At 63.8% G+C, this 108,638-nt stretch carries 117 protein-coding genes, 1 pseudogene and 2 riboswitches (2 of these 120 cut by a window edge); of the genes and pseudogenes, 51 read left to right on the top strand and 67 right to left on the bottom strand.

Going from position 1 to position 108,638, the window contains the following annotated elements:
- The 3 genes from bufB to ACX93L_RS12550 all read right to left on the bottom strand — a co-directional run.
- A protein-coding gene (gene bufB / locus ACX93L_RS12560; RefSeq protein WP_459405143.1) for an MNIO family bufferin maturase crosses the window boundary here: on the bottom strand, positions 1-441 show its 5' portion. It extends 414 nt beyond the left edge of the window; only the first 441 of its 855 coding nucleotides appear in the window; it begins with the start codon at positions 439-441; its stop codon lies off the left edge, out of view.
- A 72-nt stretch (positions 442-513) separates the two neighbouring features.
- Entirely contained in the window at positions 514-795 is a 282-nt protein-coding gene (locus tag ACX93L_RS12555; RefSeq protein WP_459405142.1) for a BufA1 family periplasmic bufferin-type metallophore, read from the bottom strand.
- A gap of 47 nt (positions 796-842) precedes the next feature.
- Positions 843-1,112 carry a BufA1 family periplasmic bufferin-type metallophore gene (locus tag ACX93L_RS12550; RefSeq protein WP_459405141.1) on the bottom strand — a complete coding sequence of 90 codons (270 nt, stop codon included), beginning with the start codon at positions 1,110-1,112 and terminating at the stop codon, positions 843-845.
- A gap of 223 nt (positions 1,113-1,335) precedes the next feature.
- Between ACX93L_RS12550 and ACX93L_RS12545 the strand changes: the two genes are divergently transcribed.
- A complete protein-coding gene (locus tag ACX93L_RS12545; protein WP_459405140.1) occupies positions 1,336-1,890 on the top strand; it encodes a sigma-70 family RNA polymerase sigma factor in 555 nt (184 codons plus the stop codon).
- A complete protein-coding gene (locus ACX93L_RS12540) occupies positions 1,887-2,522 on the top strand; it encodes an NrsF family protein (protein WP_459405139.1) in 636 nt (211 codons plus the stop codon). Before ACX93L_RS12545 ends, ACX93L_RS12540 begins: the two co-directional genes overlap by 4 nt.
- 915 nt (positions 2,523-3,437) lie before the next feature.
- Here the strand turns inward: ACX93L_RS12540 and ACX93L_RS12535 are convergent.
- Positions 3,438-4,502, bottom strand: coding sequence for a glycoside hydrolase family 25 protein (locus ACX93L_RS12535; protein ID WP_459405138.1), 1,065 nt, complete (start codon positions 4,500-4,502; stop codon positions 3,438-3,440).
- A gap of 368 nt (positions 4,503-4,870) precedes the next feature.
- On the opposite strand from ACX93L_RS12535, the gene ACX93L_RS12530 reads away from it, so the two are divergent.
- On the top strand, positions 4,871-5,344 hold the full coding sequence (locus ACX93L_RS12530) for a hypothetical protein (protein WP_459405137.1): 474 nt from the start codon (positions 4,871-4,873) through the stop codon (positions 5,342-5,344).
- Between the two features lie 4 nt (positions 5,345-5,348).
- Here the strand turns inward: ACX93L_RS12530 and ACX93L_RS12525 are convergent, their stop codons facing one another.
- From ACX93L_RS12525 to ACX93L_RS12515, 3 genes are all read right to left on the bottom strand, one after another.
- Positions 5,349-6,794, bottom strand: a complete 1,446-nt coding sequence (locus tag ACX93L_RS12525) for a methyl-accepting chemotaxis protein (RefSeq protein ID WP_459405377.1) — start codon at positions 6,792-6,794, stop codon at positions 5,349-5,351.
- 132 nt (positions 6,795-6,926) lie between these two features.
- Positions 6,927-7,901 carry a peptidoglycan-binding domain-containing protein gene (locus ACX93L_RS12520; protein ID WP_459405136.1) on the bottom strand — a complete coding sequence of 325 codons (975 nt, stop codon included), beginning with the start codon at positions 7,899-7,901 and terminating at the stop codon, positions 6,927-6,929.
- A complete protein-coding gene (locus ACX93L_RS12515; RefSeq protein ID WP_459405135.1) occupies positions 7,873-9,408 on the bottom strand; it encodes a sensor histidine kinase in 1,536 nt (511 codons plus the stop codon). The genes ACX93L_RS12520 and ACX93L_RS12515 overlap by 29 nt, the downstream gene beginning before the upstream one ends.
- A 474-nt stretch (positions 9,409-9,882) precedes the next feature.
- Here ACX93L_RS12515 and ACX93L_RS12510 point away from each other — a divergent pair, with 474 nt between their 5' ends.
- Together ACX93L_RS12510 and ACX93L_RS12505 are read left to right on the top strand one after the other, a co-directional pair.
- A complete protein-coding gene (locus ACX93L_RS12510) occupies positions 9,883-10,308 on the top strand; it encodes a DUF5330 domain-containing protein (RefSeq protein WP_459405134.1) in 426 nt (141 codons plus the stop codon).
- Positions 10,309-10,686: 378 nt separating this feature from the next.
- Complete coding sequence (locus ACX93L_RS12505) at positions 10,687-11,103, top strand: SufE family protein (RefSeq protein ID WP_459405133.1); 417 nt, start codon at positions 10,687-10,689, stop codon at positions 11,101-11,103.
- 29 nt (positions 11,104-11,132) lie between these two features.
- On the opposite strand, the gene ACX93L_RS12500 is transcribed toward ACX93L_RS12505, so the two are convergent.
- From ACX93L_RS12500 to ACX93L_RS12450, 11 genes are all read right to left on the bottom strand, one after another.
- The gene (locus ACX93L_RS12500) at positions 11,133-11,942 is read right to left on the bottom strand and encodes a DUF6456 domain-containing protein (protein ID WP_459405132.1); all 810 of its coding nucleotides are present in this window, start codon (positions 11,940-11,942) and stop codon (positions 11,133-11,135) included.
- The gene (locus ACX93L_RS12495) at positions 11,939-12,337 is read right to left on the bottom strand and encodes a helix-turn-helix domain-containing protein (protein WP_459405131.1); all 399 of its coding nucleotides are present in this window, start codon (positions 12,335-12,337) and stop codon (positions 11,939-11,941) included. Before ACX93L_RS12495 ends, ACX93L_RS12500 begins: the two co-directional genes overlap by 4 nt.
- A gap of 228 nt (positions 12,338-12,565) precedes the next feature.
- Positions 12,566-12,994, bottom strand: coding sequence for a Ros/MucR family transcriptional regulator (locus tag ACX93L_RS12490; RefSeq protein WP_169595414.1), 429 nt, complete (start codon positions 12,992-12,994; stop codon positions 12,566-12,568).
- Positions 12,995-13,466: 472 nt separating this feature from the next.
- Positions 13,467-13,805 carry a monovalent cation/H(+) antiporter subunit G gene (gene mnhG / locus ACX93L_RS12485; protein ID WP_459405130.1) on the bottom strand — a complete coding sequence of 113 codons (339 nt, stop codon included), beginning with the start codon at positions 13,803-13,805 and terminating at the stop codon, positions 13,467-13,469.
- Positions 13,802-14,176, bottom strand: coding sequence for a cation:proton antiporter (locus ACX93L_RS12480; RefSeq protein WP_459405129.1), 375 nt, complete (start codon positions 14,174-14,176; stop codon positions 13,802-13,804). Before ACX93L_RS12480 ends, mnhG begins: the two co-directional genes overlap by 4 nt.
- Positions 14,173-14,646, bottom strand: a complete 474-nt coding sequence (locus ACX93L_RS12475; protein WP_459405128.1) for a Na+/H+ antiporter subunit E — start codon at positions 14,644-14,646, stop codon at positions 14,173-14,175. The genes ACX93L_RS12480 and ACX93L_RS12475 overlap by 4 nt, the downstream gene beginning before the upstream one ends.
- Positions 14,643-16,214 carry a Na+/H+ antiporter subunit D gene (locus ACX93L_RS12470; RefSeq protein WP_459405127.1) on the bottom strand — a complete coding sequence of 524 codons (1,572 nt, stop codon included), beginning with the start codon at positions 16,212-16,214 and terminating at the stop codon, positions 14,643-14,645. Before ACX93L_RS12470 ends, ACX93L_RS12475 begins: the two co-directional genes overlap by 4 nt.
- Positions 16,215-16,466: 252 nt before the next feature.
- Complete coding sequence (locus ACX93L_RS12465; RefSeq protein ID WP_459405126.1) at positions 16,467-16,844, bottom strand: Na+/H+ antiporter subunit C; 378 nt, start codon at positions 16,842-16,844, stop codon at positions 16,467-16,469.
- Entirely contained in the window at positions 16,844-17,263 is a 420-nt protein-coding gene (locus ACX93L_RS12460) for a Na+/H+ antiporter subunit B (protein ID WP_459405125.1), read from the bottom strand. The genes ACX93L_RS12465 and ACX93L_RS12460 overlap by 1 nt, the downstream gene beginning before the upstream one ends.
- Positions 17,260-19,689, bottom strand: coding sequence for a putative monovalent cation/H+ antiporter subunit A (locus tag ACX93L_RS12455; RefSeq protein WP_459405124.1), 2,430 nt, complete (start codon positions 19,687-19,689; stop codon positions 17,260-17,262). Before ACX93L_RS12455 ends, ACX93L_RS12460 begins: the two co-directional genes overlap by 4 nt.
- Before the next feature lie 247 nt (positions 19,690-19,936).
- Positions 19,937-21,283: a ferredoxin reductase family protein gene (locus ACX93L_RS12450; RefSeq protein ID WP_459405123.1), complete on the bottom strand. Its 1,347-nt coding sequence runs from the start codon at positions 21,281-21,283 to the stop codon at positions 19,937-19,939.
- 201 nt (positions 21,284-21,484) lie between these two features.
- Here ACX93L_RS12450 and msrB point away from each other — a divergent pair, with 201 nt between their 5' ends.
- Positions 21,485-21,895, top strand: a complete 411-nt coding sequence (msrB, locus tag ACX93L_RS12445) for a peptide-methionine (R)-S-oxide reductase MsrB (RefSeq protein WP_459405122.1) — start codon at positions 21,485-21,487, stop codon at positions 21,893-21,895.
- A 274-nt stretch (positions 21,896-22,169) separates the two neighbouring features.
- Entirely contained in the window at positions 22,170-22,316 is a 147-nt protein-coding gene (locus ACX93L_RS12440) for a hypothetical protein (protein ID WP_459405121.1), read from the top strand.
- Here ACX93L_RS12440 and ACX93L_RS12435 read toward each other — a convergent pair.
- Positions 22,292-23,470 carry a helix-turn-helix domain-containing protein gene (locus ACX93L_RS12435; RefSeq protein WP_459405120.1) on the bottom strand — a complete coding sequence of 393 codons (1,179 nt, stop codon included), beginning with the start codon at positions 23,468-23,470 and terminating at the stop codon, positions 22,292-22,294. The genes ACX93L_RS12440 and ACX93L_RS12435 overlap by 25 nt on opposite strands.
- A 64-nt stretch (positions 23,471-23,534) precedes the next feature.
- Between ACX93L_RS12435 and ACX93L_RS12430 the strand changes: the two genes are divergently transcribed.
- Positions 23,535-24,272 (top strand): hypothetical protein, encoded by a 738-nt coding sequence (locus ACX93L_RS12430; RefSeq protein ID WP_459405119.1) that lies wholly within the window; start codon positions 23,535-23,537, stop codon positions 24,270-24,272.
- Positions 24,273-24,334: 62 nt separating this feature from the next.
- Here ACX93L_RS12430 and ACX93L_RS12425 read toward each other — a convergent pair whose 3' ends face one another.
- Together ACX93L_RS12425 and ACX93L_RS12420 are read right to left on the bottom strand one after the other, a co-directional pair.
- Entirely contained in the window at positions 24,335-25,396 is a 1,062-nt protein-coding gene (locus ACX93L_RS12425) for a DMT family transporter (RefSeq protein WP_459405118.1), read from the bottom strand.
- A 133-nt stretch (positions 25,397-25,529) separates the two neighbouring features.
- Positions 25,530-26,027, bottom strand: a complete 498-nt coding sequence (locus ACX93L_RS12420) for a GNAT family N-acetyltransferase (RefSeq protein ID WP_459405117.1) — start codon at positions 26,025-26,027, stop codon at positions 25,530-25,532.
- Between the two features lie 144 nt (positions 26,028-26,171).
- Here ACX93L_RS12420 and ACX93L_RS12415 point away from each other — a divergent pair, with 144 nt between their 5' ends.
- The gene (locus ACX93L_RS12415; RefSeq protein ID WP_459405116.1) at positions 26,172-26,621 is read left to right on the top strand and encodes an ABZJ_00895 family protein; all 450 of its coding nucleotides are present in this window, start codon (positions 26,172-26,174) and stop codon (positions 26,619-26,621) included.
- 12 nt (positions 26,622-26,633) lie between these two features.
- Here ACX93L_RS12415 and trhA read toward each other — a convergent pair whose 3' ends face one another.
- Positions 26,634-27,287: a PAQR family membrane homeostasis protein TrhA gene (gene trhA / locus ACX93L_RS12410; protein ID WP_459405115.1), complete on the bottom strand. Its 654-nt coding sequence runs from the start codon at positions 27,285-27,287 to the stop codon at positions 26,634-26,636.
- A 256-nt stretch (positions 27,288-27,543) separates the two neighbouring features.
- Between trhA and ACX93L_RS12405 the strand changes: the two genes are divergently transcribed.
- Positions 27,544-27,918, top strand: coding sequence for an MAPEG family protein (locus ACX93L_RS12405; RefSeq protein WP_169595430.1), 375 nt, complete (start codon positions 27,544-27,546; stop codon positions 27,916-27,918).
- 186 nt (positions 27,919-28,104) lie between these two features.
- On the opposite strand, the gene ACX93L_RS12400 is transcribed toward ACX93L_RS12405, so the two are convergent.
- On the bottom strand, positions 28,105-28,425 hold the full coding sequence (locus ACX93L_RS12400) for a TraR/DksA family transcriptional regulator (protein WP_459405114.1): 321 nt from the start codon (positions 28,423-28,425) through the stop codon (positions 28,105-28,107).
- A 64-nt stretch (positions 28,426-28,489) separates the two neighbouring features.
- A complete protein-coding gene (locus ACX93L_RS12395) occupies positions 28,490-28,900 on the bottom strand; it encodes a universal stress protein (protein WP_169595432.1) in 411 nt (136 codons plus the stop codon).
- Between the two features lie 300 nt (positions 28,901-29,200).
- Between ACX93L_RS12395 and ACX93L_RS12390 the strand changes: the two genes are divergently transcribed.
- Positions 29,201-30,085: a VOC family protein gene (locus ACX93L_RS12390; protein WP_459405113.1), complete on the top strand. Its 885-nt coding sequence runs from the start codon at positions 29,201-29,203 to the stop codon at positions 30,083-30,085.
- Positions 30,086-30,230: 145 nt separating this feature from the next.
- On the opposite strand, the gene ACX93L_RS12385 is transcribed toward ACX93L_RS12390, so the two are convergent.
- The 10 genes from ACX93L_RS12385 to ACX93L_RS12340 form a co-directional block, all read right to left on the bottom strand.
- Positions 30,231-31,190, bottom strand: a complete 960-nt coding sequence (locus tag ACX93L_RS12385; RefSeq protein WP_459405112.1) for a TadE/TadG family type IV pilus assembly protein — start codon at positions 31,188-31,190, stop codon at positions 30,231-30,233.
- Positions 31,191-31,324: 134 nt separating this feature from the next.
- Entirely contained in the window at positions 31,325-32,134 is an 810-nt protein-coding gene (locus tag ACX93L_RS12380; RefSeq protein WP_459405111.1) for a transglutaminase-like domain-containing protein, read from the bottom strand.
- Between the two features lie 38 nt (positions 32,135-32,172).
- The gene (locus ACX93L_RS12375; protein WP_459405110.1) at positions 32,173-33,099 is read right to left on the bottom strand and encodes a transglutaminase family protein; all 927 of its coding nucleotides are present in this window, start codon (positions 33,097-33,099) and stop codon (positions 32,173-32,175) included.
- A 63-nt stretch (positions 33,100-33,162) separates the two neighbouring features.
- Complete coding sequence (locus ACX93L_RS12370; RefSeq protein WP_459405109.1) at positions 33,163-33,408, bottom strand: hypothetical protein; 246 nt, start codon at positions 33,406-33,408, stop codon at positions 33,163-33,165.
- A gap of 117 nt (positions 33,409-33,525) precedes the next feature.
- Positions 33,526-33,648: a hypothetical protein gene (locus ACX93L_RS12365; RefSeq protein ID WP_459405108.1), complete on the bottom strand. Its 123-nt coding sequence runs from the start codon at positions 33,646-33,648 to the stop codon at positions 33,526-33,528.
- A gap of 65 nt (positions 33,649-33,713) precedes the next feature.
- Entirely contained in the window at positions 33,714-34,010 is a 297-nt protein-coding gene (locus ACX93L_RS12360) for a hypothetical protein (protein WP_459405107.1), read from the bottom strand.
- 143 nt (positions 34,011-34,153) lie between these two features.
- Positions 34,154-34,411, bottom strand: coding sequence for a hypothetical protein (locus tag ACX93L_RS12355; protein WP_459405106.1), 258 nt, complete (start codon positions 34,409-34,411; stop codon positions 34,154-34,156).
- Positions 34,412-34,714: a hypothetical protein gene (locus ACX93L_RS12350; RefSeq protein WP_459405105.1), complete on the bottom strand. Its 303-nt coding sequence runs from the start codon at positions 34,712-34,714 to the stop codon at positions 34,412-34,414. It abuts the gene before it with no gap.
- Positions 34,715-34,997: 283 nt separating this feature from the next.
- Positions 34,998-35,864 carry a polysaccharide deacetylase family protein gene (locus tag ACX93L_RS12345; RefSeq protein WP_459405104.1) on the bottom strand — a complete coding sequence of 289 codons (867 nt, stop codon included), beginning with the start codon at positions 35,862-35,864 and terminating at the stop codon, positions 34,998-35,000.
- Between the two features lie 246 nt (positions 35,865-36,110).
- The gene (locus ACX93L_RS12340; protein ID WP_459405103.1) at positions 36,111-36,401 is read right to left on the bottom strand and encodes a hypothetical protein; all 291 of its coding nucleotides are present in this window, start codon (positions 36,399-36,401) and stop codon (positions 36,111-36,113) included.
- 222 nt (positions 36,402-36,623) lie between these two features.
- Between ACX93L_RS12340 and ACX93L_RS12335 the strand changes: the two genes are divergently transcribed.
- Together ACX93L_RS12335 and ACX93L_RS12330 are read left to right on the top strand one after the other, a co-directional pair.
- The gene (locus ACX93L_RS12335) at positions 36,624-37,784 is read left to right on the top strand and encodes an AI-2E family transporter (protein WP_459405102.1); all 1,161 of its coding nucleotides are present in this window, start codon (positions 36,624-36,626) and stop codon (positions 37,782-37,784) included.
- Positions 37,785-37,949: 165 nt separating this feature from the next.
- The gene (locus tag ACX93L_RS12330; RefSeq protein ID WP_459405101.1) at positions 37,950-39,236 is read left to right on the top strand and encodes an NAD(P)/FAD-dependent oxidoreductase; all 1,287 of its coding nucleotides are present in this window, start codon (positions 37,950-37,952) and stop codon (positions 39,234-39,236) included.
- A 156-nt stretch (positions 39,237-39,392) separates the two neighbouring features.
- Here the strand turns inward: ACX93L_RS12330 and ACX93L_RS12325 are convergent, their stop codons facing one another.
- The 3 genes from ACX93L_RS12325 to ACX93L_RS12315 form a co-directional block, all read right to left on the bottom strand.
- Complete coding sequence (locus tag ACX93L_RS12325) at positions 39,393-41,327, bottom strand: putative bifunctional diguanylate cyclase/phosphodiesterase (protein WP_459405100.1); 1,935 nt, start codon at positions 41,325-41,327, stop codon at positions 39,393-39,395.
- 152 nt (positions 41,328-41,479) lie between these two features.
- Entirely contained in the window at positions 41,480-43,414 is a 1,935-nt protein-coding gene (locus tag ACX93L_RS12320) for a putative bifunctional diguanylate cyclase/phosphodiesterase (RefSeq protein ID WP_459405099.1), read from the bottom strand.
- Between the two features lie 193 nt (positions 43,415-43,607).
- Positions 43,608-44,534 (bottom strand): bestrophin family protein, encoded by a 927-nt coding sequence (locus tag ACX93L_RS12315; protein ID WP_459405098.1) that lies wholly within the window; start codon positions 44,532-44,534, stop codon positions 43,608-43,610.
- A gap of 206 nt (positions 44,535-44,740) precedes the next feature.
- Between ACX93L_RS12315 and ACX93L_RS12310 the strand changes: the two genes are divergently transcribed.
- Complete coding sequence (locus ACX93L_RS12310) at positions 44,741-45,589, top strand: metallophosphoesterase (protein WP_459405097.1); 849 nt, start codon at positions 44,741-44,743, stop codon at positions 45,587-45,589.
- A gap of 2 nt (positions 45,590-45,591) precedes the next feature.
- On the opposite strand, the gene ACX93L_RS12305 is transcribed toward ACX93L_RS12310, so the two are convergent.
- Positions 45,592-46,287, bottom strand: coding sequence for a helix-turn-helix transcriptional regulator (locus tag ACX93L_RS12305; RefSeq protein WP_459405096.1), 696 nt, complete (start codon positions 46,285-46,287; stop codon positions 45,592-45,594).
- Between the two features lie 128 nt (positions 46,288-46,415).
- On the opposite strand from ACX93L_RS12305, the gene ACX93L_RS12300 reads away from it, so the two are divergent.
- The 7 genes from ACX93L_RS12300 (at position 46,416) to ACX93L_RS12270 (ending at position 50,866) form a co-directional block, all read left to right on the top strand.
- Complete coding sequence (locus tag ACX93L_RS12300) at positions 46,416-47,051, top strand: LysE family translocator (RefSeq protein ID WP_459405095.1); 636 nt, start codon at positions 46,416-46,418, stop codon at positions 47,049-47,051.
- A 169-nt stretch (positions 47,052-47,220) separates the two neighbouring features.
- The gene (locus ACX93L_RS12295; RefSeq protein WP_459405094.1) at positions 47,221-47,664 is read left to right on the top strand and encodes a c-type cytochrome; all 444 of its coding nucleotides are present in this window, start codon (positions 47,221-47,223) and stop codon (positions 47,662-47,664) included.
- Positions 47,665-47,762: 98 nt separating this feature from the next.
- Positions 47,763-48,680, top strand: a complete 918-nt coding sequence (locus ACX93L_RS12290) for a c-type cytochrome (protein WP_459405093.1) — start codon at positions 47,763-47,765, stop codon at positions 48,678-48,680.
- Between the two features lie 334 nt (positions 48,681-49,014).
- On the top strand, positions 49,015-49,239 hold the full coding sequence (locus ACX93L_RS12285; RefSeq protein ID WP_169595464.1) for a hypothetical protein: 225 nt from the start codon (positions 49,015-49,017) through the stop codon (positions 49,237-49,239).
- Positions 49,240-49,320: 81 nt separating this feature from the next.
- Positions 49,321-49,531, top strand: a riboswitch (cobalamin riboswitch).
- 127 nt (positions 49,532-49,658) lie between these two features.
- A complete protein-coding gene (locus ACX93L_RS12280) occupies positions 49,659-49,835 on the top strand; it encodes a CbtB domain-containing protein (RefSeq protein ID WP_459405092.1) in 177 nt (58 codons plus the stop codon).
- 10 nt (positions 49,836-49,845) lie between these two features.
- The gene (locus ACX93L_RS12275) at positions 49,846-50,580 is read left to right on the top strand and encodes a CbtA family protein (protein ID WP_459405091.1); all 735 of its coding nucleotides are present in this window, start codon (positions 49,846-49,848) and stop codon (positions 50,578-50,580) included.
- Positions 50,581-50,587: 7 nt separating this feature from the next.
- Positions 50,588-50,866 (top strand): hypothetical protein, encoded by a 279-nt coding sequence (locus tag ACX93L_RS12270; protein ID WP_459405090.1) that lies wholly within the window; start codon positions 50,588-50,590, stop codon positions 50,864-50,866.
- A gap of 55 nt (positions 50,867-50,921) precedes the next feature.
- Here ACX93L_RS12270 and ACX93L_RS12265 read toward each other — a convergent pair whose 3' ends face one another.
- Both ACX93L_RS12265 and ACX93L_RS12260 read right to left on the bottom strand, forming a co-directional pair.
- Positions 50,922-51,500, bottom strand: coding sequence for a DJ-1/PfpI family protein (locus tag ACX93L_RS12265; protein WP_459405089.1), 579 nt, complete (start codon positions 51,498-51,500; stop codon positions 50,922-50,924).
- A gap of 40 nt (positions 51,501-51,540) precedes the next feature.
- Positions 51,541-52,029, bottom strand: a complete 489-nt coding sequence (locus ACX93L_RS12260; RefSeq protein WP_459405088.1) for a GNAT family N-acetyltransferase — start codon at positions 52,027-52,029, stop codon at positions 51,541-51,543.
- A 239-nt stretch (positions 52,030-52,268) separates the two neighbouring features.
- On the opposite strand from ACX93L_RS12260, the gene ACX93L_RS12255 reads away from it, so the two are divergent.
- Positions 52,269-53,804: a cryptochrome/photolyase family protein gene (locus ACX93L_RS12255; RefSeq protein ID WP_459405087.1), complete on the top strand. Its 1,536-nt coding sequence runs from the start codon at positions 52,269-52,271 to the stop codon at positions 53,802-53,804.
- An 18-nt stretch (positions 53,805-53,822) separates the two neighbouring features.
- Here ACX93L_RS12255 and ACX93L_RS12250 read toward each other — a convergent pair whose 3' ends face one another.
- Positions 53,823-54,281 (bottom strand): cupin domain-containing protein, encoded by a 459-nt coding sequence (locus ACX93L_RS12250; RefSeq protein ID WP_459405086.1) that lies wholly within the window; start codon positions 54,279-54,281, stop codon positions 53,823-53,825.
- Between the two features lie 14 nt (positions 54,282-54,295).
- Positions 54,296-54,709 (bottom strand): MerR family transcriptional regulator, encoded by a 414-nt coding sequence (locus ACX93L_RS12245; protein WP_459405085.1) that lies wholly within the window; start codon positions 54,707-54,709, stop codon positions 54,296-54,298.
- 83 nt (positions 54,710-54,792) lie between these two features.
- Here ACX93L_RS12245 and ACX93L_RS12240 point away from each other — a divergent pair, with 83 nt between their 5' ends.
- On the top strand, positions 54,793-55,554 hold the full coding sequence (locus tag ACX93L_RS12240) for a cation transporter (RefSeq protein WP_459405084.1): 762 nt from the start codon (positions 54,793-54,795) through the stop codon (positions 55,552-55,554).
- Between the two features lie 96 nt (positions 55,555-55,650).
- On the opposite strand, the gene ACX93L_RS12235 is transcribed toward ACX93L_RS12240, so the two are convergent.
- The 4 genes from ACX93L_RS12235 to ACX93L_RS12220 all read right to left on the bottom strand — a co-directional run bounded on the left by ACX93L_RS12235 (position 55,651) and on the right by ACX93L_RS12220 (position 59,484).
- On the bottom strand, positions 55,651-55,971 hold the full coding sequence (locus ACX93L_RS12235) for a hypothetical protein (protein WP_459405083.1): 321 nt from the start codon (positions 55,969-55,971) through the stop codon (positions 55,651-55,653).
- 173 nt (positions 55,972-56,144) lie between these two features.
- The gene (locus ACX93L_RS12230) at positions 56,145-56,672 is read right to left on the bottom strand and encodes a hypothetical protein (RefSeq protein WP_459405082.1); all 528 of its coding nucleotides are present in this window, start codon (positions 56,670-56,672) and stop codon (positions 56,145-56,147) included.
- A gap of 81 nt (positions 56,673-56,753) precedes the next feature.
- Positions 56,754-57,275, bottom strand: coding sequence for a DUF1697 domain-containing protein (locus ACX93L_RS12225; protein WP_459405081.1), 522 nt, complete (start codon positions 57,273-57,275; stop codon positions 56,754-56,756).
- A gap of 100 nt (positions 57,276-57,375) precedes the next feature.
- Complete coding sequence (locus ACX93L_RS12220; RefSeq protein WP_459405080.1) at positions 57,376-59,484, bottom strand: S9 family peptidase; 2,109 nt, start codon at positions 59,482-59,484, stop codon at positions 57,376-57,378.
- Between the two features lie 252 nt (positions 59,485-59,736).
- Between ACX93L_RS12220 and ACX93L_RS12215 the strand changes: the two genes are divergently transcribed.
- Positions 59,737-61,479 (top strand): putative bifunctional diguanylate cyclase/phosphodiesterase, encoded by a 1,743-nt coding sequence (locus ACX93L_RS12215; protein ID WP_459405079.1) that lies wholly within the window; start codon positions 59,737-59,739, stop codon positions 61,477-61,479.
- A 29-nt stretch (positions 61,480-61,508) separates the two neighbouring features.
- Here ACX93L_RS12215 and ACX93L_RS12210 read toward each other — a convergent pair whose 3' ends face one another.
- The 5 genes from ACX93L_RS12210 to xylF form a co-directional block, all read right to left on the bottom strand.
- The gene (locus ACX93L_RS12210; protein WP_459405078.1) at positions 61,509-62,390 is read right to left on the bottom strand and encodes a branched-chain amino acid aminotransferase; all 882 of its coding nucleotides are present in this window, start codon (positions 62,388-62,390) and stop codon (positions 61,509-61,511) included.
- Between the two features lie 54 nt (positions 62,391-62,444).
- Positions 62,445-62,942, bottom strand: coding sequence for a hypothetical protein (locus ACX93L_RS12205; protein WP_459405077.1), 498 nt, complete (start codon positions 62,940-62,942; stop codon positions 62,445-62,447).
- Positions 62,943-63,592: 650 nt separating this feature from the next.
- Positions 63,593-64,378 (bottom strand): ATP-binding cassette domain-containing protein, encoded by a 786-nt coding sequence (locus ACX93L_RS12200; RefSeq protein WP_459405076.1) that lies wholly within the window; start codon positions 64,376-64,378, stop codon positions 63,593-63,595.
- A gap of 14 nt (positions 64,379-64,392) precedes the next feature.
- Positions 64,393-65,706 (bottom strand): sugar ABC transporter permease, encoded by a 1,314-nt coding sequence (locus tag ACX93L_RS12195; protein ID WP_459405075.1) that lies wholly within the window; start codon positions 65,704-65,706, stop codon positions 64,393-64,395.
- Positions 65,707-65,946: 240 nt separating this feature from the next.
- Positions 65,947-66,984: a D-xylose ABC transporter substrate-binding protein gene (xylF, locus tag ACX93L_RS12190; protein WP_169595601.1), complete on the bottom strand. Its 1,038-nt coding sequence runs from the start codon at positions 66,982-66,984 to the stop codon at positions 65,947-65,949.
- A gap of 238 nt (positions 66,985-67,222) precedes the next feature.
- Between xylF and ACX93L_RS12185 the strand changes: the two genes are divergently transcribed.
- From ACX93L_RS12185 to ACX93L_RS12155, 7 genes are all read left to right on the top strand, one after another.
- Positions 67,223-68,452: an ROK family protein gene (locus ACX93L_RS12185; RefSeq protein WP_459405074.1), complete on the top strand. Its 1,230-nt coding sequence runs from the start codon at positions 67,223-67,225 to the stop codon at positions 68,450-68,452.
- 94 nt (positions 68,453-68,546) lie between these two features.
- A complete protein-coding gene (locus ACX93L_RS12180) occupies positions 68,547-69,197 on the top strand; it encodes a haloacid dehalogenase type II (protein WP_459405073.1) in 651 nt (216 codons plus the stop codon).
- 56 nt (positions 69,198-69,253) lie between these two features.
- Positions 69,254-69,467, top strand: a riboswitch (cobalamin riboswitch).
- 109 nt (positions 69,468-69,576) lie between these two features.
- The gene (locus tag ACX93L_RS12175; protein ID WP_459405072.1) at positions 69,577-70,383 is read left to right on the top strand and encodes an ABC transporter ATP-binding protein; all 807 of its coding nucleotides are present in this window, start codon (positions 69,577-69,579) and stop codon (positions 70,381-70,383) included.
- A 17-nt stretch (positions 70,384-70,400) separates the two neighbouring features.
- The gene (locus ACX93L_RS12170; protein WP_459405071.1) at positions 70,401-71,354 is read left to right on the top strand and encodes an ABC transporter substrate-binding protein; all 954 of its coding nucleotides are present in this window, start codon (positions 70,401-70,403) and stop codon (positions 71,352-71,354) included.
- Entirely contained in the window at positions 71,354-72,415 is a 1,062-nt protein-coding gene (locus ACX93L_RS12165) for a FecCD family ABC transporter permease (protein ID WP_459405070.1), read from the top strand. Before ACX93L_RS12170 ends, ACX93L_RS12165 begins: the two co-directional genes overlap by 1 nt.
- A 108-nt stretch (positions 72,416-72,523) precedes the next feature.
- Positions 72,524-73,303 (top strand): trans-aconitate 2-methyltransferase, encoded by a 780-nt coding sequence (gene tam / locus ACX93L_RS12160; RefSeq protein ID WP_459405069.1) that lies wholly within the window; start codon positions 72,524-72,526, stop codon positions 73,301-73,303.
- Positions 73,304-73,371: 68 nt separating this feature from the next.
- The gene (locus ACX93L_RS12155) at positions 73,372-73,617 is read left to right on the top strand and encodes a DUF982 domain-containing protein (protein ID WP_459405068.1); all 246 of its coding nucleotides are present in this window, start codon (positions 73,372-73,374) and stop codon (positions 73,615-73,617) included.
- A 173-nt stretch (positions 73,618-73,790) separates the two neighbouring features.
- Here the strand turns inward: ACX93L_RS12155 and ACX93L_RS12150 are convergent, their stop codons facing one another.
- A complete protein-coding gene (locus ACX93L_RS12150) occupies positions 73,791-74,303 on the bottom strand; it encodes a cupin domain-containing protein (protein ID WP_459405067.1) in 513 nt (170 codons plus the stop codon).
- An 84-nt stretch (positions 74,304-74,387) separates the two neighbouring features.
- On the bottom strand, positions 74,388-75,419 hold the full coding sequence (locus tag ACX93L_RS12145) for a trans-3-hydroxy-L-proline dehydratase (RefSeq protein ID WP_169595592.1): 1,032 nt from the start codon (positions 75,417-75,419) through the stop codon (positions 74,388-74,390).
- Positions 75,420-75,574: 155 nt separating this feature from the next.
- Here ACX93L_RS12145 and ACX93L_RS12140 point away from each other — a divergent pair, with 155 nt between their 5' ends.
- Complete coding sequence (locus tag ACX93L_RS12140; RefSeq protein ID WP_459405066.1) at positions 75,575-76,399, top strand: aldo/keto reductase; 825 nt, start codon at positions 75,575-75,577, stop codon at positions 76,397-76,399.
- A gap of 32 nt (positions 76,400-76,431) precedes the next feature.
- On the opposite strand, the gene ACX93L_RS12135 is transcribed toward ACX93L_RS12140, so the two are convergent.
- Positions 76,432-77,043 (bottom strand): TetR family transcriptional regulator, encoded by a 612-nt coding sequence (locus tag ACX93L_RS12135; protein ID WP_459405065.1) that lies wholly within the window; start codon positions 77,041-77,043, stop codon positions 76,432-76,434.
- 116 nt (positions 77,044-77,159) lie between these two features.
- On the opposite strand from ACX93L_RS12135, the gene ACX93L_RS12130 reads away from it, so the two are divergent.
- The 3 genes from ACX93L_RS12130 to ACX93L_RS12120 all read left to right on the top strand — a co-directional run bounded on the left by ACX93L_RS12130 (position 77,160) and on the right by ACX93L_RS12120 (position 80,355).
- Positions 77,160-78,218 (top strand): NAD-dependent epimerase/dehydratase family protein, encoded by a 1,059-nt coding sequence (locus ACX93L_RS12130; RefSeq protein WP_459405064.1) that lies wholly within the window; start codon positions 77,160-77,162, stop codon positions 78,216-78,218.
- A gap of 281 nt (positions 78,219-78,499) precedes the next feature.
- Complete coding sequence (locus tag ACX93L_RS12125) at positions 78,500-79,771, top strand: hypothetical protein (protein ID WP_459405063.1); 1,272 nt, start codon at positions 78,500-78,502, stop codon at positions 79,769-79,771.
- Positions 79,768-80,355 carry a hypothetical protein gene (locus tag ACX93L_RS12120; RefSeq protein WP_459405062.1) on the top strand — a complete coding sequence of 196 codons (588 nt, stop codon included), beginning with the start codon at positions 79,768-79,770 and terminating at the stop codon, positions 80,353-80,355. The genes ACX93L_RS12125 and ACX93L_RS12120 overlap by 4 nt, the downstream gene beginning before the upstream one ends.
- 58 nt (positions 80,356-80,413) lie before the next feature.
- Here ACX93L_RS12120 and ACX93L_RS12115 read toward each other — a convergent pair whose 3' ends face one another.
- Positions 80,414-80,713: a DUF2798 domain-containing protein gene (locus ACX93L_RS12115; RefSeq protein WP_459405061.1), complete on the bottom strand. Its 300-nt coding sequence runs from the start codon at positions 80,711-80,713 to the stop codon at positions 80,414-80,416.
- Positions 80,710-81,024, bottom strand: coding sequence for a putative quinol monooxygenase (locus tag ACX93L_RS12110; RefSeq protein ID WP_459405060.1), 315 nt, complete (start codon positions 81,022-81,024; stop codon positions 80,710-80,712). The genes ACX93L_RS12115 and ACX93L_RS12110 overlap by 4 nt, the downstream gene beginning before the upstream one ends.
- Before the next feature lie 103 nt (positions 81,025-81,127).
- Between ACX93L_RS12110 and ACX93L_RS12105 the strand changes: the two genes are divergently transcribed.
- Complete coding sequence (locus tag ACX93L_RS12105; protein WP_459405059.1) at positions 81,128-81,997, top strand: LysR family transcriptional regulator; 870 nt, start codon at positions 81,128-81,130, stop codon at positions 81,995-81,997.
- A gap of 33 nt (positions 81,998-82,030) precedes the next feature.
- Here the strand turns inward: ACX93L_RS12105 and ACX93L_RS12100 are convergent, their stop codons facing one another.
- The gene (locus tag ACX93L_RS12100) at positions 82,031-82,636 is read right to left on the bottom strand and encodes a YceI family protein (RefSeq protein ID WP_459405058.1); all 606 of its coding nucleotides are present in this window, start codon (positions 82,634-82,636) and stop codon (positions 82,031-82,033) included.
- Between the two features lie 32 nt (positions 82,637-82,668).
- Positions 82,669-83,376: a hemerythrin domain-containing protein gene (locus ACX93L_RS12095; RefSeq protein WP_459405057.1), complete on the bottom strand. Its 708-nt coding sequence runs from the start codon at positions 83,374-83,376 to the stop codon at positions 82,669-82,671.
- 213 nt (positions 83,377-83,589) lie between these two features.
- On the opposite strand from ACX93L_RS12095, the gene ACX93L_RS12090 reads away from it, so the two are divergent.
- On the top strand, positions 83,590-84,030 hold the full coding sequence (locus tag ACX93L_RS12090; RefSeq protein WP_205927996.1) for a hypothetical protein: 441 nt from the start codon (positions 83,590-83,592) through the stop codon (positions 84,028-84,030).
- A complete protein-coding gene (locus ACX93L_RS12085) occupies positions 84,027-85,379 on the top strand; it encodes a GAF domain-containing protein (RefSeq protein WP_459405056.1) in 1,353 nt (450 codons plus the stop codon). The genes ACX93L_RS12090 and ACX93L_RS12085 overlap by 4 nt, the downstream gene beginning before the upstream one ends.
- A gap of 420 nt (positions 85,380-85,799) precedes the next feature.
- On the opposite strand, the gene ACX93L_RS12080 is transcribed toward ACX93L_RS12085, so the two are convergent.
- The 4 genes from ACX93L_RS12080 to ACX93L_RS12065 all read right to left on the bottom strand — a co-directional run bounded on the left by ACX93L_RS12080 (position 85,800) and on the right by ACX93L_RS12065 (position 93,211).
- Positions 85,800-86,642, bottom strand: a complete 843-nt coding sequence (locus ACX93L_RS12080; protein ID WP_459405055.1) for a class I SAM-dependent methyltransferase — start codon at positions 86,640-86,642, stop codon at positions 85,800-85,802.
- A gap of 326 nt (positions 86,643-86,968) precedes the next feature.
- Entirely contained in the window at positions 86,969-87,649 is a 681-nt protein-coding gene (locus ACX93L_RS12075; protein ID WP_459405054.1) for a winged helix-turn-helix transcriptional regulator, read from the bottom strand.
- 309 nt (positions 87,650-87,958) lie between these two features.
- Positions 87,959-92,317 carry a tetratricopeptide repeat protein gene (locus tag ACX93L_RS12070; protein WP_459405053.1) on the bottom strand — a complete coding sequence of 1,453 codons (4,359 nt, stop codon included), beginning with the start codon at positions 92,315-92,317 and terminating at the stop codon, positions 87,959-87,961.
- 504 nt (positions 92,318-92,821) lie between these two features.
- Entirely contained in the window at positions 92,822-93,211 is a 390-nt protein-coding gene (locus tag ACX93L_RS12065) for a hypothetical protein (RefSeq protein WP_459405052.1), read from the bottom strand.
- A gap of 226 nt (positions 93,212-93,437) precedes the next feature.
- Between ACX93L_RS12065 and ACX93L_RS12060 the strand changes: the two genes are divergently transcribed.
- From ACX93L_RS12060 to ACX93L_RS12045, 4 genes are all read left to right on the top strand, one after another.
- Positions 93,438-95,003 (top strand): helicase HerA-like C-terminal domain-containing protein, encoded by a 1,566-nt coding sequence (locus ACX93L_RS12060; protein ID WP_459405051.1) that lies wholly within the window; start codon positions 93,438-93,440, stop codon positions 95,001-95,003.
- A 537-nt stretch (positions 95,004-95,540) separates the two neighbouring features.
- Positions 95,541-95,750: a cold-shock protein gene (locus ACX93L_RS12055; RefSeq protein ID WP_169595574.1), complete on the top strand. Its 210-nt coding sequence runs from the start codon at positions 95,541-95,543 to the stop codon at positions 95,748-95,750.
- Between the two features lie 229 nt (positions 95,751-95,979).
- On the top strand, positions 95,980-97,023 hold the full coding sequence (locus tag ACX93L_RS12050) for a fatty acid desaturase (protein ID WP_459405050.1): 1,044 nt from the start codon (positions 95,980-95,982) through the stop codon (positions 97,021-97,023).
- Positions 97,024-97,072: 49 nt separating this feature from the next.
- Positions 97,073-97,360: a hypothetical protein gene (locus ACX93L_RS12045; RefSeq protein WP_459405049.1), complete on the top strand. Its 288-nt coding sequence runs from the start codon at positions 97,073-97,075 to the stop codon at positions 97,358-97,360.
- 324 nt (positions 97,361-97,684) lie between these two features.
- Here ACX93L_RS12045 and ACX93L_RS12040 read toward each other — a convergent pair whose 3' ends face one another.
- Positions 97,685-98,731, bottom strand: coding sequence for an NAD(P)-dependent alcohol dehydrogenase (locus ACX93L_RS12040; RefSeq protein WP_459405048.1), 1,047 nt, complete (start codon positions 98,729-98,731; stop codon positions 97,685-97,687).
- A 72-nt stretch (positions 98,732-98,803) separates the two neighbouring features.
- On the bottom strand, positions 98,804-99,202 hold the full coding sequence (locus tag ACX93L_RS12035) for a (R)-mandelonitrile lyase (protein WP_459405047.1): 399 nt from the start codon (positions 99,200-99,202) through the stop codon (positions 98,804-98,806).
- Between the two features lie 123 nt (positions 99,203-99,325).
- Between ACX93L_RS12035 and ACX93L_RS12030 the strand changes: the two genes are divergently transcribed.
- Positions 99,326-100,246, top strand: coding sequence for a LysR family transcriptional regulator (locus ACX93L_RS12030; protein ID WP_459405046.1), 921 nt, complete (start codon positions 99,326-99,328; stop codon positions 100,244-100,246).
- Between the two features lie 10 nt (positions 100,247-100,256).
- Here the strand turns inward: ACX93L_RS12030 and ACX93L_RS12025 are convergent, their stop codons facing one another.
- Positions 100,257-100,505 (bottom strand): hypothetical protein, encoded by a 249-nt coding sequence (locus ACX93L_RS12025; RefSeq protein WP_459405045.1) that lies wholly within the window; start codon positions 100,503-100,505, stop codon positions 100,257-100,259.
- 294 nt (positions 100,506-100,799) lie between these two features.
- Between ACX93L_RS12025 and ACX93L_RS12020 the strand changes: the two genes are divergently transcribed.
- The 6 genes from ACX93L_RS12020 to ACX93L_RS11995 all read left to right on the top strand — a co-directional run bounded on the left by ACX93L_RS12020 (position 100,800) and on the right by ACX93L_RS11995 (position 104,730).
- Positions 100,800-101,882 (top strand): hypothetical protein, encoded by a 1,083-nt coding sequence (locus ACX93L_RS12020; RefSeq protein WP_459405044.1) that lies wholly within the window; start codon positions 100,800-100,802, stop codon positions 101,880-101,882.
- 25 nt (positions 101,883-101,907) lie between these two features.
- Positions 101,908-103,176, top strand: a complete 1,269-nt coding sequence (locus ACX93L_RS12015) for a phage tail tip lysozyme (protein WP_459405043.1) — start codon at positions 101,908-101,910, stop codon at positions 103,174-103,176.
- A 321-nt stretch (positions 103,177-103,497) separates the two neighbouring features.
- Complete coding sequence (locus ACX93L_RS12010; RefSeq protein WP_028737030.1) at positions 103,498-103,707, top strand: cold-shock protein; 210 nt, start codon at positions 103,498-103,500, stop codon at positions 103,705-103,707.
- Between the two features lie 136 nt (positions 103,708-103,843).
- A complete protein-coding gene (locus ACX93L_RS12005) occupies positions 103,844-104,128 on the top strand; it encodes a cold-shock protein (RefSeq protein ID WP_459405042.1) in 285 nt (94 codons plus the stop codon).
- 55 nt (positions 104,129-104,183) lie between these two features.
- Positions 104,184-104,423: a 30S ribosomal protein S21 gene (rpsU, locus tag ACX93L_RS12000; protein ID WP_169589734.1), complete on the top strand. Its 240-nt coding sequence runs from the start codon at positions 104,184-104,186 to the stop codon at positions 104,421-104,423.
- 73 nt (positions 104,424-104,496) lie between these two features.
- On the top strand, positions 104,497-104,730 hold the full coding sequence (locus tag ACX93L_RS11995; RefSeq protein WP_459405041.1) for a hypothetical protein: 234 nt from the start codon (positions 104,497-104,499) through the stop codon (positions 104,728-104,730).
- 160 nt (positions 104,731-104,890) lie between these two features.
- Here the strand turns inward: ACX93L_RS11995 and ACX93L_RS11990 are convergent.
- Positions 104,891-105,697, bottom strand: a pseudogene (locus ACX93L_RS11990) (autotransporter outer membrane beta-barrel domain-containing protein).
- Positions 105,698-106,949: 1,252 nt separating this feature from the next.
- On the opposite strand from ACX93L_RS11990, the gene ACX93L_RS11985 reads away from it, so the two are divergent.
- On the top strand, positions 106,950-107,636 hold the full coding sequence (locus ACX93L_RS11985; RefSeq protein ID WP_459405376.1) for a response regulator transcription factor: 687 nt from the start codon (positions 106,950-106,952) through the stop codon (positions 107,634-107,636).
- 113 nt (positions 107,637-107,749) lie between these two features.
- Positions 107,750-108,439, top strand: coding sequence for a phosphatase PAP2 family protein (locus tag ACX93L_RS11980; protein ID WP_459405040.1), 690 nt, complete (start codon positions 107,750-107,752; stop codon positions 108,437-108,439).
- A gap of 36 nt (positions 108,440-108,475) precedes the next feature.
- On the opposite strand, the gene ACX93L_RS11975 is transcribed toward ACX93L_RS11980, so the two are convergent.
- Positions 108,476-108,638: the end of a VOC family protein gene (locus ACX93L_RS11975; RefSeq protein ID WP_459405039.1), read on the bottom strand. The gene runs 614 nt beyond the window's last position; only the last 163 of its 777 coding nucleotides appear in the window; the start codon falls outside the window, past its right edge; the stop codon is at positions 108,476-108,478.

Here is a 108,638-nt window from a genome sequence, read left to right as displayed (position 1 = left end):
ATAGGTGGCCGGGTTTTCCAAGAGCATCTGCCGCTTCAGGATTGTCTGCACCTCGTCGATATGGGCGACGACGCAATCAAGCGTCGCCTCGGTATAGGGAAGCGGCAGCAGGTCGTTGAGGAAAACTTCGCCGTGGCTCGACCAGGCGAGATGTTCGGAAAAGCTCTCCGGCTGATAGCGATCGCAGAGGATCTTCAGGCGCTGCAGGTGATCGCGATCGAGCGGCTGCATGGCCCCGATCGACAGGCCGACGCCATGGATCGACAGCGCATAGTCCTCGCGCAGGCGGGATAGGCGCGCATGCGGCGGGCCGCCCGCGCCCATATAGTTCTCGGCATGGATCTCGAAGAAGCCGAGCGGCTGGGGGCCGGCATCAATCTCGGCAAAATGCTCGGGCTTGAAGCCGACGCCGGCGCGGCGCGGAAGCGTTGAGGCCTGCATGGTGACTCTCCGGATGGAATGGAAACCGAGGGGCGCGGCCCATGCCGCGCCGCCCCTTGTGTTCGAGCGACCTCAGACAGGCGCCGGGCCTTGCATCAGCGAGCCATGGCCGTCGGGCGTCTTCATCGCCTCGCAGGTGCCGGCGGGAACGAGCTTCCAGGCGTTCTTCTGGTAGTCGATCTTGGAGGTTCCGGCACAGGTCGTGCCGGGGCCGGCGGCGCAGTCGTTCTGCCCCTTGAGGGCGACCCCGTAGCACTTCTCCTTCGAGGCATCCTGCGCAGCGGCCGGATGGCTTGCGGCAAGGCTCAGGGCGGCGGCAAGCGAGGCGGCCAGCACGTTGCAGGTCTTGTTCATGGTCTTTTTCCTTGTTGGACGATGGGAGGACGGGGTCGACCTCAAGATCAGGCCGGGGTCAGCGAACCGTGGCCGCCATCGGGGGTCATCATGGTCGTGCAGGTACCGGCGGGCACCAGCTTGAAGGACTGCTTGTCGTAGTCCATGGTCGAGTGACCGGCGCAGTCGTGCTTGCCGGCGGCGCAGTCGTTCTGGCCCTTCATCGCGATGCCGTAGCATTTCTCCTTGGCATCCTCGGCAAAGGCGGGGGCGGCGACGGCAGCAAGGGCCGAAGCGAGCGAGCTGGCAAGCGCGAGGGTGGCGAGACTGTTCTTCATGACGGGTTCTCCTCAGATCCGGGCCGGGATTGGCCTGGTACCTCGGGCTACGCGGCAAAACGGCCGGTCGTTACAGGCCGATCCGGCGGAAGCGCGAGAAACATCGGGGAAGGCCTTCCATTTCTCCTCAAAATTTCCTCTAAAATTCAAATGCTTGACGCGCCGTTCGGCGGCGATCAAAATTTCTGGTAACAAAAACGTGTGGGCGTCCGTAGAGGTCAATGTGAAGCAATCGGTGCAGGAAGCGGAATGGGCGGAATGGATGCGCAGCGCCATAGACGGCGACGCGCAGGCCTATAACCGTTTCCTACTCGCGGTCACGCCGCGTCTGAGGACGATGGCGCGGCGCCGGTGCGAACAGTTCGGTGCGCCCTCGGGCGAAGCCGAGGACATCGTGCAGGAGGTGCTGCTCGCCGTTCACCTCAAGCGCGGCAGCTGGGATCCGGCCCGGCCGATCGGCCCCTGGCTCTCGACGATCGTGCGCAACAAACTGATCGACAGCCTGAGGAGACGCGGACGCCGCGTCAGCGTGCCGATCGAGGATGTGATCGAGACGCTGGAGGCGCCGCCGGAGACGAGCAATCTCGACCGGCAGGATGCGTTGAACCTTCTCGAGCGGCTGAAGGATCCCCAGCGCGACATCGTGCGGTCGATCTCGATCGAGGGTGCCGGCGTGCGGGAAACGGCGCTCAGGCTGAAAATGACGGAAGGTGCGGTGCGGGTGGCGCTGCATCGGGCGCTGAAATCGCTTGCCACCCTTTATCGGAGTGAGACGTGAAAACCGACGAGCTGATCAGACTGCTTTCCGAGGATGCGCCCGTCAGGCTGCGTCTTGGCCGCATGCTGGCGCTGGCGCTCTGCGCCGGCGTGCTGGTCTCCGGGGCCGTCTTCCTCGCCTCCGTCGGGTTACGCCACAACCTCGTCAGCGCGGTGGAGACCGCGCGCGTCGCCTTCAAGATCGGCGCGACACTGGCGCTCGCCATCGTCGGCTTTGGCCTCCTGACCCGGATCGGCCGGCCGGGTGCGGCGATCGGCGCGTGGATCATTGCAATCGCCGGCGTGCTTGGCGCCGTGGCAGTCGCGGTCGTCGCCGAACTCCTGACCGTGCCGCAGGCCGCCTGGGGCGCGAACCTGCGCGGCCAGCACGCCGCCTTCTGCGTGTTCTTCATTCCGGTCCTGTCGCTCGCCCCGCTTGCCGCCTTCCTCGCCGCGCTCCGGGAAGGCGCGCCGGAAAACCCGGGCCGCGCCGGTGCGGCGGCCGGCCTCGCGGCCAGCGCCATCGGGGCGGCACTCTATGCCTGGCACTGCCCGGACGACAGCCCGCTCTTCCTCGCCACCTGGTACACACTGGCAATCGCCATCGTCACCTCGGCCGGCTATCTCGCCGGGCGGCGGTTGCTGCGGTGGTGAGGGTTTGCAGGCCGTTGCCGTCCAGACCGATTTACTTTCCACATCTGTATTACTTCTTCTCGGCTTCATTCATTCGTTTAATCCCTCATCGTCGGAGCTGAAAGCCTTGTCGTCCGAACATGGAGTTTGAGGCTTCGCCCAATCGGACGAGAAGACGACTTCCTTGAGGAGAGATCGCCCTAGAATCCCGAAGCCAACAAGCATAAGTATTGTCAACCACTCTGGAGGGTTAAAAACGTGAATTGAAATCAATAATAAAATTAAAACCAGAGAAACTAAAATATATCTCCACGGCTCCGTAAGCCTATCAATTACCAATGGTCTTTTTTTCACTAATTACACCTATTAATAAATCTTCTTTACGAAACTTTTTTTTGGAGATTTTTTTTGTTGATTTTCACGCTCAATTTTCAGTCCGATTGCGCCAATCGTTCACAGTTGCTCTTCCGCCAACTTCATTTTCAACAATTTGGGCATAATGTGATCTATGGCTACAGAAGAGCATAGCCATAACTTTTGAGTGTTTTTACAAAAGAATCGCCTCACAAGGGCCCGCACTCTAGTAAATTCCGGAGAAAACTCTCACTGACAGGTCACCAGATGACGGGGGGACATTCGGTCTTTAGCGAAAAAGATCTAGAAAATCGGGAAGAAACGGCAGTTTCGCCGATAAAGGTACTTAACTATCTGCTGGCGGCCTATATCGACCCACCTGTAGACCTACAACAGCTAAAAGCCCTGAATGTTGTCGGAAGGCAGCCGCCTCAATCGATCTTCCAAATTCCGCCAACGAGCCTTACCGCGCTACTCTCTCGCGTTAATCATGATTTCACGCCCTAGATGTCCGCTCGAGTGAACACGGCCCAAGATACCCAGGGGCATTATTTGAGGCTACCGATCGTCCCCTCGCCCAGCTCAGTCGGCCTTGGCGGCGACCCAGTTATGCCACTGGGCTTCCGAGCCGTTGAAGACGTTGAGGTCGATCTTTTCGTCGACGCCGTGCGACAGGCCCGAGCCGGAATACTGCCAGAACAGCCACTTGCGGTCCGGATAGACCTTGGAAGGATGGGCGGCGACCGAGCGCAGCCAGAAGGGGTGGTTGGGGAAGGCGCCGCGCAGGTTGTCGCGGTAGAAGTCGGGCGCGGTGTAGATGATCGGGCGCTGGCCGTAATGGCGCTCCAGCTTGTCCATGAAGACCTGCATCTTTTCCAGCACCTTTTCGCGCGAGACGCGGCGCTTGCAGCTCGATTCGCCGTTGTATTCGACGTCGATCACTGGCGGCAGGGCGCCGGCTTCCTTCGGAACGTTGCGGATGAACCAGTCGGCCTGTTCGCCGGCGGTGCGGCACCAGTAGAAGAAATGGTAGGCGCCGCGGCGGATGCCGGCGTCCTTCGCCTTGCGCCAATTGGTGCGGAACATCGGGTCGAGATGGTCGCCGCCGTCGGTCGCCTTGATGAAGGCGAAGTTGGCGCCCTGGGTGCGGAGCTTCGCCCAGTCGATATTGCCCTGCCAGCGGGAGACGTCGACGCCGTGGACGGCGAGCTTCTTCGGCGACTGCTTGCCGAAATTGATCGGCTTGGCGTCGCGGAACTGGCGCGCATAGACGCGGCCGCCCTTCTGCGGGATGGTCAGCACCGCGGGTTCGGCCGGCACGAGGGTGGCGACCGGCTTTTCCTCCGGCACGGGCATGCCGACCGTCATCGCTGCCGCGGTGAAGGCCTGCGGCTGGGGCACTTCGCCGGCCCAGGCGAGTTCATGGGGTGCCGGCGATACGGGTGCGGCGGCAACCGTGGCGGGCGGGGTCATCGGGGCCGCAGTGCCGGCGATCTCGGCGGACGGCACGGGCGCGCGCGGCGCGACCGCGCTGGTCTTTTCCTGCGAAGGCTGCGGCAGAAACGCGCTTTCGGGATCGGAGCCTGAGACGCAGCCGGAGGCGGCCAGACAGGCAAGGAGGATCGCTGGGAGAGCCGTAAGACGCATTTTTACCCGCACGCAAGACAAACAAGGGAACACGCTCAAAACGCCGGAGCCATCGGCACTGGCGAATTGCTAACGGAAACTTACCGGAAAAACCTAAATGCAATCTTTACGCATCGCGGCGGGACAGTCCGGCGCCGCATGCCTCAGGGGGACAAGACCGGCGCGTTTCTTTCCGGTCAAAGGCCCGCCCTGCCCCGCGGGGTCCGTTCCCTCCCAACCGCGACGACGCCCGGGAGTGTGCTCGCCGAGGGTCGGGCCTCGCCTCTTCGGGCGGGAAAATCCCTGAAAACCGGCCCGTTTGGGTGACTTTCCCTCAAAGGCCGCCCGGCGCTAGGCTCTCGCCCGGCCAGCAGGAGAAGGAGGAGGTCATGCCGTTCCAGTTCGCCAATCTCGACCAGCGGGCGGTCAACAATCCGCATTCGCTGATCCGCGAATTCATCTCACAACTCGAACAACTTCTCGTGAATCTCGTCTACAACACCGTCGAGAGCTTCGATTTCCGTCCGGATCTCGGCGAGGACATGCCGCTGATGCAGGAGGCACTCAACGACCTGAGGGAAAGCCGGATCTTCATCCGGGTGGCGGAAAGCCTTCAGGATGCCGATTTCGAGAACACCCGGCTCACCGGTTCGGGATTGAAGGCGAAGCTCGGCCTTCTTCAATCGATCAGCGACCAGATGCGAAAGGGCCTGCGCAAGGCGCTCACCTACATCCTCGACATGGTCAACGCCCTGCTCGGCTCGATCCAGAGCGCGCTCGGACCAGCCGGCATCATCGTCGATGCGATCGCGGAAGTGAAGGACATGATCAAGGCAAAGATCGACCTGATCAACGGGTGGTAGGAGACTAAACCCGGATCGCCAGCCTCAGGCCGCCCCAGTGGCGGCCGCCGACGGTGATCGGAGCGGAGATGTCCTTCATCACGACGAAATTGCCGCCGCCCATGTCGCGGCGATAGGTCTGGACGAGGAAGGGCGCGGTCGACCGGCCCGCGGCGAGCCCGACGCGATCGTTGAAGATGCGGCGGTTGCGGCAGTTCGCGGTGTTCCACACGGCGTCGCCCGGCCGCTGCGGCGCGGAAAACTTCTTGTTGTGGGTCGGCAGATAGCCGTTGGTATCGACGGCGGCGCAGAAGCCGATGCGGTCGGAGAGCGTCAGCACCGGCTCGAGGATGCCGGGCAGGACCTGATCGGTGAATTCGGTGAAGGCGGCCATCATCTGCACCGGATCGGTGCCCGGGATCGGCCGGTAACTGCGGTCGAAGAGCGCGCTCATGCCGATGCGTCCGCCGCTCACGCCCCTTTCGAAAGCTTCGGAGATCCGGGCCGCCACGTCGCTGGCCGCATCGATCCAGGGGCTGTCGGCGGTCTCGATACCGGCCGAGGCGGTGAGCTGGATCAGGGTTTCCGAAAGCGCCACCACGCGGTCGACGCGGGTTGCGGCATTCTGCAGGGCGGCGTCGGATTCCGACACCTCCCCGGCCATGGTGTTCAGCGTCCCGACGAATTCCGCACACTGGCGGTCGACGGTCTCGGTGGTCCGCGCCATGGTGCCGGAGCCGTCGAGGATACGGGTGATGACCGCCTCCATCGCGCCGAAGGAATTGTTCATCGCCTGGGAGGTTTCACGCACGCCGAGCGCGCTTTCGCTGGCGCCGTGGCCGGCCTCCGACAGGCGGCCGATCTTGCCGCGGATCTCGTTGAGGGTCTGCTGGATGGAACCGGTCGCCTGCGAGGTCTGCAGCGCGAGCGCGCGGATTTCGGCGGCGACGACGGCAAAGCCCTTGCCGGCCTCGCCGGCGCGGGCCGCCTCGATCGCGGCATTGAGGGCGAGCAGGTTGGTCTGGCGGGCGATCGAGCCGATCTCCTCGGCGACCTTGTCGACATTGGACAGCGAGACGGAAAAGGTACCGATCTCGGTGGAGATCTCCTGGGAGGCGGCGACCATCTGGTCGATCTTGTCGACGGCGCCGGACAGGCGGGTGGAGGATTCGCCGAGCATGCGGCGGGCCTCGACGGCAGTCTCGTCGGTTTCGCGCAGCGACGCAGCGACATTCTTGTTGGTTTCGGCAATGGAAAGGGCGGTGCGGGTCACGGCATCGAAGGTCGTCGCATGGCGCTTCGACATGGCGGCCACGTCCTGGATCGCGCCGGCAATGTCGACGAGGTCGATGCCGAGGGTGGACGCCTCGTCGGCCAGCCTGGAAATGATCCCGCGCAGCGTATCAGCATCGACGTCCCGCGCTGGCCGCTCTTCAGGCTGCCAATCGGTGGTCAAAGCTGCATTCGACATGGTCATAGGCACAATCCTCCCGCGAATTGTGACTATTCCCTAACAACATTAAGAATTTGCATACATGCTAATAAGTAAGAGTGCTTCGTATTCACGAATACAACCCTGCCCTGTAACGGGCATTGAGATCCGTCAAAGCGCGCCGATGTCGCGCAGCTTCTTCAGCACCTTCTCGCTGGGCTCGCCGGTTTCCGGAAGACGGTAGTGGCGCTCGAAGCGGCGGATCGCGGCGCGGGTCTGTTCGCCGGCCACGCCGTCGACGCTGACGTCGGTATAGGCGATGTTGGCGAGACCGCGCTGGATCTCCATGACGAGGGCGGCATCGGCGGCGGAAACGGGGGCCGCGGAGATGGGAGCAGCGGCGGCGGGTGCGGATACCGGGATGGCGGCGGGCGGAGTCGCCTTGCGGTCGGGTGCGGTCATCACGACCTTCTGGGCGCTGCGAATCGCGGCGGCGACCGGATCGGGCGCCTGTTGGACCGCATCCAGATCTTCCTTCGGGCGCTCGCGCGGCACGGCGGCCGTGACGCGGGTGTCTTCCTTGAGCGCTGCGAGCAGTTCGGTGCTGACGAGGCCGTTCGCCTCGAGGCCGATCGACTTCTGGAACAGGGCGACGGCGCTTTCGGTACGCGGGCCGATCACGCCGTCGGCCGCGCCCTCATAGAGGCCAAGCCGGGCGAGTTCGCCCTGAACGGCGACGACAAGAGCGGTGGTTTCCGGCGGCGGGGCAGGCGCGGCATCCTCGGCGGCAGCGACTTCGCCCGTCGAGGCCTCGCCGGCATCGGCCGGTGCGGCCTCGCGCTCGATCTTGAAGGTGGTGACCGTCGCGGGGTCCTTCGCCTCTAGCGGATTGCGCGATACGCCGGCGAGCGCGTTGAAATCGGTGACGTCGCGGGTGCGCAACAGCGGCGACGGATGCAGCCCCGGCTGGTACCACAGCGCGTTGGCGGCGATGAAGCCGAAGGTCACGCAGAACGCAGCGATGCCGCCCACCGACCGCGGGTAGCGGCCGACGAGGCGTGCAGAGGCGCCAATGCCCGCAAGAAGATAGGCCGGCACAGGCGAGGCCGGCTTCTTCTCAGGCGATTTTCGCTTTCGCTTCGTCATAAACAGTCTCTTTCTCGCACTCCATCGTGGCCGGCTTTTCCGCCGACTTCAAGCGCGGCGGAAACTCGACCATGTTCTCTCCACCGCCGAAATCGCCGGCAGCACCCGAACCGTCGGCCGGCAGGCAGATGGTGACCACGGTCCCCTCGCCCGGACGGCTCTCCATGCGGAAGGTGCCGCCATGCAAGGCAGTCAGGCCCTTGACCAGCGACAGGCCGAGGCCGGAGCCCTCGTAATTGCGGCTCAGGTCATCGTGGATCTGGGTGAACGGCCGGCCGATCAGCGCCATCTTTTCCGGCGCGATACCGATGCCGGTGTCGGAAACGACGAGCTTCAGGTCGGCCCCTTCGCGGCTGGCGTCGATGATGACGGAGCCGCCGGCTTCGGTGAACTTGATGGCATTGCCGACCAGATTGATCAGCACCTGGCGCAGGGCGCGCTCGTCGGCGCAGACTTCGCCGAGGCCGCGAGCGATGCGGCTCGTCAGCTTGACGCCCTTGTTGGCGGCCTGCAACGACAGCATCTGTTCGCATTCGGCAACCGCGTCGCCGATCATGAAGTGTTCGAGCATCAGTTCGTAACGGCCGGCCTCGATCTTCGACATGTCGAGCATGGCGTTGACCACCGAGAGCAGATGGGCGCCCGACTGGCGGATCAGCTGGACATATTCGCGCTGGCGGTCGTTTTCGAGCTTGCCGAAATATTCGCCGGCCAGGATGTCCGAGAAGCCGAGGATGGCATTGAGCGGCGTGCGCAGCTCGTGGCTGACGGCGGCGAGGAAGCGCGACTTCGCCTCGTGGGCGGCGGCTGCCTCGTCTTCCTTCAGGGACACTGTATCGCGGATCGACATCTCGCCGGCGATGTCGAGAAGCTGGGCATGCACCGCGACGAGCTGGCCGTCGACGGCATGGGTGGCGGTCATGTCCATGCGGACATTCATGAACTGGGCCTGGTCGAGGCCGAGCACCGGCCGGTCGAGGCGCAGGTCGATGACGACGGCATCGGCCCCCTGGCGCAGCTCGTCGAGCGCCTGGACGAAGGCGATGCGGTCCGAGACGTGGACCTGCTCGGCGAAGGGCCGGCCAAAAGGCTCGCGCAGGAAGGAGAGGAACATGTCGCGGTCGCGGCCGCCGGCCTGGCGGACATAACCGGAGGGATCGAGCCCGAGGATGAGGCCGGGGCAGACATCGAAGGGCGAGAGCGGCGCTGTCGCATCGAACGCGCGCGGCGCCTCGGTCTTAGGCCGGGCGGCGCGATGGGCGGCGATCAGCGCCACGGCGCAAACCATGAAGAGCGAGACGACGACGGCAAAGCCGAGCGGCAGGGCGATCGCGGCGCCATAATAGAAGGAGAGCGCGGAGGGGGCGACGAGAAGCGGCAGCAGGAAGCCACCCATCAGGCGGCGCAGGGCTGCGACCTCGGTCGGATCGACCGGCTCGCCACCCGCGCTCGGTGCCAGGCACCTGCCAGCGGCGCGATCGAGAATCGCCCTCGTCCTGTCAGCCATGTTACGCAATACCTGCACGCCCAAAACTCGCGAAACGGTTTCATTTCCGTGCGCCGACATTAGGCCCGGCGCGCTTAAGGAAAAGATAAGGGGAGGCCTTCGGAGGCCCTCCAAAGGGCGCCAAAGACCCAGAATAGGACAGTTGCGGCGAGCTTTCGAAAACGTGGTTAACGGGACGTAAGCGGCGGATTTATCAGTGTTTTCCTGATTGCGTTAATCTTTGTGTCCGTCGCAGTCCCGCAAAGCCGGTGGATTGCCGGGGCGGCGCCACAATTATGCTTAACAGCGACCGCTAAAACTTGAAGCAAAGGCCGTTCAAATGCCGTCCGGCGAGAATTGGATAAAATTTGAAGCAAATACCCGCGGTTTTTGAAAAGCGATCTTTGCAACCCGCGGCTAGGTTGCCCTCACAAGTCCGGGAACGAACCCGGCGCCGCCCGGCAAAGAGCGGGCAAACAGGGATTGGTGAAGACGATGTGGTTTCTGATCAAGGGAACGTTCTGGTGCTCCATGACGCTGGTGGTGCTGTCCTTCTTCGGCAGCCAGCCGAGCGAACCGACCGCCGGTGAGCAGCGCCTCGAAGTGGGCGACGCAATCGCGGCTGCAACGGGCGCCTATCAATATCTCTCCGCGATCTGCGTGGAGAAACCAGAAGTTTGCGAGAAGGGCGCGGAAACGCTGACCGTGCTCGGCAAGCGAGCCCGCGAAGGTGCCCTCGTCGCCTACCAGCTTCTCGACAGCCAGTTCGCCGACGAGACAGAGGAAGCCGCAAAGCCTGCGCTCGCCGCCGCCGAGCCGGTCGAACCGACGACCGTCTCCGACATCATCACCACCGGCACGGTCGTTCCGAGCCCCCGCCCCGCAAAGGGCCCCAAGCCCTACACGCCGCCGAAGCCCTGAATAGCCGCCGACGCGTGTAACCCGACGAATTTCCAAGGCCGCCACCCGACACGGTCGGCCTTCTGCCCCTTGCTTCGGCGCATGGGTTCCGTGTTGTCCCTCGGAACCGCCGCGCCGCGGCCTGTCTGCCTGTCCCACAGGAAACTTCGGCCCTTAGCCGAGCCGCGAGGAAGCCATCTCCTCGCGGCTTTTTTTTCGTCCTTGTCGGCAGTTCAAATAGGCCCGCGGATCGCGTTCAACGTCTGCGGCGAAAAAGGAAGCGCCGTGAATGCGCTATCTCTCTGTTTCTACGCAATTCCGGACGCAAAACCGCTTCACACCTTTGCTGGAATTCCTTTATATCGGGCGTCTCGAAACCCGAACGAATGCACGCGCCCCATGACGACACTCGAGCAGATGACCGAAGACTTCGCCTTCCTGGACGACTGGGAAGACCGGATGCGCTACGTCATGGAACTGGGAAAGGCGCTGCCGGACCTGCCGGACGCCGACAAGACGGCCGAGAACAAGGTCAAGGGCTGCGCCAGCCAGGTCTGGCTTACCACCCGGCCGCACGACGGCGCCGATCCGGTGATCGACCTTGCGGGTGATTCGGACGCGCATATCGTGCGCGGGCTGGTCGCCATCGTGCTTGCCGCCTATTCCGGCAAGCGGGCCTCGGAAATCGTCGCCTTCGACGCGATCGACCTCTTTGGCCGGCTCGGCCTCATCGAACATCTGTCGGCCCAGCGCGCCAACGGCCTGCGCTCGATGATCCAGCGCATCCGCGAGGAAGCCGCGCGGCATCTGGTCTGAGCGACGGCACTCTCGGCGATCTCCCGTCGTCAGCCGATTTCCGGCCGATAGCCCTCCGAACCCCAGGCGTGGCGGCGGCGGGTGACCGGCGGCGGGGCATAGTGGCGGGCAAGCGCCAGAAGGGCGGTGCGCAGCATCAGCTTGGCGGAGCGCGCCGGCCACTGGCGTTCACGCTCCACCGTCTCCAGCCCCTTCATGAAACAGCAGATGTCGAGGGCGACACCGGAAAGCTCGGGACCGAGCGCCTCGATCGCCGCGGTCACTCGCATCCGTGCACCGAGCGCGGCGTCGCCGAGGGTGACTGCGGCAGGGGCAGCCCCCGGCACGCGGCTCGACAGGCGAGGCTCCCAGGTGGCGGTGATACGCGGCTGGAGGCCGCCCCGCTCGAAATCGGCGGCAAGGCGTTCGCCGGCGGCGAATGCCTCTTCCGACAGCCAGGGGCGCCCTTCCCTGTCCTTCAGCCGCGACAGGGCGGAGAGTGGCGATTCGGCCAGGTTGCGGCGGACGGCGTGGCGGATGCCGTCCTCCACGACCACGTCGCCCATGGTGTCGCGATGCTGCTCGGCAAAGGCCTCTTCCTGCGGCTCGGCAAGCGCGCGCCGTAGATAGGTGGCCGTCCCCTCGCTGGCGCTGAGAGCCGTGCCGTCACGCCGCAACAGGCCTTCTGCAACGGCGCTGCGCAGGACCGCGGCCGGAACGTCCTTGAGGACACCCGCGGCGCCCTCGAGGGAGACCAGCGCCCCGATGCCGGGCCGGACGGAGAGCGGGCCGCCGAGGGCGAGCCGGAGGAGCCTGAGCAGGTCGCGGCGCTCAGCGGGGGCAAGCGCGGGCGCGGTCATTGCGTCCTCCCGGCCAACATGCAGACGGCATCGGCCATGCGCTCGATGCTGGAGACGAAGGCATCGAAGCCGGCGTCATCGCGCCGGTCCTCGACGACGTGGCAAGCATGGCTGACCGTCGTGCGATCGACGCCGAAGGCGAGCGCCACCTCGCCATAGGGCATGGAGAGCGCGACGTGGCAGACATACATGGAGATCTGGCGCAGATGGCAGGTTGCCCGCCGGCGGTCGCGCCGCAGCTTGTCTCCGGTGCCGGAGACGGCGAGCAGTTCGGCGGTGAGCTGGCGGACGATCAGGCAGAGGATGCGGCGCTCGGGCGATAGGGCGCAGCAATCCTTGTCGGCTGCAGCGACCGGCACCGTGGGCGTCGGAGATATGGCTGTCTCGAACGGCATGAGGTAACTCCCGATTGATAGGAATTAATTCATACACGTAGCGTGAAAAATGGGGAAGTGGGGAGGCGGTCCGAAGTTATCCACAGCTGTTTTCGCTGAGGTATTTTGGATTCTTCAGGACGATTATGGGATTTATTTCCTCATCCAAAAACAAGAGAACCGGGCCTCACGGCCCGGTTTCGAAGATTCCGACGGTCGCAGCGGCTGGCGCCGGCGACCGGGATCCGGTCACTTGCCGCGCTTGCGGCGCTGGCCGAGGCCCATTTCCTTGGCGAGGCGCGAGCGCGCTTCGGCGTAGGCCGGGGCCACCATCGGGTAGTCGACCGGCAGGTCCCACTTTTCGCGGTATTCTTCCGGGCCGAGACTGTGGTGAGTCATCAGGTGACGCTTCAGCGACTTGAAGGCGCCGCCGCATTCGAGGCAGATGATCTGGTCGTCCTGGACCGACTTGCGCACCGCGACAGCCGGTTTCTGCTTTTCGATGACCGAAACGGTCGGGGCCGGGGTTGCCGTATTGCTCAATGCCGAATGCACATCGGCAATCAGATTGGCGAGGTCACCAACGGGTACTACATGATGGCTCACATAGGCCGCCACGATGTCTGCGGTCAGTTCCACCAGCAGATCATGGCTCTGGCCATGCGCGTTCTCTGTCATTTCGACACTCCTGTTCAACAGTCCTTGCCAGGCACCGGCATCTCCGCACGGCACCGCTCGTCAAGCCCTGGAAAAAGGCCGAATGCGCCCCGCCTTGTCGTCGCCGACATGGAATCCACCCCTAGATCCCGGCAGAACGCACCGAAACTTGTTCCGTCAGATCCTGATTTACAGGCTGTCTTCCCTGTCAATCACCGGTCCGACAGAGCACTTGCGAATACAAGTATCGGCTCAGAGATTGAAGCAACCGCGTGAGAAGCCAGATTTTTCAAGATCAGTGCTCAGCTAACTCGATTAGCACCATTCGGCCAAAAGTCCACTTAATATTTTTCACCAAATATGGGGTGACGGTGGGAAAACTTGTTTGCCTAATGCGAACAATTCTCACAATGCACCTACAAAAAAGCAGGAATTGCGCCAGAATCCGACACTTGCTTCGGCAATGTACTTGAACTGTCAACAATCCGACAGACTAGCCTTCGCTATCCTTCAGATCATCCACCACCGATATCGAAGACAGGCGATAGCCGACCTGATGGGCGGCCTTGGCAAGCAAGTGGGCGGAAACCGGCGCGGTGAGGACGAAGAAGAAGAATCCGGCGAGCGCGCGGCTGAAGATCGCGAGATCCGCAGCGTGGAAGCCGACTGCGAGCAGAATGAGCCCGGAGCCGACCGTGCCGGCCTTCGAGGCGGCATGCATGCGGGTGTAGAGATCGGGCAGCCGGTTGACCCCGATTGCGGCAACGAGCGCAAAGAGCGCGCCGACGACGATCAGAATGGCGGTGGAAAGGGCAACGGCATAAGCGATCATCGGCGCCCTCCCCTGTGACCCCTGGTTCGGGCATTGTGTCTTTGCATGTCCCTGCCCAGCACCGAACCATCCTCGTTCGGACGCTCGCCCCCGATTCCCCGCGCCAGGATGAAGCGGGCAAAGGCAACTGTCGCCAGGAAGCCTACGAGGCCGAGCGCAATCGCGATGTCGATGTAGAGCGTGTAGCCGGTGCGGATGGCGATGACGCCGATGAAGCCGATGGCAATGCCGACCAGCATGTCGAGCGCCAGCACCCGGTCGGGCAGCGTCGGCCCCTTCACCACGCGGTAGACCGTGGCGAGGAAGGCAATGCCGAGGATCACCAGTGCAACATGGCAGGCGACCTGGATGATGGTTTCGGGTCCGCTCATTCGAAGGCCTCCCGGATCTTGCGCTCGAAGCCCTCGGCGATGTCGCGGCGGGCACCCTCCAGGTCGGAGCAGTCGATGGCATGGACGAAGAGCGTCTTCCTGTCATCGGAGACGTCGACCGACAGCGTGCCCGGCGTCAGCGTGATGAGGTTGGCGAGCAGGGTGATCTCGAAATCGCGGGTGACCGTCAGTGGATAGGCGAAGATCCCCGGCTTGATCTCGAGCTTCGGGCTCACCACCATGAGGGCGACTTTCCAGGCCGATTTCGCCAGTTCGACGAAGAACAGCCAGGCGAGCGAGGCGATCTTCAGCACGCGGCGAATATAACCGGTGCCGTTGATCTGCTCGCGCAGAAGTCCAAGCGTCAGCGTCGACAGCAGAAACCCGAAGATCAGGTTGTGCAGCGAGGCGCTGCCGGTGACGGCGGCCCAGACGATCGCCATCAGGAGGTTGATCGCATAAAGGATCATGGCCGGCCTCCATTCGGGAAGACGGAATGGAAGTAGGCGGTCGGATCGGCGAGCCCGGTCGCCGCCTGCTGGCTGAGATCGACCAGCGCCTCGGGGAAGAAGCCGAACCACACGATCAGCGCCGTCAGGACGACGATCGGCAGCATGGCCGCAGGACTGGAGCGATCGGCAGGCACGGCTGCCGCCGAACTCCCGCCCTCCCCCGCCGCCGGGCGCCAATAGGCGAGCAGGAAGAGCCGGCCGAAGGCGATCGTGGTCAGGAAGCCCGACAGAAGGATCGCGCCGGCCAGCCACCAGGCGCCGATGTCGAGCGAGGCCTTGACCAGCATGGCCTTGGGCCAGAAACCGGAAAAGGGCGGCAGGCCGGAACCGGCGAAGAACAACGCGAGCGACAGGCCGGAGAACCAGGGCGCTGCGGCCCAGAGGCCCGCAACGTCGTGCAGCCGGTAGGAACCGGCGCGGCGCGCCACCTCGCCCGAGACGAGATAAAGCGCCGTCATCAGCAGGATCGAATGCAGCGCGTAGAAGATCGCCGCGGAAAGGCCGGCGATGCCGGCGATCGCGACACCGGCCAGCATGGAGCCGATGCCGGAGACGACGACGAAGCCGAGGAAGCGGCGAATGTCGGACTGGGCAAGCGCCCCCATGGCGCCGAGCAGCATGGTGAGCGCGGCCGCGACCGCGATGACGAGGCTCAAGGCCTCGCGCTCGACCGGCAGCAGCATCACCATGGTTCTCAGCAGCGCATAGACCCCGACCTTGGTCAGCAGGCCGGCAAACAGTGCGGACACGACCACACGGGGCGTGTGGTAGGAGGCGGGCAGCCAGAAATTGACCGGGAAAGCCGCCGCCTTCATGCCGAAGGCCAGCAGGAACAGCGTGGCAAGCGTCATCAGCGGCGCGGTCTCACGCAGGTCCCCCGCCTTGGCCGCGATGTCGGCCATGTTGAGCGTGCCGAAGATCGCGTAGAGATAGCCGACCGATATCAGGAAGAGCGTCGTGCCGATCAGGTTCAGCACCGCGTATTTCACGGCGCCGTCGATCTGCTCGCGCTCCGAGCCCAGCACCAGCAGGCCGAAGGAGGAGATCAACAGGACTTCGAACCAGACATAGAGGTTGAAGATGTCGCCGGTCAGGAAGGCGCCGGAGACGCCGGCCATCATCACCATCAGGAACGGATAGAAACCGTAGCGCCGGCCGCTCGCATCAATATCCCGAAGCGCATAGATGGCGCCGGCAAGGGCGGCAAGGGCAGCCGTCAGCGCCAGCAGCGCGCCGGTGAGGTCGACGGTGAAGGCAATGCCGAAGGGCGGCAGCCAGCGGCCCATCATCATGGTGACCGGACCGGCGGCGACCACATGGCCGACCAGCAGCAAATCGACCAGCACCATGACCGCAAGGCCGAGGATCGCGACATAGGGATGAAGGCGCGTCGAATGGCGCAGCATCATCAGCAGCGCGCCGCTCCCGAGCCCGATCGCCACCGGCAGGATGGTCAACCATTCGGCGGCGCCGGTGGGCACCATGACGAGGGCATGGGAGAGATCGACGGGGGTCGAGGAGGCCATCAGCGGGCACCTCCCTCTGACGTATGGTTTTTGCGTCCCTCATCCGCCTGCCGGCACGTTCTCCCCGTTCTGACGGGGAGAAGGGACGAGCGGCGAACGCCCGGCCCCCTCTCAGGTCTCATGGGGCAAACGCCGAACAGTGGGCTAAGGCGTCTGCGGCGGGCACCGGCTAAGCGGTGCACACGTCCCCTCTCCCCGCCTGCGGGGAGAGGGTTAGGGTGAGGGGCAATCGTCGACGACATCATCATGCGCTCAATATCCCATCGGCGGCAGCGGTTCGGACGTCGGTTCGGCGACGCGCATGTCCGTCGTGTCGTCGGTGCCGAGGTCCTGGTAGGCGCGGTAGGTGAGCACCAGCAGGAAGCAGAAGAAGGAGAAGGAAATCACGATCGCGGTCAGGATGAGAGCCTGGGGGAGCGGGTTGGCGGCGCCGGCGGCAAGGGTGTCGGCGCCTTGCGGGATGATCGGCGGCACCTCGCGCGTCAGGCGCCCGGCGGTGAAGAGCAGCAGGTTGACGGCATTGCCGAGCAGGGCGACGCCGAGCAGCACGCGGACGATGTGTTTCGACATCATCAGATAGAGTGCGGCGGCAAAGAAGATGCCGACCAGGCCGGAGAACAGGACTTCCATCAGCCGTCATCCCTTTCCTCGAGTGCGAGGGCGATCGAGGTGATCGCTCCGACCACGACCAGATAAACGCCGACGTCGAAAGACATCACGGTGGCGAGCGGAACCTCAACCCCGAAGATCTGCGGATAGACCCAAAGGCCGGTCATGAAGGGCACGCCGAACACCGCCGACAGGAGGCCGGAGAGCGTGGCGAGCAGCAGGCCGGCGCCCGCGATCGACATCGGGTGGAACCAGAGCGCCCGGCGGACCGCCTGAACGCCGAAGGCAATGCCGTAGATGGCAAAGCCGGAGGCGGCGATCAGCCCGCCGATGAAGCCGCCGCCCGGTTCGTTATGACCGCGCAGCAGCACGAAGATCGAGAAGAGCAGCATCAGCGCGGTGATGAAGGGGGCGAAGGTGCGGAAGATGACCGTGTTCATTTCGACTGCTCCTGCCCCTTGCCCTGCCCTTGGCCATTCCCCGGGCCCTTGGTCTTGCGTTTGCCGGGGCTCTTCAGGGCGGTGCCCGTCTGCTGCGCCGGCGCGACAGGCACGGCGCGGATGCGGATCAGGGCGAGGATAGCGAGCCCGGTGATCATCACCACGGCGATCTCGCCGAGCGTATCGGTGCCGCGGAAGTCGACGATGATGACGTTGACCACATTGGCGCCGTGGGCGATCACCTTGGAATAGGTGTTGAAGAAGTCGGTGAGCGCGGTGTCGAAGGGCACTTGCGTCGACTTCAGGAGCATCAGCGCGAAACCGAGGCCGGCGGCAATGGCGATCGACGCATCGATCAGCAGTTCCGGCAAAGTTCGGTGGTCGCTCGGCGACAGCCTGATGCGGGTCATGACCAGCGCCAGGATGACCACCGAAAGGGTCTCGACCATGAACTGGGTAAACGACAGGTCCGGCGCGCCGAAGAGCAGGAAGAGCACGGCCACGGCAAAGCCCTGAATGCCGAGCGAGACGATCGCCGTCAGGCGGTCGCGGGCGGCCAGCACGGCGGCGACGCCGACCAGTGCAATGACGAAGAACGAGGCTTCATGGAAGCGCAACTCCGCCGGCCAGGCGGGCATGGCCGGAAGCTCGCCGTAGACGAAGGGCGGCACCAGCAGGACAAGCGCCAGCAGGAGGAAGGTGAAGGTGACATAGACTTCCAGCCGGCCGTTCTGCACGAAGCGCGTGACGGCGAAGGAGATCCGGACGAGGCCGGAGACGAAATGGTCGAAGCCGCGGTCCGGACCGGGACCGAGGATGTCGAGCAGGCGGACCATCAGGGCGCGGGCGCGGGCAAGGCCGAGATAGATCGCAACGCCCACGATCACCGTCATCACCGAAAGAGCGAGCGGCAGGCCGAGATGCGGCACGAGGCTGATCGTCACCGCTTCCGGCTTTCCGGCGACGGCGCTCGCCATCGGCGAGGACACGGCAGCATGAAAGGGGCCGGAAAAGATCGCGGCGGCGAGCCCCAGGATCGACAACACGAGCGGACCGAGCCAGAGCAGGACCGGGCCTTCATGGGCCTTTTTCGGCGTTGCGACCTTCGGACCGAGGAAGGGTTTCAGCGCCACGGCGAAGGCGATCGCGAACATCAGCGCATTGCCGGCGATCGCCACCACGGTGAAGACGATCGCGCGCGGATCCGGACCGGCGAGCGCGGCATAGATCTCCTCCTTGGCGAGGAAGCCGAAGAAGGGCGGAAGGCCGGCCATCGAGACCGCGGCGAAGAGGGCGGACAGGAAGGTGAGCGGCATCGCGACGCGCAGCCCGCCGAGCCTCGTCACGTCGCGGGTGCCGGCCTCGTGGTCGATGATGCCGGCGACCATGAAGAGCGCGCCCTTGAACAGCGAGTGGGCGACGAGATAGAGCACAGCCGCCTCGATCGCATAGGGCGAGCCGAAGCCGGTCAGCATGACCAGAAGCCCGAGCGAGGCGACCGTCGTATAGGCGAGCATGAGCTTCAGGTCGGTCTGGCGGATCGCAAGGCTGGCGCCGACGAGCAGCGTGATGCCGCCGAAGAAGGGAAGCAGGATTTCCCAGGCGGGGGTTTCGCCCATCACCGGATTGAGCCGCATCAGCAGGTAGACGCCGGCCTTCACCATGGTCGCCGAATGCAGGTAGGCGGACACCGGGGTCGGCGCCTCCATGGCGTTGGGCAGCCAGAAATGGAAGGGGAACTGCGCCGACTTGGTGAAGGCGCCGCCGAGCACCAGGAAGAGGGCCGCCGCGTAGAACGGGCTCTGGCGCAGAAGCTCGCCCGAATGCAGGAGCAGCGAGAGCTGGGTCACGCCAGTGATGTTCCAGATGAAGAAGAGGCCGGCGAGGAGCAGCAGCCCTCCCCCGCCGGTGACGACGAGGGCCTGAAGGGCGGCGCGGCGCGAGGCCTCGCGCTCATGGTCGAAGCCGATCAGCAGGAAGGAGGTGATCGAGGTGAGCTCCCAGAAGACGAAGAGCATCAGGAAGCTGTCGGACACCACGACGCCGAGCATGGCGCCCATGAACATCAGGATGAAGGAGAAGAAACGGCCGTGATGCGGATGGCCCTTCAGGTAGCCGCCGGCATACAGCACGATCAGCGTGCCGATGCCGGTGATCAGCAACGCGAAGGTGAGCGACAGGCCGTCGAGATACCAGGAAAAGGAAAGGTTCAGGCTCGGCACCCAGGCATAACCGCCGGTGACGACCTCGCCATTGGCGATCTCGGGGACGAAACGGAGGAAATGGACAAAGGCGGCGAGCGGTGCGAGCGCCAGCAGCCAGGCGGCGCCGGCACCAAGACGGGCGGTGACGACAGGGGCAAGCAGCGCGCCGGCAAAGGGCAGAAGCATGGCCGTCAATGTCAGTCCGGCGACGTCGTTGAGCATACCCATCCCTGATCAAACATGAAACAATCCGCCCTCAAAGAAGGACGGAACGAGGGTTCCGTGTTAGGGCAAAGACAGACGCGCCTCAAGAAAAAACGGGAAAAACCCTTTTCACATCGGCGTTTGTCAACGCTTTACATTGTGTCGGCAGACCTGCTTTCGACAGACTTGCCACGCGACCGAACTGCCCTACCGTCGTGTGGCAGAATGAAAGCGTGGAAGCGGAGGGGCGATCGGTGATCCGGGTTCACCGCATGGAGAAGAGCTCCTGGTGGAAGCTCTTCCTGACATCGAGCCCCTCGCCTGCAAAGTCGCGCTTGAGCGCGTCCGCAAAGCCGATGGGACCGCAGAACCAGATGCTTGCCTCCCGCCATTCGGGGACCACGGCACGGATGCGCTCACCGGTGAGCAGGCCATCGCGGGCATTGACGAGGATGTGCAGGCGCACGTCGGCCGCAGCGGCGTCAGCGCCCAACCTCGCAAACGCTTCGTCGTCCAAATCTGCAGAAGAGTGGAAGAGGTCGATCACCTGCTGGCTGCGTCGTTCGGGCGACATCGCCGCGAGGTATTTCATCCGGGCGATGAAGGGGGTGATGCCGATGCCCCCGCCGATCCAGATCTGGCGCGGACAGTCGTCGTCGAAGGTGAAACGGCCATAGGGGCCTTCGACCTTGACCTCCTGGCCGACACTCAGCGTATCGGGGAGACGGCTCGTATAGTCTCCCAGCGCCTTGGTGATGAAGGTGACATGGCCGTCGGCGGGCTTCCAGGCGGAGGCGATGGTGAATGGGTGTGCGCCCTCGCCCTTGTCCGAGGTGACGAAAGCGAACTGGCCGGGCTGGTGGCCTTGCCAGCCGGGCTGCATCTTGATGTCGATCTCAAGCGCCCGGACACCGGGATAATTGGTGAGGGAGGTGATGCCACCCATGGCCTGCCGGCTGACGCCCACACGCCGCAAGAGGACGATGACCGCTGCCACCGCGCCGGAAACAAGGAAGACGGCCAGGACGATCCCGACCGGCTGGGTCCAGTAGCCGAACTGCGTGAGCACCACGGTATGGAAGGCCAGGACAAGATAGGTGATGGCCAGAATCCGGTGAGTCTTGAAAAACCACCAATAGGGAAAGCGCGGGATCAGCGCGAGGGCAATCAGCAGGATGGAGAGATAGAACGCCCATTCGCCCAATCCCTCGGCGGGACCGCGCAGGCCTGCCAGGAACTGCTGGATGGGGTTTTCGATCTCCGGCCTCGCTCCGCGCTCGGGGCGCGTGATGAGACCGAGGTCGACCGCCCATCCCGGCGCTTCAAGCCAAAGCCAGTGGGCAATCGACAAAACAAGCGCCGAAATTCCGAGCCATTTGTGCAGGCGGTACATCTTGTCGAGCCCACCGAACCAGGTTTCCGGCCAGCCGGGCCGAAGTGCCAGCACCATCGCCATGCTCATGGCGCCGATGGCAAGCACGCCACTATACTGGATCATGGCGGCGCGCAGCGCGAAGACATTCGCGGACTGGAACACGCCCGGCTCGGCGGCCAGCCACAACAGGCTCAACAGCGCCAGCGCGCCCCACAAGGCAAGCTTGATATTCCGCATGGCACGCTTCCCTTTTTAGACAAGAGCGGTCGGCTTCCAGGGGCGAAAACGGATGCACCCCAGCTTTGCCGAATATTTCGCTGACGATAGATGATTCCATTGTACCGACAAACCATCTCCGCGATGACGGACGGCGGACGGCCCAATTGCCGCGGAGCGATCGCCACCCTATCTATGGACCCAGACAAGGGAGCTTTACCAATGAGCGACATGACCAAGCCGAAGATCGAGAAGTCCGATGCCGAATGGCGCGAGCAGCTGACGCCGGAGCAATATCGCATCCTGCGCGAGCACGGCACGGAGCGGGCGTTTACCGGCCCCTACTGGGACAGTTTCGAAAAGGGTCTCTATCGCTGCGCGGCCTGCGAAACGCCGCTCTTCTATTCCGACACGAAATTCGACGCGGGCTGCGGCTGGCCGAGTTATTTCGAACCGGTCTCGCCGGGTGCCGTCACCGAACATCGCGACATGTCGTTCGGCATGGTCAGGACCGAAATCCGCTGCGCCACCTGCGGCGGCCATCTCGGCCACGTCTTCCCCGACGGCCCGAAGCCGACAGGGCTGCGCTACTGCATCAACGGGCATTCGATGGTGTTCGAACCGGTGGAGTGAGGGGAAATCGTAGGCGGCTTCGTTTGACTCCAGGACCAATTCTGACCCTCACCCTGACCCTCTCCCCGCATGCGGGGAGAGGGGATTGCCCCGGCGGTGCCTCGTGTCCCTTCTCCCCGTCAGGACGGGGAAAAGGTGCCGGCAGGCGGATGAGGGGCAGCCTCGAGCGTGGTTCAGTGAAGGTGCGGATCAGCGTGAGGGCAGGCCTGCTCCATCAGGACTTTCTCAATCCCTCGAGGGTAAGGTGCGGCCAGACTGATAAGGAGCATGCCCGATGAGCAATGTCGTCGAATTCAAGAAGCCGCCGAAGCCGAAGGAGCCGAAGAAGCCCAATCCGGCCCTGCGCAAGGTCTTGATCGTTCTCGGCGTCGTTGCCGCCTTCGCTCTCGCCTGGGCCTATTTCCAGTTCGTCGGCGGCTGAGCAGCCAAGTCCGTGCGGTCGGCACCTGCCTGTTCTGCGCGCCAGCGCGTGGGACTGAGACCCGTCACCCGCCGAAACTCCCGATTGAAATTCGACTTGGTCATGAAACCCGCCTCGAAGACGACGCGGGTGACCGGCATGTCCGTTTCCGAGAGGAGCCGGCAGGCCTCGGCAATGCGGAAATTGTTGACGTATTGCGAAACGCTGATGCCGTGGACGCGGTTGACCGCCTGGGACACGGCGCGTGAGGGCAGGCCCATGCGACGGGCGAGCTTGCCGAGATTGAGCCCGGTGTCTGCATAGAGACGCCGCTCGCGCACCAACCGGTCGAGGCCGGCTGCGATGGCCTCGTCCTCGCCAGACGTTTCGGGCGTCGCTGCATCCGTCGTGGCTTCATCGTCCGATGACGCCTCCTCCGCCTCGCCCGACCCCTCTTCCGTGCCGACGACGACCGCCGCGATGCCGAGCAGGAAAAGAATGACCGTCGTGGCCGCCGAAACGACCGTCGCGGAATGCTGCCCGCCGCCGAGGGCGAAGTCGAGGCTGATGGCGATGTCGGTCAAGGCCGAGGACATCAGCGTCAGGGCGGCGAGCAACAGCGAGCGATGGGAGCGCAACGATCCGTCGAGACGCGAGGCGACGAGCCCGTCGGTGCCGAGGCGGGCAAGCCAGGCCAGGGCCGCGCCATAGCCGAGGAACTCGGCAATAATCAAAAGATCGACCGCGTTGCGCCACAGAAGAAGCAATCCGCACAGGGCGATCGTCGGAAGAAGATGCGGCCAGTCGCGCACGGATATGCCGCTCGCCCCGTCGCGGGCGAGATCGCGGAAGGCCAGATAGGTCAACGGCGGCACAAGGCTCGCCAGGATCGACAGGAGCGGCAGGATGCCCATCACGCCATAGCCCCATCGCAATCCGACCAGCAGGGTCTGCACGGCATAGAGAGCCACGAGCAGGACGAAGAGGTGATTGCGCGCAAGGCTTTCGCGCCCCTGCAGCAGGAGCCGCACGAGAAAGGTTGCAAGGAAAAGCGATACGGCAAAGGACAGCGGGATGAAGATCATGGGCAACAGGAGGGCAAGGGTGAAGCGAATGGTCCGGTGACACGGATATGGCCCGAAATCGCGTTCGAGGTCGACCTCAAACGCGATCAAGGTCGTCCGCCGGGTGCCGGACATGCTCGATGGGGTTCACTGCAATCCCAAAGGAGCATGACCGATGAAACCGAAAACCGTCCTTTTCTCCGTCGCAGGTACCATCCTCGCCCTTGCGTTGATCGATGCCGGCGTCGCCTTCATTTCCAGCCGCGACAGCCTCGCCGGGCCGGTTGACCTCTCCAGGGTCTCGGCCATCCGGGTCGAAGGATCCGCAAGCGACATCCGGATCTCGACCGCGGCAAGCGGCCCGCATGTCGCCGAACTGAAGGGAACGCGCCACGGCTGGGGCGCGATCTGGCATTCGGGCTGGTTTTCCGACGCCTGCCCGGCCAACGGCAACCTGCGAATCGACGGCAATACCCTGATCGTCGACGTGGGTTCGGCGCCGCGCCTGTTCGACTGGTCGGACTGCACGATGGAGCTTACAGCCCATCTTCCGTCCGGCGCGGCGGTCGTCGTCAACCAGAAGGCGGCGCGCACACGCCTCGACGGCGATTTCTCCGTGGTCGACATCCGCAGCGATGCCGGAGACGTGACGGTCGACGGGCATGCCGACAGCCTGACGATATCAGGCGCAGCGCTGCGGGCGCGGATCACCTACGAGCGGGTGATGCAGAACGAGGCGATCGCGATTTCCGGCAAGATGCTCGACGCGACGCTGCGCTTCTTGCAGCCGACCACGATCAGCTACCTGGTGGAGGCAACCGCGTCCTTCGTCGACAGCGCGCTACCGAACACGCCGGGGGCAAAGCCGTCGATCATCATCCGCGGCGAAATGCTGCGCGCGCGGATCGAATAGCGGCACGTGAACGACCGACCGTCGCGGCAGGGAAGCCGATGCCAGTCGGCCATCGGCGGCGATCACTGGTGGCTGTGGCCGTGATGCAGGTCGGGATAGTGCGGATGCTTGTGGCGGAGCGGCTCGTGGCGATGCCAGTGGGAGTGCGGCTCGGTGACCGGGCCGTCATGGCTGTGCCGGTGGTGCTCGTCATGCACATGGGCATGGTCGTGCGCCAGCGCGTCATGGCTGTGTTCGTGCTCGTGCCGTTCGGTCAGATGCAGCCAGAGGCCGAGAGCCATCAGCAGCCCGGCCGAGACCAGCCCGGGTGTCACGGCCTCGCGGAACATCAGCACCGACACAAGCGCGCCAATGAAGGGGGCGAGCGAAAAATAGGCGCCCGTCCGGGCCGTGCCGAGGTGGCGGAGCCCCAGCATGAACATGACCAGGCTGAGCCCGATGCCGAGGAAGCCGACCACGGCACCGGCGGCCACCAGCGTGACAGGCGGCCAGGCGGCGCCGAAGACGAGCGCCAGCGTCAGGTTGGTGCAGCCGGCGACCAACCCCTTGATCATGGCGATCTGCACGGGATCGGCAGACGACAGCTTGCGCGTCAGGTTGTTGTCGATGCCCCAGCACAGGCAGGCGGCCGCCACGAAGAGGCCGCCCGCGTCGAGGCTCAGCCCCGCGCCGTTCCAGGAGAGAAGCACTGCGCCTGCGAGTATCGCCGCCGCGCCGAGAAGCAGGCGCCGGTCGACATTTTCGCGAAAGACCAGCCAGGCGATCGCCATCGTCGCCAGGCCTTCGAGATTGAGAAGCAACGAGGCCGAGGAGGCGGCGGTCAGCGACAGGCCGAGCATGAGGAAGAGCGGCCCCAGCACACCGCCGAAGAGGACGACCGCCGCAAGCCAGGGCAGATCGCCGCGCGACAGCGGCGCCTCCTCGTTGGGCAGGGCGAGCGCGGCGCGGGCCCGGGCGAGGATGGCAAGACCGAGGCCGGCGCCGAGATAGAGGATGCCCGCCAGAAGCCACGGATCGATCGCACCGACGAGCAGCTTGGACATCGGCGCCGACAGGCCGAAGAGAAGGGCCGATCCGAGCGCCAGCGGCACCCCGGGCCAGAGATGGGAGTGCGAATGCGCCATGGCGAAAGGTCTCCGGAAAGGTGCCGCAGCCTAGGCCGAAGCCTTGCTCACCGCAACCGGCGAAGATCGCCCCGCCCCGGGGTCAAAGCCGGATCGCAGTCGGATCACAGTCGGGTCACAGGGGCCTTGAGCCTCAAAGCATCAGTTCCATCGCGGCGAGGTCGAGCCAGCGACCGAATTTCTGGCCGACCTCGCGGTGAATGCCGACGAGGCGGAAGCCGAGGCGTTCGTGAAGGGCGATCGACGCTGCGTTGCCGGCCTCGATGGCGGCGATCATGACATGTTTGCCGCTGGCGCGGGCATGGTCGATCAGCGCCAGCATCAGCGCCTTGCCGAGGCCGGCGCCGCGGCTGTTCTTGTCGACATAGACCGAATGCTCGACGGTGTGGCGATAGCCGTCGAAGGCGCGCCAGTCACCATAGGAGGCATAACCGGCGACCCGGCCGTCGACCTCGGCCACCAGCACCGGAAAGCCCTTGGTGCGGCGCAGTTCCAGCCAGGCGCGACGGTTGTCGACATCGATCAGCACGTCGTTCCAGATCGCCGTCGTGTGCTCGACGGCGTGGTTGTAGATGTCGCGGATGGCGACAAGATCGGCTTCGACGGCGTCGCGGATGATGAGATTGGTCATGGCTTGCTCTTGCATTTGTGGACCAGGAGGAACCGGATGGTCGTGGCGGGCGAAGCTATAGGGTCGGTTGCATTACCGGGAAAGACACCGTTAGACTGTGCCCCAGTATTTTTATCACCAAGTCGTGCTGCGGGGATTTTTTCCATGCCAAGTTTCATCGTGCCGATGGCAATCCGTTACGTGCTCGTCTCTCTGGGCATCACGGTTGCGGTGACTGCTGTCGTTACCGGACTGACTGCTTATGGATACATAAACGACAAGCCAAGTAGCCTCGGTCATCTCGTGGTGATTGGTGCGGGAATGTGGGCGGGCATCTATTTCGCCAAACAGACCGGGCGGCCTGCAGAATGGAGCGAATGCTTCCGGATCGGTGCGGTGCTGATGGTGCTGCAGATTGCGCTCTCGGCCGCCATCACAATCGGTTTCATGATCCTGCCAGGCGGCGAGCTCGCAGACCTTACAGCGGATTTCGATCCAGAATTCCTCGGGCTGCTTGCCGCTTTGCTCTCCTTCACCTCCCTGATCTACTGGGTTGCGACCGCCGCCTTCATGAGGATGGGTTCGAAGTCGGCGCTCAAGACCAGGAAGACCTGACGGTCAGCCCGCTCAGTGGCCGATGGCGGTGACCACGGCGGAGTAATGCACGGCGGCGGCGGTGACGACGAAGCCGTGCCAGATGGCGTTCTGGAAGCGCAGGCGTTCCCAGACATGGAAAATCACGCCGGCGGAGTAGATGCAGCCGCCGATGATGATCAGGAGCACGGTGATGCCGGGCAACGTCTTCGAAATCGGGCCGAGCGCCATCGCCCCGCTCCAGCCCATGGCGAGGTAGAGCAGGATGGCGAGCTTGTCGTAGCGGCCGGGGAAACGGCACTTCAGATAGATGCCGACGAAGGCGGTCGCCCAGATGCCGAAGAGCAGCGTCAGGATCACCCAGTCATGGGCGCCCTTGACCAGGAAGGGCGTATAGGTCGCGGCGATCAGCACGAAGATCGCCGAATGGTCGAAGCGGCGCAGGATCCACTTGGTGCGCGAATGCGGCCACATGTTGTAGGTGAAGGACACGGCGAGCGCGATGACGAGGCCGAGGCCGTAGATCCAGGCGGCGGCCATTTCGGCATAGCTCGTCCAGACGGTGGCATAGAAGATCAGGGCCGTGGCACCGATCAGCGCGAAGACCACGCCGACGCCGTGGACGATGCCATCGGCCACCAGCTCGTGAAAATCATAGGCGCGCCCGAAGCGGAAATGGTCGGTCATGGCGTGTCAGTCCCAAAAGCCCGGATCGAAAAGACGATCATGACTCATCATGTGCAAATTTCCAGTTACCTTATCGGGTGGCGGCGATCGGGAAAAGGGCCGAGGCCTTCACCTTGTGTCGCAGGCAGCCGCTCTCCGTGACATCGCGCGACAGTGAAGCGCGGGAGCCCCCGGCAAAACCGCTATACAGGCCGGCGCGGCATGTTCTAACATCCGAGGCCATTGCCATCCCGAGCTTTCGATCAAGGAATATTCGATGCGCTTTACCGTGCTCGCCACCTTTGCGGCGCTGGTCGCCTATGTCTGGTTTCTGCTCAAGGTGGCGCGGGCGCGCCAGCAGTTCGGCGTCGAGGCGCCGAAGACGACGGGCAATGCCGACTTCGAACGGATCTTTCGCGTGCAGCAGAACACGGTCGAGCAGCTGGTGCTGTTCCTGCCCTCGCTCTGGCTGTTCGGCTTTTATGTTTCCGACGCGCTGGCGGGCCTCCTCGGCCTCGCCTGGACGGCGTCGCGGGTGCTCTATGCGGCTGAATATTATGCCGACGCCAAGAAGCGCGGCCCGGGCGCCGCACTCACCTTCCTGATCGGCATCATCCTGCTTGTCGGCGGCACGATCGGCGCGCTGATCTAGGGCACAGCGGCCGCGCGGGGAACGAAAAAGGGAGCGTCCCTGCGCCCCCTTCCCGGCATTGCTGCATTTCGGCCTGCCTTGCACCCCTGCGCGCAGGCCGCCCCTCATCCGCCAGCCGGCACCTTCTACCCGCAAAAACGGGGAGAAGGAACAAGCGGCAGCGGCCGTTCGTCCCCCGACGAAACGTCACGCGCCCGAGGCGCATTCCTGGCAGAGCGGGGCATAGGGCACCGCGTCGAGGCGTTTTTCGGCGATCGGCTCGCCGCATTTGGCGCAGATGCCGAAGGAGCCCTTGGCGATGCGGTCGAGGGCGGCGTCGATCGCCTTCAGCTCCTTCTCGCCGACCTGACCGAATTCCTCCAGCACCTCGTCGTTTTCGGCCTCGATCGCCTGTTCCTCGCTGTCCTGGTCGCGCGCGCGGGAAAGATCGGTGTCGATCTTCTTCAGGCGGCTGAGGATCTCGTTCTGGCGGTCGCGCAGGATCTTTTCATATTTTTCGGTGTTCATGCGGGCAGTTTCCTCGGTTTCTTCTTGTTGTTCGTGGCGGGTTGTTCGTCGCGGCCGGTCCGGCTCAGCGATCGACCAGCACCGAGCACTTGGAATGGCGCACCACGCGGTCGGCGGTCGCGCCGATCAGGTAGTTGGCGAGATCCGGCTTGTGCGAGGCGATGATGACCAGATCGGCGCCGTGCTCGTTGGCAGCGGCGAGGATCTCGCGGGCCGGTGCGCCGGAACGGATCTCGACGCGAGCCTCGATGCCGGTCTTTTCCTTCAGCTCGACGAGCTTGCCCTTGCCGTCCTTGATCGCGCCCTCGATGGCATCGACCGGCAGTTCGATGGTGATGTAGCCCGGCATGTCCTCGATGACCGTCAGGAGGATGATTTCGCCGCCGGCATCCAGAAGGGTTGCTGCCTTGCGCAGGATCTGTTCGCCGCGCTCGAGGGCTGCGCAATCCACCGGAACCACGATCTTCTTGTACATGACCTTCTCCTATCCGGGCGGATCCAGACGCGGCCCGCCTCCCTTTCTTCCATCCTACATTCCTTCGCACGGCCTGTCGCCGCATTGATCAGGATCAATTTTCACGAGGCATGATCGTCAACGATCATCGAACGATAAATCTCCATTATCCGATCTTTCGTGAACGACGCCGAAGGCGCATATTCCTTTTCGACAATACAGGAACCTGGACCGGCCAGGCGCCAAAGGCAACCGCAGGGACCGCGGAGAAGCGGTACGCAGGCCGGCGCCGACGCTGTCCACGGCAAGGAGCCAAACCAGATGTCAGATGCAGCCCTTTCCTCCGAAGCCGAAAGCTTCGCCCTCACCCGCCCGATCCATGTCGGTCGCAGCCATCTCGTGGTTTCCGACCTCGACACTGTCTCGTCCTTCTACCAGGACATGCTCGGACTTTCGCTGATCGACAAGAGCGCGAGCGGGGTCACGCTCGGCGCCGGCACCCGGCCGCTGCTGACGCTCACCACCGCCCGGGACGTTTCCCGCCAGCCGCGCAACGCGGCCGGCCTGTTCCACACCGCCTTCCTCTTGCCCGACCGCGAGGAGCTCGGCCACTGGCTCGCCCATGCCGTTTCGCGTGGCGTCCGGCTCGACGGCGCCTCCGACCACCTGGTTTCCGAGGCGATCTACCTCTCCGACCCGGAAGGAAACGGCATCGAGATCTATCGCGACCGCCGGCCGGACGAATGGAATTTCAAGGCCGACGGCACTGTGGAGATGGCGACCTACGGGCTGGACCTGCAGGGGCTCTATGACGCGGCGCCGAAAACCCCGTGGGGCGGCATGACCGAGCGCGCCGCGATCGGCCACATCCACCTGCAGGTGGGCAATATTCCGGAGGCCGACCGGTTCTACGAAGGTGTGCTGGGGCTCAAGAAAATGGCGGTCTATCCGGGCGCGAGCTTCTTCGGCGCGGGCACCTATCACCACCACATCGCCGCCAATATCTGGAACAGCCGCGGCGCCACCACCCGCAGCACCGGCATGGCGGGCCTTTCGGACTATTCGCTGACCTTCAACGACCAGTCCGCCCTCGACAAGGCGCTCGCCACGCTGGACGGCCTTGAAATCCCGGTCAACCGCACGGCGGAAGGCCATGCGCTGAAGGACCCGTGGGGCATCGGCCTGACGCTCACCGCGGCGGCCTGACCGACAAGGTCGTTTCGGATAAAATCAGGAGCGGCCGCGAGAAGCGGCCGCTCCTTCTTTTTTGCGTTTTGCCCGGACATTTTCGCGCGGGGGCTGGTCCGCGACGGTTCCGATCCCCGCCGTCGTGTTCGGATCGGATGACGCCTTACTTGGTCAGCCGGACGAACTGGCCGTTCGGGGCGCAGTAGGAGGTGGCGGTGTAGAAGAAGTCCTGGCGCGCCCAGCCGCCGCCGTCTTCCCAGGCGTGGTTCGAGGTCTTGCCGCATTCGAGGATGCTTTCGAGCGGGCTCGTCACGCCCTGCGGCAGCTGCACGCCGTCGACGAACAGGTAATGCGTCGTGTCCGGATTGTCGGTGCGCAAAGTGAGATTGTAGGTCCTGTCGGCATTCCGGTTGCTCGCCGAACAGGTCACCTTGGAATTCGAGACCGTCGCCTTCTGGTTCAGGCCGCAGCCGTCGTTCTTGATCTCCATCTTGAGGATCAGCGCGGCATAGTCGCCGAGCTCCAGGGTGGTCTGCGGCGAGACGACCATGGTGCCCTGGCCGCTGTCCGCCTGGGTGGTCGGCTGGTAGGTGACCGTCCCGACCACCTCTTCCGCGGTGCTTTTCGGTCGCACGACGATGATCGACACCTTCTTGTAGTACCAGCCCTGGGCCTTGGTGGGCACGAAGGTGATCTTCTTCGGCTTCATCGGGCTGATCGCGGTCGAGACGACGCCGATATCGGTCGTGCCGCGCCCGACGATACCCATGAAGGCATTGGTCGAGGCGCTATCCATCGTCACGCTCAGGGACTGCCCGTCGAGCTTGACGTCGTAGGTGGTCCCGGCCGGCAGCTTTTCCGCATAGGATTTGAGGATCGACTGCGCGGTCGAAATCGCCACCGAGGCATTGGTGCCGTCATACTGCCCGCCACCGGCGAGCGCCGCGCTGTCGGCGAGCGCCTGCAGGTGCTCGCGTTCCGACGACGCATTGGTATAGTCGAGCGCCACGCCGACCGACAGCACCAGCGGAATCGCCACCAGCGCGGTGATCATGCCGAAATTGCCATCACGGAGGCGCATCAGTCGCCCGAAGGCCTGCCCCAGATCCCAACCGCGCCGCATCACCGAACCCCCGAACTCCAAACAATCGTCGGGATCATAAGGGCGATAGGTTACCGACGCGTGGACAAGGCTTTTCTGATTTAAGAAAATTTGATGAACAAGGGCGTGGTTTTTTGGCGCAGCTCCCAGCCGGTTCAGGCGGGGATCTCGTCGGTCACGACTTCGAAGCGTTTCAGGATAGCCGGACCGAAGGCGGTCGAGAGGGCGACGTCGGTCGCGTCGCGACCGGTGGCCATCAGGATGCGTCCGATGCGCGGGGTGTTGTGGCGAGCATCGACCGTGAACCATCGCCCGCTCAGATAGACCTCGAACCAGGCGCTGAAATCCATCGGGTTGGGATCCTTCGGCACGCCGATGTCGCCGAGGTAGCCGGTGCAGTAGCGCGCCGGGATGTTCATGCAGCGGCACAGGGTGATGGCGAGGTGGGCGAAGTCGCGGCAGACGCCAGTCCGGTCCGTGAAACCGCCAAAGGCCGTCCGAAGCGGGTCGGCCCTGGTGTAGTCGAAGGTGATGCGGTCGTGCGTGAAGTCGAGGATCGCCTGCACGCGGGGCCAGCCGAGTGGGGTTCCGGCAAAGGTCTTCCACGCAAAATCCGCCAGACGGTCGGTGTCGCAGTAGCGGCTGCCGAGGAGGAAGACGAGCACGTCGTCGGGCAGGTGGCTGATGTCATGCTGGATCGCGTCTGTGGGAATGGGGTCCGGCAGACCACTGTCGTAGATGTCGAACGAGGTCGAGATCGTCGTCAGGCCGGCCGGCGCCAGGATACGGCTGCAGGCATTGCCGAAGACGTCGGTGTAACCCCATGCCTCGACCGGGCGGTCGAAACTCAGGACCTGTTCGGTCATCAGATCGACCCGCCGGGAGGGGTGGATGTTCAGGACCAGGAGCATTGCGGTTTCGTGTTCGCATTCATAGCCCAGATGAAAGCCGGCGCGTATCTTCATGTGGATGTCATCCCTTGCGTTAGCATTCATCAGAGCCTTCAACGCGCGGACATGGAAGGGCGTTCCGTCGCCCCTTCACTCTGTGCCGCGCCGCCCTCGCTGGTCACGTTGACCTGCACCTGCATTCCCTCGAAATCGCGCGCGCGCCCGACATAGCTCCCTGACAGCGGAACTGCCTGCTTCGGATCTCGCGCGACGCCGACGCGGATCAGATCCCGGCTTCCGACGATGCCGTTGGTCGGATCGAACTCGACCCAGCCGGCACCGGGCAGGTAGACCTGGCACCAGGCATGGGTGGATCCTCCACCGAGCGTGGTCGAACCGTCCCGGTCGGGGACGTAGATATATCCGGTGACAAAACGGGCTGCGAAACCGAGCGAGCGGACCGCCTCCATCATCAGCAGCGCGAAATCGCGGCAGGTGCCGCTGCGCAGTCGCAGGGTCTCGCCGGGCGGCTGTGTGCCGTGCTCGCTTCTGCGGGTGTAGACGAAGCTCTGGCGGATCGCATAGCACAGGGTCATCAGCACATGCCCGGTCCGCACCATCTCGCCGGCCGGCACGAACTGGCGGGCCCATTTCCCGACCTCGTCTCCAGGGTCGGGATAGTGCCGCAGCACGGTCCGCCCGAGGTCGATCGCCTCGTCGGCGTCGTAGGAGAACGGAAAGGCGAGCGATCGCTCGTCCTGCTCGAGATCAAGGGGAACATGGATGGTATGGTCCACACGGATCGCGGTTTCCACCCGCAGTTCGGACGCCTTGCCGGAAATGTCGATCAAGGCGATGCAGTTGCCGAAGACATCGTGGATCCAGCGCACGGCGGCCGGCTCGGGAGTGACTGTGAGGCTGCAGCTGAACAGGGTCTGATCGAAGCTGTCACGCGGGCGAAACATCAGCCGGTGCTGTTCGAACCTGACGGGCCTCCTGTAGCGATAGGAGGTTATGTGGCGTACCGAGAAGATCATCATTTCGTCCCAGTGTCTGGCAAACCGGCGCCGGCAACCTCCTTGCGAAGAGGCCGTCGCCACCGATCATTTTCCCCGACGGGCAAACGGATAGCCAGGATCGTCGTAGAGCATGCGGATCTGCCGGTCGTCGAAACGGTCGTCATCGACTTCCAGCACCGAGCCCAGCAGGCGAGACCCGGGTATTTCCTCGATCGCGAAGCGGACCGCTTCGGCGGCCGTGTCGAAACGCCTGTAGCGGGGGCCGCGGGTCTGCCGCAGTTTGCGGCCGACAAAAAGTCCGGCACCCGTCGTGTAGTCGAATTTGATCATGCTTGTTCTCCCTTCCTGCCGCGGATACGGCATGGCGTCATGGCACGCGGACAGCGGCACCCGATCCCGGTGTGCCGAGAATGGCCCAATGCCAAGCCAGGGGAACGGCTGCGGCCGTCAGGATTTCTTGTCGGTGGCCATCTTCACCTGCGCGCCCATCAGGGGCTCCCGCGCCTTGACGGCCTTTTCCTTCTTGGGTTTTCGAACTTCGCGCGTGCTTCTTACCTGACCCTTGGCCATGGTTTCCTCCTGTGTTGATCGACGTCGGATGCGTTCGGGCGTCACGAGACTACCCGTAACAACACCTATTGTTCCCCGATCGAAGGGGAAGAGCGGGTGCCGGAGAAAGGTTCTTCAAGCGAATCCGCCAGGACATATGCCTCGGGGCGCCGGGCGGACAGCGCCAACCGGCCGACGGCCTTGCCGGAGAAATCCGGAAACACGGCGAAATCCATTTCGGGTCCCGCATTGCGGAAACCGGGCTCCTGGGTGGGACGATCTACCATCAGGAGTGCGCAGAGCGCTAGATTTTCCCGGTAACCCAGCATGCCGGTTCTGACGAGATTTCGCGATAGGCTCGAAGGATAAAAGTCGGAAGACATATCGTCCTCCTTTCGTTGGGGCCGGGGTTCAAATCCCCGAGCCAGCAGCGCCCTTGACGTAGCTGCTGATGCCATTGCATGCGCCTATTTCGCCTGCTGCGCAAGGACTATGGTGGCGGTGCCCCATCAAAGGCGATCGCCGGTCAGGCGTGTCTCGTCCAAGCATCGCCGGGCTCGGTCGTTTTGAGCTGATCGTAGATGGACGAATGAAACGGTCCGATTGTCCGTGCCAGTGTTGCGAGCGGGTGTTCGTTCAAGACTTCGGTCATTTCCAACGCGTCGCGTTCGCGAAGCCTGCAGACGTCCCGGTAGCCGATCTCACAAACCCGGCCCGTCAGAGTGTCGATGACGCTCCACGTGCCGCTGGTGTCTTCCTGGCATTCATATCTGTGCGCGAACATTCACTTATCCTCCTTGTTCGAGGGAAGGCGCTTCACGGCCACGGCTTCAACGCTTCCGCCTTCCTGCTCCCAGGCCTCGATTTCTGCAGCCTGGTTCAGATCGCGAGTGTCCGGATAGTCTTCGAGGCCGATCATGGCGGCCTTGATCTGCCGGATCGCGGTTCTCTCGGCGGCGAAATCGCCGCCGGCCATCGCCGTAAGCTCCCTCGTCGAATAGGCGGCCCGTCGCAGGAGGCGCATGAGAACGCCCTGCCGGTAGGTTCCCTCGTCCGCGGTCACACTGAAGCGGCGAACAATCACCATATCCAGCCTCCCGTCGTCATGAAGAGAACCAGGCCGAAGCTCACCGCAACGGCCAACGCACCGAAAGGGAGCGAATCCAACGTTCCATGGATGTGCTGACGAATGGAAGACATGACGTCCTCCTTTTCCTTGGGGCGAAGGCATGCAGCCCCCGGCCGACAGCGCCCTCTTAAAGTGCCATCGATCAGGAACGATGCGCCTCAATTGCGTTCACAGCAAGGCCCCGGGTGAACCGGCATCCCGATTTCGACGACGGTCCCGTAACCGGACCAGCCGCGTCTCCTCAGCCGTCATCCCCGACGGCCGCGACCGCATCGGCTTCCACCTCGCTCAGCTTCAAAAACCGGGCACCGCGTTCCTTGAGCGCCGCCAGGCCTTCGGCGACGCCCTGTCCGGCCGGGTGGGTCGGCTGGTTGACGTGGGCGATGATGACGTCGCCGTCGCGGGCGGCGGCGATGCGGCGGGTGGCGGTTTTGGCGGCGACCGATGCGCCGTCGTCGGCATTCAGGGAATAGCCGGCGATACGGTAGCCCATCGCCCGGATCTCGGCGGCCGAGGCCGGGGTGTAGCGGGCGGTCGCGCCGCGGAACCACCGGGGTGCGGCAAGGCCGGCGTCGGTGATGAAGCGGGCGCCTTCGTCGACTTCCTTGCGGACCGCATCCATCGAGCCTGCGGCGGCAATCCCGTAGACGGTGCCGGACAGGTCGATCGCCGGCACATGGTTCAGCCCGTGGTTCTCGACCTCGAAGAGATCGGGCCGGGCGGCGATGAGGGCTAGCGCCTCGTGGTTCTTGCGGATCCAGCGGCCGGTGACGAAGAAGGTCGCCGGGATTTCCTCGGCGATCAGCAAATCGAGGATGCGGCGGTCTGTAGCGCCGGAACAGGCGTCCAGCGTCAGCGCGACCTGGGGAGCGGCGTTTCCACCCTTTGGAACATGGAGTTTCGGCTCGATCAGGCGACCCGCTCTGATCGGCGGCAAGACCGGGGCCGGCGGCGAAAGCGGCGGGGCGGCGGCCGGTCGGCCCGACAGGTCGCCGGCGACGGGCGGGACGGAACCCGCGGCATCCGCTGCGGCAGACACGGCCGTCGCGCGGGTGGAGGCTAGGCCGCAGAGGAGACAGGCGCAGAAGGCGCGACGGGAAAGACGCATGACGGAGGACCGCGGACAAGGGGGAAGATGGTGCGTGAGGCTCGTCGTTCAGACTAGCGCGGGAAACGCCGAAATTGTGGCAGTGCAGCAGAATAGCCGCAACGGCCGGGCGACGGCGGAGGCGGAGAGCGATCCGAACGGACCGGAGCGCTCTTGCGGACAGGCCCGGCGAGGCGTTGCCTGCCGCTTTGCCGCCAGGCACCTGCGCGGCTGGATCTGTGGCCAAGGGGGGCCTTCGTCTCCCCGTCAGGGCGTCTCGGCGGCATAGATCAGTCCGGGCTGCACGATCCATTCGCCAGTCTTGAGCGACAGGACGTCGAAACGACCGGTGGCGTCGCGCGGCGCAACGCCGGCGAAGCGATAACGGCCTCCTTCGGCGTCGACGACGCACTCAAGGATGGGCCGGCCGGCGAGATGGCCGATGACCCGACCCTGGTGTTCGACATCCGCCAGCACATAATATTCGACGGGATGGCTCCGGCTGATCCGCGGGACGGGATCGGATGCGGTCTTCCGAGGCTTCCTGTCCGTCATCATCGGCACCTCCAAAAGGGGCGTGCGGGCGCGCGCCGCATCTCGCCGCCGTCACCCGTCAACTCGTGCAGTCGCCCGTCAGATAGCCTGGCCAGGCATCAGAATTCGCTCGGGAAGATCGGTCGGGCGCATAAGGAAAACGTAAGATCCCATGGCCCGACCGGTCGTTCAGGGAACACTCGGCCTCCTGCCGCGTTGTCCGGCATCTTCACCGGGGTAACGAGCATGGGCGACAGGACGAACGGATCGGGCCGGGGCCGCGAGGCGATGGCGCGCGCGGCGATCGAAACCGTGCCGGGGCCGTTCAAGGGGCCGGCGTCGCGTCGGACTTATCATCGGGTGCGGGTGCGCAAGACGGCGCTCGACCTCGCGCTGATCTGGTCGGTGATCGGCATTTTTGCGATCATGGCGGTGGCCGCCGTCTATCTCGCGGCCAGCGTGCTCATGCCGATCACGTTTGCCATCGTCATCGGGCTGATCCTCGGGGTGGCGGCCGACCGGCTGGGCGCGCTCGGCATTCCGCCGATGCTCACCGCGCTGATCCTGTCCACGCTCTTTGCCATGCTGCTGTTCTTCACCGCCAACACGCTGATCGGGCCGCTCACCGAGCTTGCCGGCCTTGCCCCGGCCATGGTCGAGTCGGTGATCGAGCGGATCCTTCCCTATCTCGAAAAGATCGAATGGCTGCATATCTCGCGGTTCAGCTTCACCTCGGGGCCGGTGACGCCGGAGGCGCTGATCGAGAACACCGGCAGCGTACTCACCACCTTTGCCACCCATGTAACGCCGGCCGTCGTGCAGGGGCTGATCTTCTTCGCCGCGCTGCTGCTTTTTCTCGGCAGCCGGCTGACCATCCGCAAGACGCTGATCATCGCCTTCCGCGACCGGGCGCGGCGGCTTGCGGCGATCCGCACGCTCAATTCGATCGAGCAGGCGCTCGGCTTCTATTTTGCCACCGCCTCGCTGCTCTATGCGGTGGTGGGCGTCGCCATGGTGCTGATCTCGTGGGTCGGCGGGCTCAGCATGCCGGTGCTTTGGGGCTTCTTCGCCTTCCTTTCGAGCTTCATCCCCTTCCTCGGCGTCACCGCGATGACGCTGGCACTGGCGATCGGGGGCCTGGTCACCCATGATTCGCTGTTCATGGCACTTTCTCCCGCGCTCGCCTTCTTCATCGTGCACATGGTGATGGAAAACCTGGTGACGCCGGCGGTGATGGGGCGGCGGCTGGAGATCAACCCGTTCGCCGTCTTCGTCGCCATCATCTTCTGGACCTGGATGTGGGGGGCGGTCGGCGCCGTACTCGCCGTACCGCTGTCGCTGATCGCGCTCACCATCGCCAACGAGCTTTTGCCGAGCCAGAAGATCCAGCCGAACCTTCCCGGCTGAAATCCGCTTTCCCCCTTTTTTGCCGGCAATCGCCTCCCCCGCCAAGGATTTGACGGGGGACAAGTTTTTTTGCGCTCAGTTGACGAACGTCAAATTATATCTACGTAGCTTCGTATATATTGTTTATAATATGTGTTTCCGAATGTGCAAATGGGAGGTTGCTACATGGCGCATGTCGTCGTTCTCGGTGCCGGTCTGGGCGGTACCATCATGGCCTATGAGTTGAGGGACAACCTGTCGCGAGGTGACCGCGTCAGCATCATCAACAAGGGCTCGAAATACTCCTTCGTTCCGTCCAACCCCTGGGTCGCCGTCGGTTGGCGCGACCGCGAAAGCATCGAGGTGGATCTCGAGCCGGCGTGCAAGAAGCGCGACATCGGGCTCTATCCGCAGGGCGCCAAGCGGCTGCATGCCGCCGACAACCGCATCGAGCTCACCGACGGCTCCTTCGTCGACTACGACTACCTGGTGATCGCGACAGGCCCGGAACTCGCCTTCGACGAGATCCCCGGCTTCGGCCCCGAGGCCAACACGCAGTCGGTCTGCCATATCGACCATGCGCTCTCCGCCAAGGCCGCCTTCGAAAAGCTGGTCGCCAAGCCCGGCCCGGTCGTCATCGGCGCCGTGCAGGGCGCGTCCTGCTACGGCCCGGCCTATGAATTCGCTTTCATCCTGGAAAAGGCGCTGCGCGACGCCAAGGTGCGCGACAAGGTGCCGATGACCTTCGTCACCTCCGAACCCTATATCGGCCATCTCGGCCTCGACGGGGTGGGCGACACCAAGGGGCTGCTCGAAAGCGCGATGCGCTCCAAGCACATCAAGTGGATCACCAATTCCAAGGTGCAGAAATTCGAGGCCGACAAGGTGACCGTCGAGGAGGTCAACGACGACGGCACGACCAAGACGATCCACGAGGTTCCTTCCGCCTATACGATGATGCTGCCGGCGTTTCGCGGCGTCGAGGCGGTGCGTGACATCGAGGGGCTGACCAATCCGCGCGGCTTCATCCTGGTCGACAAGCACCAGCAGAACGGCAAGTTCCAGAACGTGTTCGCCGTCGGCGTCTGCGTGGCGATCGCGCCCACCGGCAAGACGCCGGTGCCGGTCGGCGTGCCGAAGACCGGTTTCATGATCGAGAGCATGGTGACGGCGACCGCCAAGAACATCGCGCGGCTGGCGCGCGGCGAGAAGCCGAATGCCGAGGGCTCCTGGAACGCGGTCTGCCTCGCCGACTTCGGCGACGGGGGCATCGCCTTCGTTGCCCAGCCGCAGATCCCGCCGCGCAACGTCAACTGGTCGTCGCAGGGCAAGTGGGTGCATGCCGCCAAGATCGGCTTCGAGAAATACTTCCTGCACAAGATCAAGAGTGGGATGGCCGAGCCCTTCTACGAGAAGCTGGCGCTGCAGGTGCTCGGCATCGACAAGCTGAAGGCCGTCAAGTTCGACGACTGAGGCCGGCAATGCCGGGCGCGCAGGTGCTGCGTCCGGACCGCGTCTTCATTGCCCCGGAAACGACATGGCCAACGGCGGCCCATCCCCCTCGCCCGCGGTCCGTTTCCGGGGTTCTTTTCATCTGGAAGAGCGGGCTGCCCGCGCAAAAGCCCTCTGTCAGGAGGCTTTGAGATCCCCGCACGCCATCTCGGCGTCGAGATAGTCTCCCGCCGCAGCGGCGGTCATCGGGCGCCCGAAGTGATAGCCCTGGATATAGCGGGCACCGGCGGCGCGTACGGTGTCGACCTCGTTCGCCGTCTCGACGCCCTCGACGATGCATTCGACGCCGAGATTGGCGCAGAGTTCGATGATGGCGCGCAGGATGCCGAAGCCGACGGCCTCGTCCTCGCCGAGACGGACGACGAAATTGCGGTCGGTCTTGATCTTGTGCAGCGGGAAGCGGTGGATATAGCCGAAGCTCGAATAGCCGGAACCGAAATCGTCGAGCGCGATGCGGCAGCCGAGTGCGGCCAGCATCTCCATCGAGGCACGCGCCTTTTCGAAATCGGACATCATCGCCGTTTCGGTGAGTTCGAAGGTAACGCGCTCGGGCGCCACGCCGCTTTCCCCGACGATGGTGCAGAGCCTGGCGATCGCCGCGGTGGAGACCAGGTCGACGGCCGAGAGGTTGAACGACAGGCCGATTTCCTGCGGCCAGGCGGCGGCGGCGGTCAGGGCCTTGCGGAGCAGGATTTCCGACACCCTCTCGATCAGGCCGGAGCGTTCGGCGGCGGCGATGAATACGTCGGGCGTGACCGGCCCCAGGACGGCGCTCTGCCAGCGGGCCAGCGCCTCGAAGGCGACCGGACGGTTGCGCATGACGTCGTATTGCGGCTGGAACAGGAGGTAGAGCTCCGCCTCGAGATCGCTGTCGCGCAGGACCTGCTTAACCCGACTCACGTCACGCATTTCCGCCTCGTAACGGGCGGAAAAGACGACAGCCGAACCGCGGCGCTCCCGTTTGGCGCGATAGAGCGCGTAATCGGCCCGCTCGTAGAGTTCGCCCACGGTGCGGCCATTCGTCGGGTAATGGGCAAAGCCGACCGAACCGGAGACGGTGAGGCTGCGGCCGGCGACGGCGAATGGCCGGCCAAGCGCCTCGCAGATCGCCCGGCCCAGCGTGTCGAGACCTGCCGCCGTCAGCGGCCGGCGCACGAGCACGCCAAACTCGTCGCCGCCGAGGCGGGCTATCAGGCAGTCCTCGGGACAGATTTCGCGCAGGCGCTCAGAAACCTCCACGAGAAGCTGGTCGCCGACGGCATGGCCATAGACGTCGTTGACCGCCTTGAAGCCGTCGAGGTCAATGAGGCCGATATGGGCGGTCTCGCCCGAGAGGTCGGCGATGACCATTCGTTCAAGTGCGGAGAAGAAGTGACGGCGGTTGGGAAGGCCGGTCAGTGCGTCGCGTTCGGCCTGGATCTCGGCGCGCTGGCGCAGACGGTCGGCAACGAGCCTTGCCCGCACGGCATTCATGATCGCGCCGCGCATCAGTATCGCCATGCCGGTCGCTGCGAAGGCGCCGGCGATGCTCACGAAGGAATAGTAGAGCAGCGTTTCCGGCCCCATGGCCCAGGCAGCGGCGAGCATGGTGGCGAGTGCCAGCGAGCAGCCGGCAACGATGAGACGCACGCTGATGGCGACCGCGGCCGTCAGGATGAACAGCAGCAGGAAGAAGACGAGGTTCGCCTGGTGGAAGGCGATGTAGAGGATGTTGCAGCAGTTCAGGTAGATCAGCAGCAGTACGACGGCGCCGATCAGTTCGAGGCGGGCGAAGCTGGCGTCGCGCCGGGCGAGCAGTCGCCGGCAGACGAAGGCGGTGACGGCGGTCGCGCCCGACAAAGCCGACAGCTTCAGGGCCTGGGGCAAGGGACTGAGAAAGAAGTTCGGAACGATGACCAGCGTGTAGAAGAGCACAACCGGCAGCATGAAACCGCGGATGATGGGGCGAAAGGTCTTCGCCATCTCGGCCCGCAGCGTCTCCCGGGAAAGATTGCCGACATCGGCCGTCACGGCATCCGACTGCCGGAGCCCTGTTTGACCTCTCCCGTTCATGCTCGCGTTTCTTTCTGTCAAGTGTTCCGGTCGGGCCGACGTCATGCGGCAGGGATCGCAACACGGTCATCAGGCCAGCGCATATTACGGATCATCTATTTAGAACCCCTAAATATTCATGGGCTCCATGGCGACCGGCTCGAGGTCCGGCATCAGCCGGCGACGGCCAGGATCTCGCCTTCGCCGCGAGCGGCGATGAGTTCGGCAGCTTCGGCGGCCCCCATGGGCCGGCCGTGGAGATAGCCCTGCACGTAGCGGATGCCGGCCGACTGGACACTGCGCATCTCCTCTTCCGTCTCGATGCCCTCGGCCAGGCATTCGACGCCGAGATTGGCGCAGAGTTCGGCAATCGCGCGCAGGATGTTGAGGCCGACGACATTGTCCTCGGCAAGGCGGGTGACGAAGCAGCGGTCGGTCTTGATCCGGTGGAGCGGGAAGCGGTGGATGTAGCCGAAGCTCGAATAGCCGGCACCGAAATCGTCGAGCGCGATCTTGCAGCCCATGTCGGCCAGCGCGACGAGCGAGTCGCGGGCGCGTTCGAAGTCGCTCACCACCACGCTTTCGGTGATTTCGAAAGTCAGGCGTTCAGGCGCAATGCCGCTTTCGCGGACGATGCGCATCACATTGGCGATCGACCGCGAGGAGACGAGATCGAGCGGCGAGAGGTTGAAGGAAAGCGTGATGCTTTCCGGCCAGGTGACCGCGGCGGCAAGCGCCTTTTCGAGCAGGATGCCGGTGACGCGCTCGATCATGCCGGTGCGCTCGGCGGCAGCGATGAAGAGACCGGGATTGACGAGCCCCAGCGTCGGGCTGTTCCAGCGCGCCAAAGCCTCGAACCCGGAAATGCGCCCCTTGAGAATGTCGTATTGCGGTTGGAAGACGGTGCAGAGTTCCCGCACGAGATCGGCGTTGCGCAGCGTCTGCTCGATGCGGCCGCAATCACTCATCTCGGCCTCATGGCGCTCGCTGAAGATGACCACGTCGCCGCGGGTGGCACGCTTGGCACAGTAGAGTGCATGGTCGGCGCGTTCGTAGATCTGCCGGGCGGTGACACCGTTCGTCGGATAGTGGGCAAAGCCGATCGAGCCGGAAATGGCGATCGGGATGTCGGAAATGGTGAAGGGCCGGCGCAAAGCCTCGCAGATCGCGGTGCCGAGATGCATCAGTGCGTCTTCTGAGAGCGGTCGGGTGATCGCCAGGGCGAACTCGTCGCCGCCGAGCCGTGCGACCATGTAGTCCGGCGGGCAGGCGCGGCGGATGCGGCGGCTGACCTCGACCAGCAGGTCGTCGCCGACGGCATGGCCATAAAGGTCGTTGACCGGCTTGAAGCCGTCGAGGTCGATGATGCCGACATACGTGCCCGCTGCGGGCGACGCCATCAGCTGTTCCAGCGTGGCGAAGAAGTTGCGCCGGTTGGGAAGGCCCGTCAGCGCATCGAAATCGGCCTGCCGCTCGGCCCGCCGGCGCAGCGCATCGGCCGTAACGCGGGCGCGCACGGCACGCAGGATCGCACCGCGCATCAGCGTCGCCATGCCGACCGCGGCAAAGGCGCCGGCCAGCCCGATGAAGGCATATTGCAGGAAGACATCGCCCCCGGCGCGGTCCGCCATCCACAGCATGGTGGCGAGCGCCACGCTCCCGCCCAGCGCCACGACGCGGAAGCTGACGCCGGAGGTCGAGCAGACCATGATCAGCAGGACGAAATAGACGAGCTTCGTCGGCTCGAAATGGATCGACTGGAAGGTGACGATGTTCATGTAGATCAGCAGGTTCATCGTCAGGCTGGCGGCTTCCAGCGCGCGGAAATCGACGCGGCGGGCGAGCCAGACATTGCGCAGGCCGAAGGCGATGATCGCGGTCAGGAAGGACAGCCCGCCGAGGGTCAGGAAGTTTTCCCAGGTCTCGTAGAAGAAATGGGCAACCGTGATGATCGCATAGTAGCAGATAGCCGGGATCAGGAAGCCGCGCACGATCGGGAGATAGGCGATAACCATCTGCTCGCGCAGGTTCTCCCCCGACAGCGCATCGCTGTCGAGCTCCTCCGGCGGGGACAATTCGGGATAATGGTCTCTAGAAGGCGCGAGCATGGACAGATCCGATGAAAACGTGACGTGACATCGTCTGAAGCAGCTCTCATGCCGCCGGAGATAGCAACCGTATCAATCCAGACAGCGTGAGAAGTAACAGGGACTCATTTAGGAAGTATAAATGGATTAGAAGGGCCATCGGATCGCGACGGCCCCACCCAATACGCTGCCGATGCTGCCCACAACATCAGCTCTACATCAATAGGTAGTCCTTCGGTGCAGGCAGTGCCGGCAAATCGGTTTCGCCGAGAGCTTCGCGCAGGTTGATCTCGATCGTTTCTGCAAGCGCGCCGATCGGCAGATCGTTGGGCAGTTCGCCGAAGGGCTCCTCCAGCTCGTCCCCCAGCGCATCGAGGCCGAAAAAGGTATAGGCGACCAGCGCGACGGCAAACGGGGTCAGCCAGCCGAGCATGTCGGCAAAACCGAAGGGTAGAAGGAAACAGAAGATGTAGGCGGTGCGGTGCAGAAGCAGCGTGTAGCCGAAGGGCACCGGCGTCAGGCGGATGCGCTCGCAGGCCGAAAGGACGGCGCCCATATCCTTCAGCGTGGCATCGAAGAGGCCGAACTCGATGTCGCTCAGGCGACCGCGACCTTTCAGGCCGGCCAGCACGCCGCCCATGCGGCGGAGGATGAAGTCCGGCGGATTGCGGCTGGCGAGGAAAGCGGCATGTTCGTCCGGTTGCAGCCGGCCGAGGATGCGGCCAGGGTCGCCGCCCGGACGCAGGTGGACCAGAAGCGCATAGGCAAAGGCGATCGCCAGGTCGAGCAGGCGCCGGCGCGGCGCGGGTTCCCGATCATCGCCCCGATCTTCGAGGATCAGCGACTGGCGCGCCAGCGAACGCGCGGCGAGGATCAACAGCCCCCAGTCCTTGCGCGCCTCCCACCAGCGGTCGTAGCAGGCATTGTTGCGGAAGCCGAGAAAGATCGAAAGCGCAATGCCGACGAGCGCCAAAGGCGCGCTGTTGAAGCCTGGAACGAGGCCCGGCCAGAAGCCATGGGCCCAGACCACCGCCGCCGAGAGCAGCAGGACGAAGAGCACCTGCGGAAATATCATCGGCAGGACGGAGCCGCGCAGGATGAAGAAGAGGGCAAAGAGGCTGGGGCGCTTGCGGACGATCATGGGACGAGACCTGTGCGTGATTTTCCGGCTGTCGATCTCGACTTCATAGGTCTTTTTCGGCGCGCGTCCACGACAAAGAGAGGGATAGAAATGCGTGAACGCCGGAGCCGGACCGCGGAGCAATCGAACGCTCGATGTCGCCAGGCGTCACACGACTGTCATCCGGCCCGCCTATGTGCGTCCATTCCTTTCATCACGTATCCGACATGCTCCCCGACACGACATCCCCCCTTCTCCGCTTCGGCGTAATCGCCGACCCGCAATATGCCCCCGTCGAACCGAATACCCGGCTCGACCGTCACTATGCCAGGAGCCTTGAGAAGCTTGGCGCAGCGATCGAGAAGTTGAACGGCGAGGCGCTCGACTTCGTCGTCACGCTCGGCGACGTGATCGACCGGGACTGGGAGAATTTCGACGCCGTGCTCGAGGTCTATCGCACGCTCCGGCACGACTGCCTGTTCCTGCCCGGCAACCATGATTTCGCGGTCGCCGCCGACCGGCTCGCCAGCGTCCATGCGAAGCTCGGCATGCCGGCGCCCTATCACGACTTCGTCCGCAACGGCGTGCGGCTGATCCTCACCGACGGCAACGAGGTTTCGCTGTTTGCGCCGCCGCTCGACGACCCGCGTCGCGGCGAAGCCGCCACCCGGCTTGCGGCCCTGACGGAAGCCGGCGCGATCAACGCGCAAACCTGGAATGCGGGGATGAGCGCCGCCCAGACCGAGTGGATCCGGCAGCGGCTTGGCCTTGCGGAGGCGGCCGGCGAGCAGGCGATCGTGCTCGGGCATTATCCGCTCTATCCGGTCAGCGACCACAATCTGTGGGGTGCGGAAGAGGTATCGGCGATGATTGCGGCTTCGCCGGCAGCCATCGGCTATTTCTGCGGTCATAACCACGCCGGCAATTACGGACGGCTCGGCGACACGCATTTCGTCAACTTCAAGGGCATGGTCGACACGGAAGCCGAGAACGCCTTCGCGATCGTCGCCGTTCATCCCGACCGCATCGAGATCACCGGCTTCGGCCGGGAAGAGAGCCGGACGCTCGGGCTCTAGGGTCAGCCGACCGGCGGGCCGTTCGTCCAGCCGGCGGCCCAGGCTTCCCGCAAGGCGTCGCCCTCGCCACGGAAGAACTGTTCGAGCGGTTCGCATTCCTCGACCCGGTCGGCCCGGAAGTTGCGGATCGCCCGGCGCAGCTCGCACCAGGCGACGATGACGGCGGTTTCGGAGTAATAGACCAGCGCCAGCGGCCGGACGACACGCTCGGTGGCACTGCCCATCTCGTCGCGATAATCGAGGAGCAGTTTTCGTTCGTCGCGGATCGCGGCGCGCACCAAAGCGAGGTCGATGCCCTCCGGCGCGGGCGCGATCGTGCCCCAGGCCTTCAGCGCATCACCGGCCAGCACGCGGCGCAGCGGCTCGGGCACGGCGGCGGCGATCTTGGCGTTGACGCCCTTGGCCGCCTGTTTCAGACCGATGTCCGCCGTGCGCTCCAGGAGCGCCAGGCCGAGCACGATCGCCTCGGTCTCCTCGACGGAAAACATCAGCGGCGGCATGTCGAAGCCCGGCCGGAGGATATAACCCAGCCCGCGCTCGCCCTCGATCGGCACGCGCATCGCCTGCAGGGCGGCAATGTCCCGGTAGATGGAGCGCGGCGTCACTTCCAGCCGCTCGGCGATCTCGGCGGCGGTCACCACGCGCCGGGATGTCCTGAGAATCTGGATGATCTCGAAGAGCCGCGAGGCCTTGCGCATTTTTCCCGCTCCCGCCGAACGCAACTGACACAAGCATGTCAGTTGGCCGACGCTATGGGAAGCCGAAACCGGCTGATTTTGCGCCGGAAACATGATTTTCGCCTTTCCGCACCCATGAGGATACTGACATGACCTATACCGACAATCTGTGGCTCTTCCTGGTGCTGATCGCCGGCATCATCATCGTCCCGGGCATGGACATGCTCTATGTGCTGGTGAGCGCGCTTTCCGGCGGGCGGCGGGCCGGGCTGGTCGCGACCTCGGGCATGATGACCGGCGGCATGGTGCACACGCTTTACGGCACGCTCGGCACCGGCATCCTGATTGCGCTGGCGCCGCGGCTGTTCCTGCCGATCCTGGTCGCCGGCGCGCTCTACATGGCATGGATCGGCGTCACGCTGGTGCGCAGTGCCATCACCGTCGCCGCGGTCGACCAGGCACCCGCACCTGCGCTCCGGCAGACCTTTCGGCGCGCGGTGGCGACCTGCCTGCTCAATCCCAAAGCTTATCTGTTCGTCATCGCGGTCTATCCGCAATTCGTCAAACCGGCCTATGGCCCGGTCTGGATGCAGGGCCTCGTGCTCGGGGCGATGACCATGGCGACGCAGGCGCTGGTCTACGGCGGCGTGGCGCTGGCGGCCGACCGGGCGCGGCTGACGCTGACCGGCAATCCGGCGGCGACGATCTGGGTCGGGCGCGGCGCGGGAGCCCTGCTGGTCGCTGCGGCGGCGCTGACGCTCTGGCAGGGGCTGCAAGGCGGATGAAATGCGATCACGCGAAAATTGCCGATAACAATCAGACAATTGACCGAAGCCCGGCCATTCACCGGAATGTGACTTCATTCCGCCATGCCAATTCGGCAAACATCGACGCGCGCATGTCCGCACCCCAAACCGCCGGTTCGGCCGGCCGCCAAGATGGAGATACTCCCCGATGAAGCTGAAACTTGTCATGGCCGGCGTCCTCGCCAGTGCACTCAGCATGACCGTCGCGATTGCCGCAGACGAGCCTCAGGTCGTCCGCCAGGAAATGATGAAGAAGGTCGGCGGCGCAATGGGCGCCATCGGCGCGATCGTGAAAGGCGAGAAGCCGTTCGACGCGGAGGTCGTCAAGGCCTCGCTGACCACCATGGCAGAGGTCGGCAAGGATTTCCCGAACCACTTCCCGGCCGGTTCCGAAGTGGGCCTCGACACGGAAGCCAGCCCGAAGATCTGGGAAGCCATGGATGACTTCAAGGCGAAGTCCGCCGATCTGGTCAAGGCTGCCGAAGGCCAGCTCGCCCAGCTGCCGACCGACCAGGCCAGCACCGGCGCGACGATGAAGGCGGTCGGCGCGACCTGTGGCGCCTGTCATGAGACCTATCGCCTGAAGAAATAAGGCGAACCAAGACGATCCCGGCAGCGTTTCCCGTCGTTCACCGGGGCGCGCTGCCGGGATTTCCGCTTTCGGCAGGGATCAGGATCGAAGAGGTCGCCATGACATCGAAATGGCTCAAGGGGTTCGGTGCGCTGGTGGCGCTCGGCGTTGTCGGCGGGGCCGGCTTTCTGTTCATGACGGCGCCCGCGCGACAGGATCCGTCCGCCTGGGCCGACCTCGGCGAACCTGACCTCGAGAACGGCCGGCAGGTGTTCTTCGCCGGCGGCTGCACGAGCTGTCATTCACCGGCGAAATCGGAGGGCGATGCACGCCTCGTGCTGTCCGGAGGCGCACCGCTCACGAGCCCGTTCGGCACCTTCCACGCCCCCAACATCTCGCCCAGCCCCACGGCCGGTATCGGCGCCTGGACGCTCGCCGAATTCGGCGACGCGATGACCCGCGGCGTCGGCCGCGACGGCGAGCACCTCTATCCGTCCTTCCCCTACGGTTCCTATGCCCGGATGGCGCCGAAGGACATCAACGACCTCTACGGCTTCATGAAGACGCTGCCGGCAAGCGACACCGTTGCGCCGGAACACGAACTGCCCTTCCCCTTCAACATCCGGCTTTCGCTCGGGGGCTGGAAGTTCCTCTATTTCAACGACCGGCCGCGGGTCGAGATCGCCAATGCCGACGAGACGGTGAAACGCGGCCAGTATCTGGTCGAGGGCCCCGGCCATTGCGGCGAATGCCACACGCCGCGCGACGCGCTTGGCGGCTTCAAGGCCGGCCAGTGGCTGGCCGGCGGCCCCAACCCGGAAGGCGAAGGCACGATCCCCAACATCACCCCCGGCTCGAAGAGCATCGGCTCGTGGACGGCCGGCGACATCGCCAGCTATCTCGAGACCGGCTTCACCCCCGACTTCGACAGCGTCGGCGGCTCGATGGTCGAGGTACAGAAGAACATGGCCGAGCTCACCGCCGCCGACCGCGAGGCGATCGCCGCCTACCTCAAGGCCGTGCCCGCGGTGCCGTGAGGCTTGTGGGCGGGGCGGCGCCGCTAGGCCGGACTGCAGAGCCCCTTACCCCCGAGGGCGCCGCGCGCCCCTTTGGCGTAGCCCCCGCACATTTACCCCCAAACCCAACCCCTTGCTGCCCCTCACCCTGCCCCTCCCCCCGCGCATGGGGAGAGGGGACGGCCACGGCCGTGCCGCTTGTCCCTTCTCCCCGTGACGACGGGGAGAAGGTGCCGGCAGGCGGATGAGGGGCGAAAACCGGAATCGGCAACCGCCTTCCTCTTTCCCTCCAGCATCGCGCAAGGCTCGACGGACAGAGTGACCCGCATCACAAAAAGAGAACAGGGACGGAGACATGAGCATCGAACGCAGACGAATGGAAAGCGCACTCCGCTCGCTGCTCGACAGTCATCCGGATCCGGCCCTGCACCGCTGGGTGGATCAGACTGTGCAGGCGTTCGAAAAGCGGCTTTCCAACATCGTCGATCCGCGTGAACGCGATCACGCGCAGCGGGCAGCACTCGTGCTGATCAAGACCACCCTGCAGCAATGGGCAGAAAATCCGCCCGTGCGCCACTAAGGTCCGAACAGACCAGACTTTTTCCCTCACCGTCTCGGTCGGGCTCGCATGCATGCGATTGACTTTTGCGGTTCGCGACCGCAATAGTGGCCAAGATGGTTCCCCAGAAGCGGCGCTTCGGGGATTAATAGGGAACACGATAGGGACGACCCTGACGGGGCTCGATTCGTGGCTGCCCCCGCAACTGTGAGCGGCGAACGCCTGGACGACGATGCCACTGGAGCAATCCGGGAAGGCTGTCCGGGGGTCATGACCCGCAAGCCAGGAGACCTGCCATCAGCTGTCGTCGCCTGCCGGACGGGGTGTTCGGAAGACAGGGAGCGTGTACGGCCCGGATCATCGATCCGAAGCTGTGTCCGGCCCCGATCTTCTCCTCCTCCCCGGTCGTCGTCACTCATCGCTATCGTTCGGAGGGAATCATGTCCGTCAACACCATCACCGCATCCGCCTCGTCTTCGGCCAGCCGCTTTGCGCCGGCCCTGCTCAGCGTCTTCTTCGGCCTGTTCATCGTCGGCTTCGTCGGCTTCTCGCCGATGGAAGTGGTTCACAACGCCGCTCACGACGCGCGCCACGCCAACGCCTTCCCCTGCCACTGAGGGAGAGCTGATGTCACTGTTTCGTTCGCTCGTCTTCACTTCGGTGCTGGTCGGGCTGATCGTCGGAACGGTGGTCACGCTTGCGCAATTCCTGGGAACCACGCCGCTCATTCTGTCGGCCGAAGTCTTTGAGGGCGGTGACGCGGCCGAGAGCCACGACGCCGGCCAGGGAACTGTTGCGGCCCATGACCACGGCGACGCAGCCGCCACCGAAGCGCACGACCATCACAGCGCCGACGCCTGGGCTCCGGCCGACGGCATCGAGCGCAATGCCTACACGCTTGTCGCCAATATCCTGACGGCCACCGGTTTCGCACTGGTGCTGAACGGCCTGATGCAGATCTCGGGCCGGCAGAGCGACTGGCGTAACGGCCTGATCTGGGGTCTCTGCGGCTTCGTCGTGGTGATGCTCGCACCCGGTTTCGGGCTCCATCCGGAACTGCCGGGCACGCCGGCCGCACCGCTTCTCAACCGCCAGGTCTGGTGGGTGGGCACAGCGCTTTCGACGGCGGCAGGCCTTGCCCTGCTGTTCTTCCAGCGCAAGCCTTGGGCGGCGGCCGCGGCCATCGTGCTCATCGCATTGCCGCACGTGATCGGTGCACCGCTGCCGCCGGACGGCGAACACGCGCTTGCACCCGAGGCGATGTCGCATCGCTTCGTCGTCGTGGCGACGCTGACGAGCCTGCTGTTCTGGGCCCTGCTCGGCGCATTGAGCGGCCACTTCCGTCGCCGCTTCGAGGCCTGACCACGGCATGGCAGGCACGCCCTGCCCCGAATTCGACTGGCGCATCGACCTCGATGCGCTGGTCTTTAAACACCCGGCGTCCGGCAGCCGGTGTTTTGTGCACAGGCTCGCCTTTCGCAGCCTGACCGGAGAGCCCTCCCCCAGCCGGGAAACCTGCATCGACTGGTTTACCGCGCATCACGACGCTTTCACGACCGCCGCCGCGGCAAAGGCCGCGCACGGGGCCTCTGCCGGAAATGCCTTCAATCTCAACAGCCGCGACATCAGGCGCGCGTCACGCCCCTAAAGGATTTCCGGAAGTTCCGGACGGAAAACCGCTCCTCACCCTTTCTCGGATTTCGTCAGGCTTTCGGCGTGCGGTGTTCGGCGGAAAAGGCCGAAAGCTCGGCTTCGGCTTCCGGCGTCCAGAGATCGAGCGCCTTCAGCACCGCCTCGGCAAAGGTATCCGGCGCGGAGCCGGCGGCGGTCACGATCTTGCCGTCGGAGACCGCCTGCGGCTGATCGCGATAAAGCGCGGTACCCTTGTAGGCCGGATAGCGCTGATGGGAGGCAAGCGAATTGCCGGTATGGGCGACATCATTCAGCACGCCGGTCGCGGCGAGCGCGCTGGCTGCGGCGCAGATCCCCGCGACGACCTTGTCTGCGGCGCGGAAGCCGGTGGCAAGGGCGGTGAAATCGAAGGCCTGGCCCTTTTCCCAGGCATAGCCGCCGGGAATCACCAGTGCATCGAAGCGTGCCGGATCGATCTCGGCAAAGCCGATGTCGGGCGCGACCTTCAGGCCGCCCATCGAGACGACCGGGGCGCCGTCGGGCGAGGCGGTGAGCACCTCACAGCCGAGATAATATCGGGCGGCGGCCATCAGGAGCGCGGGCTCCCAATCGGCGAAATCGGCCTGCAGGGCAACGACGATGCGGGGCATGGCTCATTCTCCTCGAACATCAAAAAGGGCGCGAGGGCGCTCAGGAGAGCGCCTGCAGGTAGCGCATGCCGGTGACCGGCCGCGGCACGAAGTCCATGTGCTCGTAGAAACGGTGGGCGGCGAAATTGCCGGTGGCGGCACTGACCGAAAGGTAGTCGCAACCGGCCTGGCGGGCAATCTCTTTGGCGCGGGCGACGAGATGCTGGCCGATGCCGTTACCGCGCTGGCCGTCATGGACATAGAGGTGATGCAGATCCATGCCGCGCTTGCCTTCCTGGGCCCTGTAGAGCGGCACGAGAATGGCGTAGCCGATCAGACCCTCGCCGCCGTCGGCGACCAGAGCAGTGATCCACGGCATCGGGCCGAAGAGGTCACGCTCGAGCTTTTCCGGCGTCATGGCGGAGGCATCGCCATGATGGCTGGCGAGCGAGGCAATCATCTGATTGAGTTCGGGCAGGTCGTGGCGCTTGGCGGCACGGATGACCACGACCGGAGGCCGCGGCAGGGTGATATCTGTATCTTCGGTCATTTTCGCTTCCCTTGTTTCGTATCGCCGTCAGGGGAAGCTTTTTGTCTTAAAAACAACAAGGCCGCCTGACGGCGGCCTGTTGACATGATGATCTGTCGAGCCGCCGGTTACCGGTAGGCCCAAAAATACGTGCAGGTGATGGGTGCGCGTGCGTCGATCATGGGCGGGATCAATGCGCCGATTTCAATCGATTGTCAAGGCGGAGTGATCCGACCCTCGATCCACCACGTTCTCGGCACATGACCACGCTCCATCTCGTCCTCGGCGACCAGCTCAGCCGCACCCTCTCTTGCCTGCGGGACATCGATCCGAACGCCTCCGTGGTTCTGATGGCCGAGGTGATGACCGAAGCGCGCTATGTCCGCCATCACAAGAAGAAGATCGCCTTCCTCTTTTCCGCCATGCGCCATTTCGCCGAGGAATTGCGGACGCGCGGTTTTTCCGTGCGTTACGTAAAGCTTGACGATCCCGACAACAGCCAGTCGCTCTGCGGCGAGGTCGAACGGGCGCTGGCGGCAAGCCACGCCTCGCGCGTCGTGGTGACGGAACCCGGCGAATGGCGGCTGCTGGACGAAATGCGCGGCTGGCAGGACAGGCTCGGCGTTCCGGTCGAGATCCGCGACGATGATCGCTTCCTCATCAGCCGGGCCGGCTTCGGCCGCTGGGCGGATCGCCGGCGGGAGCTCCGGATGGAGTATTTCTATCGCGACATGCGCCGCCATTTCCGCGTGCTGATGCGGGACGGGGAACCCGAAGGCGGGCAATGGAACTTCGACAAGGAGAACCGCAAGTCGCCGCCCAAGGGACTGAAGGGACCGAGACGCCTGTCGTGGCGGCACGGCGCGATCACTCGCGACGTGCTCGCGCTGGTCGAGGCGCGTTTCGTCGACCATATCGGCACGCTCACCCCCTTCCATTTCGCGGTCACGGCGGAGCAGGCGGAAGCGGAGTTCGAGCAGTTCGTCGCCGAGATTCTGCCTTCCTTCGGCGACTGGCAGGACGCGATGGTGGCGGGCGAGCCCTATCTCTTCCATTCGATGATCGCCGCCTATCTGAATGCCGGGCTGCTTTTGCCGATGGACGTGATCCGCCGGGCTGAGCGCGCCTATCTGGAGGGTGCGGCGCCGCTCAACGCAGTCGAAGGCTTCATCCGCCAGATCCTCGGCTGGCGCGAGTATGTGCGCGGCATCTACTGGCGCTTCATGCCCGACTACGCGGAGAAGAACGCGTTCGAGGCCCACCGCCCCCTGCCCGCCCTCTACTGGACGGGCGAAACCAGGATGCGCTGCATGGCCTCGGCCGTAAACGACACGATCGAGCACGCCTATTCGCACCATATCCAGCGGCTGATGCTGACCGGCAATTTCGCGCTTCTCGCCGGGCTTTCGGTGGCGGAGGTCTGTGATTGGTATCTTGCCGTCTATGCCGATGCCTATGAGTGGGTGGAGCTGCCCAACACGCTGGGCATGGCGCTCTACGCCGACGGCGGGCTGATGGCGAGCAAGCCCTATGCGGCAAGCGGCAAGTATATCGACCGCATGAGCAATTTCTGCGGCGGCTGCTCCTATGACGTGAAGGACGGCGCGGGCGAAAACGCCTGCCCGTTCAATTCGCTCTACTGGCGCTTCATCGCCGTCAACGCGGAAAAGCTCCGGAGCAACCATCGCATGGTCAACATCCTTTCCAGCTGGCGGCGGATGGACGAGGGGAAGAAGACGGCACTGCTGAAGCGAGCCGAAGACTGTTTCGGGCTACTGGAGAAGGACGCACTGTAGGGTCCGCGTTTCGATCGCCTATCGGCTGACCGGATTGCCGGCGCGGTCGGTGAGCGTCTTTTCGAAGTTTACCTTGGTGAGCCGCAGGTCCCGGTCGGCATAATGCACCACGTCGTTGGGTGAGCGGGTGCCGACCACGAGATAGGTGACATCGGCGTCGGAGCGGTTTTCCAGGCGGTGGCCGACCGGTACGCCGGCCTTGAAGGTCGCGGCATCACCGGGCCGCATCTCGGTCAGCCTGTCGCCCTCGTTCAGCGTCACGGTGCCCGAGAGAACGAAGACGAATTCGTCCTCCTGCTCGTGCCAGTGCTTGTGCGAGGAGAAGGAGCCCGGCGGCAGGGTCTCGACGAAGGCGCCGAACTGGGTGAGCCCGCCGGCATCGGACAAGAGCCGTGCCGTGTAGGCGCCGAGCTCGGCGTTGCCCCCTTCTGCCTTGCCCTCTTCCAACGGCGCGTCCTGCTGTCTGATGACCGGCATCGCCTGTTCTCCCCTCAGTGCTCGTGGTCGCACAGGCCGTGGTCGGAGAGCGCGCGGATAACATAGCAGTCGCCGACGCTGTGGGCGCCGCAATTTGTGACAATGCGTTCCAGCTCGTGTTCCAGCTTCCGCAGCCGGGCGATCTTTTCGCGCACTTCGCCAAGCTGGGCCGCGGCGATCTCGTCGGCACGCTCGCAGGGCTCGTCCGGATGACGTCCGAGCGCCAGAAGCTCGCGGATCGCCTCGATCGGAAAGCCGAGGTCGCGGGCATGGCGGATGAAGGCCAGGCGATCGAGATCGCTGCGTTCATAGCGCCGCTGGTTGCCCTCCGAGCGGTCGGGGGCATCGATCAGCCCCATCTGCTCGTAGTAACGGATGGTCGGAACCTTGACGCCGGTGCGCCGCGACAAATCGCCGATCGAGTACATTTCGTCAAAAAACCTCTTGAAGCTCTAGTCGCTATAGAGATTAGGTAAGCAACCGGACCAGTTCAAGACGGAAAGGAATCACGATGAGCGAGAGCCACGGCCATAGCCACGGGCCATTCGACGGCATGTCCGACACCTACAAGCGACGGCTCTGGGCGGTGATCTTCATCAATGCCGCGATGTTCGTCGTCGAGATGACGGCCGGCCAGCTGGCGCGCTCGCAGGCGCTGCAGGCCGATGCGCTCGATTTCTTCGCCGACGCCGTCACCTATGGCATCTCGCTCGCCGTGATCGGCGCCTCGCTCAAGGTTCGCAGCACCGCGGCGGCGGCCAAGGGCATAAGCCTGTTCTTCATGGGGTTCTGGGTGTTCGGCTCGACCGTCTGGCGGGTCTTCTTCGACGGCATGCCGGAGGCGCCGGTGATGGGTGCGATCGGCTTCATGGCGCTCGCCGCCAATGTCACCAGCGTGCTGCTCTTGATGAACTACAAGGACGGCGACGCCAATGTGCGCTCCGTCTGGCTCTGCTCGCGCAATGACGCGATCGGCAATGTCATCGTCATGATCGCGGCGCTGGGCGTCTGGGGCACCGCGACGGCCTGGCCGGACCTTGCCGTCGCCTTCATCATGGCCGGCCTCTTCCTCAACTCCTCGGCGCAGATCCTCTGGCAGTCGTGGCAGGAATGGAAGACCGGGGGTGCGGAAGCCTTCACCAAGGCGGCAAGCCAGAGCGTGTGCGGTTGCAGCCATGACCACGGACCCGATCAGGGACCGGGCCACGGGCATTCCCATGACGAAGCGCAGGGCCACGGAAAGACCGGCCACGCCCACGATCACGCGCATTGACGTGGGCCAGGCCATCGAGGCCGGCACCACCAGCTTCAGAAAACGGAAAAGGGCGCCGAGGGCGCCCTTCTTGCATTGGATCCGACACGAAACCGATCAGGCGTCGATTTCCTCGCCGCCCAGTTCGTATTCGCGGTAAAGCGCCTCGACCTTTTCGGCGACGGTCGGCAGCGCGGCCTCCTCCGAAGCGAAACTGGCATCCGACTGGACCGTCGACGCAGTCTTGCGGCCGCCTTCGACCATCCACAGGGCAGATGCCAGGTTCGACGACAGCAGCGTGCTGCTGAAGGCGGAATTGCCGCTGGCGCGCGGCTTTGCCGAAGCAGCGGAATCCGCACTGCTTTCCTCGCCGTCCTTTGCGGTATGAACGTACCGGCTATTGTATGAATAGCTGCTAAGGCCGCTATCGATCCTCATGGCAGACACTCTCGTTCCAACAATTAACCATTTGTTAACCATTGAAGCTTGCGCGAGGCTTGCGCCGCAATGCAGCAATCAGGGGTTTGAGCCGGTCGGCCGCTTGACAAAACACACCGGGCATGACGCTGCTTCGTGACGGACGTCACACGCCGCGCCACCCTGCCCTTCGCTCAAGCACGCCCCTTGCCAAGCCAGGCGTCGATGGCGGCGCCGGTGATCCGCTGGTTGTTGCGATACCAGGGATCGGTGGTGTGGAAGACCGGCTCGCGCTCGTCCCAGCCGCTGCAGGAGAAATCGGACTGACCTGCAAAGAAGGCGACGAAGTCGGTTTCATTGTCCCAGGCGGCGATGGAATCGCCGCTATGACCGCCGCCGTCGAAGATGTCGCAGAGCACCACCCGGTCGGCGCGGCGGACCAGCCCCTGGCCGCAGAAGTCGCGGTGGAATTCGACGATCAGCCCTTCGCCCTCGCCGACCGAGGCAAGCTTGCGCCAGAGCGCCGTCGCGCGCGCCTGGCCGAAGGGATCTCGGGACAACCGGTCGCGCAGATAGACCGCCCGGCGCTCCATTTCCTCGGGGCTCGCATTGATGAGCTCGTAGGGCGGTTGCCAGGGCCCGGACCGGCGGATCGAACGGAGCGCTACGACGAGCACGGTGATGATCGCCGCGAGCGCCACCAGTGGTATGACTGTCGACATGCCCGGCCCTCCCCTCGGCTGCCCCGCATCATGCCAGATCGGCGGACCGGCGGATATGGCCGCACGCAGACGTGCCAGCGCTCACGGCGTCTCCATCCCGCTGGCCAGTTCGGCGAGCCGGGCGACGGTGTTGATGTTGCGGGCGGTGCCGGCCTTGAGCACCGGAAGCTTGATCTTCGAGCGGCCGGAGCCGATCGGATAGTGCACGTAGATTTCGCGGCCGCGCACCACAGCCTCCTCGCCGTCGGGCGCGACGAGACCATTCAGCGCGGTGTCGGAAAGAGGATGCCCGAAGAAGTGCACGAAAACCCGGCTCGGCTCCATCTCCGCAAACGGGTTTGCCGCGACAAGCCGCGCGAGTTCGCCGGGCCGCCGCAGGAAGACGCCGGGTGGCTTGCCGAGACGGTCGTCGAGCGCCGCGTCGAGCCGCGCGGCGATCTCCGCCGGATCGCCACCGTCGCGGAAGACGAGGTTGCCGGACTGAATATAGGTGGAAACCTCGGTAAGGCCGAGGTCTTCGGCGATCGCCTTCAGCTCCGCCATGGGCAGTTTTCCGGTGCCGCCGACATTGATGGCGCGCAGAAGGGCGACATAAGCGGACATGGGCGTCTCCTCTCTTCGACCTCGAGGCGACGCCCCGCCGCCGCTACCGATTTAGCGTGAAGTGGCGGCGGGGCAATGCCTTAGCGAGACGGCCGCCCCCTCACATCTTCCCCGCCACCTTGATGGCGAAGGCGTATTCGAAGGCGATTTCCTCGAGGCGCTGGAAGCGGCCGGACTTGCCGCCGTGGCCGGCGGACATGTTGGTCTTCAGCAGATAAGGGCCGGCGTCCGGCGCCTTTTCGCGCAACCGCGCGATCCACTTGGTCGGCTCCCAGTAGGTGACGCGCGGATCGGTGAGGCCGGAGAGTGCCAAGATCGGCGGATAGGGTTTTGCCCCGACATTGTCGTAAGGGGAATAGGCCGCGATCCAGCGGTATTCCTCTTCGGATTCGATCGGATTGCCCCATTCGCCCCATTCCGGCGGGGTGAGCGGCAGGGTGTCGTCCAGCATGGTGTTCAACACGTCGACGAAGGGCACGGCGGCGATGATGCCGGCGAATTTCTCCGGCGCCATGTTGGCGACCGCCCCCATCAGCATGCCGCCGGCGGAGCCGCCCTCGGCGATGATCTTGTCGTAGGACGTGAAGCTCTCCTTCACCAGATGATCGGCGGCGGCGATGAAGTCCTTGAAGGTGTTTTCCTTCTTTTCCATCTTGCCGTCTTCGTACCAGGCATACCCCTTGTCCTTGCCGCCGCGGATATGGGCAACCGCATAGACGAAGCCGCGGTCTGCGAGCGACAGCGCATTGGTCGAGAAGCCGGCCGGGATGGTGATGCCATAGGCGCCGTAGCCGTAGAGCAGGCAGGGGGCCGAACCGTCGAGGGGGGTGTCCTTGCGGTAGAGCAGCGTCACCGGCACGGTCTCGCCGTCATGGGCTGCGGCCAGCACGCGACGGGTCACGTAGTCGTCCGGATTGTGGCCCGAGGGCACTTCCTGGGTCTTGAGCAGCACGCGCTCGCGGGTCGACATGTCGTAGTCGAAGAGTTGGCTTGGCGTGGTCATCGAGGAATAGGAGAAACGGATGACGTCGGTGTCGTATTCGGCAGCCCCCTGCAGGCCCAGCGAATAGGCTTCCTCGTCAAAGGCGATCGCATGTTCCTCGCCGGTCGCCCGATCGCGGATCATGATTTCCGGCAGGCCGTTGCGGCGCTGCAGCCAGACCAGATGGCGGGCAAAGGCCATGTGGTTGAGGATCAAGAGGCCCGGTGTGTGGGGCACCACTTCCTTCCAGTTCTCCTTGCCCGGTGCGGTAACCGGCGCCTCGACGATCTTGAAATCCTTCGCGTCGCCGTCATTGGTCAGGATGTAGAAGACGTCGCCGCCCTCGGTCATGGAATACTCGACGCCCTCCTCCCGCTTGGCGACCAGCTTCGGCTCGGCCGACAGGTCCTTCGTCGAGAGGATGCGGTATTCCGACGTCTCGTGGTCGTGGATGTCGAGATAGATGAAGTCGTCGAGCAGCGAGCCGCCGACGCCCATGAAGAAGCCCGGGTCCTTTTCCTCGTAGACCAGCCGGTCTTCCGATTGCAGATGGCCGACGATGTGATGGAAGACCTTGGAGGGGCGGTGGTTCTCGTCCTGGAGCGTGTAGAAGAAGCTTTTGCCGTCGGGCGCCCAGGCGCCGCCGCCGCCGGTGTTCTCGATCACGTCGGCAAGGTCTTCGCCGGTTTCGAGATTGCGGATGCGGAGCGTGAAATATTCCGAGCCCTTGTCGTCATAGCCCCAGATGCCGAAGGCATGGTCGCTGGTGTGATCGAGGCCGGCGAGGCGGAAATAGTCCTTCCCCGCCGCCTCCTTGTCGCCGTCGAGCAAAAGCTTGCGGTTCGCCTCGTCCTTGTGGTCGGCGTCGCGCGGGATGCGGAAATAGCGCGGCTGCTCGCCGCCGGTGACATATGCTGTGCCGTAAGCGAAGGGACCGTCCTTCATCGGGATGGAACTGTCGTCCTCCTTGATGCGCCCCTTCATCTCGGCAAAGAGCGTCTTCTGCAGCTCCTTGGTGTCGGCCATGGCCGCTTCCATATAGGCGTTTTCCGCCTCCAGATGGCTGCGCAGCCCGGCATCGAGCAGGGTCGGGTCCTTGAACATCGCCTGCCAGTTTTCGGCCCGCATCCAGGCGTAATCATCGGTGCGGGTGATGCCGTGGCGCGTATCGGTGACAGATTTCTTCTCGGCGACGGGAGGCTTCGGCAGATTGGAAAAAACGGACAAGGGAGGACCTTCCTTCGGGCAGGAAATCAAAAAAGTGTCCGTCGAGAGATAGAGAGGCCGGCGCCGCGGATCAAGGTGGAAATCCGGCCCTTCGCGACAGGCGCCACCCTCGGGGCAGGCAGCGGAGAGGGTGGCGGACGCAACGAAACCTTGCCATCCGGTTAACCATGCCCCTCTACAGTGGACCATCCTCGCAACGGTTGTTTAGGTTTTTCCTAATATACTGAAATTCAAACTTGGGCTCGATATTTCATGACCGCGACCACAGCGACAGACCTGCTTTCCGATCCCCTCACCCGCCGAGTGAAAGCGCTCGAACTGGCCATGGAGAACCTGCCGGTTGCGGTGGGGCTGTTCCAGCTGGACGGGCGCCCGCTCTACCTCAACCGCAGCTTTCGCGACTTCTATCGCGTCGAGGAGCGCTGGAGCGAGGACATCACCTTCGCCGAGATGATCAGTTCCGGTGCCTTCTGGGACTGGAAGAACGACCCCAAGGTGTTCTTCGAACGCCTGCTGGCCAAACTGAAACGCGACGGCGTCTTCGAGGCGCAGAATGATATCGGCGGGCGCACGGTCTTCATTCACGACAGGCTGCTCGAGGGCGACCTGATCCTCTCCACCCAGCGCGACATCACCGACCAGATCCAGGCGGAGAAGCGTGTGTCCTTCCTCGCCAGCCATGACGTCCTGACCGAACTTCCGAACCGCGCCACCTTCAACGACACGCTCGACAGCCGGATTGCCGAGGCACGCGCCACGCGTCGCAAGCTCAGCGTGCTCTCGGTCGATGTCGACCGTTTCAAGGACATCAATGACGTGTTCGGCCATGCGGCGGGCGACGTCGTGCTCGCGACCATGGCCGACCGTTTCAAGCAGTGCCTGGGAACCGACGACATCGTGGCGCGCCTCGGCGGCGACGAATTCTGCTTCCTTTCCTCTGGACCGAACCAGCCCGAGAGCGCCGACCTTCTGGCGCGCCGGCTGAGCGAGGCGGCAAAGGCGCCGATCAGTTTCAACGGACACACGCTCAAGGTGGGGCTTTCGATCGGGCTTGCCGTCTATCCGCAGGACGGCAAGGACCGGGCGGCGCTTCTCAACAGCTCGGACGCAGCGCTCTACCGGGCGAAGGCGGAAGGGCGCGGCGTGATCCGCAGTTTCGATTCCTCCATGGACAAGCGCATGCACGACCAGCGCCTCCTGCAACGCGACCTGCAAGGCGCGGTCGCGCGTGGAGAACTGGAACTGCACTACCAGCCGCAGGCGACCGTCGACTGCACGGTCTACGGCTTCGAGGCGCTGGTCCGCTGGCGCCATCCGTCCCGCGGCCTGCTGGGGCCGGCGACCTTCGTGCCCGTCGCCGAGGAAAGCGGCCTGATCGTCGAGATCGGCGAGTGGGTCCTTCGCGAGGCCTGCCGCGAGGCGACCACCTGGCAGACCCCTCTCAAGCTCTCGGTCAATCTCTCGCCCGTGCAATTCCGTCACGGCGATCTCGTCCAGCTGGTGCAGGGGGTCCTGCTCGAGACTGGGCTCAATCCCACCCGGCTGGAACTCGAAGTCACCGAAGGCGTGCTGGTACGCGATTTCTCACGCGCGCTCTATACGCTGCGGGCGTTGAAGGCGCTCGGCGTGCAGATCGCCATGGACGATTTCGGCACCGGCTATTCGTCGCTCTCCTATCTCCAGGCCTTCCCCTTCGACACGCTTAAGATCGACAAGTCCTTCATCGCGCGGCTGGCGAAGGACCACCATGCCGACGAGATCGTCCGTGCGGTGATCGGGCTCGGGCGAGGCCTCAACATCCCGGTCGTCGCCGAAGGCGTGGAAACCGACCTGCAGCGCTCCTTCCTCGAACGGGAGCAGTGCCAGAATATCCAGGGCTATCTAATCGGCAAGCCCTTGCCGATCGAGGATTACGGCACATTGACCGATCCCTCGGCCGAGCCGGCGCCTGTCGCAATCCAGGCCGTGACACGGCGCCAGGCCCGCAAGGCCTGATCGCCGGGACCGGGAACTGACCGCGGCTATCAGCCGACGCGCGTGGTGCGCGCCCAGTCCATGTAGAGCTCCAGCGCCTTGCGGGCGACCGGGCCTTCCTGCAGTTCGCGGCCGTCGAGCCGGTTGACCGGGGCGACCTTGGAATAGTTGCCCGAGGTGAAGATCTCGTCGGCGTCCATGAAATCCTCGACCGACAGCGTCACTTCGCGCACCTCGTAGCCTGCCGCACGCAAGAGCCCGATGACGCGGGCGCGGGTGATGCCGGCGAGGAAAGTGCGGTTGGCGGCGGGCGTGGAGACGACACCGTCCTTGACCATGAAAACGTTGGAGGACGCCGTCTCGACGACATTGCCGTTCATGTCGCGCACCAGCGCGTTGTCGAAGCCGCGGGCACGGGCCTCGACGATCATGCGGCCGGAATTCGGATAGAGGCTGCCGGTCTTGGCATCGGTCATCGCGCATTCCGGCGTCGGGCGACGAAAGGGCGAGAGCGTCAGCGAATGCGGCTTGGCGGTGTGCATCGGCGCCTCGAAGAGGCAGAGCGCGAAACGGGTCGATTCCGGATCGGGCGCGACGACGGAACCGGCCTGGCCGTGTTCGGCCCAGTACATCGGCTTGATGTAGATCGCGGTCTTGCCATCGAACTTCTTCACGCCCTCCCAGGCGAGGCGCTCGATCTCCTCGTCGGAAACGGTCGCCTTCATCCCCATGTTGGCGGCCGAGCGGTTGACGCGGCGGCAATGGGCGTCGAGATCAGGGGCGATGCCGTCGAACCAGCGCGCGCCGTCGAACACCGTCGAGCCGAGCCACATCGCATGGGACACCGGCCCGATCAGCGGCGGATTGCCGGAGATCCACTCTCCGTCGACATAGGTCCAGGTTGCGGTCAGGGCGGAAGTATCGACAGCCATTTCGGTCTCCAATCATCAGGTCGCGGGCAGTCAACGGCAGGAGGCGCATGACGGTCAAGAACAAAGTCGAAGCTTGCCCAACTTGGCAAGAAATCGGTGTGCAGGATTTGCTTCCACGCAAGAAACAGTCGCGATTCCAGACGCTTGGCGAATGGGTCGATCACGGAAATTGATTGGAGGGGATGGGAGGCACATGTTTGTAGGCAAGCCACGCATTTGGATGTTACGGTCGGACATGGACAACTCGGCCAAGATCCGAAACGGCCAATCGCCGGCCACACCAGTAATCCGCCCGATCGGCAGCGAGACGGCAGCAGAGTTCGCCGCGGTCGAGGGGCTGAAGATGAATGCAACCTCGAAGGCGCCGTCACGCAAGCTGACAGCGCCGGCCTCGCAGGGGATGGCTACCGGGACGAGATCGCCAAAGCTTTCAAGAAGGGCTGACAGTTGATCCGGTACAACGCCGTCGAGGATCCGTTGTGCTATCCGGGAACGCAGGTGCTGCGAAACAAGGCCGACCTGAAGAACCGGGACGAAATCGATGCGTCCCATTACATTCGTGAAAATAATAAAGCGACGAAAGCTTAGCAATAAATGCTATACATCATGTTCTTCCTGTCTTTTTATTACTCAATAAAATCTCACATTTCAAAGGGCGCCAAAGATGGGATATCTATCCTAACGATTCCAGTTACAATATCTTTCGTCGCGTCTTGCCTCGCCGTCTATCTATCAGAATCTTATGACATTTCGTTCGTTTTATATATCTATATATTTTCAGCATGTTCAATAGCATCAGGATTGATAATATACTTTGAAATATCAATATCATTGGAAGTCAGAATGCATAAACACCTAAAAGAACTACCTTCGCAAAAATATAAGTTACCAATAATAGCTCTGCCTGGAATATCTTTGCTGCTCCTGTCCTCATATTTTCTTAGCACAAATTCATATTATTGTGGAAACAAATGCCGAGGCGCTATTTTACTTTTCGGCGTGAGCCAAAAGTTTTTACTCCACTTTCTTCTCCTGTTGATCGCTGTATTTTTGAACCAAGTCGCCGTTTTCAGGGCTCTTGCGCACATCCTTCGAAGCAGGAACTAGGAATTTCACCTGCTTCGACACACGAGCATCTCTTTCCGCCGGATGCGAACTAGGGGGACGCTCGCCCCCCAGCCTGTCAACTCCAGACCTTCCCCTCACACCGCCTGCATCGCGCCCGGTCCCGGGATTGCGCCGGGGGGGCATTTGCCGAGGATGATCATGCCCAGCACCTCGTCCTTGGTGACGTCCTGGGTGCGCGCCTGACCGACCACCTTTCCGTTCTTCATGACGAAGACGCGGTCAGCGAGGTCGAAGACGTCGTGGATGTCGTGGCTGATCAGGAAGATGCCGAGGCCTTCGCGCTTCAGCTGCTGGATCAGCTCGCCCACCTGGGCGGTCTCCTGCGGCCCGAGGGCCGCCGTCGGTTCGTCCATGATCAGGATGCGGGCGTCGAACAGGATGGCGCGGGCGATCGCCACCGACTGGCGCTGGCCACCGGAGAGCGCCTTCACCGGCTCCTTGAAGCGGCGGAAGTTGGGGTTCAAGCGCCCCATGACCTCGCGGGCCTTGGCCTCCATCGCAACGTCGTCGAGCGTGCCCCACGGGGTTCTGAGCTCGCGGCCGAGATAGAGGTTGGCGGCGGCGTCGACATTGTCGGCGACGGCGAGCGTCTGGTAGATCGTCTCGATGCCATATCTCTTGGCGTCGCGCGGGTTGTTGATGTCGGCCGGCTGGCCGTCGATCAGGATGTCGCCGGCGTCGCGGCGATAGGCGCCCGACAGGATCTTGATCAGCGTCGACTTGCCGGCGCCGTTGTGGCCGAGCAGGGCGACGACCTCTCCGGGGAAGAGATCGACCGAGGCGTTCTCGACCGCGTGGATACCGCCGAACGAGATGGAAACATTGTTCATTTCCACGAGCGGAGTGCGTTGTTGCGACATGAGCGTACTCCTTCTTACTTGGCTCGGGCGCGATAGACGGTGTCGAGCCAGACGGCGACGACGAGGACCACACCGACGACGATGCGCTGGAACGGGCTGTCGATGCCGAGAAGCACCATGCCGGACTGCAGCGACTGCATGACCAGCGCGCCGATCATGGCTCCGGCAATCGTGCCGACGCCGCCGGCGAGCGAGGTGCCGCCAATGACGGCGGCGGCGATGGTGTAGAGCTCGTCGAGCTCGCCCTGCGCATTGGTCGCGGCATTGAGGCGGGCCGTGGAGATCGCGGCGGCGATCGCGCAGAGAATGCCCATCAGCATGAAAATCTTGACGGTTACCCAACGGGTCTTGATGCCGGCGAGCTCGGCTGCCTCGGGATTGCCGCCGAGTGCGAAGACGTAGCGACCGAACCTCAGCCGGGTCGAAATGAAGGTCATGACGATGCCGACGGCGATCGCGATCAGCACCGGAATGGCGATGCCGTGCGAGATCTGCAGGCCACCGTCCGGCCAGGCGATGCCGTTGGCGTCGGCGAACTTGCGGGCGATATTGGTCGGCCAATAGTAGTGATTGGCGATCGAGACCGCGCCGAGCACCAGCGCGCAGCCGAGGATCGAGAGGAAATATTCGGCCCAGACCGGGCGCAGCGGAAAGCCGAAACGCTTGCGCTGCTTGCGGGAATTGATGATGGCCGCGACGATCGCCAGGCAGGCGACAAGGCCGACGATCCAGCTTGCCGTCGCCCCAATCGAACCTTCGGTGCCGCCGCCCATCAGGCGGAAGGTGGCATCCATCGGCGCGACCGTCTGGCCCGAGGTGACGAACCAGGTGGCGCCGCGCCAGACGAGCAGGCCGCCCAGCGTGACGATGAAGGCCGGCACGTTGAGGAAGGCGATGATGACGCCATGAAGCGCGCCGATCGCCGCGCCGACGACGATGCCGGAGGCGAGCGTCAGGATCCAGATCGCCGGATGCTCAAGGCCGAGATATTGCGGCAGGATCTTTGCCTGCATGACGCCCATGATCATGCCGCAGAAGCCGAGCACGGAGCCGACCGACAGATCGATGTTGCGGGTGACGATGATCAGCACCATGCCGGTCGCCATGACGGCGACCGAAGAGGTTTGCACGGTCAGGTTCCACAGGTTGCGCGGCGTCAGGAAAAGGCCGCCGGTCATGAGCTGGAAACCGAGCCAGATGAGCACCAGTGCGCCGACCATGCCGAGCAGGCGGGTGTCGATCTCGGTCGCCCGGAAAAAGCGCTTCACCGGATTTTCACCGGTGTTTCGGCTGGGATTTGTCTGGGTAGCGTGTGTGATGTCGGCCATGGATGCGCCTTCTCCCCCCACTTTGTCTGTCATTGCCGTCCGTTCTTTCGGCAGGGCCGAAGCACGAAGCGGCGGATCTGATGATGCGGTTCGGATCGTGCCGGACGCCCTGCCTCGAAAGGTCAGAAGGCTCGACACCTGCGTGGCGACATTGTCCGCCGCGCACCCTCCTTGTGCAAGCGCCGCAACGGGTTTCGTTGCGGCGCTTGCGAAGGTCGGGATCACACCGCGCGGGAGTGATTACTTGCAGGCGGCAACATCACCCTTGACGCCCTGGCAGGCTTCGTCCTTGGAGATCCAGCCGGCGTCGATGACGACGTTCAGGTTGTCCTTGGTGATCGGAAGCGGAGCAAGGAAGACCGACTGCATGGCAACGCCCTTCGGGCCGCCGTTGAAAGCGGTCACGCCGGACACTTCTTCCATCTTCTTGCCGCCGGCGAGTTCGACGGCGATTTCAGCCGCGCGCTTGCCGAGTTCGCGGCTGTCCTTCCAGACGGAGACGGTCTGGGTGCCGAGCGCGACGCGGTTCAGCGCCGCCTTGTCGGCATCCTGGCCGGAGACCGGAACCGAACCGGCGAGACCCTGGGCGTCGAGGGCTGCGACCGCACCGCCGGCTGTGCCGTCGTTGGAGGCGACGACCGCGTCGACCTTGTTGTCGTTGGCCGTCAGGAACTGCTCCATGTTCTTCTGGGCAATTTCCGGCTTCCAGCCGTCGGTATAGGCCTCGCCGACATTCTTGATCTTGCCGGCGTCAACGGCTTCCTTGAGCACTTCCATCTGGCCGGCGAACAGGAAGTCGGCGTTCGGGTCGGAAGACGAGCCCTTGATGAAGACGTAGTTGCCTTCCGGCTTCACCTTGAACACTTCGCGGGCCTGCATGCGGCCGACTTCCTTGTTGTCGAAGGTGATGTAGAAGGCAGCCGGGTTTTCGATCAGGCGGTCGTAACCAACGACAGGGATGCCTTCGGCGGCTGCCTTCTCGATGGCCGGACCGATCGCCTCGGAATCCTGGGCGAGCACGATGAGCGCGTTGGCACCCTGCGAGATCAGGCTCTCGATGTCGGTCAGCTGCTTGGCGGCAGACGACTGGGCGTCGGCGGAAATGTACTTATCGCCCGAGGCTTCCAGCGCTGCCTTGATGGCGGCTTCGTCGGTCTTCCAGCGTTCTTCCTGGAAGTTGGACCAGGAGACGCCGACCACGAGGTCCTTGGCGTTGGCGACGGAATGCAGGCTCGTGATGACGGCAGCGCATGCCATCAGCTTCAATACGGATTTCATTTAACCCTCCCGTTGAAAGACGGCACGCCGGCGAACCTCCCGTTCGCCCCGACGACCGCCCTGACATACTGCCCAGCCCCGGCGAAGCCGCCCATGGTTTTTCTCGACAGTCGAGAAAATAAATGTCAGAAGATTCCGGGACTGTCAACACAGCCTCCCGCAGGGCTTGCAAACCGCAGCCCCGAATGATTTTTGTGCAGGACCTATCGCGAAGGGATGCCATGAACGGACGCCTGCCATGCTGACGAAATCCAGCACCGAAATGGTGCGTCAGCAGAACAGCGCCCTCGTGCTTTCGGCGCTGAGACGCCATGGACCGCTCGCCCATACCGACATCGCCGCCGCGACGGGCCTCGCCTCGGCCACCGTCTCGGCCATCACCGCGGAGCTGGAGCGGATCGGCGCGCTGGAGCGGCGCGAGCAGCCGGCGGCAGGAGGGCGCGGACGGCCGCGCGTGCTCTTTGCCCGGCGGCGCGATTTCAGCTACCTGATCGCCGCGCGCATCTCCTCCGACAGCGTGCAATATTCGCTCGCCGACTATACCGGGACACTGATCGACCGTTTCGAGGAAGCCCGCGATCACGCCGCCTCCTCGCCGATCGCCTTCATCGCCGGCTTTCGAGACGCGCTGGCGAGGCTCGCACAACGATCGAAGCTCGCGCCAGAGCGGATCACGGCGGTGTCGGTCAGTTCCAAGGGCATGGTCGATGCCGGCGGGACACGGCTCCTCTGGTCGCCGGTGTTCGGCCGCGAGGAGATCGACTTTTCGACCGCGCTCGATCTCGCCCCCCAGACGCGGGTCCGTGTCAACAACGAGACGCTGCTGGTCGCCCATGCGCTCGGCCTTCGCGCCGACAAGGATGCTGCCCGCCCCTTCAATGCGCTCGCCACGCTTTCGCTCGGCCATTCGATCGGGCTCGGCATCGCGAGGCGGGGACAGTCGGGCGACCTCGAGGTCAGCGCACCGAACTTCGGCCACATGCTGAACGCCTCGGACGGCAAGCTCTGTCGCTGCGGCTCCTACGGCTGCGTCGAGGCGTCGGCCGGTTTCTACGGGATCCTGCGCACGGCCTTCGAGGTGCCGCCCGACACCATCCCCGCCAAGTTCGTTCCGCTTGCCGAGATGGACAAGATCGCCAACCGGGCGCGCCAGGGCCATCGCATGTCGGAATACGCCTTCCGCCAGGCGGGTCTTGCGCTCGGCCAGGGCCTGTCGCGGGTGCTCAGCCTCTACGACAACATGCCGATCGTCATCACCGGCTACGGCACGCGCTACATCGATCTCCTCACCCGCGGCCTCGACGAGGGACTGTCGCAATCCTTCCACGTCCGCATTCACGGACCGCCCGAGATCAGCGTCGTGCCCGAGGAGGCGACGCTGGTGTTCGAGGGGCATCTCGACCGGGCGCTGACCGAAATCGACAACGACATCGCCGGTCTCCGGGCCGAGGAGACCGCCACGCGATAAGGCCGCGGCACCGGCGTGACGCTGAAGGCGCGCGCGACCTTGCCGAGCGGCCTTTCGGCGCCTATGACTTCCGGAGCTTTTGACGGGAGGAACGATGTCCACGGCGGCCTATGTCTTCGATGCCTATGGCACGCTTTTCGACGTGCATGCGGCGGTGCGCCGCCACGCCGAGCGGGCCGGCCCCGAGCACCAACGCTTTTCCGAGATGTGGCGCGCCAAGCAGCTCGAATATTCCTGGGTGCGCAGCCTGATGGGCAGCTACCGCGATTTCTGGCAACTGACCGAAGAGGCGCTCGACTACACGCTCGCGCGCTTTCCGGGCGTCGACCGGGCGCTGCGTGCCGATCTTCTCTCGGCCTACTGGACGCTCGACTGCTATCCGGAAGTGCCGGCCGTCCTCAAGGAGCTGAAGAGCCGGGGGGCCAAGCTCGCCATCCTGTCCAACGGCTCGCCCGAGATGCTGGCGGCGGCGGTGAAGAACGCCGCCCTCGACGTGATCCTCGACGACGTCTTCTCGGTCGACGCGATTCGCGCCTACAAGACCGCGCCCGAGGTCTACGACATGGTGACCACTGCCTACCGGCTCTATCCGCACGCCGTTTCCTTCCAGTCGTCCAACCGCTGGGACGTCGCGGGCGCGCAACGATTCGGTTTCCGGACGGTGTGGATCAACCGCCTCGACCTGCCTGACGAATACACCGATCACCGTCCCGACCTGATCCTGCCGAACCTTGCCAGCCTGTGACGCGCAGGCCAGGCGGATGCAAAATTTCACCATTGACGCCACGATGTAACATCGTTACGCCAACCACCGTTGAAGGTTTCCCAAGGACTGGCGTCCCGAGGAATTAAAAGGGAACACGGTGCGACGTACCCATCAGGGCGCAAGACCGTGGCTGCCCCCGCAACTGTGAGCGGCGAGCTCGACCGGACATGCCACTGGCCGAAAGGCTGGGAAGGCCCGGGAGCGCGATGACCCGCAAGCCAGGAGACCTGCCATCGACGATTGACGAAACCTGGCCGGGGTGTGCCAAGGGAAACGACGATGGCGATTGCGACTTACACTGCTGCTTCTTGCCCGACCGGATCTCGTTCTGGCCCCCGCGTGACCGCGGAGGCGAGCGATGGAGCTTTCAGAATCCCTATACGGGCCTAGACCTGCTGCACTGAAAGTGGAGGCTCTCAGCTGGGGGCCGACGCGGCGGCAGACCATCATCCATGATCTCACCTTCTCGGTGAACCCCGGCGAGATGCTGGCGATCGTCGGCCCGAACGGGGCCGGCAAGTCCAGCCTGCTGCGCTGCCTCTACCGTTTTCACCGGCCGGTCGCGGGTCGGGTCAGCCTCGACGGCACCGATCTGTGGCAGCTCGAGCCCCCCGACGTGGCCCGCCGCGTGGCGACCGTCCTGCAGGAACCGGCCGGCGACTTCGGCCTAACGGTCGCCGAGGTGGTCGAGCTCGGCCTCACGCCCCATGCCGAAAGCCGCAACCGCAAGGCCGCTCTTGCGGCCGTCGGCGAGGCTTTGTCGCTGATGAAGCTCACCCATCTCGCCGCGCGCAGCTTCGCCTCGCTCTCCGGCGGCGAGAAGCAGCGCACGATGATCGCCAAGGCACTGGTGCAGAGGCCCGACCTCTTGATCCTCGACGAGCCGACCAACCATCTCGACATCCGCCACCAGCTCGAGGTGCTCGCGCTCCTCTCCCACCTTCCGACCACGGTGATCGTGTCGCTGCACGACCTGCCGCTCGCGGCCGCCCATGCCGACCATGTGCTGGTCATGCATGACGGGCGGAAAGTTGCCTGCGGCCCGGCGCTCAAGGTGCTGACGCCGGAGACCATCCGCGAGACCTTCGCCGTCGAAACCACCGTCGAACGCCACCCTAAGACGGGGCGCCCGCGCTTTTCCTTCCACCTCGACCACAGTTTCTAATAAAGGAGAAATTTCTGATGCACCGTTCCCTTTGCCTTGCCGCCATGCTTTCCCTCGCCGCCTCTAGTGCGCTCGCCTCCGGCTTCCCGGTCACCGTCAAGAGCTGCGACCGCGACGTGACCTTCGAGGCCGCGCCGAAGCGGGCCGTTTCGCAGGACATCAACCTCACCGAAATGATGCTGGCGCTCGATCTGACCGGACAGATGGCCGGCTATTCCGGCATTTCCGGCTGGTACAAGATGGACGGCGAACTGAAGGCCCGCCTCGGCGACCTGCCGGAGCTTGCCCCGCAGCAGCCGACCAAGGAGGTGCTGCTGGGTGCCGATGCCGACTTCCTGTTCGCCGGCTGGAACTACGGCATGAAGGTCGGTGGCGAGGTGACGCCGGACACGCTCGAGCCGTTCGGCATCAAGGTCTATGCGCTCACCGAAAGCTGCATCCACATCATGAAGAAGGACAAGTCCTCGATGGAGGACATGTATACCGACATCGTCAATCTCGGCCGGATCTTCGGCGTCGAGGAGCAGGCGCTGGCGCTGGTCGACGGCTACAAGGCCGAGATCGCCAAGGCGATCGCCGCGGTGCCGACGGATGCCCCGATGCCGAAGGTTTTCGTCTATGATTCGGGCGAGGACAAGCCGTTCACCGCCGGGCGCTATGCCATGCCGACCGCGCTGATCGAGGCGGCGGGCGGCAAGAACATCATGGACGATGTCGAGACGAGCTGGACCACGGTCGGCTGGGAAGGCGTGATCGAACGCAATCCGGACGTCGTGGTGATCGTCGACTACGGCGACGTCACCGCCGAGCAGAAGGCCGACTTCATGCGCAAGAACCCGGCCTTCAAGGACATTCCCGCCGTGAAGAACAACCGCTTCGTGGTGCTGCCCTATGCGCAGGCGACACCCGGTCCGCGCAATGTCGAGGCTGTGAAGACGCTGGCCGGCGCCTTCCATCCGACGGTCAACTGATGAGCCACCGGCATTTCGTCAAGGGTCCGTGCCATGCGCTGATCCATGCGCTGCCGCTTCTGGTGGCCGGGCTCGCGCTCGGCCTCCTCGGCATGATGCTGGTCGGCGTCAGCGTCGGCGCGGCCAACATCCCGCTCGATACGGTCTGGAAGGTCATTGCCCGCCATCTCGGCGCGACGAACCTCGTCGTCGACTGGTCAGCGGGCCGCGACGCCATCGTCTGGGAGGTGCGCCTGCCGCGGGTGATCCTCGGCGCGGTGATCGGGGCAAGCCTGTCGCTGGTCGGAGCGGCGCTTCAGGCCGTGACCCGCAATACGCTCGCCGACCCGCATCTGCTCGGCATCTCGTCGGGTGCCGCCTTCGGCGCGATCATCGCGCTCCTGCATACCGGCATGTTCTTAGGCCTGGCGACCGTGCCGCTGCTCGCCTTTCTCGGGGCGCTCGCCAGCACGGCGCTGGTGGTCGCAACCGCCCGCTTCGCGCACGCCACCAATGCCAGCCGGCTGGTGCTGACCGGGGTGGCGATCTCCTTCGTGGTGAGTTCGCTCGGGAGCCTCGCCATCTTCCTCGGGGACCCGCGCGCCACCCATATGGTGGTGTTCTGGATGCTCGGCGGGCTGGGGCTGGCGCAGTGGAGCCACCTGCCCTATCCGCTGGTCGCCCTCGTGGTCTGTGGCGCCTATCTCGTCTTCAATGCCCGGCGGCTCAACGCCATGACGCTCGGCGACGAGAACGCCACGACGCTCGGGATTTCCGCCGAACGCTTCCGGCTGGTGGTGTTCGTCGTCTCGGCGCTGCTGACCGGCGCGGCCGTCGCCTTTTCCGGCATCATCTCCTTCGTCGGGCTGATGGTGCCACATGTGGTGCGCTTTGCCGTCGGCGGCGACTACCGCCGCGTGCTGCCGCTTTCGGCGCTTGCCGGGGCCATCTTCCTCGTCGGGGCCGACATGGTGTCGCGCATCGTCATCCCGCCGCAGGACCTGCCGATCGGCATCATCACCGGCCTTGCCGGCGGGCTGTTCTTCATCGGACTGATGCGGACGAACGGACGGATCGGCTGACTGCCGACCGCCTTGCGCAAGACGGAGCCGCAGGGCTAGAAGTTGGGGCGTCGGGGCGCGGCTCCCCCCCCCCCCCCCGACGCTCTCACACCGCAAGGACATGACGCGATGGCCTGGTCCGCGACCCAGTATCTAAAGTTCGAGGAAGAGCGCACCCGGCCGGCGCGTGACCTGCTGTCGCAGGTGCCGCTCGAGAGGGCAGACCGCGTCTTCGACCTGGGCTGCGGGCCGGGAAACTCCACCGAACTGCTGATCGACCGTTTCGGGCAAGGCGCCGTCACCGGCCTCGACAGCGATCCGGACATGCTGGACAAGGCGCGCACGCGGCTGCCGGGCACACCGTTCGTGAAGGCCGATCTCGCCACGTGGCGGCCGAACCGGCCGGCCGACCTTCTCTATGCCAATGCCGTGCTGCAATGGCTCCCCGACCACCTGTCGCTGATGGAGCGTCTTCTCGATCATCTGGCACCCGGCGGGGTTCTCGCCATGCAGATGCCGGACAACCTCGACGAGCCGACGCATCTTCTGATGGAAGAGACCGGGGCCGCGGGGTCCTGGGCGCCGGCATTTGCCGGGGGGCGGCTCCGGCGTCAGCGGCTCCCCTCACCGGCCGGCTATCTCGAACGGCTTTCGCAAAACGCCCTGCGGGTCGATGTCTGGCACACGGTCTACTATCACCCGATGGCGAATGCGGAGGCGATCGTCGAATGGGTGAAGGGCACCGGCCTTCGCCCCTATCTCGACGCCGCGGGACCGGACAATGCCGATGCCTTCGTCGCCGACTACACTGCCCGGATCGCCCGCGCCTATCCGCCGATGGCCGACGGGCGTGTTCTTTTGCGATTTCCGCGGCTCTTCGTCGTAGCGGTCAAGGGCGAACTTCGCTAGAAAGCGACGCAATGCCCTGCCATGCCGGCAGGGACCCAAACTCCTTTTTCTTCCGAAAGCCCGACCCGATGAGCAAGCCCTGGAGCAAACCCGTTACCCTCGCCCTCGGTGAGGACGGCGAAGACGTGACGATCGACAGCACGGAAGCGGCGTCCTGGGCACTGATCGAGGACTGGCCGACCGAGGAAGGCACGGCGCTCGACAAGGCACTGCTCGTCTGCATGGACGTGGTGGCCGGCAAGAAGAGCGACGAGGACGCCCGCCGCGCCTTCATCGAGGCAGCCCTCGAAGCCGGCATCGCCGTCCGCAAATAGGCAATTCGCTTGCCTGCCGCCCTGCTTCTCGCCGGTTTTCCTGGAGGCAGACGCCCTGCGGCGGAAGGTCGAGGGCGCGAACGGTTTCGTCTGGACGCTGGTCGTCGTGGTCAGCGCTTTCGTGCTGACGCTGGCTCTGGCGACTTTCCGAAACGCGGCCTGAGAGCCAAGGTCTAGTCCTGGCCATCCCTTCGGACATCCGGCAGGCCGTCATGCGGGCCAATCGGCCGCTCCGGCCAGTCGTGCCACCAATCCCTGCGTTTGTCCGCGAGATCGCGGTTCCTCGGGTAATAGATGCGGTTCTCGGTCTTCCGCGTTTCGCCGACCACGAGCAGCGTCACCTCTTCCGCGCTATTGTTGATGAAGCTGTGGCACTGACCCGTGCCGGCGGGAAAGCCGACCGCATCGCCCGGCTTCAAGCGATGCAGCACCCCGTCGAGCCAGACGTCGGGGGTACCTGTCAGCACGTAGACGAACTCCTCCTCGGCGCTTTCAGCATGGGGATAGGAGGTGCGGCGACCGGGCGGCAGCCGTTCGTGATGGATGCCGAGCCGGGTAAGGCCGAAATGACGGGCAAGCGGCGCCCCGATCGACATCAGCTCGTCGTCGCCATCGTAATGCGAATTGTCCGGGCCTTCGACATCACGCCAATGCGCGATGCATGCCGGGCGCTCCTTGTTCGTCATCGCAGCCTCCTATCGGGTTTTCCGGTTTAGCATCCAAACACAACGCCCGACGCAAGACCGGTTCCCGCTCTTGCCGGAGTTTCTTCAGAGCTTCGGCCAGGTGTCGGACAGACGGTAACCGCCGGCCCAGGGGTCATCGGGGTCGAGCATCAGCTGCCGCGTGTCGGTGATCCAGGCGCGGCCGGAAATGGTCGGGATGATCGCCTTCCTGCCGCCAATCTCGGTTTCGGCCTCGATCGTGCAGTGAAACTCCGAGCCCATGATGGAGCGGCCGACGAAACGGTCACCGACCTTCAGTTCACCGCGGGCCTGCAGCACGGCCATGCGGGCCGAGCAGCCGGTGCCGGTCGGCGAGCGGTCGATCTTGCCGGGCTTGATGGCCACCGCATTGGCGCCGGTCGCCACGCCATTCTCGTAGACCACCGGCGCGGTGATCTGGCAAAACGAGATGTGGCTCCAGTCCCGGTCGGGATCGGGATGGGAAAAGCCGAGCTGCTCGTTGGCAGCATCGGTGATCTTCATGCCCATCACGGCGATGTCACGCGCCTCGTCGGGCGCAATCGAGAAGCCGAGGGCACGGCCGTCAGCAATGACGAAGCTGTCGCCGCCGAAGGCGGTGTCGACGGTGAGCGTGCCGACGCCTTCGACCTCGATCACGGCGTCGAGCCGGTCGGCAAAGGAGGGAAGATTGCGCACCGTGATGCGCTCGGCCTTGCCGTTGCGGCACTCGGCGGTCGCCTCGATCAGCCCGCCGGGGGCCTCCAGCACCAGTTTCGTCACCGGCTCGGTCATCGGCAGGATGCCCGAATCGAGCAGCACGGTCGCCACGCAGATGGAGTTGGACCCCGACATCGGCGGGGTGTCCTCCGGCTCCATGATGATCCAGCCCATCTGGGCGCGCGGATTCTTCGGCGGAACCAGCAGGTTGACGTGGCGGAAGACGCCGCCCCGCGGCTCGTTGAGGACGAAGTTACGCAGCGTCTGGTCCCTGGCGATCCACCGCGACTGTTCCCAGACGGTGTCGCCGGGCGGCGGTGCGACACCACCGACGATGACGTCGCCGACCTCCCCTTCCGCGTGACAACCGACGACATGAATGACCTTGGTACTGCGCATGAAGCCCTCTCTTGTTTTCGGGACGCTAACAGCAGCACCGGCGCGCCGCAATGCCACCTTGAAGCCGGAAAGGATTGGCGCATGTAATAAGCGAAGGCGGCTCCTGCCGCGCATCCGCCGCCCTGTTTTGCCGACATTCGAGAAGGAGTTCTTCCATGCAGTTCGTCACCGCCAACGGCGCCCATATCCCGGCTCTCGGCTTCGGCACCTTCCGCATGCCCGACGAGGACGTCGCGGCGATCTTGCCGCTGGCGCTGAAGACCGGCTTCCGCCATGTCGACACCGCACAGATCTACGGCAACGAGGCTGCGGTCGGGGACGTGCTCGCCGCCTCCGGCATTCCGCGCGGCGACATCTTCCTGACGACCAAGGTGTGGGTCGACCGGTTTGCCCGCAAGGACATGGGACCGTCGGTCGACGAGAGCCTGAGGAAGCTGAAGACCGACCATGTCGACCTGCTGCTCCTGCATTGGCCCAAAAGCCCCGTATCACTCGCCGAGCAGATCGAGGGGCTGAACGCGCTGGTCGATGCCGGCAAGGTGCGCCATATCGGCGTGTCCAACTACAATTGCGCGCTGATGGGCGAGGCCGTCAGGCTGTCAAAGGCGCCGATCGTCACCAACCAGATCGAATACCATCCCTATCTCGACCAGACCGCCGTGCTTTCGGCCGCCCGCTCCTACGGCATGTCGGTCACCGCCTATTACGCGATGGCGGACGGTCGCGTGCCGAAGGAGGACCTGTTGCAGGACATCGGCGCGCGCCACGGCAAGACGGCGGCCCAGGTGACCTTACGCTGGCTGATCCAACAGCAGGGCGTCATCGCGCTGTCGAAGACCGCGACCGAAAGCCGGATCGCCGAGAACTTCGCCGTCTTCGACTTCTCGCTCGATGCCGAGGAAATGACCGCGATCTCCGCCCTTGCAAGGCCGGACGGCCGGATCGTCAGCCCGGGGCATCTCGCGCCGGACTGGGATTGAGCGGGGAGCAGATCAACGCAACCTCGGCCCTATTACTGGCCGAGATGGGGCCGGGTTGCCGCGAATGCCGAGACCAGGCTATCGACCACCGCGTGAAGTCTTGGCTCCATATCAAGACCGGCCACAACAGCCTGCTCGACATGGGCAGGATGCACGAAGACCGTGACCGCGTCGCGCACCACCCCGGCAGCAACGTCAAGATCCCCGATGCGGAACTCGCCACGCACCACGCCATCCTCCAATACCTGACGGACGAGTGCGGTCATGCGCCGCGCATAGTCGGCAACGAGGTCCGGGCGTTCGGCGATGATCCTGCGGTAGAGACCGTGGATCTCCGGGTCTTCACCGAGCTTGGCACGTTTGCTGCGGTGGAGTGCCACCACGAGGCCTCGTAGCCTCTCTGCCGCAGAACCATCGGTTTTCGCGAAGCGGGCCGCCAGATCGGCCTCTTCGGCCATCGTCCGCGCAGCAAGGGCGTCGAAGATATCGGCCTTCGACCGGAAGTGCCGGTAGATCGCCGAGTGCGACAGGCCCATGGCCTTGGCTATATCGACAACATTTGTCTTGGCCTCGCCGAAGCGGCGGACTTGTTCGGCAGCAATGTCGAGAATGCGGTCACGATGATCAGGCGCGTCGTTCGTCATGGGCAGCTTCTAGCTGACATGCCGGATTTCCGCAACATGTAACAGATTTCATATTTTGTATTGTGTAACATTACTGCATGTGACACCTTGGGACAAACGACACCCAGGAGATCGTCATGAGCCAGACCGCTTCCCAGAGCCCGTCACGCCTCGCCCTTGTCACCGGTGGATCCGGTTTCGTCGGCGGACATCTCATCCGCCGCCTGCTTTCGGAGGGCTGGCGCGTCCGCGCGCTCGGACGCAGTGCCGAGGCGCGGGCTGGCGTTCAGGCGCTCGGCGCCGAACCGTTTGAGGGCGATCTCTCGGACCGCGCCGCGCTGACCCGCGCGATGGACGGGGTCGAGGTGGTGTTCCACGTCGCGGCGCACTTCAAGCTCTGGGGGCCGACGGACCTGTTCCGCCGGATCAACGTCGAAGGCACCAGAAACGTCGTCGAGGCGGCGGAGCGGACCGGTGTGCGCCGCGTCGTCCATGTCAGCGCCGCAGCGGTCGTCATGGGCCGACCCGAACCGATGCATGGCGTGACCGAAGACATGGCCCTGCACAGGATGCCGTTTGCCCCCTACGCGGCATCCAAGGCCGAGGCGGAAGAGGTGCTGCTGGCGGCGAACGGCCGTCGCGCGGGCTTTTCCACCGCTGCCATCCGTCCCCCCTTCGTCTGGGGTCCGGACATGCCGGCCCTCGACCACATGGTCGAGACGGTCCGCGCGGGGCAGTTCCAATGGGTCGCGGGCGGCGCACAGGCCCTTTCCACCTGCCATGTCGACAACCTTTGCCACGCGCTGATCCTCGCCGCCGATCGCGGAGCAGGCGGGAAAGCCTGGTTCGTCAGCGACGGGGAGGACACGACGCTGAAGTCATTCCTGACGCGCCTTCTCGACAGCCGCGGCGTGACGCCGAAGGACCGCGCGGTGCCATTCGGCCTCGCCTGGGCGATGGCCGGTGTGATGGGTACGGTCTGGAGCATCTTCCGCCTCAGAGGCGAGCCGCCGATCACCCGGCAAATGCTGCGGCTGATCGGCAAGGATTTCACTGTCGATGTTGGCCGCGCGCGGGAGGAGCTTGGCTATTCCCCGGTGACTTCGGTAGCCGATGGCATGCGCGGGATGCAGGCTCTGGACTCCTCTTCGGCCCGCACGACCACCGACGTCAACCGTCTGGCGGCCGCGTCCTGAGCCTTGCGGCAACGCTCGTGGGCGCCGATCGTCACCAACCCGATCGAAGACCATCCCCATCTCGGCCGGGCGGCCATGCTTTCGGCCGCCCGCCTCGACGCCCGCCCCGACGGCTGGATCGTCAGCCCGGGCGTACCTCGCGCCGGACTGCGATTGAGGGACGAGGCGTATTTTAGCGCCCCTGCACAACAGTCCCCTTGAAAGACAGGCGGAAGACACTGAAAATACGGAGACTTGAACCGATCCACGATTTCAGCAGTACATTTCAGGAATAGACCCGAATGGATGAGATTCCGATTCCGCAAAAGATCGAGCTCGCGGAAACGCTGAAATCACTTCGCCAATTTCACCCGTTCTACAGGAGAAGCATCGACAAGCTCTTCTGGTACACGGATCCGATCCTGGTCAGGTTCGGCGAGACGGGACCGTCTTCAGGCATCGACGCCACCGCGCTCAGGCTTCGGGTCGACCTCAGCAACTGCAACGAGTCCGGATACTGGCTGCCCCATCCGGACCTCCGGTCCCATATCGTAAAGCAGGCGAATGCCGAGATCGGACGGCTGAACGTCGCGGCGTCACCGGAAGATGCCAATCCGAATTTCTCCCGGTTCCACAGCCAGTTCGACGCCTCGCTCGCGCAATGCGAGATCAATGACACCGTCCGGCTTTGCAGCCTGGACGGCGAAACAATCACGATCGCCAAGGCCACCTATCTGGATCAGATCGGCACGAACATCACCGCCGACAAAGAGATCGAGTTGCCCCTTTCGTCGAAGATCAACGAGGACAATCGCAGCCCGTTCGAGGGCAAGACCTTACGCCAGATGGACACCGAAGCCGACGGCAGGCTGAAACCGCTCAGCCGGTGCGTGCAGGCCAACACGATCGGGGTGGCGACTGTTGCCTTGGATGCGGACAACAACATCATTGCCCGGTACCGGAACTTCAATCGGCAGAAGCTGCGCCCGGACGATGTTCAGGTTCGGCTTGGGGCAATGAACAAGGGCTGGCACTGCTTTTCCTCAGGGGTTCTCGAGTGGAGCGACATCGAAGCCGCCGCCGAGCAACAGTCAACCGAGCTGTTTTGCGCCAACCTGACCGAAGCGATGCGGCGGGAGATCTGGTACGAGACCGGCTTTCCCCGCGACTCCCGCGAATACACGATCGTTCCATACGCCTTCGTCCGAGAACTGAAGCGACCGGGCAAACCGCAGTTCTTCTTCGTGACCAAATTCCATAACCTGACCGCCGAGGAAATCTGCAGCCGCATCGACCATCACTATGACGAGGGCATCGTCCGCGAGGCGGGGGAATACGGCACACTCGAAGAAAACCTTGGCCGTAAACTCAAGAGGATGCTGTCACGAAAGCGGCAGCCTTCATCGGGCTTCTGGATCATAAAGCCGGATGGCCTCGGCCGCCTGTCCCAGGGACGGTTGGCCGATCTCTCCGTCGAGGGGCATAACAACGAGACCTTCACCTACGAACTCTACGGCGCACTGTTCATCCTCAGCGGATTGGACATCAGCGAAATATTCGGGGAACAATCGTGATCATTCGGCGTGTATTCTTCGGCTCGGGAGCCGGCGGAAGCAGACTGCATCCCATCCGAGCCCTGCTCGTGCTGATGGCCATTTGCATCATCTGCATCCTGACCGACGAGTATTCGGACCATCTCCCGGCGCTGGCGTCGTGGATACTTTCGGCGCTCGCCTATGTCTCACTGGTCATCGCATTCGGCGAGCTGTCCCTGGTTATTCTCGGCCTCCAGGGAATCGTCTCCGCGGAGTTGGCGATGGGACGCGGGGGCTTCACCATGCCCAACCCGTTCGAAACCGTCTATGCCGGTCCCAAGCCGCTGATTCTCGCGCTTTGCCTGATCGCCGCCCTTTACATGACGAGCACGACGCTGCTGCTGCCTTTCACCGCGTTCGGCTACAATGACGACCGATGCCCTCAGTCGCCATACGGGCCCTATCGGTTTGCCTTGCTTCTGATCAACATGATCCCGGGATACGACGCCTGCATCAAGGATCCCTCGCTCGTCTATAGAACCGTCCGTTACATCATCAACCTCGCCATTCTTGGTACCCTGCTGGCCCGGCTTCCGGCCATGATCCAGGCGAACCAGAAGTGAGCCGCCTTGCGCGACTGGCTGGCGGAGAAGGGCTGACGATCACCAGCCCTCTCCGGCCCTATCGATTGGCGACGGGGGGCTCGACCAGGTGGTCGACGATGCGGCGGACGAGCGGCATCACGAGCATGGCCGAGGGACAGGCGACGACATAGGACATGGCCCAGGCCTTGAGGATGGCGGCGGCGAGATCCGGGGCGAGGCCGATCGCCCTGAGGGTGGCGATCGAAGCGACGATGCCCGACATCAGCAAGGACAGGATCATCGGCATGACGACGACCCGGCTTGCAGACGGAAGCCGTCGGAGCCTGAAGGTCCGGGCCTTGCGCGGTGCCGGCGCGGCCGGCGAAATCTGGTTCATGACAGCCACGCCCTGGCGATCGGAACGCCGCCCTTCAGGAGTCCAAGATCGAAGAAGGCGCGCGTATAAGGCTTTTCCATGTGGAGGGTCAGCGCCGCATCGTCGGCGAAATCCTCGATCAGGATGAATTGATCCGGGTCGGTGATCTGCTGGTAGAAATCGAATTCCTCGCAGCCCCGCTCCATGAGCGTGGCGTCACGAAGCGTGGCAAGGGCAGCGCGCGCCTCCGCGCCCCGGCCGGGGGTGATGGTCAGGCGAACGATACGGCGCAGGCGCCCGGCAGACATGAGATCGGACTTGAGATCGGACATGGGTGAATTCCTTGTCACAGGGTTGTCGATGCACGTCTCTTGCCTGAAAGCGCCTTTGCGCGCTATTCCCTAACAAGACACATCAATTGGGCGAATATGCACAATGCTCGACTGGGACGACCTGCGATACTTCGTGGCTCTTGCCGATCATGGTTCGCTTTCGGCCGCGGCCCGCGCCCTGAAGGTCGACCATGCCACGGTCGCCCGGCGCGTGGCGGCGCTCGAGGAGAAGAGCGGGCTCAGGCTCTTCGACCGCCGCGCCCGCCGCTATCTGCTCACCGGGCAGGGGCAGAGGATCGCCGAACATGCGCGGCGCATGGAGGCCGAGGTCTTTGCCCTGGAGCGCGGCCTGATCGAGGCGGCGGGAGAGGAACCGGTCGAGATTTCGGTCAGCGCACCGCCGGTGCTCGCCGCATCGCTGATTGCTCCGCGCCTGCCGGCCTTCTACGCGGCACATGCCCATATCCGCCTGCATCTCGGGGCGGAGGCACGCAACGTCTCGCTGACCCGGCGCGAGGCGGATATCGCGGTGCGGCTCAGCCGCCCCTCGGATCCGCAGCTGGTGATCCGCAAGGCGGGCCAGGTCTGTTACCGGCTCTACGGCGCGCCGGCCTATCTCCGATCGCGCGAGCCGGCCGATTACGGCTTCATCGCCTTTGACGAACTGCTCGACGACACACCGCAGCAGGCGTGGCTGAAACAGATGGCGGCCGAGCGCGCGATCGTGCTGCGCACCAACGATCTAGGCCTGCAATGTGCGGCCGCTGCGGCAGGGGCCGGCCTTGCCGTTCTGCCGGATTTCGCTGCGGCCGCGGCCGGACTTCAGGCGATCGGCGGCGACACCGATGAGGTCCGCCGCGACGCCTACATCACCTATCACGAGGACCTGCGCGGCAGCGCGCCGATCGCTGCAACCGTCAGCTTCCTGGCGGAGTGCGTCGGTACCGGGTCAGGCCGCCGCCCGGCGGAATGAGGGCGGCCGGGCCGCCCTCCCCTAAGGTATCCTTCACGACTTCGGCGGGACGAATTCCGCCTCGATCACCAGCTCGACATCCTCGCCGAGCGCCGGCACGGCGAAGTCGAGACCCCAGTCGGTCCGGTGGACCTTGCCGGTCGCGGAGAAGCCCAGGCGCGGCAGCTTGTCCATCGGGTGTTCGCCGACCGAGCCGTTGAACCTCACGTCAAGCGTCATCGGATGGGTCTCGCCGCGGAAGGTGAGGTCTCCCTTGATCGTGCCGGTGTTCTCGCCGGTGAGCGCAATCGCCTTCGCAACGAAGGCGATCGGCTTGCCGGCGAGGAACTCCGGCGCGGTGCCGATCTTGGCGTCGAAATCCTCGACCTTGGGGAACGGGAAATCCGTCCGTACCGAAGCCGGATCAACGGTCACCGCAAGGTCGGATTCGGCCGGATGCTCGGCATCCCACTCCAGATTGGCAGTGACCGTCGCAAACCGGGCCGTGTAGTTCGACAGGCCAAAATGGCTGATCCTCCAGGTCAGGCTGGTGTGCGCCGGATCGGTGACATAGGTGCCGCTCGGCGCCGGCTTCGCCGGCTGGCCAGCGAGGGCCGGTACCGGGGCGGCGAGGAGAAGAAGCAGGGCAAGCCTGTGCATCGGAAATGTCCTTCATGATTGTCGGGCCGCATTCAGGCGGCAAGTTTCAGGCGGGTGGCGAGATCGCCGAAGGCCCGTTCGGAAAGGCTCGGACGGACGGCGAATTCCATGATGGCGTTGAACACCTCCGGCGGCGCGCCGGTACGCACGGCGCCGAGAAGGGCGGCCCGTTCCGACGGGTTCATCGCCGGGATCATCAGGCGCATGAAGGCCATGTTCTTCTCCGGCGACATGGAGGCGACGATGCGCATCTCGATCGCCAGGATCTCGTCGTCGGTGAAGTTCTTCCACAGCTGCGTCGCCGTCTCGGTCTCTTCCTCGTGCATGTGGGCAAGATCTTCGGAAAGATAGGCGGCGAAGGCGAGGTAGAGCTTGCGGCCTGCGGCACGCTTGTTTACCGGCCAAGCCTTCTCGACCGCGGCAACAAGCGCCTCCAGCTGATCGAAGGCGAGACGGTGGTCGTCATGCTGGTTGTCGACGGTTTCGGTCGAATAGCCGCGCTGCTGCAGGAGGCCGTGGACGTGGTGGTCCTCGTGCATCACGTGGTCGGCCGCCAGAGTGATGAAGGTGCGCAGCTGCGCCAGCACGCTTTCGGCCTCCTCGGGATTTTCGTAGTCTGCGGCACCGAGCCGGCCGAGCATGTCGCAACCGGCCTTGCGCAGGCCCTTGTGGATGGCGCCGTAGAAATCGTAGCGGCCGTCGAGATCGGGGATATCGGTCATGGAAACATGGTGTGTCATCGGGTTCTTCCTCTGCGGTTGGGCGCCGGCATCAGGACAGGGCGGCGGCGCGGTGAGAGGCTCATAGGACGGCACCCGGCAAGCCGCTTCCTAAATGCTTCCTAAGACCGATCTCGCGTTGCTAAAATTTTCCTATCTTCCTAGGATTGCCGCACAGACTGGGGATGTCGGGTGATAGAGGCCGGGGTAGCAAGTTTCATCGAAGGGCGCGTGATGATCCTCATCGCCACGCGCAACGAAGCACATCGCCCGATGATCGGGCGGGCGACCGGCGCACGCTTCGACAGCCAGCGCGGCGGTATCTCGCTTCTCGTTTCGGCGAGCCAGTGGCCGGATGCGGTGGCGCATGCCCTGCCCGGCACGCCGCTCTCGGCGACCTTCGTCAAACCGGACGATTACCGCGCCTACCAGATCAAGGGGCCGATCATGGAGGTGCGCCCGACCGACGCGATCGAGCAGGCCCGCGGCGCGCAATACGTGACCGACATGCTGTCGGTGATGGGCGCGCTCGGGGTCAGCCGGCTGCAGCTTTCGAGCACGCTCAGCGACCGCGACCTGATGCACATCACCTTCCTGCCACGTGACCTTTTCGTGCAGACACCGGGACCGGAAGCCGGCCGCCGGCTCGGCGCGCCGGAGGAAGGCGCCCGATGATCCGGCTCAGCACCATCCGCGACGCCTTCGAAGGCGTCATCCCCTCGGTGATCGCCACGACCGACAGCGAAGGCATGCCGAACGCCTCCTATCTCTCCCACGTCTACTACATCGACGACGGGCATGTGGCGCTCTCCAACCAGTTCTTCTCCAAGACGGCGGTGAATGTCGCGGCGAACGGGCTCGCGACCGTGATGGTGGTCGACGGCCACAGCGGCCAGCAATATATCCTCGACCTCACTTACGATCGCTCGGAGACCGCCGGCGAGGCCTTCGACCGGGTCGCCGGCCATCTCGAGGTGATGAGCGTCGAGCAGGGCATGGGCGGCATCATGAAGCTCCGGGCCCTGGATATCTACCGCGTCGGGGACTGTCGCGCGGTGCCGGCCGCCCATCCGCTCGAGCTGCCGGTGCCGGGGGCCTGCGACGCGCGCGACCATCTCGACCTGACGCGCCGGCTGGCCGCGGAACTCTGCGGCGAGACGGATGCGGAGCGCCTGCTCGACCGGGCGCTGACCGGGCTCGAGATGCATTTCGGCTTCAGCCATTCGATGGTGCTGGTGCCGGACAACGAGAGACTGCAGCTGACGACGATCGCCAGCCACGGCTACGACCGCTTCGGCTTCGGCTCGGAAGTCGCCTTCGGCAGCGGCGTGATCGGCATGGCGGCAGCAACCCACCGGCCGATCCGAATCAGCGACCTGCGCCGCAGCCGGCGCTACGTGCACGCCGTCGGGTCGGCGAGCGGCATAACCGGGGCCGACCCCCTGCCGCTGCCGGCGCTCGAAGTGCCGCTCAGCCAGATGGCGGTGCCGATGGTGGCGCAGGGGCAGCTGGTCGGCGTGCTGTTCGTGGAAGCCGAACGCTCCTTCGCCTTCCGCCACCGCGACGAGGAAGCCCTTTCCATTCTCGCCGGGCACCTGGCGCTTGCCCTGACGCTCGCGGGCCAGGATCGCGAACGCCCCGAAGGCGAGGAGGTGGCAGGCCCGACACCGGACGAGACGACCGGGCGTCCGGCGGAGACGGTCTCGATCCGCTTCTATCCGCGCGACGGCTCGGTCTTCATCGACCAGGACTATGTGATCCGCGGCGTTCCGGGGCGGCTGCTCAAGCATTTCGTCGAGGAATATGCGGTGAGCGGCCGGCAGGACTTCCTAAACCGCGAAATCCGCCGCGACCGCAGCCTGCAACTGCCCGACTTCAAGGACAATCTCGAGACACGGCTGATCCTGCTGCGCCGCCGGCTCGAGGAAAAAGGCGGCCCGATCCGGATTAGCCGCGCCGACCGCGGCCGGATCCGTTTCGAGATGGACGGCGTGCCCGAGCTGGTGGTGGTCGAGGAAGATTGAGGAGGCGGTCGAGACCGGAGAACCGGCTCGCCCGCGGGATCTTCCACAGGCAAGCCTTTCCCTCACCGCCTATCCTTCCAAGCCGGGCCGGCTCAGAACTCCAGCGCCTTGACCAGTTCGACACGGCGGTTCTTGGCGCGGCCGGCATCGCCGTCATTGCTGGCGACCGGGGGCGGCCGTCGCAAAAACAGGGGGAAGACGCACGGCTTTGCCCTTGTTGCCCGTGGCTAAACCCGAAAATGCGGACGGGACGCTAGCACTGGCCGTCGTGACGGTCTTGAGATTGAAATCACAACGCGAAGAAGCGGTTGCGACCGGTCAGGGAACCGGCGACCTGACGGTCGGCATGGAAAAGCCGGCGGAGACGATCCGCCGGCTTTTCCATTCGGTGCGAAGGAAGGTGGCCCCTCCCCCCTCGCCTCAGGCCTTGGTGAGCACCACCTCGAGATAGTCGCTCGGAGCGACCATGGTGCCGTCGGAGGCGCGGTTGAAGCGGGCGATGAGGGCGAAGATGTCGTCTTCGAGGGCCTTGCGCTCGGCGGCGCCGGGCAGGTTTTCAAAGGCCTTGTGGACCGGGCCGTACCAGCTGCGGAAGATCTCCAGCCAATGGGCCGGCGAGCGGTAGCGGAAGGTGAAGGTCTTCTGCGTCACCTTGAGCTTTCCGGAACCGCCGAAGAGCTCGTCGAGCCGCTCGCGCGTGCCCCAGAGCGCCGGCGAGCGGACGCCCGGCGGCGGCGGCAGGTGGCGGCCGATGATCTTGAACAGCTCACCGACAAAACTCTGCGGCGTCCAGTTGGCGAGGCCGAGGCGACCGCCCGGGCGCAGCACCCTGAGCATCTCGGCGGCGGCCTTGTCCTGGTCGGGCGTGAACATCACGCCGAAGGTCGACATCACCACGTCGAAGCTCTTGTCGGCAAAGGGCAAGGCTTCGGCGTCGGCGGTGCGGAAATCGACCTTCAGCCCGTCGGCGAGCGCGCGGGCGCGGGCGCGGTCGAGCAGCGCCGGGACATAGTCGGTCGAGGTGACCTCGGCCCAGCGGCGGGCGGCGGCGAGCGTCGCATTGCCGTTGCCGGCGGCGACGTCGAGCACGCGTTCGCCGGCGCGCAGGTCGAGCGCCTCGCAGAGGTCCTCGCCGACGATCTGCAGCGTGGTGCCGACGACCGCATAGTCGCCGGAGGCCCAGGCGGCCTGCTGGCGGGCCTTGACGGCGGCAAGATCGACACCGGAGGCAGCCGGTGCAACGGAAGCAAGATTGGCATGCATGTCATTTCTCCTTGAAACAGGGGCGGGCAACGCCGCGATGCCGCGGCGATCCTGCCCCTCATGTCGTTGTCGATTGCGATTTTCGGACGGGCGGAAGGCGGCGCCGCAGGCGGTTTGTTCCGCGTTCGGCCTGTCCATGCTTCACACTGTGCCGCAAGGGGCGGAGCGCGGGCCAGTGTAGAAACTGTAGCGGACCGCTACAGTTTCAGGAGTGCCACCCCAGGACGGACAGGCACGGGCAGCGCGATGCCTGACGGCGGCCGGTCCCGGCAAGGACGACGGCAGCAAATGCCTGGGGAGCCGGGGGGCCGGAAAGATGCCCTCGCTCAGGCGGCAAAGTCGCTGCGGACCATCCAGTCGCCGATCGAGGCAGCGAGGCGCTGGTCGCCGACCAGCGAGATGCGGCCCTTCGACACTTCCGCGCCGAGGCTCGAATGGCCCATCCAGGCGGACGTCATCGCCTTCAGGTCGGCAATGACGAAGAGGTCGACATCATGGCCCGGGTCGATCAGGCAGAGATCGACCGGAAGCCCCGGCCGCGACATCAGCCAGTAGTCCTGCTCGTCGCGCGGCAGTTCGGGAAAGCTGAACTTGATGACGCTGCGCCGGCCCGACGGCAGGCGGGCGATATCGACCTTGCGGCGCATGTTCCACATCAGGAGCCGCGCATCGAGGTTTTCCAGCGTCACGTCGGCGTCGATATAGCGATGGGCCCACTGGCCGAGCGCATGGACGATCGGCTGCAGCTCGTCGGCCATCTCGGTCGTGCGGTACTGGATCTCGCCGGTGTCCTCGTTGCGCAGGCGCCGCACCAGGCCGCGCTGCTCCATCTCGCGCAGCCGCTTCGACATCAGCGTCGGCGACATGCCCGGCACACCACGGTGGATCTCGTTGAAACGCAGCGACCCCGCCCACATCTCGCACAAGAGGAGAAGCGTCCAGCGCGGCTCGAGCACCTCGCAGGCCTTGGCGACGGGACAAAACTGCTGATAGCCGTCCTTGGACATCACAGGTCCTCCGGCCGGCGATTATGCGACCGGGCCGGACGGCCGTCCAGTGTAGATAGTGTAGTGGGGTGGGGGCGAGGCGTTACGCTGGGAGCGGACGACAGCGGGCCTACAGCGAGAGCAGAAATGTGTCGACCGGTGGCCCCGGAGGGAGCGCCCACCATCGCTTAAAAGCCTTAGAAACCGGTCTTTCAGGGATGGCTAGGGGGACACGATGTCCCCCTTTTGTGTGTTTGCATTTCACACGTTCGCGCCTCATGCAACGATCGGCCTCTCGAATTCTATGTGAAAACAATTCATGGATCTATTTTAGATTCGATGAACATTCCAAGCCCGCAACCCTTCATAGCTAAAGCCAAGCGATAAGCTCACAGTCGCATTTGTATCCGTCAGCTTTCGAAACTCTGCTCTGGGCGCGAAGAAGGCGGGCATGCCGCTCACTAAAATCGTGCCTGCCTGTAGCGATCGGATTTCATCGATTCGGCCCTCTGCCTGATCTAGATCAGTTGCATTTGAGAAGAAATCTCGTTGCCTGTCCCAGTCACCTAGCTCGGTGTGATGGAGCAACGGAATGGGGCGCCCTAGTGCCGGCTTGGCAAGCCATTCTAGCGATTTTTTTCCAACCGACGACGTTGAATGCTGACGACAGTAGTCTTGATACTTTTTCGCTTCCAGCAGGCTTCCAGGAAATCCCAGTCTATGAGCAACAAAATGTAAAATCATTAGATAATACCGCGGCTCCACGTTGTCCGTGAGCAGCGTTGCCCTATTGAATTTCTCGATTGCCAAAGTAATGGAAGCATCTGGAAGCATTCTGTACGCCCTAAGCCAAAGTCTCAAATCAACTGTACTGCTAGGGTCGTCCAACAGATTATCCTCACAGAGACTAACAATCTCGCGATAGACAGAAATATTCTTCTGCTTCGTCCAAAAACTAATATCTCTAAAGTACGCACTTGAGATAAGACGTCGAATTGGCCCCTTTCTCACGTCAGGCCGCTTTAATAAAGCAGACAACTCTGAAACAACTTGGGTCATATTCCCCAATAGTTCCTGGTAGTCCGCATCGCATCGTACTCTGCGTTCGGACGGATCACTTACCGCCTCCAAGCGATGCAATTCGTGAAAAAGTGACTGAGTATAGTCTAATTTTTCACGACACCAAAAAGCCGCATAAGTGTTGCCGGCTAGGAAGCGGACGAAACTCACGGACCTTGAAAGAGAGAAAATTCTACTCAAGGTATGTATCGTCATCTGAATTGGGGTTATGAGCGGGAAGTTGCTGTCCATTGAAAGCTGGAGAGACTTTTCGAAAGCGGAACGCGCTTTAGTGAAAAGATCGTCTATATCGCCTACTAGGCCGTCGACATCTAATCCAACTACCGTGTCAACCTGGAGCCGCCTCTCTATCTCAAAACGGTATATCATCCCCAGAATATGATAGGGTTCATCGTTGGTCTCGTCCAATATGATAGCCTGTTTAGCGGTCCTCTCAGCCTCTTCAAAGCTTCCCGAACGCCTATAGTTCATATGCCGTGCTAGATGGCTTAAGAAAAACGGATTATCGGGGAGCGCCGACACCAAGGCTTCCAACACTCTTCGCTCACCGTAAGGGGATCCTAGAAGCTCAATCAGCTCTGAGAACCGCGACTTCCCCGCGCCTTCGGATGATTGCCGCTCCAAAAACAAATCATAAAGTATTTCTAGTATTTTTGAGTTGTCTTCAAGCCCCAATCTAACAATGTCATTTATAAAATCGATGCAAAATTCGTTTAGTGTTGCAATCCAAGCATCTGGATTTGTGTTTTCTAACGGCTTCAGGTGTTGCCTGAGCATTTCCTCTGCTAGCAATGGGTGCTTTATTCCGACTCCATGTGATGTTATAATTATAAGTCTTTCTGGGCCGTCACCCAAAATATTCTGAAGGTCTATTGCGCTAGATGTAGCTTCGATCCCCATCATCACATTAAGAGCAGTTAGGGGGATTCTCTCCTGTGAGTATCGAGATACTAATGCAAGCTGGCAAAGTGGCTTTATAAGAGCTCTTGGTGTGTTATCCAGACAACCTGCAACGAAATCAGGTATCTTTTTAAAATTTCCTTCAAAAGAATATAGTCCGAAGAAAAATGGAGATCTATAGAATTCAAATTCTCTATCTGTGGCAAGTGATCTAAGTTTCTCTTTTCTATCGCTGCTTGCCTTCATAGAAAAAACCCGGAAGAAACGCTGTGCCTCATTAAGCGTCATTGGATCTTTTAATGCAACGGCAGCGTCGGTAGTTTTGGGAGATTGATGACGCCGTACGTCCAAGATCAGAAATCTGACATTTCGTCCTCGCAGCTCAGTGTAGAGGAAATCTCGTTGACCAGCTGTTACCGTCGTGGCTTCGAGGATGATAAGTAATGGCAGTGAAGTTAGTCGAAAGGCAAAATCAAGTACCTCTATTACATCTTTGCTAAAGCTAGCTATCACAAACGCTGGAAATTCGTCCCGAAGTTCCCATGCTGCACGTCGGGCAACTGTAGTGCCTCCAGCTCCCGGACTATGATTGATTGAATACGACTCGTTTGGCGATGCAGTCAGCCGTGTTCGTAAATGTTGCACAAGTTGGCGGGTTACATCCCGGTCGACATCGCGCCGAGCATCAAGGTCGTCCCAATCAACAATGCCTCCCTGGAGAAAACCGCTGTCGTTATCAGATGCGGATCCTATTAAGGACGGACTTGCGGGCACCAGTTCTACTGCCCCCCTAAATAACGCAGCATCTTCGCTTGAGAGAAGCTCTAGCTTTTTCGTTCCATCGTCTGAGCGGGCAGGAATCCAAAGCGCTTTCCTCTGAGAGAGGTCACCGACTATTTGATATATCCCAAGACAAAAATCATCGAAATCGCATTTGATCTCGGCGGAAGATTCTAGTTCGTCTTTAAGATGAGAGTACGATGAAGAAACATAAGCATCTGAAACAAAAATGGTACGCACATATCCTGCTGCAACCTCCTCGACTGCGGCAGCTATTGCTTTTTTCTTGAGCGTGTCTCCGTCGTCACCTAGCATGACCAGCGTGATAGGCTTTGGTGTGTTGGCGTGATAGACCTCGTTCACCAGTTTTCTGACGACTTGTAGAGTTTCTTTCCTCCACAACGAGATGGGCGGTGAGGAGCCATCTTCTCGGGGAGCATTGGCGGCAAGCCAGCACAAGGATGAGGACAGGTTGTCGCCGGGTTGGACTTGGTGTGGAAGCAGGTGGGTTACCGTCTTTTGCTGTTGCACTAGAGGTACGCCTGACTTGGCAAATGGGGAATCCAAGCCTTCCGTAGCAAGATCGATTATTAGAGACCAAGGCAATCTCGAAATTATCTTTTGTGAAAACTCTGACCGCTTCGCTAAATACTGATCAGACAATAGTATAAAACAAGATTTCCCTTCGTCGAATTTACCGCATCTTTCCCAAGCATCTTTCCAATGATCCGACTTTGGAAGAGGTTTTTCAGCCGCCGCTGAAATCAATACACCGTCCTCTGGAATTTCTATTCTTGAATATTCAAGAAGTGATTTGGCTGCCTCTGCTGCGTATATAAAGGCGAAGAATTTTTTCTTGTCTGATAGATCTTTGTTTTCGTCGAGAGATTTTTTATTACAAAAATCCAAGCCTGCCGCTATTCTTGCAACGAGAACTTGTTTCTTCAGGTCTTCTGTTCGTTGTGGAAATTTTGTTCTACTCCAATCGTTAATCTCGTATCGCAGTGCACCCACGCTGAATAGGAGGCCTATGTCGTCTTGTGCTGACGCCTTCAAACCATCCTGACTCTTTTCAATACCCTTGAGGTCTCTACAAATTTCAGACCACCGTTGGGGGGGCAGCATCTGTCTCCTCATCAAGAGGAAACTCAACTCCAAATACGCATGGTCGAAAAACAAGCAGGCCTTAGGATTGAATTTTTCGAAGTCGATGATATGCACGGAAGGCTTTTCCCCGTATCGAGCAAGCAAAATGTTGCCTGGATGGAAGTCACCGTGCACGGCTCCCCGTATGGTCGCCAGATCGATCTGACCACCTGGAGTCCTTGGGTCGCCAAAGACCATGGGATTCGGATAGTCTTGGCCATTGTAACGAAAAGCACATGCGTTTTCGGGGAGACCAGCATATTCCAGCATAAACTGAGGTATCCTGCTTGAAACGCCCATCTGTCTTTGGACTAAACTTCTGAGGACATCAGAAACGCTTTCGCGTGCATGCTCGAAGTTTGATGTACCATTCCAGACCGCTAAAATTTCACGCGCGGCTGTTGCAAGAGAGACATTGAGTTTATTGCTTGGGATTTCGGAGAGCGTATCGACCTCGAGCAATCCATCGCCTGCCACTGACATTAGAAATGCACTTTGAGTATCATTTCTAAACGTCGCGACAACCTCAGGGATCGCATTTTTTGGGGTGCAATTGGATGCTATCTGATGATTTGAAAGCTCCGTTTCTATTAATTCTTTGTTGGCGAATTTCAGGATGCCAGGTCCGTTGTATTTCGACGTTTCTATATCTATAAGCCAGACATAAGCTCCTGACTTTCCTCCCAGTTCCTTCCTGCTTGTAAGCGCTCGAACGCCCCAATCAGTCAGCGCTTGGCGCAGGCAATCGTGAAATGGCTCAGGAAACTTGGATAGATCAAGCATGCTGCGCTGGCTCCGCGTGAAAATACTATTACACCACTAATAGTACGCATCTGATAGAGATTACATCTCAAAAATGACACGTAAGTGCGCTAATCCACTGCAACATGGTCGGTCCCCCAAATACGGAAATTTTTGCGAGGGAGTATTTAGGTCCCTTCGTACAGCCGTTTTCCCCCATGGGATGTTGCTGGCCTGACGTGCCAGAATTTCCACCCAGCATGCGCGCAATCTTCCATCGCCAGCCTTCACCATGACAGAAGGGACATAAGGCCGGGGCATGGGGTATTGTCCGCAAGGGTATACCGTAACGTACACCCCTTCCCTGCGCCCTCCGCGTGTCCCCAAAACTCAGATTCCGCAATCGGACAGCACTTTTAGGGACACCAACCCTCCATACACCGCTTTCCAATCCGGAACGCGGCCTCCCCTCCCCAAAACACAAAAAAACCGCCGGGTCGCCCCGGCGGCTTTTCTTTGCCCAAAATCGTTTTGTCCCGGCGTCGATCAGACGAACTGGGAAAGGCCCGGAACGGAGGCGACGACTTCGTCGACCACTTCGTCGCCGGCATATTCGCGGGCGACCGCGATGGTTTCCTTGGCGAGCTTGGAGATTTCGCCCATGCCGAGGCCCTGGGACATCAGCTGCTGGCCGAGGCCCATGATGCCGCCGCCGCCCAGCGCGCTCATCAGGCCGCCGAGCAGACCCTTGCCTTCGCCTTCGCCGTTGTGCTTGGCCACGAGGTCCAGCGCGCCGGGGATGGCTTCGATCATCTTGGCGACCGGGCCGTCGGCCGCTTCGCGCTGGAGGAAGCCGAGCATCATGCCGAGGGCCTTTTCAGCCGTTGCCTGCTCGATGCCGACACTGTCGGCGATGCGGTTTACGAGATCACTCATAGTCTTGCTCCTGCGCAAAGATTGACGTTGACGTCAAAGTAATTGAACTGTCCGGCGAACTCAAGCGCCCGAGACGGGCCATCGGCTGTTTTCCCCGACCGGCCGTCTGGCAGCGCTGTTGTCGATGTTTCACACTATCCTTATAAGGGCAAGGTGATGAATCGATGAAGGCCTCGCGGCGCAAGAAATGCCGCCGCAGCGCCGAAGCAACCGGGGAAGAAGAGGCATGCTGCAGGACGGGAAACTCTATATCGGCACCAGCCGCAATCCGGACGACAGCCTCAACAAGGGCGAATATCTCGACCTCAGGTTCGGCAACCGCCACGGCCTCGTCACGGGTGCGACCGGCACCGGCAAGACGGTGACGCTGCAGGTGCTGGCGGAGAGCTTTTCCAATGCCGGCGTGCCGGTCTTCGCAGCCGACATCAAGGGCGACCTTTCCGGCATCGCCGCGATGGGAGAGGCCAAGGACTGGGTGACCAAGCGCGCCGAGCAGATCGGTTTCACCGACTTTGCCTTCCAGGAATTCCCGGTGATCTTCTGGGATCTCTACGGCGAGAAGGGCCACCGGGTGCGCACCACCATCGCCGAGATGGGCCCGCTGCTGCTCGCCCGGCTGATGGATGCGTCCGAAGCACAGGAAGGCGTCTTGAACATCGCCTTCAAGATCGCCGACCAGGGCGGGCTGGCGCTGATGGACCTCAAAGACCTGCAGGCGCTGCTCAACTACATGGGCGAGCATGCGACAGAACTCTCCAACCAGTTCGGCCTGATCTCCAAGTCGTCGGTCGGCTCGCTGCAGCGCGGGCTGCTGGTGCTCGAACAGCAGGGGGCGGAAAACTTCTTCGGCGAGCCGGCGCTCAAAATCTCCGACATCATGCGCACCACCAATGACGGGCGCGGCGCGATCTCGGTGCTCGCCGCCGACAAGCTGATGATGAACCCGCGGCTTTATGCGACGTTCCTGCTGTGGATGCTCTCCGAGCTGTTCGAGGAACTGCCCGAGGTGGGCGATCCCGACAAGCCGAAGCTGGTGTTCTTCTTCGACGAGGCGCATCTGCTGTTCAACGACGCGCCGAAGGTTCTGGTCGAGCGGGTCGAGCAGGTGGTGCGACTGATCCGCTCCAAGGGCGTCGGCGTCTATTTCGTCACGCAGAACCCGCTCGACGTTCCCGAAACCGTGCTCGCCCAGCTCGGCAACCGCGTGCAGCATGCGTTGCGCGCCTATACGCCGCGCGAGCAGAAGGCGGTGAAGACGGCAGCCGACACCTTCCGCCCCAACCCCGCCTTTGACTGCGCCACCGCGATCACCACGCTCGGCACCGGCGAGGCGCTGATCTCGACGCTCGAGGGCAAGGGCGCGCCGTCGATCGTCGAGCGCACGCTGGTGCGTCCGCCATCGGGCCGCGTCGGGCCGCTTTCGGACGGCGAGCGTCAGGCGGTCATCAATGTGAGCCCGGTCGCCGGCCTCTACGACAAGGACCTCGACCGGGAATCGGCCTTCGAGATCCTGACCGAACGCGCCCGCAAGGCGGCGGAAGCGGAAGCCGCGCGCCGCGCCGAGGAGCAGAAGGCCGGCGAAGACGACAGTGCGGCCGGGCGCTGGTCGCTGCCGGGCTTCGGCACGGAGGCCGAAGACGACGGTCGCCAGACCAAGACCACCCCGCGCAAGAGCTCCGGCTACCAGCGCGAGACGGTGATCGAGGCGGCGATGAAGAGTGCCGCACGTTCCGTCGCGACCTCGGTCGGCCGGGCGCTGGTTCGCGGCATTCTCGGCAGCCTCCGGCGGTAAGGGTCGCCACGCCTTTCTGCGCATTCCCCTCCTCCGGCCGCGCCATGATCGGCTCGCCGGGTGGTTTTCTTCGGCCGGGAGCCGTCGATCATCCGGTAGGTGCCCCTCATCCGCCTTTGGTAACGAAGATGCCCCTCATCCGCCTGCCGGCACCTTCTCCCCATCATGATGGGGAGAAGGGACAAGCGGCACCGCCTCGGCCATCCCCTCTCCCCGTCAGAACGGGGAGAGGGTCAGGGTGAGGGGCAATCGCGCGCTTCGAACACGGAGGGACAAGGGACATCGCTGCGACGCGCGGCACAACCACGCCTTGGCATTTTCACAATCGCAAATTCAACCTCTGGGCGCACATAAAAAGAACACAAACAATAAGTTGACAAAGGGCCCATGGGGTGTGTATCTACGGCCATCGATGCTTGTTTGCCGATAGTTGTTTATGGCGCCCCGCGCCTCTGGACGAACTTCCCTCTCTCAAAAGTCGAAACAACCGCCGTGCGTCGCCCGGCGGCAGTCAATCTTGCCAAGAAAGGGTTTTTCATGACCACCGGCACCGTAAAATGGTTCAACACCACCAAGGGCTTCGGCTTCATCCAGCCGGACAACGGCGAAGCAGACGTCTTCGTCCACATCTCGGCCGTACAGCGCGCCGGCATGAGCGATCTGGTCGAAGGCCAGAAGGTCAGCTTCGAACTGGAACGCGACCGCAAGTCGGGCAAGATGTCCGCCGGCCAGTTGCAGGCCGCCTGAGGCTTCGACCGGCCATGACCCCGGATCTTCCGGCATGGCAGGTGAATGCGCCGAGAAGGCCAGGCGAATGTCTGGCCTTTTTTGCATCCGCGGGACCGGTCGGACGCCGGCGCCGCGGCCGCGACGAAAAGCCCGGCACGGATGCGCCCGCTTGCGGCGCTACGAGCCCTGCCGGGGCGACCGTCTCACCACGGATCTGAGCAGACCCCACGGATCGGACCTTACGAACATGAACGTCAATGTCTCCATCAGCGCTCCCGCCACGCCTGGCGAAGACAATGTCGCGGCGTGGCTGAAGATCCTCGCGCGCTATCGCCAGCCGCGGCTGAGGCGCAGCGTCTTCGAGCTGGTCGTGACGCTGGTGCCGTTCATGCTGTTCTGGGCGCTCGCCTATCTCTCCTATGTCAACGGCTTCTGGCTGGGCCTCATCGCCATCGTTCCGGCCGGCATCTTCCTGCTGCGCCTGTTCATGATCCAGCACGATTGCGGCCACGGCTCGTTCTTTGCCCGTCGCGGGCTCGACGACTGGACCGGCCGGCTGATCGGTGTGCTGACGCTCACCCCCTATGGCTACTGGCGGCGGGCGCACGCGATCCACCACGCCTCGGCGGGAAACCTCGACGAGCGCGGCATCGGCGACATCACCACGCTGACGCTCGAAGAGTATCGGGCGCTTTCGCCGCGCGGTCGGCTCGCCTACCGCCTCTATCGCCATCCGGTCGTGATGTTCGGCATCGGCCCGGCCTACATCTTCCTCATCAAGCAGCGGCTTCCCTTCGGCATGATGAAGGACGGCTCGATGCCGTGGATCTCGACCATGGGCACCAATCTTTCGATCGCCGTGGTCTGCGCCCTGATGATCTGGGCCGTCGGTCTCGTGCCTTTCCTCGTCATCCATCTGCCGGTCGTGCTGATCGCCGGCGCCGTTGGCATCTGGCTGTTCTACGTGCAGCACCAGTTCGAGGAAACGCACTGGTCGAAGGGCAAGGAATGGCAGTTCCCCAAGGCTGCCCTGCACGGCGCATCGCATTATGACCTGCCGCTGGCGCTGCGCTGGCTGACCGGCAATATCGGCATCCACCACGTCCATCACCTGGCGAGCCGCATTCCCTATTATCGCCTGCCGGAAGTGCTGCGCGACCATCCGGAACTCGCCGGGATCGGCCGTATCACGGTCCGCGACAGCCTTTCCTGCGTGAAACTCGCAGTCTGGGACGAAAAACGCGGACGGCTCCTTTCCTTCCGCGAAGCACACCGCGCACTGGCCGCCTGACCGGCCGCACCGCGCTTCATACATCAAGACACTATTTCAAGGACCTATCATGCTCGAACTCACCCCCGTCCAGATCCGCGGATTGAAACTCGCCAAGGACGGCGACCTCTTCCCCGCCGAAGGCAACAGCTTCACGCATCTCAACGCCCAGGTGACCTATGCGCGGACCGACCGCTTCAAGGAGCGTCCGCAGAAGATCAAGTCGGTGAAGACCGCGACGGTCAACGAACTGCGCGAACACGGGCTGCTTCAGGTGCTCAACAGCGACAGCGCCGCAGACCAATCCGCCCATGGCATCACCATGGCCGGCAAGATGTGGCTCTTGCAGAACAAGTAAGGCGACGGGGTCGCGTCCCTCGCCATTTGCCAGGATGAGAAGCGGGGATGATGGCATACGCGCCCTTTGGCGGTCACATGCCTCTCATCCGCCCGCCGCTATCCCTCAGCAACAGCCCCTCATCCGCCTACCGGCTCCTTCTGCCCGTTGCCACGGGGAGAAGGGACAAGCGGCACTGCCGCGGCCATTCCCCCTCCCCGCTTGCGGGGCTCCGAAGGACGGGTCGAGACAGGCGGCTCGACCCCGGTCGGGTCACGGGTGCGGGGCAATCGCAAGCACGGTTTGCCCCACTTCTCCCCACAGGGGAAAAGTGGGAGCTTTTCCTCAGAGCGTCGCGCTGTCGATGACGAAGCGGTATTTCACGTCGCTCTTCAGCATGCGGGCATAGGCGCCCTCGATGTCTGAGGCGGCGATCATCTCGATGTCGGCGACGATGTTGTGCTTAGCGCAGAAATCCAGCATTTCCTGGGTTTCGGCAATGCCGCCGATGGTCGAGCCGGCGATCGAACGACGCTTCATGATCAGCGGGAAGACGGCCGGCGACGGATGCGGATGCTCCGGCGCGCCGACCAGCGTCAACGTGCCGTCGCGCTTCAGCAGGCTCACATAGTTGTTCAGATCGTGGCTGACGGCAACCGTGTCGACGATCAGGTCGAACGAGTTGGCATGGGCCTTCATCTCGTCGGCGTTGCGCGAGACGACGACCTCATGGGCGCCAAGGTCGAGGGCCGCCTGGCGCTTGCCCTCCGAGGTGGTGAAGGCCACCACATGGGCACCGAGGGCGCGGGCGAGCTTGACGCCCATGTGGCCGAGGCCACCGATGCCGACGATGCCGACCTTCTTGCCGGGACCGGTGTTCCAGTGGCGCAGAGGCGACCACAGCGTGATGCCGGCGCAGAGCAGCGGGGCGACGGCGGCGAGCTGTTCGGCCGGGTGACGGACCTTCACGACGAACTTGTCGCGCACGGTGATCGACTGCGAATAGCCGCCGAGCGTATGGCCGGGCGCGTCCGGCGTGGCACCGTTATAGGTGCCGGTGAAGCCGTGTTCGCAATACTGCTCCAGTCCGTCGTCGCAGGCATAGCAACTCTGGCAGCTGTCGACCATGCAGCCGACGCCGACCGTCTCGCCGACCTTGAAGCCGGTGACGGCCGAGCCGACAGCGGTGACTTGGCCGACGATTTCGTGGCCGGGAACGCAGGGATAGAGGGTGCCGGCCCATTCGGCGCGGACGGTGTGGAGGTCGGAATGGCAAACGCCGCAATAGGCGATCGTGATCTGAACGTCGTTCGCCCCCACCTCGCGGCGGGTGATTTCCATCGATTCAAGCGGTTTGTCGGCGGCATAGGCGCCGAAGGCCCTGGTCAGCATAGGCATTCTCCAATGCGGTTGATGGTGTGGAAGCCCCGGAGAGGATCCGTGGCGAGATCGGCCGCAGGGAGGTCAGCGGCCGTGATACTGGTCGTCGCTCACGTGTTCCAGCCAGTCGACGGTCTTGCCGTCGAGGGCCTCGTGGATCGCGATATGGGTCATGGCGACGGTCGCGGACGCGCCGTGCCAATGCTTTTCGCCGGGTGCGAACCAGACGACGTCGCCGGGCCGGATCTCCTCGACCGGGCCGCCCTCGCGCTGGACGAGGCCGAGGCCTTGCGTGACGATCAGGGTCTGGCCGAGCGGATGGGTGTGCCAGGCGGTGCGGGCACCGGGTTCGAAGGTGACGGCGGCGCCGTTGGCACGCGCTGGCTCGGCCGCCTGGAACAGCGGGTCGATGCGAACAGTGCCGGTGAACCAATCCGCCGGCCCCTTGCCCGATGGCCGCGACCCCAGTCTCTTGATGTCCATGATCGGCCCCCGTGACGCTTGCGACGACGGGCGCGCGAAGGCGCCCTGCCAAGAACTATAGCCGAGGCGATTTAATTCGATTAGACTGCATAAAAAGATTGCACCTATATCCAGGATCAATGAATGCGGCGCGAAGACCTTGCCGACCTGATGGCGTTCCAGAGCGTGGCAGAGGAGCGCAGCTTCACCCGCGCCGCCGCGCGGCTCGGCACCTCGCAATCCTCGCTCAGCCTCATCGTGCGACGCCTCGAGGAACGGCTCGGCGTCCGGCTGCTCACGCGCACCACCCGCAGCCTCGCGCCGACGGAGGCCGGCGAACGGCTGCTGGCCACGCTCGGTCCCGCCTTCGGCAGCATCGACCAGGAGCTGGAGGCGCTCGGCCAGTATCGGGAAAAGCCGGCCGGCAGCTTCCGGATCACCGCGACCCAGCACGCCATCGACACCGTCTTGTGGCCGGCGCTGGCACCCGTCCTGCGGCAGTATCCCGACATCAAGGTCGAGCTCTTCTCCGACCTCGCGCTGATCGACATCGTGGCGGAGCGGTTCGACGCCGGTGTGCGGTTCGGCGAACAGGTGGACAAGGACATGGTGGCGGTGCGGATCGCACCCGACGCGCGGCTCGTCGTGGTCGGCTCGCCGGCCTACATGGCGAACCGCCCGCGGCCACTGTCGCCACGCGAGCTCACCCAACACGACTGCATCAACACGCGCCTGCCGACCTATGGCGGCTTCTATGCCTGGGAATTCGAAAAGGACGGTCAGGAGATCCGCGTCCGGGTCGACGGGCAACTGGTGTTCAACGACGTCCGCCATGTGCTGGCCGCGGCACTCGAAGGCCACGGGCTGGCCTTCCTGTTCGAGGACATGGTGCGCGAGCATGTCGCGGACGGCCGGCTGGTCCAGCTGCTCGACGACTGGACGCCGCCGTTTACCGGATACCATCTCTACTATCCGAGCCGCCGCCACCCGTCGCCGGCCTTCTCGCTGATCGTGGACGCGCTGCGCCACCCCTCGCCCTCGCGCCGGATGGGCGACAGAGGCTGAGAGGCACTGCCTAGTCGCGGCGCTGCCGCCGCCTCAGGCTGTGGAAGACGGCAAGCGCGACGCCAATCGCAAGCCCGGGCAGCGCCGAAGCGACGGCAACGGTCGCGGCCCCCATCTCGCAGCCGCCGGAGTCGCCCGGCGTTCCACAGCGCGGGTCGAGCAGATAGCCGAGCGTCAAGGCCAGCAGCATCGTGACGACGGGCAGCCCGACAAGGCCGATCAGGCCGTAGATGAAAACTCTCGCAATTGTCGCAAACATCCACTCCCCCTCGGGGCCGCCCACACCATGGCGACTGCCCCTTTGCGCCCATCCTACGCCAGCGCCGGCAGCGGGGGAACGGCCAACCTGGCCAGCGGCCCTGGCGGCGGAGGCGATTCCGCGCGGCGATGCGGGTTCGACGGCCCCAATCATCTGCACTTTTAGATTGCATTATTCTAGATAATTAACTCTTTACGTGTCTTCAAAACGCGATATCATCCCTGACAGGTTGCCGCGCTCATGAGGTGCGCGGCCGCGATCGGCGCCGCGCTCCGCTCGCCCCAGGGGGACATCATGACGAGACTTCCGACCCCTGCGGCGCTTCGCAGGACGCTCTGCGGTATTGCCCTTTTTCTCGCGGCAGGACTTCTTTCCTGCACGGCGCCGACGGCGACGGTCAGGGGAATTGCGCCGGTCCTCGATGCCGGCGCAGTCGAGCGGTCGAGCAGCAACCGCGCCCGCATCATGGATGCCCTGACGCGGGATGCGGGCTACGGTGACAGCGACGTCGACTGGTATGACGTGGCGGTCGCCGGCTTCAACTATGTCGACGACAGCTGCGCGCTGTATTTCGACGAGTTGTTCAAGCTCAACCGGCAACGCGAGGCGGCACAGTCGCTGATTTCGGTCGCTGGACAGACCACGAACGCGCTGCTCGCCGTCACCGGCGCCTCCAGATTGTCGATGGCGGTGGTCGCGCAGGCCTTCGGGCTCGGATCGAGCCTCACCGACATCGTCGCCGGGACCTATCTCTACTCGCTGCCGCCCGCCACGACGAAGAAGTTCATTGCCAAGACGATGGCGGCCTATCGCGACGGCGCGGCCAAGCAGCGGGGAGAAATCCAGCGCTCGCCGACCGTCGCCTACAGTTTCGTGCGAGGCTATCTCGACCTCTGCCTGCCGGCGACCATCGAGGGCCAGCTGGTGGAACATGTCGGGGCGGCGACGGCTGCGGCGCGGACGGAACCCAACAGCACTGCGGTGACGATCGAAGTCAGCAGCGACAACAGTGGCGCCTTGCGCGAACCGAAGAACCCGACGGAGCCGCTGCCGCCGGCGGTGCGTCCCGATCCGGCAATCGCCTACGAGCAGCTGGTGTTGCCGACGACATGGGCGCGGATCCAGAGGCTCGTCTGCGTCGCGGAAAACGGCAAGATCGAGCGGACGACGCGGACCGCCATCCGCCAGTTCCTTGCGGGACGAGGCGAAGACCGGCCGAGCATCGACACGACCGGCGTGACGGAGGCCGACGTGCGGCTACTCGAAACCTTGATCGATAAGAACGGCGGGACCTGCCGGGAACGCAACGTCCCGAACGCCACAAAGGCGGGCGAGCTTTCGCTGAAAGGGGAAAAGGAACCGTCGCCGCAACCCTGAAGACCGAACACAGGAGGACAAGACAATGGCAGTCATGCTCCAGACACGCACGCTCCGGGAGGCTCCGGGCGGCAACATCCTTCAGGTCGAAGCGACTCGGGGGACCAGGGTCGACGTGCTCGACGACAGCAACGCGCCGTGGGCGAAGGTCCGACTGCTGATCGAGGGCAACCCGGAGGGATGGGTGAGCGCCGATGCGATCGACCGGGCATCGGACACGCTTCCGTCACTGGACAGGGACCTTGTGGCCCGCCAATGCACCGAGCAGTCGGCGATGTTCGGATCGAATGCCTTCTATCTCGCGACCGTGGCACAACTGCGCAGCAACATCAGCGGCACGCCACCGGCAGGAACGGCCGGCCCTGGCCCCTTCTGCTTCTCGCCCGGGGAGTGGGAGCAACACGGCGCCGATCCCGGTTTCGGCATTCACTATCGGCCGGAGGAGATCGGCGACTGGCGCGCCCAGTGCACGCTTGCGGCGATCATGGCGGTAGACATGCAGGTCTCTCTCGCCACCGCGCTGCGCCGACAGCCTAACATGACCGAGCTCTTCCTTGCGCAAATCGTCGGCGCCAGCGCCGCGACGCGGGCGCTCACCGCGCCCGACAGTCCGACCGCGGAGATCCTCCAGATCGCCCGCGACAAGGCGCAAGCCGAGGGCATCGACCCGGCGAACCTTGACGGACGGGACGCGTCATTGCTGACGGGTGAAACGGTGCGCGACGTGCTCGAAACGATGACGGAGCGACTCACGGAGGCACTAGAGGCGGTCCGTCCGCTGGTCAGGAAGGCGGTCGACGAGCTCATCAAGGTCCTGGTCGAGTTCGGCGGCACCGGGCCTGTGGGCCTGGCTCTGATCCGGCGCCAGTCTTCCCATCTGGCTACTGCCGAGAAAAAGGCGATGGCAAAACTGATCATGGAGAAATTTGCCGCACAGGGTTATGGCCCCACCCAGCAGATCGCCGCGGTTGCCAATGCGATCGCCGAATCCGGTCTCAACCCGAACGCTTCGAACACCGCGGGCGAGCGCAGTTTCGGGCTGTTCCAGCTCAACCAGAACGGCGGCGTCGGCTTCGGCCACGACGAAGCGGAACTGAAGGATCCCGAGCGCAACATCGAGATCATGCTGGCGGAGATCGCCAAACCCTACCAGCGCGCCAACCGGCAGGCCTTTGCCGCGACCACCAGCCTGCACGAGGCGGTCAGGATCTTCGTCCATCACTTCGAAAGGCCGGCCAACAAGACGGGCGAGACAACGCGACGGTTCGAGATCGCGCAGGGGCTCGTCGGATAAGCCCTTCACGCTCGACGATTTGCCGGCGCCTGGTTCGGAAGATCGGTGGCTTGCCTGAGGAAGCCAGCGCTCGGCAACTGGCGTTTTTCCTGCGGCGGCCGGGCGGCGCGAGGCCGGACCAAACACTCGCATAAATCGAAACCGCCGGGAATTTTCATTCTTTCATTGCAAAATGGAGTAAAGAGACTATATTAATCTCATCGAAGATTGCTTGTGACCTTTGTCTACGCGCCGCGGCGCCTCCGTCAGATTTCCTCTCAACATCGATCAGAGCCGGGCGAATATCTCCCCGGCCAACCAAACGATTGAAAGGAAATCGTTATGAACACCGGCACCGTAAAGTGGTTCAACAGCACCAAGGGCTTCGGCTTCATTCAGCCTGACGAAGGCTCGACCGACGTATTCGTCCACATCTCCGCCGTCGAACGGTCGGGCATGCGCGAACTCGTCGAAGGCCAGAAGGTCTCTTACGACATCGTGCGCGACAAGAAGTCGGGCAAGAATTCCGCGGACAATCTGCGGGCTGCGTAATTGTCATTCGCAGCGACTGACCACGGATGTACTGGCAGTCGACGCTCGAGTGACAGGGAGAGGTCGGGGTAACGCCCGGCCTTTTTACTTTGCGCTCTCTCCCCGTTCGGGAGATCAGACGAAAAGAGAAGACATCATGAGTATTGCGTTGCCCCGCGTGGGCGATCGGGTCCTTCTCAAGGACGGCATTGCCGGCAACGGCCGGAACAGGCAGGCCTGTCGCATCGTTACCATCCTGCCAGCCGAGCACGGCCAGCCGGAATACCGCATACGCTTCGATTCGGAGAATTTCGAACGGCGCATCACTTTGTCCGACATCGACGGCGCCGCGCCGCCGGCGGCGGAGACGGAGATGCAAAACCAGTCGACGGCCAAGGCCGAACCCTGGTTCAAAGCCTCCTCGCTTCGGATCGGGCGCTGATCTTTCAACCCCAAAGCATCATGTGGCGGCCAGACCGCCCGAGAAAGGATTACCCTTGCAGGTTCTCGTTCGTGACAACAATGTCGACCAGGCCCTCCGCGTCCTGAAGAAGAAGATGCAGCGCGAAGGTCTGTTTCGCGAGATGAAGGCCCGCAGCGCCTTCGAAAAGCCGTCCGAAAAGCGCGTGCGCGAGAAGGCCGAAGCCGTTCGTCGCCAGCGCAAGCTCGCCCGCAAGAAGCTGCAGCGCGAAGGCCTGCTGCCAATGCCGAAGAAGGCCGCGCCGCGGACGCGCTAAGGCCACCGATTGCGGCCTGCGCTCCCCTTGCGGGGCGCTCGCCGCCTCCCCTCCCTCGGGACGAGGTACGAAGATGACTGCAACCAAGGACAGGTTCTTCAAGCCGGAGAAAGTCGATCCGCGCGTCAAGGCGGCGACGACCGACAGCATTGCCCGCTCGATCATCGAGGCGGAAGCAGTGGCTCGCGACAAGAAGACCGAAGCGCTCCGCGCGCTGCGCCTCGAACGTGAGGCCAATGCCGAACCTCAGGGCGCCACTGCGGCAAAATCCGGCCGAAAGGCCAAGGTGTCTGCCAAGCACGGCTAACCGGCCGAAGAGTGGCGTCAACACGACCGCCATCCTCCCCTCCTCCTCACCGATCAAGAATCATGAAGGCGACCGCCGGCTTGGGGCCGACGATCGCCAGGCTTGCCGGGGGCGACAAGCATTTCAAAGCGACAGGCTTTTCAAAGCATCTGTCTGACGATCAGAACTTCACGCCGAACGTGCCCGACAGATACTGCTCGCTGGTTCCCTCGCCGAACTGGCCGGAGTAGTCGAGCGAGAAGCTCGCTTTTTCCGAGACCGCAAGTTCGACGCCGGCGCCAAGCATCGCGGTGTTGCGGGCCGAGCCTGCCGACGCGGTGGTGAAGCCGTCACCCGTGCCGAAGGCCATGGCCGTCTGCGAGATCGTGTCACCGTAGACGTGACGCCAGCCGAGCGAACCCTTGACCTTGCCGAGCATGCCGTTGACGGCAAAGTCGCGGTCGAGGCGCACACCGATGGTCTGCTGCCACTGGCTCTGGTTTTCACCCTCGACGGAGAGAGCGGCGGCGCCGCCCTTTTCGGTGAAGCCGTCGGTGTCTACGTTCACATAAGCGAGGTTGGCGAAGGGCTCGATATGCAGCAGATCGCGATCGATGCGCCACGCGGCTTAGGCAAAGGCCTGGGCCGTGCGGGCGTCGTAGTCGGCGGTCAGATCATCGCTGAAGCCGGTAAAGTCAACCGTGCGCGAGGCGTCGATTTCAGACAGGCCGTAAGCCGCGCCGAAGCGCAGGCCGAGCGGGCCGATCTCGCGACCGCCATAGGCGGCGATCTGGTAGGTGTCGACGTCTGCCGACGAGGACAGGCCGTCCTGGTCGTAATGATCGGAGCCATAGCCGCCGGCAAAGCCGAGGCGCCAGCCGTTTTCGAGCCCGGCATCGGCACCGAAGAGCACGCCGCCGCCGCCGACATCGGTGCCATGGCCGTTGCCGTTGTCGTCGTAACGGTTCCAGGCGCCATAGCCGCTCATCCAGACATTGACCGGACGATCGCCCTTCCTGGCCAGGATCGGCATGACTTCCTGCTTTTCCTCTTCCGCATAGGCAGAGGACGCCGAGCCCGTACCGACACCGCCGAAGGTCGAGCGCAGGCGGTCGGAGAGGCCGTCACGCGTCAGGCGGCTGCGGTCGAGCATGCCGGTACGGGTGCTGGAATGCACTTCGCCCGACAGCTTGTCGAAGGCGGCACCCGGCTCGCCGGTCGGCAGCGCCAGCACCGCGTTATAGAGCGTGCCGTTGCCCTGGCTTTCCACGGCATTGGCAACGCCGGTTTGGTTCGACGTCGTGGCGAGCGAGGCGAAGGTGCCGCAGGAGACGCAGCGGGTGAGCGTCAGGTAGGCCTTGGTGGCATCATAGGTCACGTCGGCATCGAGATAGGCGAAGTTCTCCGTGACCGTGTCGAAGCTGCCGGTCAGGGAGCCGCCCTCGAGTATGGTGTAGGTGGTGGAGGGATTGTAGGTCGAGCCGTCGTCGGTGCCGTTCTGGGCCAGCACGTCGAGCGTCGCGCCCGTGGCGATATCGACCCCGCCGCCGGCGACGACATTGCTGGCATTACCGGCGTTGTCGACATGAACGGTGTAGTTCGAGCCGGTAAAGAAGTTCAGGTTGCCGCCGACGCTGAGCTGGCCAATGCCGGCGCTGCTGCCCGGCGAGAGCGTGGCGCCGCTCTGCACATACATCACGCCGGTGAGCGAACCGGTACCGCCGAGGGTACCGCCGCTGAGGCTCGCCATGCCGTCGATGGCGAGATTGTCGAGAAGAAGCGTGCCGCCGTCGACATAGACCTGCCCCATGAAGGCCGAGACATCGCTCCGGAGCAGGGTCGAACCACTGAGGTTGACGATGTCGCCATCACCCGAGAGAGCCGTGTCGAAGGTGTAGGTCGACAGGCCGTGATCGAATTTCAGCTGGGAGCTCGAGTTCACGAAGCGGACGACATTGGCATCGATGGTGCCACCGTCGGTGCCGATCGTCAACGTCGCGCCGGCCGAACCGTTGCCCATGACGATGTCGCCATTGCCACCATCCACCGTCAACGTGGAACCACCCGAAACCGTCACTGTGCCGTATTGATGGGCGCCGACCAGAAGATCGCCGCCGACGATCACCAGATCGGAGTCCCCATCGACAACGACCGTGCCCTGCCCCATCGTGCCGCCGACCGTCATGTTGCCGGTCACGGAGGCGTAGCCGCCGTCGAGAACTAGCAGGCGACCGTCGCCCATATGGCCGACGACCACGTCAGACGAGGACGAGCCGTCGCTGCGGCTCGACCTCGTGGAGTTCCTGTCGATGCGCGGGCATGATGCATGGGGCGCGGCGACGGCCAAGGAGCTGCGGACCCAACTCTCGGCCAAGCCGCCACGGATCGTCATCCTCGACGTGGGCCTGCCGGACGGCGACGGCTTCGAACTGGCCCGGGAGATCCGTGCCACGCTCGACTGCGGCATAATCATGCTGACCGCCCTCGGCGAAACCGACGACCGGATCAAGGGGTTCGAGGCCGGCGCCGACATCTATCTCGTCAAGCGTGCGAGCCTGCGCGAGATCGAGGCGGCGGCACAGAGCCTGTTGCGGCGTCTCGGCGGCGTCTCCCGGATCGAGACCCATACAGCGGACCTTTGGCGGATCGATGCGGAACAATGGCGTCTCCTGTCGCCCGGCGACCAGAGCGTGAAACTGACGGCAACCGAGCTTGCCTTCCTGTCCCTGGTGATGGAGCAGCCGGGGCAGCCGCGCAGCCGCGAAGAACTGATCCGCAGCATCGCCCGCCCGGTTCCACACTGGGACAACCGGCATCTCGACGCGGTGGTCAGCCGGCTGCGGCGCAAGGTGATGAAGGAAACCGGACACGAACTGCCGGTGAAGGTGATCTACGGCAACGGCTACGCCTTCACCGCGAAGGCCTGATCCGGCCGGCATGCAAAGCCAAGGCTTGCAGCCGGCGGGAGACGGCCATAGTTACGGGTAGATATGCAGGTGGCCATCAGGCGGCGGCAAAGCGAACAACTGGAACGGACATCATGAATCTCTCTGCCCTGCGCCTGCGCGGCGATTCCATACCGGCCTATGTCGGCGGGGGCGTCCTTGCCCTGTTGCTTACAGGCTTCGGCATGATCGCCGACGAGGTGAGCGAAGGCGAGACGCTGGATTTCGACCGGGCCGTCATCATGGCTCTGAGGACACCCGGCAATCCGGCCGATCCGATCGGCCCGCCATGGCTGGAAGAGGCCGCGCGCGACGTGACGGCACTCGGCAGCTTTTCGGTCCTCGCGATCCTCGTCACCGTCGTCGTCTTCCATCTCTTCCTTGTCGGGCGGATGCGGACCGGCTGGTTTCTCACGGCTTCTGTGGTCGGCGGCACAATCCTCAGCACCGCACTCAAGTCGTTTTTCGACCGGCCGCGCCCCGACCTTACGGGCGTGGCGCGCGTCTTCACCACCAGCTTTCCGAGCGGCCATGCGACCGTCTCGGCCGTCGCCTACCTGACGCTCGGCGCGCTGCTTGCCGAGATCGCCGCGACGCGTGGCCAGAAGGCCTTCTATCTCGGCGCGGCGGTGTTCCTCACCATGATCGTCGGGCTGAGCCGCATCTATCTCGGCGTGCACTATCCGACCGACGTTTTGGCCGGCTGGTCGCTCGGGGCTGGCTGGGCGCTTGCCTGCACGCTGGTCGCGCACCTGATCCGGCTCAGGGCACGCAACGGAGGCTGACGCCTCCGTTGCGACTCTCGATCACCTGTCCGTCCTTCAGCGCTTCGACGCGACCAAAGCGAAATAGGCGCCCTGCGGATCGAGGCACTGGATCACCCAGGCGGGTCCCGGCACTTCCATCACATCGCCGATCACCTGACCACCGGCCGAGCGGACGCGCTCCGCGGCGGCGTCGATCGCATCGACATTGATGTAGTAG

Source organism: Rhizobium sp. CAU 1783, from assembly GCF_054551725.1.
The sequence above is the reverse complement of the archived record's forward strand: the minus strand, read 5'-3'. Positions and strand labels throughout refer to the sequence as shown.

Excerpts from the sequence above, each read along its gene's own strand:
- ACX93L_RS12555 (WP_459405142.1), bottom strand. The coding sequence starts at position 795 with ATGAACAAGACCTGCAACGTGCTGGCCGCCTCGCTTGCCGCCGCCCTG.
- ACX93L_RS12550 (WP_459405141.1), bottom strand. The coding sequence starts at position 1,112 with ATGAAGAACAGTCTCGCCACCCTCGCGCTTGCCAGCTCGCTCGCTTCG.
- ACX93L_RS12535 (WP_459405138.1), bottom strand. The coding sequence starts at position 4,502 with ATGCGTCTTACGGCTCTCCCAGCGATCCTCCTTGCCTGTCTGGCCGCC.
- ACX93L_RS12530 (WP_459405137.1), top strand. The coding sequence starts at position 4,871 with ATGCCGTTCCAGTTCGCCAATCTCGACCAGCGGGCGGTCAACAATCCG.
- ACX93L_RS12525 (WP_459405377.1), bottom strand. The coding sequence starts at position 6,794 with ATGTCGAATGCAGCTTTGACCACCGATTGGCAGCCTGAAGAGCGGCCA.
- ACX93L_RS12520 (WP_459405136.1), bottom strand. The coding sequence starts at position 7,901 with ATGACGAAGCGAAAGCGAAAATCGCCTGAGAAGAAGCCGGCCTCGCCT.
- ACX93L_RS12515 (WP_459405135.1), bottom strand. The coding sequence starts at position 9,408 with ATGGCTGACAGGACGAGGGCGATTCTCGATCGCGCCGCTGGCAGGTGC.
- ACX93L_RS12510 (WP_459405134.1), top strand. The coding sequence starts at position 9,883 with ATGTGGTTTCTGATCAAGGGAACGTTCTGGTGCTCCATGACGCTGGTG.
- ACX93L_RS12505 (WP_459405133.1), top strand. The coding sequence starts at position 10,687 with ATGACGACACTCGAGCAGATGACCGAAGACTTCGCCTTCCTGGACGAC.
- ACX93L_RS12500 (WP_459405132.1), bottom strand. The coding sequence starts at position 11,942 with ATGACCGCGCCCGCGCTTGCCCCCGCTGAGCGCCGCGACCTGCTCAGG.
- ACX93L_RS12495 (WP_459405131.1), bottom strand. The coding sequence starts at position 12,337 with ATGCCGTTCGAGACAGCCATATCTCCGACGCCCACGGTGCCGGTCGCT.
- ACX93L_RS12490 (WP_169595414.1), bottom strand. The coding sequence starts at position 12,994 with ATGACAGAGAACGCGCATGGCCAGAGCCATGATCTGCTGGTGGAACTG.
- mnhG (WP_459405130.1), bottom strand. The coding sequence starts at position 13,805 with ATGATCGCTTATGCCGTTGCCCTTTCCACCGCCATTCTGATCGTCGTC.
- ACX93L_RS12480 (WP_459405129.1), bottom strand. The coding sequence starts at position 14,176 with ATGAGCGGACCCGAAACCATCATCCAGGTCGCCTGCCATGTTGCACTG.
- ACX93L_RS12475 (WP_459405128.1), bottom strand. The coding sequence starts at position 14,646 with ATGATCCTTTATGCGATCAACCTCCTGATGGCGATCGTCTGGGCCGCC.
- ACX93L_RS12470 (WP_459405127.1), bottom strand. The coding sequence starts at position 16,214 with ATGGCCTCCTCGACCCCCGTCGATCTCTCCCATGCCCTCGTCATGGTG.
- ACX93L_RS12465 (WP_459405126.1), bottom strand. The coding sequence starts at position 16,844 with ATGGAAGTCCTGTTCTCCGGCCTGGTCGGCATCTTCTTTGCCGCCGCA.
- ACX93L_RS12460 (WP_459405125.1), bottom strand. The coding sequence starts at position 17,263 with ATGAACACGGTCATCTTCCGCACCTTCGCCCCCTTCATCACCGCGCTG.
- ACX93L_RS12455 (WP_459405124.1), bottom strand. The coding sequence starts at position 19,689 with ATGCTCAACGACGTCGCCGGACTGACATTGACGGCCATGCTTCTGCCC.
- ACX93L_RS12450 (WP_459405123.1), bottom strand. The coding sequence starts at position 21,283 with ATGCGGAATATCAAGCTTGCCTTGTGGGGCGCGCTGGCGCTGTTGAGC.
- msrB (WP_459405122.1), top strand. The coding sequence starts at position 21,485 with ATGAGCGACATGACCAAGCCGAAGATCGAGAAGTCCGATGCCGAATGG.
- ACX93L_RS12440 (WP_459405121.1), top strand. The coding sequence starts at position 22,170 with ATGAGCAATGTCGTCGAATTCAAGAAGCCGCCGAAGCCGAAGGAGCCG.
- ACX93L_RS12430 (WP_459405119.1), top strand. The coding sequence starts at position 23,535 with ATGAAACCGAAAACCGTCCTTTTCTCCGTCGCAGGTACCATCCTCGCC.
- ACX93L_RS12425 (WP_459405118.1), bottom strand. The coding sequence starts at position 25,396 with ATGGCGCATTCGCACTCCCATCTCTGGCCCGGGGTGCCGCTGGCGCTC.
- ACX93L_RS12420 (WP_459405117.1), bottom strand. The coding sequence starts at position 26,027 with ATGACCAATCTCATCATCCGCGACGCCGTCGAAGCCGATCTTGTCGCC.
- ACX93L_RS12415 (WP_459405116.1), top strand. The coding sequence starts at position 26,172 with ATGCCAAGTTTCATCGTGCCGATGGCAATCCGTTACGTGCTCGTCTCT.
- trhA (WP_459405115.1), bottom strand. The coding sequence starts at position 27,287 with ATGACCGACCATTTCCGCTTCGGGCGCGCCTATGATTTTCACGAGCTG.
- ACX93L_RS12405 (WP_169595430.1), top strand. The coding sequence starts at position 27,544 with ATGCGCTTTACCGTGCTCGCCACCTTTGCGGCGCTGGTCGCCTATGTC.
- ACX93L_RS12400 (WP_459405114.1), bottom strand. The coding sequence starts at position 28,425 with ATGAACACCGAAAAATATGAAAAGATCCTGCGCGACCGCCAGAACGAG.
- ACX93L_RS12395 (WP_169595432.1), bottom strand. The coding sequence starts at position 28,900 with ATGTACAAGAAGATCGTGGTTCCGGTGGATTGCGCAGCCCTCGAGCGC.
- ACX93L_RS12390 (WP_459405113.1), top strand. The coding sequence starts at position 29,201 with ATGTCAGATGCAGCCCTTTCCTCCGAAGCCGAAAGCTTCGCCCTCACC.
- ACX93L_RS12385 (WP_459405112.1), bottom strand. The coding sequence starts at position 31,190 with ATGCGGCGCGGTTGGGATCTGGGGCAGGCCTTCGGGCGACTGATGCGC.
- ACX93L_RS12380 (WP_459405111.1), bottom strand. The coding sequence starts at position 32,134 with ATGAAGATACGCGCCGGCTTTCATCTGGGCTATGAATGCGAACACGAA.
- ACX93L_RS12375 (WP_459405110.1), bottom strand. The coding sequence starts at position 33,099 with ATGATGATCTTCTCGGTACGCCACATAACCTCCTATCGCTACAGGAGG.
- ACX93L_RS12370 (WP_459405109.1), bottom strand. The coding sequence starts at position 33,408 with ATGATCAAATTCGACTACACGACGGGTGCCGGACTTTTTGTCGGCCGC.
- ACX93L_RS12365 (WP_459405108.1), bottom strand. The coding sequence starts at position 33,648 with ATGGCCAAGGGTCAGGTAAGAAGCACGCGCGAAGTTCGAAAACCCAAG.
- ACX93L_RS12360 (WP_459405107.1), bottom strand. The coding sequence starts at position 34,010 with ATGTCTTCCGACTTTTATCCTTCGAGCCTATCGCGAAATCTCGTCAGA.
- ACX93L_RS12355 (WP_459405106.1), bottom strand. The coding sequence starts at position 34,411 with ATGTTCGCGCACAGATATGAATGCCAGGAAGACACCAGCGGCACGTGG.
- ACX93L_RS12350 (WP_459405105.1), bottom strand. The coding sequence starts at position 34,714 with ATGGTGATTGTTCGCCGCTTCAGTGTGACCGCGGACGAGGGAACCTAC.
- ACX93L_RS12345 (WP_459405104.1), bottom strand. The coding sequence starts at position 35,864 with ATGCGTCTTTCCCGTCGCGCCTTCTGCGCCTGTCTCCTCTGCGGCCTA.
- ACX93L_RS12340 (WP_459405103.1), bottom strand. The coding sequence starts at position 36,401 with ATGATGACGGACAGGAAGCCTCGGAAGACCGCATCCGATCCCGTCCCG.
- ACX93L_RS12335 (WP_459405102.1), top strand. The coding sequence starts at position 36,624 with ATGGGCGACAGGACGAACGGATCGGGCCGGGGCCGCGAGGCGATGGCG.
- ACX93L_RS12330 (WP_459405101.1), top strand. The coding sequence starts at position 37,950 with ATGGCGCATGTCGTCGTTCTCGGTGCCGGTCTGGGCGGTACCATCATG.
- ACX93L_RS12325 (WP_459405100.1), bottom strand. The coding sequence starts at position 41,327 with ATGAACGGGAGAGGTCAAACAGGGCTCCGGCAGTCGGATGCCGTGACG.
- ACX93L_RS12320 (WP_459405099.1), bottom strand. The coding sequence starts at position 43,414 with ATGCTCGCGCCTTCTAGAGACCATTATCCCGAATTGTCCCCGCCGGAG.
- ACX93L_RS12315 (WP_459405098.1), bottom strand. The coding sequence starts at position 44,534 with ATGATCGTCCGCAAGCGCCCCAGCCTCTTTGCCCTCTTCTTCATCCTG.
- ACX93L_RS12310 (WP_459405097.1), top strand. The coding sequence starts at position 44,741 with ATGCTCCCCGACACGACATCCCCCCTTCTCCGCTTCGGCGTAATCGCC.
- ACX93L_RS12305 (WP_459405096.1), bottom strand. The coding sequence starts at position 46,287 with ATGCGCAAGGCCTCGCGGCTCTTCGAGATCATCCAGATTCTCAGGACA.
- ACX93L_RS12300 (WP_459405095.1), top strand. The coding sequence starts at position 46,416 with ATGACCTATACCGACAATCTGTGGCTCTTCCTGGTGCTGATCGCCGGC.
- ACX93L_RS12295 (WP_459405094.1), top strand. The coding sequence starts at position 47,221 with ATGAAGCTGAAACTTGTCATGGCCGGCGTCCTCGCCAGTGCACTCAGC.
- ACX93L_RS12290 (WP_459405093.1), top strand. The coding sequence starts at position 47,763 with ATGACATCGAAATGGCTCAAGGGGTTCGGTGCGCTGGTGGCGCTCGGC.
- ACX93L_RS12285 (WP_169595464.1), top strand. The coding sequence starts at position 49,015 with ATGAGCATCGAACGCAGACGAATGGAAAGCGCACTCCGCTCGCTGCTC.
- ACX93L_RS12280 (WP_459405092.1), top strand. The coding sequence starts at position 49,659 with ATGTCCGTCAACACCATCACCGCATCCGCCTCGTCTTCGGCCAGCCGC.
- ACX93L_RS12275 (WP_459405091.1), top strand. The coding sequence starts at position 49,846 with ATGTCACTGTTTCGTTCGCTCGTCTTCACTTCGGTGCTGGTCGGGCTG.
- ACX93L_RS12270 (WP_459405090.1), top strand. The coding sequence starts at position 50,588 with ATGGCAGGCACGCCCTGCCCCGAATTCGACTGGCGCATCGACCTCGAT.
- ACX93L_RS12265 (WP_459405089.1), bottom strand. The coding sequence starts at position 51,500 with ATGCCCCGCATCGTCGTTGCCCTGCAGGCCGATTTCGCCGATTGGGAG.
- ACX93L_RS12260 (WP_459405088.1), bottom strand. The coding sequence starts at position 52,029 with ATGACCGAAGATACAGATATCACCCTGCCGCGGCCTCCGGTCGTGGTC.
- ACX93L_RS12255 (WP_459405087.1), top strand. The coding sequence starts at position 52,269 with ATGACCACGCTCCATCTCGTCCTCGGCGACCAGCTCAGCCGCACCCTC.
- ACX93L_RS12250 (WP_459405086.1), bottom strand. The coding sequence starts at position 54,281 with ATGCCGGTCATCAGACAGCAGGACGCGCCGTTGGAAGAGGGCAAGGCA.
- ACX93L_RS12245 (WP_459405085.1), bottom strand. The coding sequence starts at position 54,709 with ATGTACTCGATCGGCGATTTGTCGCGGCGCACCGGCGTCAAGGTTCCG.
- ACX93L_RS12240 (WP_459405084.1), top strand. The coding sequence starts at position 54,793 with ATGAGCGAGAGCCACGGCCATAGCCACGGGCCATTCGACGGCATGTCC.
- ACX93L_RS12235 (WP_459405083.1), bottom strand. The coding sequence starts at position 55,971 with ATGAGGATCGATAGCGGCCTTAGCAGCTATTCATACAATAGCCGGTAC.
- ACX93L_RS12230 (WP_459405082.1), bottom strand. The coding sequence starts at position 56,672 with ATGTCGACAGTCATACCACTGGTGGCGCTCGCGGCGATCATCACCGTG.
- ACX93L_RS12225 (WP_459405081.1), bottom strand. The coding sequence starts at position 57,275 with ATGTCCGCTTATGTCGCCCTTCTGCGCGCCATCAATGTCGGCGGCACC.
- ACX93L_RS12215 (WP_459405079.1), top strand. The coding sequence starts at position 59,737 with ATGACCGCGACCACAGCGACAGACCTGCTTTCCGATCCCCTCACCCGC.
- ACX93L_RS12210 (WP_459405078.1), bottom strand. The coding sequence starts at position 62,390 with ATGGCTGTCGATACTTCCGCCCTGACCGCAACCTGGACCTATGTCGAC.
- ACX93L_RS12205 (WP_459405077.1), bottom strand. The coding sequence starts at position 62,942 with ATGGGACGCATCGATTTCGTCCCGGTTCTTCAGGTCGGCCTTGTTTCG.
- ACX93L_RS12200 (WP_459405076.1), bottom strand. The coding sequence starts at position 64,378 with ATGTCGCAACAACGCACTCCGCTCGTGGAAATGAACAATGTTTCCATC.
- ACX93L_RS12195 (WP_459405075.1), bottom strand. The coding sequence starts at position 65,706 with ATGGCCGACATCACACACGCTACCCAGACAAATCCCAGCCGAAACACC.
- xylF (WP_169595601.1), bottom strand. The coding sequence starts at position 66,984 with ATGAAATCCGTATTGAAGCTGATGGCATGCGCTGCCGTCATCACGAGC.
- ACX93L_RS12185 (WP_459405074.1), top strand. The coding sequence starts at position 67,223 with ATGCTGACGAAATCCAGCACCGAAATGGTGCGTCAGCAGAACAGCGCC.
- ACX93L_RS12180 (WP_459405073.1), top strand. The coding sequence starts at position 68,547 with ATGTCCACGGCGGCCTATGTCTTCGATGCCTATGGCACGCTTTTCGAC.
- ACX93L_RS12175 (WP_459405072.1), top strand. The coding sequence starts at position 69,577 with ATGGAGCTTTCAGAATCCCTATACGGGCCTAGACCTGCTGCACTGAAA.
- ACX93L_RS12170 (WP_459405071.1), top strand. The coding sequence starts at position 70,401 with ATGCACCGTTCCCTTTGCCTTGCCGCCATGCTTTCCCTCGCCGCCTCT.
- ACX93L_RS12165 (WP_459405070.1), top strand. The coding sequence starts at position 71,354 with ATGAGCCACCGGCATTTCGTCAAGGGTCCGTGCCATGCGCTGATCCAT.
- tam (WP_459405069.1), top strand. The coding sequence starts at position 72,524 with ATGGCCTGGTCCGCGACCCAGTATCTAAAGTTCGAGGAAGAGCGCACC.
- ACX93L_RS12155 (WP_459405068.1), top strand. The coding sequence starts at position 73,372 with ATGAGCAAGCCCTGGAGCAAACCCGTTACCCTCGCCCTCGGTGAGGAC.
- ACX93L_RS12150 (WP_459405067.1), bottom strand. The coding sequence starts at position 74,303 with ATGACGAACAAGGAGCGCCCGGCATGCATCGCGCATTGGCGTGATGTC.
- ACX93L_RS12145 (WP_169595592.1), bottom strand. The coding sequence starts at position 75,419 with ATGCGCAGTACCAAGGTCATTCATGTCGTCGGTTGTCACGCGGAAGGG.
- ACX93L_RS12140 (WP_459405066.1), top strand. The coding sequence starts at position 75,575 with ATGCAGTTCGTCACCGCCAACGGCGCCCATATCCCGGCTCTCGGCTTC.
- ACX93L_RS12135 (WP_459405065.1), bottom strand. The coding sequence starts at position 77,043 with ATGACGAACGACGCGCCTGATCATCGTGACCGCATTCTCGACATTGCT.
- ACX93L_RS12130 (WP_459405064.1), top strand. The coding sequence starts at position 77,160 with ATGAGCCAGACCGCTTCCCAGAGCCCGTCACGCCTCGCCCTTGTCACC.
- ACX93L_RS12125 (WP_459405063.1), top strand. The coding sequence starts at position 78,500 with ATGGATGAGATTCCGATTCCGCAAAAGATCGAGCTCGCGGAAACGCTG.
- ACX93L_RS12115 (WP_459405061.1), bottom strand. The coding sequence starts at position 80,713 with ATGAACCAGATTTCGCCGGCCGCGCCGGCACCGCGCAAGGCCCGGACC.
- ACX93L_RS12110 (WP_459405060.1), bottom strand. The coding sequence starts at position 81,024 with ATGTCCGATCTCAAGTCCGATCTCATGTCTGCCGGGCGCCTGCGCCGT.
- ACX93L_RS12105 (WP_459405059.1), top strand. The coding sequence starts at position 81,128 with ATGCTCGACTGGGACGACCTGCGATACTTCGTGGCTCTTGCCGATCAT.
- ACX93L_RS12100 (WP_459405058.1), bottom strand. The coding sequence starts at position 82,636 with ATGCACAGGCTTGCCCTGCTTCTTCTCCTCGCCGCCCCGGTACCGGCC.
- ACX93L_RS12095 (WP_459405057.1), bottom strand. The coding sequence starts at position 83,376 with ATGACACACCATGTTTCCATGACCGATATCCCCGATCTCGACGGCCGC.
- ACX93L_RS12090 (WP_205927996.1), top strand. The coding sequence starts at position 83,590 with ATGATCCTCATCGCCACGCGCAACGAAGCACATCGCCCGATGATCGGG.
- ACX93L_RS12085 (WP_459405056.1), top strand. The coding sequence starts at position 84,027 with ATGATCCGGCTCAGCACCATCCGCGACGCCTTCGAAGGCGTCATCCCC.
- ACX93L_RS12080 (WP_459405055.1), bottom strand. The coding sequence starts at position 86,642 with ATGCATGCCAATCTTGCTTCCGTTGCACCGGCTGCCTCCGGTGTCGAT.
- ACX93L_RS12075 (WP_459405054.1), bottom strand. The coding sequence starts at position 87,649 with ATGTCCAAGGACGGCTATCAGCAGTTTTGTCCCGTCGCCAAGGCCTGC.
- ACX93L_RS12070 (WP_459405053.1), bottom strand. The coding sequence starts at position 92,317 with ATGCTTGATCTATCCAAGTTTCCTGAGCCATTTCACGATTGCCTGCGC.
- ACX93L_RS12065 (WP_459405052.1), bottom strand. The coding sequence starts at position 93,211 with ATGAGTGATCTCGTAAACCGCATCGCCGACAGTGTCGGCATCGAGCAG.
- ACX93L_RS12060 (WP_459405051.1), top strand. The coding sequence starts at position 93,438 with ATGCTGCAGGACGGGAAACTCTATATCGGCACCAGCCGCAATCCGGAC.
- ACX93L_RS12055 (WP_169595574.1), top strand. The coding sequence starts at position 95,541 with ATGACCACCGGCACCGTAAAATGGTTCAACACCACCAAGGGCTTCGGC.
- ACX93L_RS12050 (WP_459405050.1), top strand. The coding sequence starts at position 95,980 with ATGAACGTCAATGTCTCCATCAGCGCTCCCGCCACGCCTGGCGAAGAC.
- ACX93L_RS12045 (WP_459405049.1), top strand. The coding sequence starts at position 97,073 with ATGCTCGAACTCACCCCCGTCCAGATCCGCGGATTGAAACTCGCCAAG.
- ACX93L_RS12040 (WP_459405048.1), bottom strand. The coding sequence starts at position 98,731 with ATGCTGACCAGGGCCTTCGGCGCCTATGCCGCCGACAAACCGCTTGAA.
- ACX93L_RS12035 (WP_459405047.1), bottom strand. The coding sequence starts at position 99,202 with ATGGACATCAAGAGACTGGGGTCGCGGCCATCGGGCAAGGGGCCGGCG.
- ACX93L_RS12030 (WP_459405046.1), top strand. The coding sequence starts at position 99,326 with ATGCGGCGCGAAGACCTTGCCGACCTGATGGCGTTCCAGAGCGTGGCA.
- ACX93L_RS12025 (WP_459405045.1), bottom strand. The coding sequence starts at position 100,505 with ATGTTTGCGACAATTGCGAGAGTTTTCATCTACGGCCTGATCGGCCTT.
- ACX93L_RS12020 (WP_459405044.1), top strand. The coding sequence starts at position 100,800 with ATGACGAGACTTCCGACCCCTGCGGCGCTTCGCAGGACGCTCTGCGGT.
- ACX93L_RS12015 (WP_459405043.1), top strand. The coding sequence starts at position 101,908 with ATGGCAGTCATGCTCCAGACACGCACGCTCCGGGAGGCTCCGGGCGGC.
- ACX93L_RS12010 (WP_028737030.1), top strand. The coding sequence starts at position 103,498 with ATGAACACCGGCACCGTAAAGTGGTTCAACAGCACCAAGGGCTTCGGC.
- ACX93L_RS12005 (WP_459405042.1), top strand. The coding sequence starts at position 103,844 with ATGAGTATTGCGTTGCCCCGCGTGGGCGATCGGGTCCTTCTCAAGGAC.
- ACX93L_RS11995 (WP_459405041.1), top strand. The coding sequence starts at position 104,497 with ATGACTGCAACCAAGGACAGGTTCTTCAAGCCGGAGAAAGTCGATCCG.
- ACX93L_RS11980 (WP_459405040.1), top strand. The coding sequence starts at position 107,750 with ATGAATCTCTCTGCCCTGCGCCTGCGCGGCGATTCCATACCGGCCTAT.